The sequence below is a fragment of the Enterococcus durans genome (assembly GCF_002277935.1).
In the GTDB taxonomy this organism is placed as follows: domain Bacteria; phylum Bacillota; class Bacilli; order Lactobacillales; family Enterococcaceae; genus Enterococcus_B; species Enterococcus_B durans.
In genome coordinates, this window is record NZ_CP022930.1 from 1,695,068 (window position 1) to 1,810,410 (window position 115,343).

Genomic DNA, 115,343 nt, shown 5'->3' on the forward strand with positions numbered 1-115,343 from the left:
CTTTGCACGTGAAGCTACGGTTGAAGGATATCATAGTGTTTTTGTCATGGGAGGAGATGGTACCGTCAATGAAGGAATCAGCGGTATCGCTGAACAAGAACATCGACCAAATTTTGGTTTTATCCCTTTAGGAACAGTGAATGATTTAGCTCGCGCTTTAGAGATCCCATTAGAACCAGAAGAGGCAATTGAGAATCTTTCAATCGATTCTTTTAAGTCTTTAGACATTGGAAAAATCAACGAAGATTATTTTATGAACGTGGTAGCAATCGGGACGATTCCTGAGGCAATCAATGATGTCGATCCTGAAAAGAAGACAAAGTTAGGTAAACTTGCTTATTTTATTTCTGGGATCAAGCAATTAGCTGGGACACAATCCTATTCTTTCCATTTAACTGTGGACGGTCAGGAAGAAAAAATCGAAAGTAGTACGTTATTGGTTGGCTTGACCAACTCTATTGGCGGTTTTGAAACATTGATTCCCGATGCAAAAGTTGATGATGGCAAGCTCCATCTGATTTATTTAAAAGATTCTTCTCTCCTTGATACACTGAAAACTTTACCAGATTTATTAAAAGGTGTGGACGAATCAACAGATAACCTAGCATATCAAGCATGTGAAAAAGTCGAAGTTTCTTTGTCAGACAACGCGGAATTAGCCACAAATATCGATGGAGACGAAGGGGCTAAACTGCCTGTTAAAATCAGTATCTTACCAGCACATTTAACAGTTTATTGTTAAAAAATGACCAAATAAACGAGTGTGGGACAAAACTAAAAATCAGGTTTTCTAAAGACTCTCGAATAAACGGCGTCCAAAAGTCAGGTTTTTCGGAAATTTGAAAAAAGAGGCTGGAATAGAAGTGTTTAACTCCGAGAAATAAGAAGAAATTAACGGAAATTGCTTTTCAAATTTTTGTGAATTTCGGCTTATTTAAGAAGGAGTTGCTTCTGCTCCCACCGTTTATTCGTTTTTAAAGAATGGGACAAAAGTGTTTCTTACTTTTGTCCCACACTTTTTTTCTCCAATTTCTCAAACTTAAACGACTTTTGTCTCGACCTCTGTTCATTTGGTTTTATTTTTGAAGGTAAATACTAAAACAACATCAGCCTTCTTTTGATTTTGGCTTTTGAGGGAAAGAGCTATGAAAGATTCAGAGTATACCGGTCTTTCTTGGAGATGACATCTTTATTTCATTCGCTCGATCGTACCACACGGTTCTCCATGAAGAAGTGCGCCAGTTTGTAAGACCAACTCGCTGATCTGTTCTGCTTCTGTGAAAACAACAATCACGGCAGGATCTTTTTTGGCTTGTATGATCTGATCAAAATCCACTTCAACCAAAGGGGTGTCAATGGTGATTTGCTCGTTTTCGTTTACAAGGATCGTGAAAGGTGCGCCTTTCATCTCTACCGTATCAAGACCGATATGGATCAAATAATCGATTCCTGAGTCACTTTTTATACTGATGGCATGCTTTGTTGGGAAAATCGTTGTTACTCGACCAGCTAGTGGTGCATAGATTGTCTGATCCTCTGGAATGACAGCAAAGCCGTCTCCTAGCAATTTTTGTGAAAAAACCGGGTCCTTCACAGCAGAAATTGGAATCACTTTTCCTGAGCAGGGAGCGGTAATCGTTTCTTGTTTTTTCTTTTTGAACATTTTGAACATAACAAGTCCTCCTAATTATCCTTTTCCAAAATTTGATTGATTTCTTGACTGAGTAAATCAGCTTTTCCACCAAAGACAGCTTGAATGCCACCTTTTACCTCGAAAACAGCAGTAGCGCCTAATTGTTGAATCGTTTGTTTATCGACGATTTGACCATCCAGGACAGCAACGCGCAAACGAGTGGCACAAGCTTCGACCGTTTCGATGTTTGCTTCACTACCAAGAGCTTTAATGATTGTTAAAGCTTCTTCGTGTAGTGATGTATTTTTGTTCAATGGTTGTTCAGAAAGGGTATCTGTTTCTTCGGTCATACCAGGGATAGCAACTTTGAATTTCTTGATGAAGAAAGTGAAAACGACAAAGTAAATGACTGCCCAAGCAAGTCCAAAAGGAATCAATTTGATCCAGTTGGTTTTATCATTTCCTTGAAGTACACCAAATAATAAGAAATCGATCAGGCCGCCTGAAAAAGAATTACCTACTCGAATATTTAAGATGTCTGCAAAATAAAAAGATAATCCGTCTAAAAAGGCATGGATAACATATAACCATGGAGCAACAAATAAAAACATATACTCTACAGGCTCAGTGATCCCAGTTAAAAATGAGGTTAATGCACCACTGAAATAAAGTCCGCCATTTTTCTTACGATTTTGTTTAGGAATAGCACGATACATTGCGTAGCAAGCTGCAGGGAGACCAAACATCATCGTTGCAAATCTGCCAGCAAAGAAACGAGTACCATAAGTAAATAATCCAGTATGATTTGGGTCAGCTAATTGGGCAAAGAAAATATTTTGTGCGCCGGATACTGAGACACCGGCTACGCTCTCTGTACCGCCCAAAGAGGTATACCAGAAGAGTGGGTAGATCGTGTGATGCAGACCAACAGCGCCAGTAAGACGAAGTAAGAAGCCATATAAAAATGTTCCTAGACTACCCATTTGCGCAATGTGTTCTCCGGCAACTACTAAACCATTCTGAATGGGTGGCCAAATCAAGTAAAAGAAGGAACCAATAATAATTGCAGCTAAACTAGAAATAATTGGGATAAAACGTGATCCACCAAAGAACCCTAAGAATTGCGGTAATTCGATTTTTCGATAACGATTGTGTAAGAATGCAACGGTTCCGCCAATAGCAATAGAACCAACAACTCCAGTATCAAGAGTTGCTCCTTTGGCAGAAAATAATTCAAGAAACCCACTGATCGTCGCAGTATAGACTAAATAAGCGACACCGCCAGCTAAACCAGCAGTTCCTTTATCACCATTTGAAAGGCCGACAGCAACACCAATAGCAAAAATCAATGCTAAATTGGCAAAAACAGCATTTCCGGCGTAGCTCATGATACTTAAAATCGTGTGGAGCCATGGTTGGGCTAAAATCGGGTAGGCGTTTATGGCGCTTTCATTTGTTAGTGCGCCTCCGAGACCCAAAAGTAATCCGGCAACAGGTAAGATAGCAATCGGCAACATGAATGCACGGCCTAATTGTGAAAATTTCTTAAACATTTTTCTCCTCCTAATTTAATGCATGAATAAAACGTTCAGCAATTTCTTGTGGTCGGGTAATCGCACCACCAACGACGATTCCAGCCACACCTAGTTCTTTGATCTGTCTGGCTTGTTCTGGCGTGTGGATTTTTCCTTCTGCGATGACACAAATTCCTGCTTCGACTAGTTGTTCGATCAATTCGATATCTGGACCATCTTGTTTTTTACTTTCTTCCGTGTAGCCGCTTAACGTTGTTCCGACAAAATCAACTCCAGCTTCCCAAGCATTTTTTCCTTCCTCAAAAGTAGAGATATCTGCCATGAACAGCTGATGAGGATACTTTTCTTTGATCTGAGCAATAAACGCATTGATGGATAACCCGTCATGGCGCTTGCGAAGCGTACAATCCAACGCAATCACTTCTACACCAGTAGCAACGAGTTCATCTACTTCACGCATAGTTGCTGTAATGAATGGCGCTTCTGGGGGATAGTCCCTTTTGATGATGCCAATCATAGGCAAGGAAACTTTTTCTTTGATTTCCAAAATGTCACGAACAGAATTTGCACGGATGCCCACCGCACCAGCTCTTTGTGCAGCTAGAGCAAAATAGGGCATAAGACCTCCTTCCTCTGTATAAAATGGTTCACCAGGTAATGCCTGACAAGACACGATCAGACCACCTGAAATTGCTTCTAAAAATGATTGTTTCTCCATTCTCCTAAACACTCCGTTTTTGAATTATTTTTGGATAATAACTCCGAATTAAATATAGCACCCGCTTTCATAACTGTAAAGTAGAAATTGGATAATTTTGGAGTTTTTTTTATTCTTTTGGAGTATAATGGAGAAAATAACTTGCTATAAAGGAGTTTGTATGAATTATATTTATCTGATCAAAGAGCATTATCCATTATTGACTAAATCCGAAAAAAAAGTTGCTGATTTAATTCTTACTTCTGGAAAAACAATCATCTACAGTACGATGAGCGATATCAAAGAAAAAACCAAAGTTGGAGATGCAACGATCATCCGGTTTTGCCAAAAATTAGGATTTTCTGGTTTTTCAGATTTGAAAATCGAAATTGCGAAAGAAGATTTTAGTCAAAAAAAAGAACAGCCATCTAGTGGGAAATATTACGATGAAATTGCGAATAATTTAACTGAAGCTCTTCATTCTACGGCTCGTTTACTAAATGAAGAAAAATTAGATGAGGCGATTCAACTAATTAGCGAAGCGAATCATCTCTATATATTTGGGGTAGGGTCTAGTGGAAATACGAGTCTTGACCTAGAAAGTATGTTTTTACGTGTGGGTGTCCAAGCAAAGGCTGTTTTAGATCCGCATTTTCAAGCACAAGTTGCTTCTTTGCTAAAAGAAGGGGATGTAATCGTGGCATTCTCGTTATCTGGAAAAACGAAGGATACGTTCGATTCAGTAGAAATCGCTAAAAAAAATGGCGCAAAAATCTTAGCGATCACCAATTATATTCATTCCCCCATTGGGCAAACAGCCGACCTTGTCTTACAAACAGCCATTGAAGAATTTTTGAATGGTGGATCTTTAGCAGGAAAAATCTCACAACTGTATATTTGTGATTTACTTGTACAGGGATATGAGCAAAAGAATAACATCAATGCAGTCGAGTTACGGGAAAGAGTGCTACGATCCATCTTAGATAAAAGTATTGATTGATCGAATAATACTTCGAATAAAAAGTGATAAAAAAACAATTGCATCTCTTATAAATAACGTTTTTTGTTATTTTATAATAAAAAACTAAAAGTGCTTGCATTTTCCTTGGATTTTATATATGATTTTATCAATTTAGGGTCAAGGAAAAGGGGTAAAAAGGAATGTCGAAGTATCAACGAAAAGTCTTATTGTCAACATCAGCAGGAATCGCATTAGAGAATATGGATATCATGTTTTTAGCTTTTTCTTTATCTTCAATGATAGCAACTTTTCATATTAGTGGAACGCAAGCAGGAATGATTGCTACGATCACTAATTTGGGGATGCTCGTTGGAGGTATTTTTTTTGGTCTTATGGCAGATAAATATGGACGAGTAAAGGTGTTTTCTCAAACGGTGCTACTTTTTTCAATCGCCTCGTTATTGATGTTCTTTGCTTCAAACATTTATCTTGTTTATCTTTTTCGATTTATTGCAGGAATCGGGGCAGGAGGAGAATATGGGGCGTGTATGTCTTTGATCTCTGAAAGTTTCTCAAAGAAACAAATCGGAAGAGCTTCTTCGATCGCTGGGATCGGTGCACAAGTAGGAGCTGCCTTGGCTGCGATTTTAGCTGCTGTTGTTATTCCTTGGTTGGGTTGGAAAATGTTATACGTTATCGGGGTGCTACCTGTATTGATGGTCTTGGTCATTCGCCGAGGCTTAAAAGAACCAGAGGATTTTCAAAAAACAAGAGCTACTGGAAAAACGACGAAACTGAGTCATCTCTTTGAAACAAAGCACCTTGCATGGCAAACAATCGGCCTAAGCATCATGGTAACAGTCCAAATCGCTGGTTATTTTGGCTTGATGAACTGGTTACCATCGATCATGCAAGCACAATTAGGATTATCAGTATCTGGCTCTTCACTATGGATGGTCAGTACGATCGTCGGAATGTCCTTAGGTATGCTGACCTTTGGGATCATCATGGATAAATTAGGGCCAAGAACTGCATTCACTATATTTTTGCTCTGTTCCTCTCTATCAGTATTCTTACTAGTGATGGCACATAGCCAGTGGAGTTTAGTAGCCGCTGCTGTCGTTGTTGGTTACTTTATCAATGGAATGTACGGCGGCTATGGAGCAATCATCAGCAGCCTATACCCAACTGAGATCCGAGCCACCGCCAATAATTTCATTATGAACTTAGGACGCGCAGTCGGTGGATTTTCTTCCATTGTGATCGGATTTTTGATGGATCACTATAATTTAACAGCCGTTATCATCTTCTTAAGCAGTATTTATTTAGTCAGCTTACTCGTTTTGATGACGATCACGGGAGTAAAAGAATTGAAAATCAGTTTGCAAGAATAGAGGCATTTGAAAGATGCTCTGCTTCAAGAATTAAGCCGAATAATTTGAAAATAGCTTTCCATATTTTTGAATTATTCGGCTTAATTCCGCCGAAGCAATCTTTCAAATGCCGTTTACTAAGGGGAAGGATGTCCAGCTCGATTAGTAAAGATAATTTGAAAATAGCTTTCCATATTTTTGAATTATCCGGCTTAATTCCGCCGAAGCAATCTTTCAAATGCCTTTTAGTTCACACAATGATATGACTAAAATAGCGAAAAATATCTCTTTTAGTCTTTTTTGTATAGAGAAAATATTGTTTCAAAACTGAAGAATGTGGGACGAATCTAAAAATAAGGTTTACTACAAACTCTCGAGTAAACGGCGGGAGCAGAAGCAACTCCTTCGGAAATAAGCCGAAATTCACAAAAATTCGAAAAGCAATTTTCGTTCATTTCTTCTTATTTCTCGGAGTTAAACACTTCTGTCCTAGCCTCTCTCAAATAAACGGCGTCCAAAAGTCTGTTTTTCGGAAATTTCAAAAAAAGAGAATGAGACAAAAGTAAGAAACACTTTTGTCTCGACCTCTTTGATATCTAGCTATTCTGCTGTTTTTTCTTTTAATGAAGAAGTTTTTCTTGTAATGTGTAACAATTGAAGAACTAGGAATACTGCTAACAGGACAATGATGGCACCAAAAATTGGTGTATAAGTGACCCCAATCGATTTTGTTACTTGTGCACCAACGAATGAACCGAACGCAATGCCAATATTAAATGCTGAGATATTGAATGCTGAGGCTAAAGTAATATCTTTAGGGGTGTATTCTTCGGCTAGTTGAACGACATAGAGCTGTAATCCAGGAACATTCATAAATGAAAACAATCCCAAGACCAAGGTAGCAAGAGTTGCCAAAATCAGTTGATTACTCAAGATCGCTACAAATAAAAAGACAAGAGACAGAGAAAGGAGTCCGAACATCAAGCTAAGTGATTTCAGTGGCTGTTTATTTGAAAAATGCCCACCTATTGTATTTCCTATAGCAACCATGATGCCGTAAACTACTAGTAAAAGAACTACAGCATGGGCAGAGTACCCAATTTTATCTTCTAAGATCGGTGTTAAATACGTGTAAGCAGCAAATGTGCCACCATAACCAAGAGCAGTGACGATGAATGAGCCTAACAGAAACTTATTTTTAAAAATACGGATGATTCCTCTTAGATCTACAACCCCAGGTATCGGTAGGTGCTTTGGAATCAAAAAGAGGTTTGCAATCAAGCCTAGGGCCCCTATGATCGCAATAAAGATAAACGTGAAGTGCCAATTTGTTTGTTGACCAATAAATGTTCCTAGAGGTACACCAGTTACAGTGGCAACGGTAAGACCAGTAAACATGATAGCGATGGCGCTTGCTCGTTTATTTGGTTCAACGACATCTGCCGCGATGACACTAGAAACAGACATAAACAGGCCGTGGGCTAAAGCGGAGATGATTCTTCCGGCTAAGAGCATAGAAAACGATAGTGCAAAAGCTGCTACTAGGTTTCCTATAATAAATAGAAGCATGATGACGATCATCAGATATTTTCGATTCCATTTTCCTGTTAAAACGGTCAATAATGGTGCTCCGATGGTCACACCTATTGCATAAAGGGAAACTGTCAAGCCAGCTTGTGCCAAAGTGACGTGGAAACTGTTAACGATCAGTGGCATCAAGCCTACGCTGATAAATTCTGTTGAGCCGATAGCAAAAGCATTGATAACTAATGCTAGTAATGTAAGTATGGGTGAAATTCTTTTATTCATTTGATATCCTCCTTGTTTTTTCCTGACGAATACATAATATAGTCTGTATTTCCCTCAAAAAGAAGTACCTACCTTTTTGTGCGATAGTTACTTTTTAGTAATAATTGTTGATAGAGGCATTTCTAATGGATAGTTTAATGAGTGTTTTCTAATTTTTGTTTATAAAATGCACGTATTTTATATTTTTGGACATTTTAACCAAATAAACAGAACAAAAAGAGGCTTTCTTCTTTCTGTTCTGTCCAAATTATTCTAAGATTTCTCATCACCAACATTATTTGACAATGAGCCCTTATTTCAAAATGTATCGCTTTAAAATGAAGGAACTTCCCTTGAACCATAAAATAGTTTTTATTGGATGTAAATAGTTCGTTTCTCCTATGTAAACGGATTGTTTCTTTGCTTTGTACAGTTATTCATTTATCTTTAAATTATGAGTTTATTCGTTTCTTTTTTTATCAAATGTATGGTTGTATGTCAAAAATCATTTTTTGATTTGTAGAAAAATTAAGGAGGAGAAAAACAATGGGTAAAAGTTCTGTACTACTTAAGATTGGTATGATAAGTCTGGTTGGGTTAGGAATAGCTAATTCTAAAACAGTTTTAGCTTCTGAAAAATGATTTGATGCATGATAGTTCTTCTTTAAATGAAATAAATCCCGATATAGTAAATGAAACTGAAATTTTTTTTGATGAAAGACAAAATTCAACTAGTCATGGAGAATCCGAATTTAATAATGAAAATGCCAGTAGAATGATTAACACAATAAGATACAGAAAAAAGAACGTAACGACTTTCTACGAATGGTCTGGCTATAGAAGAGTTTCTGATAACTTAAAAACTGGCAGCAAAGGTGGATCAATCACTACGAATAGATCAACAACGTTTGGAGCTACAACAACTGGAAATGTTTATGGGATCCAAGTTGCAGCTTCGGCTTCACGAACAAGTTCCATAGGGTATACATTGAATGTTGGTGCTAATCAGAGAGTTTATGTAGGCTATAGAGTTAGATATTCAGTTGAGAGAGGCACTAGGGAACAGTATGATTTGGCTACAGGAAGGATTTATTCCGTTAATTCTTATACCAGAAAAGTCCCAACTTATGGAGAATACGCATTGATTCGATATTAATAAAGGAGTGGTAGATTTCATTTGCTCTTTATTAATAAGGACTGATGAGTTTATAAAATGAAATCTGAGACAAAATGAATACGATTTTGTTTCAGATTTTTTTGTTCTGAACGCAAAGAGTGTGAAACTGACTAAAGTCATTAATAAAAAATCGAATTGAAGAATTAATTTTGATTCTGTAGTGCCCCCATAAATTATAGAGCCATTTTATTCACTCCTTCTTTATCAATACTATTCCCAAAATAAATAACCAATTTAAAAGTAATAATATAGTTATATTTCTATACAATGTAGGAGCAGTTATATACAATTCGTTAGTCGGAGTAAATATAGATGTATTGAAAATTAAAAATAGCCCTATGACAAAAGACGTACTGATAAAAAAAACTCCTAATTTTTTTTTATCTAAATATTCCATTTTTACACCTCCTTTTTAGGAAACTATATTTGAATGTAAGATTTTTTTTGAAACAATCTTAATTTTATTATGTTTGATTGACATCATTTATTCTTTACTTATGTTTTCAATTATCGATAGTTTACATTACTTTACTATTTCGATTATTACATCTTCCAAAATGTACCGGGATTTTAAGAAATAAAATCTACCAAACAAAAAATATTAATCAAGAAAGAAAAAATACTTACAAAATATACAAGCTTATATAAACTATTCGTTTTTTTGTTGCGAATGAGAATAAACGGAATAATGAGAAGACCTAATGGGAACAACAAAACAGTGTTGGTTGCAATAGTCAATAATATAAGACCTTCATCATTTGATTCAACTTCAGTCTTTTTTTTGTTCATTATTAAAAATTGTCTTTTCTGAGTATATTCAACTTTGTTATTAGTAATTTCTTCTTGGACTTCTTCAATTTCTTTTAATAATTGGTCGATAGATACTTTATACGTGTTACTCAATAAAATCAAATTATCTATATCAGGATAACCTCTGCCGTTTTCCCATTTCGAAATGGCTTGTCTGGATACCTTTAACTCTTTTGCTACAGTAGCTTGTGAGAGTCCGGATTTATTTCTGTAATATTTTAATCGCTCTGCTAATGAAATTTTTCAGCCCTCTTTTCTTGAATTGTATAAATTTCAGGTCATAAAATCTGAAAAAGGTTAAAATAAACTGTAGAATTTATTTCACCACACTCAAAAAAGTTAAACTTTGAGAAATAGATACTTTACGAATTGGCTTTAAATCAACAGGAACATCCTACAGATAAATGAATAAAAGTGTTCCGAATTTTATAAATACTAATCCTTATGTACAATAATGATTTTTTCAAAGGTTTCCAAGTTTAGTCCGTCGTGATGATACACTTTAAGTTTCAATTTTTTCATTATATAAGTAATAGTATAAACGAAATGGCTACTAAAAAACAGTTTCTGTAGTGTCTACTTTTTTCATAATCAAGAAAAAATTTTCATCATTTGTTTTCTGTTCAATCCAAAGTAACTCTTTAAAATCTATAAATCTAAAATGATTTTTGTCACCTTTTCTAGTTTTTTTTGATAGTCTGTATTTCCCTCAAAAAGAAGTACCTACTTTTTTGTGCGATAGTTACTTTTTAGTAATAATTGTTGATAGAGGCATTTCTAACGGATAGTTTAATGAGTGTTTTCTAATTTTTGTTTATAAAATGCACGTATTTTATATTTTTGGATATTTTTACTTTTCAAATAAGCAATAGGGTGCTACTATTTGATGCGTATCTTTTAAAAGGAGAAAAAACATGGAAAAAATCTATCATATCGGCGTTGAAGCAACATTAGAAGTAATCGGTGGAAAATGGAAACCCATTATTCTATGCCATTTAGGGAATGGTCCAATACGAACAGGTGAATTGAAAAGACAAATACCAACGATCACTCAGAAAATGTTGACACAACAATTACGAGAGTTGGAGGAAGATCGTATCGTTGATCGAAAAGTCTACAATCAAGTACCTCCTAAAGTAGAATATTCATTAACAGAAGAAGGAAAATCATTACGGGAAATCTTAGTTGCAATGTCTGTTTGGGGAGAAGAACGGATTGAACGGCAACAAGAAGCGGGAAATGAAGTGACCTTGTTACATACACATGGTGGTTATTTGAATTATTAACGATTCTTTTAGTCAATGAAACTAAAAATTTCAATTTAATGAAAATGTTAAAAATAAATTTGCTCTTTTTTTCTTCATAAACATGATATGATAAACAGTGATCGTATTAGAAAAAGGTGAATGATAGATGAACAGTATGGATAAAGTAAATCAATTCAGAGATGAGCGGGATTGGCGACAATTCCATAATGAAAAAGACTTGGCTATTTCTATTTCTTTGGAGGCCTCTGAATTGCTTGAACTGTTTCAATGGAAACAGCCAGAAGAAGTAACAGCGAACAATCTGGAACGGATCAAAGAAGAACTAGCAGATGTTTTGATCTATTCTTATATGCTGGCAGATAATTTAAATCTTGATCTTGATGAGATCATCGAAGAAAAGTTGAAGAAAAATTGTTTGAAATATCCGTTAGAAAAAAGTAAAGGTCAACGAACAAAATATACGGAACTGTAGGGCAGAAAAGGAGGCGTGGTAGTGAAAAAAGAAGGAAAAGTAAAGAAATGGCTGATCAATATTCTTCTATTCTTATTGTTACTGATTGGATTGGCGCTGATTTTTAATGAACAAATCAAAGATTTTTTTGTTAAAAACACAGGAGATCAATATGCGATTGCAAACGTGACGAAAGAAGATATCAATAAAAATAAGGAAAAAGACGCAAGTTTTGATTTTGATGCTGTCGAATCCATGAGTACAGAAAGTGTGTTGAAGGCTCAGTTGAACCATACAGAGCTACCAGTTATTGGAAGTATCGCCGTACCATCTGTCTCAATCAATATCCCTATCTTCAAAGGATTGGATAATGCCAATCTGCTTTATGGTGCTGGTACCTTGTCACCTGATCAGCAGATGGGTAAGGGCAATTATGCTTTAGCTAGCCATCGTGCAAACAATCCAGAATTACTTTTTACTCCCTTAGAGAATTTAACATTAGGCGATAAAATCTATTTAGTCGATTTGGACAATGTGTATACGTACAAAGCAACGTTCAAGCAAAAAGTTGCCCCAACAGACACACAATTGCTGAACGTTCAAGAAGGAAAAGAACTTGTTACCTTGATTACTTGTGGAGACATGAACGCAGTGACGCGCTTAGTTGTTCAAGGTGAATTGGAAAAAATCACTCCGATGAAAGAAGCCACACAGGAAATGAAAAAAGCCTTCGATATGCCAACGCGAACCTTTTGATCCAAGTAGTTCTTTATGAAAATGGCAGACACTCTTGCTTGAATATAGTAAGAGTGTTTTTTTCTATTGAAAGAAAAAATAAAAAACGTGATGAAAGGGGTTGCAAAGTTGAAAAAAGGATGTTATGCTTATTTCAGATAAGAAATGGATTGTTACTGTGCGGCAGGCAAAACCAGAATTCAGCTCGTTGTTAGGCGGATTCTAGGTTTTTTTATTTTTTTCGAGAGGGCGAAGCAGAATGGTCATTGAAAAAGTATTGAATAATAATGTCGTCGTTTCTAAAAATGAATTGGGTGAAGAGATCATTTGTATGGGAAAAGGCATCGCTTTTCAAAAAAAGCCAGGCGACCATATCTCAAAGAATGACGTTCAAAAAGAATTCATTTTAAAGGATTCTTTTGCTACCCACCAGTTCCAACAATTGATGGCGGATGTGCCGCTGGAGGAAGTCGAACTAGTGAAGTCCATTGTTGATTTTGCCGAAGAAAAATTGCAAGTTTCGTTTTCTCCTAATATTTATCTGACGTTGACGGATCATATCCATTATGCAATCAGTCGTGCAAAAGAAAAGATCGAGTTACCTAATCCATTATTATTTGAAACTAAAAAATTCTATCCTAAAGAATACCAAACAGCAATAGCTGTTCTTCAACTGATTGAGCAAAAAATGGGCATTTCACTACCGATAGATGAAGCTGGTTTCATTGCGTTTCATTTTGTCAATAGTCAGCAAAGTAATGGAGATATGCAAGTGACGATGACAGCTACAACGATGGTTCGAGATGTAGTAAGTATCATCAGTAAATTTTTTGGGATCGTATTCGATGAAGATTCGTTGAATTACCAACGACTCATCACACACCTTCAATTTTTTGCGCAGCGATATCTAAAAGGAGAAAGCTCAGGCGAACAAGATGAATTTCTTTATGCCTTGGTCCAAGGCAAGTATCCAAAAGCATTTCGCTGTTCAGAACGGATCAATGAGTACCTTGTCCAGACGCAAAAAGAACCAATGGGTGTAGCAGAACAAATTTATCTTACGATCCATATCCAACGTGTAGTAACTGAAAAACAAAGTACCCAATCTTAAGGATTGTTACTGGTAAAGCAGGCAAAACCTAGATTGAAAAAATAAGGACACGAGATTTCGCGTGACCGTTTTTTCAATCTAGGTTTTTTATTTTATAAAAAATAAATGGAAAGAAGGAAATGAAATGGATAATCAAGCAGTTGGTAAAAGAGTTTGGGAGGCAGTCGGTGGTAAAAACAATGTGAACAGTTTAGTGCACTGTGCGACTCGATTGCGTTTTAAATTGAAAGACGAATCTCTTGCGAAGACACAAGAACTAAAAAATGATCCTGATGTGATCCAAGTTGTTCAAAGTGGTGGTCAGTATCAAGTGGTGATCGGCAGCAATGTAGCGGATGTGTACCAGTCCATTGTAGATGAGCAAGGCCTAGCGGATCATGCGGATACAGAAGAAAAATCAAAGAATCCATTAAATCGTTTCATTGATATCATTTCGAGTATCTTTACTCCCTTTTTAGGAGCAATGGCTGCAGCTGGTATTTTGAAAGGATTCCTATCTTTAGCAATCGTATTAGGTTGGCTGACCGTTGATACAGGTGCTTATCAAATCCTATATGCAGCAGCAGACGGTGTTTTTACCTTTTTACCAGTAATGTTAGCATTTACCGCAGCAAAAAAATTCAAGGCCAATCAATTTCTATCTGTGGCGATCGCGATGGCTCTGGTTTATCCAGCCATCACTGAACTTGCAGGAGCCGGTGGCGCTGTTGACTTCTTTAGCTTACCAGTCATTCTCTCACCATCTGGCTATACATCTTCTGTGATCCCGATCATTTTGGCTGTATGGGTCCAAAGTAAATTTGAACCACTAGTGAAAAAGGTGATTCCACAATTTTTACAGATGATCTTTGTTCCGATGATCGTGTTGTTAGTAATGGTTCCACTCACATTCCTTGTTTTAGGACCAATCGGGACGGTTATCGGTAATGGCCTAGGTAGTCTTTTCAATTCCATCTATGGCTTTAGTCCATTAGTCGCAGGCTTTATCATGGGAGCGTTATGGCAAGTATTCGTGATGTTTGGTATGCACTGGGGATTTGTGCCGATCATGTTCTTGAATATCGAACAATATGGCTTTGATGTATTGATGCCAATGCTTTTACCAGCTATTTTAGCACAAGGTGGAGCAGCTTTAGCTGTAGCTGTACGCACAAAGGATGCAAAACTTCGTTCATTAGGGATCTCTTCTATGATCACTTCTCTGTTCGGAATTACTGAACCCACGGTCTATGGAGTAACACTACCACTGAAAAAACCATTCATCGTTGCGTGTCTTTCAGGAGGAATCGGGGGAGCAATGATCGGATTTGCAGGCGTCAAAGCTTTTTCTAGCGGTTTAGTTAGTTTATTGACGATCCCAACATTTATTAGTACAAATGAAGCAGTTGAGTCTAGTGTGATGATGGCAGTGATTGCAACAGCAGTATCATTTATCTTAGCATTTGTAGGTACATTGATTATTGGTTTTGATGAATCTGCACAAGATGAGAATCTAGAAGGAAACAAGCAAACGACAGCTGGGGACTCCATTGGAACAGCTCGTCATAATCTAAAAAGCCCATTGAGCGGCAAAGTCTTACCTCTAAGTGAAGTACCCGATAAAGTCTTTTCTTCTGGAGCGATGGGTAAAGGGATTGCGATCGAACCAGAAAATGGTGACTTGCTTGCTCCGGCAGATGGAGTGATCACGACGATTTTTCCAACAGGTCATGCAGTAGGAATCACTACCACAGATGGTATCGAGTTATTGATGCATATCGGAATGGACACAGTCGAACTTGAAGGCAAAGGCTTTGAAGTATTTGTGAAACAAGGAGATACTGTTCATACAGGCGATTTACTTGTCCGTTTCGACATCGATACGATCAAAAAGGCGGGCTATAGTGTGATTACACCAATCGTTGTAACGAATACAGATCATTTTGCCGATGTTTTAGAGTTTGATCAAGAAGAAATCATTGCTAGTGAAGATTTTCTAGCGATTGTAAAATAAGGAGGAAGTAAGGATGACAACAGGTTTTTCAAAAGATTTTTTATGGGGCGGCGCAACAGCAGCCAATCAACTAGAAGGCGCCTATGATCGTGATGGCAAGGGATTATCTGTGGCAGATGCAATGCCTGGCGGGAAAAAACGCTTTGAGATTATCGGTAGCGAAACATTTGACTGGACGATCGATCCAGAAAACTATAACTATCCGAATCATCAAGGTATCGATCATTATGATCGTTTTAAAAAAGATATCGCGTTATTCGCTGAAATGGGTTTTAAATGTTACCGTTTCTCGATTGCTTGGACACGAATCTTTCCTCAAGGGGATGAATCAGTACCGAATGAAGCTGGTCTTACTTTTTATGAGCAAGTGATTGATGAATGTTTGAGCTATGGGATCGAACCAGTAATCACGATTTCCCATTATGAAATGCCTCTAAATCTAGCTAAAGCATATGGGGGTTGGAAGAACCGCCAATTGATCGACTTTTATGAACGATTTGCCAGAACAGTTCTTGAACGTTTCAGTAGCAAGGTGAAATATTGGATGACCTTCAATGAAATCAATTCAGCGTTCCATTTTCCGGCATTGAGCCAAGGATTGGTAAAAAGCAATGGTGCGGGTGAGTATCAAAATATCTTCCAAGCATGGCACAATCAATTTGTAGCAAGTAGTAAAGCAGTAAAAATCGCCCATGAATTACGTAAAGATATCCAAGTAGGTTGTATGATCATTTACGCAACTACGTATAGCATTGACGCCAATCCAATCAATCAGGTCGCAACATTGATCCAAAATCAAGAATTCAATTTCTTTTGTACAGATGTACAAGTCAGAGGCGAGTATCCAGCCTACACAAAGCGCACCTATGAAAAATATGGTGTAGATAGTCAAAAATTAGAACAGACAAAAGAAGATTTTGACTTATTAAAAGCTTATCCAGTGGACTATATCGGATTTAGCTACTATATGTCGACAGCAATCAATGAAACCGATCCAACAGCGGCAACATCAGCAGGTAATCTACTCGGTGGTGTGAAAAATCCATTTTTAGAAGCTAGTGAGTGGGGCTGGCAGATTGATCCGGAAGGGTTGCGAATTGCTTTAAACGAATTGTACAATCGTTATGAGAAGCCATTGTTCATCGTGGAAAATGGACTAGGTGCGATCGACAAAGTCGAAGAAGATGGAAGTATCCATGATGATTATCGAATCGACTATCTACGTCGCCATATCGAAGCAATGGGTGAAGCAGTAGCAGATGGTGTTGAACTGATGGGATATACGCCTTGGGGCTGTATTGATCTGGTCAGTGCTTCAACGGGTGAAATGAGTAAACGCTATGGCTTTATCTATGTGGATTTAGACGATGAAGGCAAGGGAACTTTGGACCGTTCAAAGAAAAAGTCATTTGATTGGTACAAAGAAGTTATCGCCTCAAATGGGGAAAAGTTGTAGAAGGAAGCGTGAGACAAAAGTAAGAAACACTTTTGTCCCAGCCTCGATTCGTTCTGATACGTAAAATGGAAGTTTCAAAAACTACTCTTTGTTTAGAGCAAGTTCGCTTTATTCAAAAAAGTAGATAAGCAAATGATGTGAGTCAAAAGAGGTCGAGACAAAAGTCGTTTAGGTTTGAGAAATTGGAGAGAAAAACGAGTAATACGCTTTTTGTATTGATCGTTTTTCTCGAAATTTCCGAAAAACCTGACTTTTGGCCGCCGTTTATTCGAGAGTCTGTGGCAAAACTGTTTTTTAGTTTTGTTCCACACTCTTTTTTTATTTTTCATCCTTTACTATTGCTCAGGTCAAACCATGCTTTTCATAACCTTGATAAACGGTATTCAAAGAGCTGATCCTCGGCACTAAGTCAAAAAATTTCAAAACAAAAGAGCTGTTTCGAAATTTTTATCCTTACTGCTCGGATCAAAACGCTCTTTTCATAACCTTGATAAACGGTATTCAAAGCATTGACCCTCGGCAATAGTTCAAAAAACTGTAAAATATGGGAAGCTATTTCCCAGTTTTCTTTACTATTGCTCAGGTCAAACCATGCTTTTCATAACCTCTCTTATCTTTTATATTCTTTTTTTATTTTATCTATGCTATTCTTTTAGTAACAGTAAAACGAAAGGTGACGCTATGAAAAGAACCCGTGTATTATATTTAGAAGTTGCAGATAAGATCAAAGAGGATATTTTTTCAGGGAAATATCCAGTTGGCACGATGCTGCCTACTGAAAATGAGCTAGAGGAATTGTTTCAAGTGAGCAAAATAACTGTTCGTAAGGCAATTGAATTACTAGCGGCAGATGAGTATGTTGAAAAGAAGAGTGGTAGAGGAACTACGGTCCTAAGTAATCGCCCGTATAATCGATTATCAAAAGCAGCAAGTTTTACGCAAATTCTCAAAAATTCACAATATGAAGTTCGAAAAGAAACACTAGAGTTAAAAAAAATTGCTTTAAAAAAAGATGATCCGTTGTATGGTTATTTTGGTTCGCATGCTACTCGATTTAAGCGCTTATATTATTTGAATGATGAGCCTTATATTTACTTTATCCATTATTTGCCGAGTGAGATGATCAGAGTGAAACGCAAGGAATTTGATGAAGAATCCCTTTATCGATTGCTGACGCAAAAAGGAGAATACATCGATGTATTTTCAGATGATTTTTCTGCTGTTTTTCTCAGCGAGGAAGAGCAAGAAATCTTAAAGACATCTGCACAAATTGGCATAAAGAGAATTCGTCGATCATCCAATCAACAAGGAGAAATCCTTGAATATTCAGAAGCAATCTACCATACAGATTTACATCCTTATCATATTGACTATGAAACATAATGTCTGGCAATAAATACTTTGCTTAATAAGTGGACAGATCTGAGTAGTATTTCTTATCTCTCAGGAAAGTTCACTTGTTAGGCAGGGATATTTATTTCACTATAAGAAAATAATCTGGATAAACACCCAAGTGAAGGACTAGCTGGGTGGTCCATTTTGTAGGTGGTGGGAAAGGTAGTCTATAGTTTAGTGTCAACTTCTTTTTTTAAACATTATGAAAAACGTTTACATTTGAAGGTAGTTATGCTACTATCAATGCGTAAACATTATAATGTTATATAAGGAGAGAGCGTAAATGGATAAATTTGTAGGGATCATCGAGCGAAGAATCATGCCGGTTGCCAATCGTATCAGTACTCAGCGACACATGACAGCAATTAGAAAAGGGATCATTGCCACCATGCCGCTAACGATCGTCGGTTCGTTTTTCACCATTTTACTGAATATCCCCATCGAATCAGTAGCAGCAGTCATTGAACCGTATCGTGAAATATTGGATATTCCTTTTCGTTATACAGTAGGAATCCTTGCATTGTATGCTACATTTGGCATTGCATCATCATTAGCCAAAAGTTATAAACTGGATTCTTTGACTGCAGGTATTTTAGCTTTGATGTCCTTTCTGATTGTAGCAGCGCCACCGCTTCGGGTAGTCGAAGATTTGGAAGGGGTTACGGCTGGCCGTTATATCAATATTGCGAATTTAGGTTCTGGTTCATTATTTGGCGCTATCGTTACAGCAATTGTTTCTGTTGAAATCTATCGTTTTTTTATTGAGAAAAAGATTACGATCAAAATGCCTGATGGTGTACCACCAGAAGTCACGAATTCTTTTGTAGCATTGATTCCAGGTGCAGTTATCTTGATTTTTTTCTGGGTAGTGCGTCATATGCTGGGATTTGATTTAAACGGGTTCCTAAGCCAATTATTGATGCCTCTAAAAGGTGTACTAGCTGGTAATAGCTTGTTTGGCGGCTTGTTGACTGTCTTTCTGATTTGTTTCTTTTGGGTTCTTGGGATTCACGGTCCTGCAATCATGGGACCAGTCATTCGACCATTTTGGGATATCTCGATTGCCGAAAATATCGATGCATTCAATGCTGGAACAAATGCTCAGAACATGCCCAATATTTTTACAGAGCAGTTCTTGCAATGGTTCGTCTGGATCGGAGGAGCTGGGACAACGCTAGCTTTAGTTGTACTATTTATGTTTTCTAAATCAAAATACCTGAAAAGTTTAGGACGATTATCTATTTTACCTGGTCTTTTCAATATCAATGAGCCAATGATTTTTGGTGCACCGATCGTCATGAATCCTGTCTTAGGTATTCCTTTTATTGTTGCTCCATTAGTGACAACCACCTTGTCTTATATATTGACGGTAAGTGGAGTCGTACCGATGATGGTGGCACGATTACCTTTTGCGATGCCTGCACCGATTGCCGCTTGGATGAGTACCAATTGGAGTGTGGCAGCAGGAGTTCTTGTTGTCGTGAATTTCTTGATCACTCTGGCAATTTATTATCCATTTTTCAAAGTGTTTGAAAAACAACAGTTGGCTCGTGAAGCAGAAGAACTAGCTAAGGAAGAAGCAGCTAAAATGATGGACGGCATCACGCAGGAGCAAGCATAGTAAGTAAAGAAGAGGGGGAGAAAAATGAAGCGTTCATTAGGCGTGTCCCTTTATCCAGACCATAGTGATTTGGATGAGGACAAAGAATATTTAAAATTAGCACAAAAATATGGGTTTACGCGTATTTTCATGAGCATGTTAGAGGTAACAGAGGACCCTGAAATCATAAAAGAAAAATTTCGTCAGCTGATTACTTTTGCTAAAAGTTTGGGATTTGAAACGATTTTAGATGTCGCACCGAATATTTTTGAACAGCTGGATATTTCTTACGACGATCTTGGCTTTTTCCATGAAACAGGTGCAGACGGAATCCGTTTAGATTTAGGTTTCGATGGCAAAAAAGAAGCATTGCTTACGTATAACCCCTATCAATTAGCAATTGAGTTGAATATGAGTAATGATGTGGCCTATCTGGAAAATATTTTAAGTCATCAAGCAAACCAGCCATTTTTATATGGATGTCATAACTTCTATCCCCAAGAAGGAACGGGATTACCCTATGCTTTTTTTCAATCTTGTAGTGAACGATTTAAGAAGCATGGAATTCGAACAGCGGCCTTTATTTCGTCACAGGTGGGAACGATCGGACCATGGGATATCAATGATGGGTTGCCGACATTGGAAATGCACCGACATGTAGCGGTAGAAACGGCGGCTAAGCATCTGTTTGCTACCAATTTGATCGATGATGTGATCATTGGGAATGCCTATGCTTCAGAAGAAGAACTACAAGCTTTAGGAAATCTGGATCGTTACCAAACAACGTTTACGGTCGAATTTGTATCTGGATTAAATGAAGTTGAGCGAGCAATCATGTTGAATGAACAGCATGTTAGACGAGGAGATATTACGGAACAAGTGATTCGTTCGACAGAAGTGCGCAAAAAGTATAGTGGACAAAGCAATCCTGCCCATGATACAACCTTTGAATTTCAACGAGGAGACGTTGTTATCGGAAACGACAGCTTTGGCAAATATAAGAATGAATTGCAAATTGTTTTAGAACCGCATAGTGATTCAAGAAAAAACAAAGTCGGTTCGATCATTCCGGAAGAAAAAATCTTACTTGATTTTATTTATCCGTGGTCAAAATTTAAATTTATAGAAAAGCAGGCGCGATGATGTTTGATTTAGTAATCAGAAAAGCTCATACAGTAACAGGAAAAATAATGGATATTGGAATTGAAGATGGGAAAATCAAAAAAATTACTCCGACCATTCGTGAAAAAGGAAGAAGAGAAGAAGTCTTAGCTCCTGATCAGTATTTATCTGCTGGTTGGATTGATGATCATGTGCATTGTTATGAAGAAATGACACTTTACTATGATTATCCTGACCAAATTGGGATAATGAAGGGTGTGACAACAGTCATTGATGCAGGAACTACTGGTGCTGAAAATACCAGTCGATTTTATGAACATGCCCAACAAGCAAAAACCAATGTCTACGCACTATTGAATATTTCAAAATGGGGAATCATCAAACAAGATGAACTAGCGGATCTGACAAAGATCCAAAGTGACTTAGTGAAAGAAAAATTAACAGAACTGCCTGATTTTATTGTAGGTATCAAAGCACGAATGAGTAAAACAGTTGTGGGAGAAAATGGGATCATCCCACTTCATATGGCAAAAAAAATCCAACAAGAAAATCAAAATTTGCCCTTGATGGTCCATATTGGTTCTGCTCCACCACATTTATCTGAAATTTTAGATGGACTGGACCGCGGAGATGTCTTGACGCATTGCTTTAACGGAAAAGCAAATGGGATCATGGATCAACAGACGAAAGAAATCAAGCCTTTTGTTAAAAAAGCAATAGAAAAGGGAGTCATTTTTGATATTGGTCATGGAACAGATAGTTTTAATTTTGAGGTAGCTGAAAAAGCGTATGAACAAGGAGTCAAGGCAGATTCGATCAGTACTGACATCTATATCAAAAATCGTAAAAATGGTCCTGTTTATGATTTAGCAACGACAATGGAAAAGCTGCACTTGATTGGGTATACATGGCCTGAAATAATCGAAAAAGTGACGGTTGCCCCTGCTGAAAATTTTCAGTTAAGAAAAAAAGGGAAGATCGAAGAAGGTTTCGATGCTGATTTTACAATATTCGAATGGCAAGACCAAAAGAAAACAGTGACTGATTCAAACGGCAATCAACGAACGATAACGGAACAAATCAGACCAGTGTACACGATTATTGGAGGAAAGAAATATGAGTGTGAGTAATGAAAAATTCAATCTAAAAGAAGTCATCAACGCTTCAGGAAGAATGACAGTGCTGGGTGTGTCGAAAGTTTCAGAAGCTGTTCTTGAGGCCCAACGTTTTGGTGGTACACATTTTTTTGAAATGGCTGACCTTAGTGAAAAAACGGGAGGTTACTTAGCTCAACTCTTAGGCGTAGACGATGTCCAAATCGTCTCTTCTGCCTCAGCTGGCATTGCGCAATCCATTGCCGCAGTCATTGGGCAAGGTAGTTTGAATCATGTATATCACCCTTATTCAGATACCATCAAGAAAAAAGAAATCATCTTGCCAAAAGGACACAATGTTGATTATGGTACTTCTGTGGAGTTGATGGTGCAACAAGGTGGTGGGAAAGTCGTTGAAGCAGGCTATGCAAATATGTGTACACCTGAACACCTCGAAATGATGATCACAGAACAAACAGCGGCAATCTTGTATATCAAGAGCCATCACACCGTACAAAAGAGTATGCTGACTATTTCGGAAGCAGTCGAGGTGGCAAAGAAGAACGATTTGCCTTTGATCGTTGATGCCGCAGCGGAAGAAGATTTATTGAAATATACACAATTAGGCGCAGATCTAGTTATTTATTCAGGCGCAAAAGCAATCGAAGGACCTAGCGCTGGTATGGTCATTGGAAAAAATCCTTATGTGTCGTGGGTACGTATGCAATCAAAAGGGATTGGTCGTTCGATGAAAATCGGGAAAGAAAACATCCTTGGTTTTACTCAAGCAGTCGAGGATTATTTGCAAAATGGGAGTGAATCAGGGGAATCAATGAAAAAACGATTGCAACCATTTATAGAAGAATTGAACAAGATCGAACATCTTGACGCAAAAATCGTGCAAGACCCAGCTGGAAGAGAAATCTATCGTGCAAGTGTGAAGGTCACAGGGAAATCTGCAAAAACAGTTATCAGTGAGTTAAAAGAACAAAATCCAGCAATCTATACCCGAGAATATCAAGCAAATAATGGCATCATTGAATTTGATATCCGTTCGGTCGATCAAAAAGAGATGAAAAAAATCATTCAACGGCTGAAGGAAATAGTGAAGGAGAGAGCATAAATGATACGAACACCCAATTATTTAAAGGATCAGATTTGCTTGAATGTCTTGGCAAATTCGCTCCAAAATGCAAAAGAATGCTACGAAGCAGCAGAAGGACACATTCTGTTAGGGGTGCTTTCAAAAAATTATCCGAATGATGAAGCGGCAATCAAAGAAATGAAGCAGTATCAAGAAGCTACCAATAATGCTTTATCAATTGGTTTGGGGGCAGGAGACCCGAATCAAAGTCAGATGGTCACTCGATTAGCTAAAGTCTTGCAACCGCAACATGTCAATCAAGTGTTTACAGGTGTGGGGGCTACACGAGCTGTCTTAGGACAGTCGGAGACAGTAGTCAATGGACTAGTTTCTCCGACAGGAAAAGAAGGATATGTCAATATTGCCACAGGACCATTAAGTTCACAAGGAACAGCGGGTGTGGTAACGATCGAAACGGCGATTCGCCTCTTGCAAGACATGGGAGGAACATCGATCAAATATTTCCCTATGAAGGGATTAGAACATCAGAAAGAATATGAAGCAGTAGCCCAAGCCTGTGCGCTTTATGATTTTGCTTTAGAACCAACTGGTGGCATCGATTTAGAGAATTTTGAAGAAATCGTTCAAATCGCAGTTGATGCGGGGGTAAAAAAAATCATTCCTCATATCTATAGTTCCATCATTGATCCGACTACTGGAAACACAAGACCTGAGGATGTTCGCAGACTATTGGAGATCACAAAAAAAATCGTAGAGTAAGGTGAAAAAATGAAAATTGGTGCATTTGGTGAAGTGATGCTGCGATTGACACCACCTGAATATTTGATGCTAGAACAAACACATACACTTCGAATGTCTTATACAGGGACCGGCGTGAATCTTGTGGGGAATTTAGCGCATTTTGGCATTGAAAGTTATTTGCTGTCTGCATTACCTGCTAATCGGCTAGGTGATGCGGCGTTAGCCAGTTTAAAAGGGTTAGGCGTCCATACGACTTATATTATTCAAAAAGAACAGCATATCGGAACCTATTTTGCGGAAATGGGGTATGGCATTCGTCCAACTGAGGTAACGTATCAAAATCGGAAGCATAGCTCTTTTGGACTAGCCGAAAAAAGGGATTATCAACTAGATGGATTTATTGAAGCAGTTGATCTTGTGCATATCTGCGGTATCAGTTTAAGTTTGACTGATCTCTCAGCACAAACAGCAATTTCTTTGGCAAAAAAAGCAGATGAACAAGGGAAAAAAGTTTGTTTTGATTTTAATTTCCGTCCTAGTTTAAATCAGGAAAAAGATAAAAAAGCGGTGCTGAAACAACGCTATGAAGAGATTCTTCCCTACTGTACACTTTTACTAGGCTCGATTCGTGATTTGACGGAGTTGATGGAATGGCAGTCTGAATTTTCTGAGGCCGAAACGCCAAACGAATATATTCGTTCTTTCCTAGATTACTATGGGATTGAATGGTTTGCAGGAACGAAACGGACGGTGAGTGGGGGAAACAAACGATTAAGTGGTTATTTAATTACTTCACAAGAAGCTGTAGAGACAGAGTTGTACGATCTTTTTGTGCTAGATCGAATTGGGGCAGGCGATGCATTCGCAGCAGGGATTTTATTGGGGTATGCAGAAAAATGGACACTTTCACGAACTGTAGAGTTTGCCTTGGCAAATGCACGACTTGCACATGCTATCCAAGGTGATGTTCCTTTAACTACTAGAAAGCAAGTCCAACAATTGCTAGATGCACCAGATGTTGATCTGATCAGATAAAAGAAACAGTCGATGGACACAGACATTCATCAGGGAAGGCAATTCTGCCTTGTTCTGATGGATGTTTTTTGAATAACGATAATGAATTGTTTTTAATTATATAGATATTTTATTGTTCAGAAAAGTTGTCAAATTACTATTTTTCAGGATATATACTAAATAAAAAAAGTTTTCTACAAAAAGTTGGTGGAAAAACAGAACAGTTTTTTGTGATTTTTTGGATTCGCTTGACTACTGTTGAAGTGATCAGTATCATAAATGACAGATAGAAACAGCTAAATAAAAAAGGCGCCTCCATTTCTAGTGGCAGCTAGAAACAGAGGCCTTGAAAAGTCATACACAGTGACCAGTCAAGTTTGCCATAGTCAATGGAAACCATCGACTTCGTTTATTGTATCGAATCTTAGAGGAGAAATCTAGCCTTTTGAAGAGAAAAAATAAACAAAATGAATGCGTTTTATTTGCTGTGTCAAAAAAGGATTGGGCAACGCGTGTCCAATCCTTTTTTTATCCAATAAATACACCTGAGGATAAGAGTATCTAGCAAGGATCAAATGGCGGCCAGAAGGTAGATACGTTGATGCAGTTCATCTGGTTATGTGTATGGAACTTTTCAGGATAATGAATGACCTCGTGTAAGTGGTATTCAGCCAATCATTATTTGGTTGTTTTCTATCGTTGATCAAAAGGAAAAATGATCATGTATGCTAGGCTTTAAGGGAAAACGACCAAACGTTCATAACTGCTTACCAAGGAAATTAAATAAAAAAAGCAAGGGTTACCATCTTTTGTATGATGGAATGCCTTGCTTTTTTATTGCATGTTTATACATAAAAAGCTTTTTTATTTACGTAAGGTCTACTATAATAAGAAAAAAGTTACCTAAAGTAATTATTTTTGAGCGATAAAGGAGTGATAGAATGGATCGAGAACGATCAGAGGCTTATTTGGGTGCTTGTATGATTGCGAAACGAACGACCGAATTTTTGCCGACACCACCAAATGGATTGCAGCGAAGGCATATTTATATTTTGAAAACTTGTTATCATTTGAAAGAAACAAACGGCACTGTGAAAATCAGTGATATCGCTAAAGCAATCAAAGGAACTCTACCGAGTGTGACAAAAAATGTGGCAACCCTAGAAGAACTAGGGTATATGAAAAAACAAACAAATAAAAAAGATCGGCGCATCATCAATGTTGATTTAACCGATAAAGGCTTGGCTCTTTATCTTAAGGATGTTTCTGGATTCCATGAGCAAAATGCAGAAATTTTACAAGAAATTTCTATTGAAGATATGGATACGACGATTCGAACAATCAAACGAATCTATGAGTTGATGAACGATAGTATGAGTTATCAGAAAGGAGAGATGGAATGTATCGAACATTAGGAAAATCATTAAGACAATATAAAAAACCGGCTGTATTTACGATGATCTTCATGGCTTTGGAGGTATCTATGGAAGTCATGCTGCCTTTTTTGATGGCAAAGATACTTGATCGCGGGTTTGAAACAAAAGATATCAGTTACATTGTCAAGATAGGTCTGCTTATGTGCTTGGTTGCTAGTCTATCGATGTTATTTGGCGTATTGGGAGGGAAATTCTCCTCAGACGCTTCTGCTGGATTTGCAGGGAATTTGCGGGAAGATATTTATAAAAATATCCAAAACTTTTCTTTTCAGAATATTGATCGGTTTTCAACCTCAAGTTTGATTACTCGTTTGACGACTGACATCATGAATATCCAAAATGCTTTTCAAATGGTTCTGAAAACAATTATTCGTGCCCCATTCACAATTGTTTTTGCCTATGGGATGGCTTCCTATACCAATACCAAATTAGCATTAGACATATTGATCATCATCCCAGTAGTCGCAATTATTTTGATTGGGATTGTTTACAAAGTCCACCCTTATTTTCTTCAGGTGTTTAAAAAATATGATCGTTTGAATCAGACCGTTCAAGAAGATATCAATGGTGTCCGCGTCGTTAAATCATATGTCCGTGAAGAAAAAGAGATCGACAAATTCAAACATGCTTCGGATGAAATCAAAAAGATTTTTATGAAAGCAGAGAAGATCACTGCACTGAATAGTCCAATCATGCAGATTGCCATTTACAGTACATTGCTTGTTGTCTATTGGTTCGGAGCAAAGTATGTTGTTGGAGACATGATGTCTGCTGGTGAGTTAACGAGCTTTATCATGTATATGATGCAGATCTTGAATAGTTTGATGATGATTTCGATGATTTTTGTCATGATCGTTATTTCAGAAGCTTCCGTTGAACGTGTTTCAGAAGTGTTGACAGAAAAAAGCACATTAACTAGCCCAGAAAATGCACTGAAAGAGCTTGAAAATGGAGCAATCGAATTTAAAGACGTCCGATTTAGTTATAATCCACAAGCAGCAGAACCCAACTTAAGCCAGATCAACTTACAAATTACTTCAGGTGAGACGATTGGTATATTGGGGGGGACAGGAAGTGGGAAAACTTCCTTGATCCAACTGATTCCACGCTTATATGATACTTCTGCCGGAGAAGTATTAGTGGGTGGTAAAAATGTAAAGGAATATGATCTAGTGACCCTAAGAGATCAGATCTCAATGGTTCTTCAAAAGAATACATTGTTTTCAGGAACGATCATTGAAAATCTTCGCTGGGGCAATGAGCATGCGAGCTTAGAAGAAGTAAAGCATGCCGCTAAATTAGCACAAGCAGATGGGTTTATCAATGAGTTTCCAGATGGCTATGAAACGGTCTTGGATCAAGGTGGGACCAATGTTTCAGGTGGTCAAAAACAACGGTTGACGATTGCGAGAGCACTGTTGAAAAATCCTAAAGTATTGATTTTGGATGATTCAACAAGTGCTGTAGATACGAAAACAGATCGTATGATCCGCCAGTCTTTGATGGAAGAAATCCCCGACATTACGAAAATCATCGTGGCACAAAGAATCTCTTCGATCCAAGATGCAGATCGAATCGTCGTTTTAGATGAAGGAAAGATCAATGGGATCGGCACGCATGAAGAATTATTAGCGACGAACCAAATCTACCAAGAAGTGTATGAATCACAAGTGAAGGGAGGGCGAATCAGTGAGGAATAATCAATTACAAACAAGTCCAGTCAAATTGTTGAAACGAATTTTTTCCTATGCACTGAAATATCGTCTTCGTTTGATCGTTGTGTTCTTTAGTATCGTGATCAGTGCGGCAACGAATGCTATAGGGATCAGTTTTACGAAACAATTGATCGATCGATTTATTGAACCATTGTCAAAACAAGAAAATCCAGATTTTGGTCCACTATTAAAAATCATTACTTTAATGGGCATCATGTATTTTACAGGGGCAATGTTTACCTACGTGTATAATCGAACGATGGTTACCGTGTCACAAGGGATCTTAAAAGATATTCGTGATGAGATGTTTACCCATATGGAAAAATTACCTATTCGCTATTATGATTCGCATCCAACTGGTGATATCATGAGTCGTTACACAAATGATATCGATACATTGAGACAGATGATCAGTCAATCGATTCCGCAAACGATCTCTGCACTGGTGACAGTGACTGCTATTATCATTGCCATGCTGATCATCAATATCCCAATGACGATCTTTGTATTGATCATGGTTTCTTTGATGGTCTTTATCATTCGGACTTTAGGAAGTAAGAGTGGCAAGTATTTTTCCTTACAACAAGGATCTTTAGGCGCTGTAAATGGTTACGTGGAAGAAATGATCGAAGGGCAAAAAGTAGTCAAAGTTTTTAATCATGAACCGCAAGCAATCCAAGGTTTTGTTACATTGAACAATGAGTTAAAGTTGAATTCGACTAAGGCCAATACGTATGCCAATATTTTGATGCCCATCATGGGAAATATTGGAAACTTCACGTACCTTCTAACAGCTGTGATTGGAGCTATTTTTTCAATCACTGGCGTTACAGCATTAACACTAGGAAGTATTGCTTCATTTGTTCAATTCACGAAAAGTATCACGATGCCTATCTCACAGATCTCACAACAATTCAACGCGATTATTTTATCTTTAGCAGGCGCACAACGGATTTTCGATTTATTGGATGAACAGCCAGAAGAAGATGATGGAACGATCGAGTTGGTCAACATTGAGAAAGATTCTGATGGACGAATCCACGAATCCGCAACTCGGACTGGCGTTTGGGCTTGGAAAGACGTACAACAAGGTACGGTACATTATACCGAACTAAAAGGGGATGTTCGTTTCGATCAGGTGACTTTTGGTTACAATGCGAATAAAGTGATTCTCCATGATATCCAATTGTTTGCAAAGCCTGGACAGAAAATTGCTTTTGTTGGGGCGACTGGTGCGGGTAAAACGACGATCACGAACTTGATCAATCGGTTTTATGATATCCAAAAAGGAACGATTACCTATGATGGTATCAATGTCGAACAGATCAAAAAGTCATCTCTTCGTCGCTCATTAGGAATCGTTTTACAGGACACACACTTATTTACTGGAACGATCAAAGAAAATATCCGTTTCGGAAAACTTGATGCAACGGATGAAGAAATCTACGAGGCCGCTCAGTTAGTCAATGCAGATCATTTTATTCGTCAATTACCTAATGGCTACGATACAGAGTTGAGCGATGACGGCAGTTCTCTTTCTCAGGGACAACGACAGTTACTTTCTATTGCTCGAGCAGCTATAGCTGATCCGCCAGTACTCATCCTTGATGAAGCCACATCTAGTATCGACACTCGCACGGAAACGATCGTCCAAAAAGGGATGGATTCCTTGATGAAAGATCGGACTGTTTTTGTCATTGCGCATCGTCTATCTACGGTACGAAATTCGGATGCGATCATGGTATTGGATCAAGGAAGAATCATTGAGCGAGGAACACATGATGAGTTGATTGCCCAGCAAGGAGAATACTATCAATTATACACGGGGTCATTCAAGCATAGTTGATAGTTAGAACAATAACAAAAAATAGGTTTCAAGAAAAAGCCGAATCACTTGAAAATCGCTGGATTTTTGAGTGATTCGGCTTTTTTGGTAAAAAATTGAGCGATACTAGCTCTACAGGTGACTCATTGTTTTGGAAAAAGTAATAGTGTGTATCAAAAGGAGATTTTGTAAAAAAGGTAGCGAAACATTTTCTGTTAGTGAAACATAACATCTGAAAAAAATCAGGAATCAACTATTTCGCAAAAATGAAAGAAAACATTAGAATGAGAAATGTTATTGACGCATGAAGTGAAAGCATAGTTTTCTCTAGAAGAAAGTCGTTTCATATTTTTTTACATAGTTATTTATTTGTATTTGCTCATAAAAACGATCCTAAAATTATATCATCCTAAAACACTATATCTAGTGTTTTGTATTCTCTATACCATTAAAAAAGCACAAAATCTAGTCTTTTATTTTAAAAAAACAAGAGTAGAATAAAGATATACTTTTGAGTTAGGAAGTGTTTTTTTTGAAACTGACAGTTTTTTGCGGCTCCCGTTTTGGCAATAAAGAAAGTTACAAATTTATTGCTCAAATGTTAGGAAAATATATGGCACAAGAAAATATTGAATTGGTTTATGGCGGCTCGGACTCCGGCATTATGGGTGTATTTAGCCAAACCGTTCTAGAAAATAATGGAAAAGTCACGGGAATCTATCCTACCGGACTTTTCGAATTAGAAACTCCTAAGGAAGAAGTTACAACGTTCATTCCGACAGATTCAATCGATGAACGGAAAGTATTGCTCTTTGAAAAAGGCGATGCTGTACTGATTTTTCCTGGGGGATTAGGTACTTTGGAAGAGTTCTCACAACTCCTTTCTTGGATAGCTATCGGTCTCACGCCAGATAAACCAATCGGGATTTTGGATATCGGCGGCTACTATAGCGGATTGCAAACATTGCTAGAGACATTTGCCAAAGAAGGCTTTATGGATACAAAATGGTTAAATCGAATCTTTTTTTCAAATAATCCCTTAAAGCTAGTGGATCTATTACGAGAAGAAACAACTGGATTATCAACATTATTGAAGGAGGCAAAATAATGAGTCGAATCTATTTAGCAGGCCCATTTTTTTCAGAGGAACAAATCGAACGTGTAAGTAAAATCGAAAAGGCATTGGAAGAAAATAAAACGGTGAGCAGCTTTTATTCGCCACGACACCATCAAGAAAGCAATTATGAATTATTTACAGCAGGCTGGGCTCAAGAAGTCTACGAAAAAGATATGAAAGAGTTAACTGCGGCTGATTTTGTCGTTGCTATTTTAGACTATGAACACCAATCAACTGATCCAGGAACAGCATATGAACTAGGAGCTGCAACGATGATGAACAAACCAATGATCGTCTTTCAGGAAGAAACAGTTCCAACGAATTTGATGATCACGCAGAGCTTGCACACTTATTTGAAATCAGTAGATGAGATTCGCAACTATGATTTTGAAAAATTACCTGTAACAGCATATGTTGGCGAATACTTATAGAAAAGGAAGGATTGTATGTCAGTGATATTGATATCAGGAACAATTGGCGCAGGAAAAAGCAGTTTAACAGATATGCTTGCAAAAGAAATTGATTCAAAACCATTTTATGAAAGTGTAGAGGATAACGAAGTTTTACCGCTTTTTTATTCTAATCCGGAACAATACGCGTTTCTATTACAAATCTTTTTTTTGAATAAGCGATTTCTAGCCATGAAGAAGGCATTAGTGAATGATGACAATGTATTGGATCGTTCAATTTATGAAGATAGTTTACTCTTCCATTTGAATGCTGATTTAGGACGTGTAACAGATATCGAAGTCCAACAATACGACCATTTACTAGATACTATGTTGAATGAACTAGATGATGTGGCACCGAAAAAAAGACCAGATTTGATGGTCCATATCAAAGTATCATTAGATACGATGTTGGAACGGATCAAAAAACGTGGTCGTACGTACGAACAACTTGAAAGTGATGAAACGCTATATGGATATTATGAATCATTGAATCAGCGATATGATCAATGGTACGAAGATTTTGATGTATGTCCTAAGATCCAGATTGATGGAGATAGGTTTGATTTCGTAGAAAAACCGGAACATGCCCAAGAAGTGATCAAACAAATCCAACAAAAATTAGCTGAATTAGAAGGAGAGTCTTCTGGCAGTTACTTTACAGAAAACGATCATGCGAAAGGGCAAGGGCTTGGATTGTAAAAAGAGTATCCTTTAAAGCAATAGTGAAAAAGTCAAAGGACAGAAATTAAAAATGAGGATAGGATAAAAGTTTTTCTGCTTTTATCCTACCCTCATTTTTATTTAATTATAGAAATCTCCAGCGAAGCTTTCTTTTGTATAAGTTTCAAATGATTTAAATGAATCTTTGATTAATTTATGACAATGGTCACAAATACTTAGGCTTCCTTGATCGCTAAATTCAGTATGAATATTCTTGCTACTTGTACATGTACAGTAGTCGTGACTATCAAATATACTCATTGTTTTCTCCTTTATTTCAAACTGCTTACTCAATATAACAGAAAAATATGAAATATCCATAAGAATTAAGCAAAATTAAAAAAATGTTCCACGAATCAACAGAATAATACAAAAAATGAGGTCGAGACAAAAGTGTTTAACCCCGAGAAATAAGAAGAAATGAACGAAAATTGCTTTTCAAATTTTTGTGAATTTCGGCTTATTTCCGAAGGAGTTGCTTCTGCTCCCGCCGTTTACTCGAGCGTTTGTAGCAAAACTGATTTTTTGATTTGTCCAACATTTGCTAAACAGATAAATTTATTTCGGAGTTGGCTCATTTTTGTATGGACAACTCGTGTAGCCTATGCAAAACGATTAGAGGCTATAGATATTTCCATCCTCGTCTTCTATGCGGTAATTTCCGATTTTAGTGAATTGAATCGACACGTCTTTTCCTTTTTCTTTTCCTGTGATCGTATAATTATCTGATTTAGTTTTTATCTTGATATCGGTTAAAGTGATTGCTTTTTTTGTAGTATTGGAAGTATCCGTTTCATCTTCAGCATACGTGCGTACCCAAGTCATCTTATTATCTGTGAAGGTGAGTTGACCACTGATTAGATCCATATCTTTGCGCACCTTCAAGGAATACTGGCTATTTGTAATATCTGACTTATCTGCCATCAGAATAGATGAGTCAGTGGTTTGTTCGGATGATTGATCTGCCCCACCAAACAAACTACAGCCTGATAGAGTAGAACTTGCAAAAAGCAAAACAACCATTACGATTAATTTCTTCAAAATACTGCCCCCATTTTATAGTTATCAAAATTATACCATTAGACAGGAAAACATGAAACGGATGAGCGTGAAAATCCGTAATTTCAGCGAGTCAACTTTTTAAACAAGAAGGGAAAAATTATTTTTCCGAATTGGTTCTTCAAGAAAAACGTCCTGTACTTTGCTAAGTATAGGGTTATTTTAAAAAATGTCAATTGGTCTAATCCTTTTTAGAAAACGTTTCATAAATAGGCTTGTAAGTTGAGAAAACGTTTGCTATATTGATGGGGAAGTAACGAGTGATGAGATTCACAAAAGTTATTGTAACTCTATAAAAGAAGGTGCGACTATGACAAATTATCAATTTCCTGCTCACTTTTGGTGGGGGTCAGCAGCAAGTGGTCCTCAAACGGAAGGCCGTGTATCTGGTGATGGCAAAGGAGAAAATATCTTTGATTATTGGTACAGTAAAGAACCAGAAAAATTTTTCGATCAAGTAGGACCGGAAAAAGCATCACAAGTTTATACAAAATACAAAGAAGATGTCCAATTAATGAAACAGACAGGCCACAATTCATTTCGGACATCTATTCAGTGGAGTCGTTTGATTCCTGAAGGGATCGGCGAAGTCAATCCAAAAGCAGTTGAATTTTACCATAGCTATTTCGATGAATTGATCGAAAATGGCATCGAACCTTTTGTCAATTTATATCATTTCGATATGCCGATGGCACTCCAAGAAAAGGGTGGTTGGCTTAATCGGGAAACAGTGGAAGCATATGAACGTTACGCAAAAATCTGTTTTGAATTATTTGGAACAAAAGTCAAGAAATGGTTCACACATAATGAACCGATCGTACCTGTAGAAGCTGGTTATCTTTACCGCTGGCATTATCCGGAAGAATCAGACATGAAACAAGCTGTTCAAGTAGGCTATCACGAAGCATTAGCATCTGCTTTAGCAGTTAAAGCGTATCATGAAATGGAACTAGAAGGTCAAATCGGTATCATTTTGAATTTGACACCAAGTTACCCTAGAGATGAAAAAAATCCAGAAGATGTGAAAGCAGCTGCAATCGCTGATGCCTTTTTCAATCGTTCTTTTCTAGATCCAGCGGTCAAAGGAGAATTTCCACAGGAATTAGTAGCAATCGTCAAAGAACTAGGGATCATGCCTTCGATCAAAGAGGGCGACTTGACGATCATCAAAGAAAATACGATCGACCTATTAGGGATCAATTACTACCAGCCTCGAAGAGTAAAGGCAAAAGAAACACCGATCGATCAAGAAAACGGTCCGATGCCAGAAGACTATTTTGATAATTATCAGATGCCTGGGCGTAAAATGAATCCTTATCGAGGATGGGAAATCTATGAAAAAGGAATCTATGATATTTTGGTCAATGTTCGTGAGAACTATGGAAATATCGACTGCTTTATTTCTGAAAATGGGATGGGTGTCGAAAATGAAGCTCGTTTCATCAAAGAAGACGGGATGATCCATGACGACTATCGAATCGAATTTGTTCAAGAACACTTGAAATATGTGCATCAGGCGATTCAAGAAGGTAGTAATTGTTTAGGCTATCATATGTGGACATGTATGGATAATTGGTCTTGGACGAATGCCTATAAAAACCGATATGGGTTCATTTCTGTCGATTTATCAAATGATGGAAAACGGACGATCAAGAAATCCGGATATTGGTTTAAAGAGTTATCTGATAAAAATGAAATGATTTTATAGCAATAAGCAATAAAGAGGAGGTCGCGACAAAAGTCGTGTAGGTTTGAGAAATTGGAGAAAAAAACGAGGTTGGGACAGAAGTGCTTAACTCCGAGAAATAAGAAGAAATTCACGAAAATTGCTTTTCAAATTTTTGTGAATTTTGGCTTATTTCCGAAGGAGTTGCTTCTGCTCCCACCGTTTATTCGTTTTTAAAGAATGAGACAAAAGTGTTTCTTACTTTTGTCCCACTCTCGTTTTTTTGAAATTTCCGAAAAACCTGACTTTTGGACACCGTTTATTGGAGAGTCTGTAGCAAAGCTGATTTTTACCTTTGTTCCACATTTTAGTACAGACGGTAAAAAGGTGTCTGTTGTAATCATGTATAAGTTTATTTTGCAACAAGAAAATCTGTCATGGATATTTTCCTCAATAAAAGCATCGAGCAAATGGAAGAGAAAAAAGTGGTTCGAATTAGGAGAAATGGGTACGTGCGTCCTTTTTTTAGACGATAAAAAATAATTCTAGTTTTTTAAAGCTTTTTTTTATTTTTTCCTCTATAAGACCCTTTTTTTGTATATAATAGTATAGGTAAAATTGAATAGGAGTGAAGGAAGGCATGAGAAAAAAGAGACCTTTTCTTCTCTTTTGGTTACTTGGTTTTTTCCTACTGCTTATTTTGTCTGCTGCGGCTTCAGGAAAAATGACAGCTGATATTTCTCAAAAAAATACAGAAAAAATAGTTGCAAGTAAAGAATCAGTAGATAAATTTAAAAAAGAATTTTCGACGTATTGGTGGGAAGATTATAAATTAGTAGCCAACTACGATAAGGGAGAATTAGAGATCTATTTGCCAAAAGATAAGGAAAATAATCAGTTCATCAATATCGATGATGTGCTGAGTGCGATTTCATTTAGACAATATCAATTCAAGGACAAACACTTGACGGTGTTGTTACTAACCAACAAAGGGGAACCCTTGGCCCGATTAAAAAATGGCAAAGTCAAAACCAGTTATTCGGATAAAATCAATGTAGATGTAGTCGATAAACGACTAAAAGAATGGATCAAAACAAACGAGCAAGTGAAAAAAAATTCAGAATCCACCACTACGTCAGATTCTCCGACAACACCTCCTTCGACTAGTGGGGAAACAGGTGTAAATACGGTCAATAATCAAAGTGAGTTAAATCAAAATTATCAATAGAACTATCTAAAAAGAGTAGAAAAACGAATCAGTTGTTTCTATTCTTTTTTAGTTGTTGAGACAAAATGGCCAATCAGATGGGCATGTTTTTAGCTAATTTCTAAAAAAATCTTAAAATAATTTTTTTTTAGAGAATTTTCATTTTTGAAGAGCAGAATATACAAAAATGAATAGAGAGAAGTGATATGTGTGACACGTTTGAAAAAATTGTGCCAAAATCGTCTGATGATTGTTCTGATCGCCAGTTTTTTCTTTTGGTTAAAAACAATTTTTGCCTATTGTATTGATTTTTCATTGGGAGTAGAAGGAAGTATCCAATACTTTATTTTATGGATCAATCCGATTGCAACGACACTGCTTTTTTTTGGCTTATCTTTATATATAAAGAAGCTCAAACCGGCGTTGTTTGTCCTTTTGATCATTGATATTTTAAATACATTAGTTCTATATTTGAATATTATCTTTTACCGTGAATTCACTGATTTCATTACGGTGAAATCTGTATTAGGATTTTCAAAAGTATCACAAGGTCTTTCAGGAAGCTCTTTTTCTTTGATGGAACCCCATGATATTTTATATTGGGTGGATATTCTCATCTTTATCGGTCTACTTGGTTGGTTGATCGTGAAAAAAGTTCCACTAAAGAGTCCGGCTGTGCCCAAACCAGTTGCGCTAGCCCTCACTTGTCTATCCGCTTTGATATTTTCTGGTAATTTAGCGCTCAGTGAAGCGAATCGCCCTCAGTTATTACAAAGAACGTTTGATCGTTCTTACATCGTGAAATATTTAGGGATCGATGCTTATACGATTTACGATGGCATCAAAACGGGAATGACGAGTAGCGTACGCGCGCATGCAAGCAGTAATGGAATCGATGAAGTACTAGATTATACGAAACAACATTATGCTGAACCAAATCCCGATACATTTGGCATTGCCAAAGGAAAGAATATCATTGTATTACATTTAGAAAGTTTTCAGCAATTTTTGATCAATATGAAGGTGGATGGTCAAGAAGTCACGCCATTCTTAAATAGTATTTTTCAAAATCAATCAACGATCAGTTTTGACAATTTCTTCCATGAAGTGGGTCAAGGGAAAACAAGTGATGCAGAAAATATGTTAGAAACTGGTACTTTTGGTTTGCCTCAGGGTTCATTGTTTACAGAGCTTGGCTCAGATGATGTCTTCCAAGCAGCACCAGCGATCCTTGGACAAAGCCAAGGATATACAAGTGCTGTCTTCCATGGGAATGTTGCTAGCTTCTGGAATCGAGATCACGTGTACAAAAACCTTGGATACGAGAATTTCTTTGATCGTTCTTATTTCAAAGATTCAGATGAAACTCTCGGGTATGGCATTTTGGATAAAGATTTATTTAGTGAATCGACTCAATATTTGGAACACTTACAACAACCTTTCTATGCCAAATTCTTATCTGTCACGAACCATACTCCTTATTATACAGATGATAAGAATTTTGACTTTCCGTCATTGAATACAGGGAATAGTACGGTAGATAATTATGTACGAACTGCTCATTATCTTGATCAATCATTAGAACAGTTCTTTACGTATTTGAAGAAATCTGGTATTTATCAAAATTCGATGTTTGTGATCTACGGGGATCATTTTGGGATCTCCAACACAGACAATGCAGATCTCGCAACAGCGCTAGGGAAAGATGCTGCGACTTGGAATGAATTTGACGATGCTCAAATGCAAAGGGTGCCGTTGATGATCCATATCCCAGGATATACGCAAGGAAAAGTGAATCACGAGTATGGTGGAGAGATCGATGTATTACCGACTCTGTTGCATCTAGTAGGTATCGATGATAAGAATTATATCCATTTTGGAACAGACCTATTGTCTGCCAAACACGATCAAGTAGTTGCATTTAGAAATGGAAACTTTGTTACGCCGGATTATACCGTCTTAGGTGGAAAAACCTATAATAATCAAACAGGTGAAGTTATCGATGAAAAAACAGCAGGAATCGAGGAAGAGATCAAACAAGATCAAGATAAAGTGAAAAAAGCGTTAAGTCTCTCCGATAAATTGAATCAGGAAAATCTTCTAAGATTCTATGTCCCAGAAGGATTTGAAACGATCGATCCTAAAAAATATGATTATAAAGATGAAGCACAAAAAAATGAAGCAATCGAAAAACAAAAAGGAAACAATTCAACGAGTGTCTATTCAAAAAATGGCAATAAAACAACGACGAACCTTTATCCCATAGAACCAGCAACAAGCAAATGATCATACTAAAAAACTTCTAAAGAGACTGGATGTTCCATTTCTTTAGAAGTTTTTTTTATAATTCATGAATTTTTTATTTTTTGCGTATTTGATTAATGAATGAAACAAATTTTTAGTATTGAATGTTCTTGCTTCATACTGTTCTTGGATGAGGGAAGAGCCAATACAAAAATCTGGATGTATTCAAACGATGGAGGAGGAATTTTATGTACGATGGGAAATTGATCAAACAACTTAGGGTGAACAGAAAACTGACACAATCACAATTAGCACAAGGAATCTGTTCTAAAACGTCTTTAGTAGGGATTGAAAGTAATTCAGTAAAAAAAATATCCTTTTTGACACTGAAAGCATTTTTAGAACGATTAAATATTTCTTTGGCTGAGTACGAATGGTTACGTAATCAAATGGATGAACCAAAGAAAATCAAGAAAAGTCGTCATCTTTTAAACAAAGTCCAAGAAGATAATTTCGATCCTTATAAGGAAATTGCAAATAACCGCAAACAATTCAAAAAAACGACGGATCTCTATTATCTGGTATTGAATCTACAGATGTTTTGGGAAACAGAAGGGGAGTTGCAATTAGAGTTTTTAAAATATGAATGTCGGACAATCGAAGAGTATTTTGTGCAAATGAGAGAATATGGACTCTTCGAATTGGGGATATTAGCTGAGTTTCCTTACATATTCAGTGATTCATTCATTGATAATCATTATTTAAAAATCAAGAAAAGAATGCGGCTGTTGCCAGATTCAAAACTATCGGATCAATATTTATTTACTTTTTTAAAAAACTTAACCATTTACTATATTGATAAAAAACGTTTCAAAAAAGCCCGTAGCATCAATGAAGACATGTACCGCAGTTTAGCTCACAAAGAAAAGTCAACGATTATTTATGAGATGCTGATGCTTGAGTATTACCGGCGGATGATTGCTGCAGCTTTAGGTGAACCGATCATAGAAGGAACGAACACGCTCTTTTCTGTGATTGAATACACGTTGGGAAAGAAAGAACGCGTGGCACTTGAAGAAAAATTAGCAGCCGTTGGACACCAGAGAAGTGATGGTAGATAAAGCGGATTAGTACAAAAAGCACAACAATGACCAGCCAGAGATTTCCGAATGCTAAGTACAATTAGAAATCTCTGACTGAGTGATTCAGTGAAGGTTCTGGTATCATCTTTAATTGTTTAAATCTGGGTGGATGATCGCTGCCTTATTCTTTTGCGTATCAAATAAGGGAAAGAACCGATTGATTTCATTGGTTGCAGAATCACGGGAATCAGAAGCATGAATGATGTTTTCTGTTCCTGGTAAAGCATAATCACCACGGATCGTTCCTGGAACGGCATCGACAGCTTTTGTTGCGCCAACCATCTTGCGGACGATGTCGATTACATCGTCACCAGCTAAGACTAGATAGACAACTGGCCCCGAAGTCATGTAGTCGATCAATTCAGAAAAAAAACTACGCCCAGATAAATGTTGGTAATGCTCTTTTGCTAATTCTTCTGTCATAGTAGCAAATTTCATTTCGGTGATTGCTAAACCCTTTTCCTCAAATCGTTGGATGATTCGGCCGATTAAATGACGTCTTACACCATCCGGTTTAATAATGACAAGCGTTCGTTCCATCTCAATCACTCCTGTTCAATTGTTATAGTCTTATTATACTTGTGTCTATAAAAAGGTACAAATATTAGTGAAGTCTAGAATAGGTGACTGACAATAAAAAAAGCTAACAGTCGTTATTTAAAGATTTTCAAAAAAATCAAAAAAATAAGTTTGACATTCCTTCTATATGTTGTTATATTTACGGAGGAAAACTAAATAAGATTTGTTAGGTGAGGCTCCTATACAAACATAGGCTACTGCCCAAAAACGTCGAGAGACGCCAATGGGTAGAACAGGAATTGTCGAGACAAGGCTTTTCATAAGGTAGCTAAAAGCAAGAAGTTGCTTTTTACGTTGTACAGTGTCAAAACTCAACGATGAGATCAAAGAAGCTTTTTTCGTGTGCTTTTTCGACCTTTCGCTGGATTTTGGCGAAAGGTCTTTTTGCTTTTTTTACATTAGTCTTCCAAATTATGCGTAAAAGGGGTGATTTTGTTGGAAAGTTGAAGCTGAAAATAGAAAAAAATATGTTGGAAAGTAAACAAATAAAGGAGATGAGAACAAATGGATGACAGTCCTGCGAAAAAACAAGAGCGAGAGAAACTGCTGGCTGAGACTATTATCTATCTGTTTTCAGCCCCTTTAGGAACAGCTTTTTCTTTCTCTCTCCAATAAAATAACTGATCAGTAAAGAAGCTACCAGTACGTACTTTTTGGCTGACAAAAAGGAGAAGAATGAGATGGAAAAAAAGAAAGATACACAAAAAATCTATGCTGCATTTGCAGGTAAAACCAAAGAAGAATTACTACAATTTTTTCATTCAACAGATCATGGGATGGAAGAAGAACAAGTTGAACAAGCAAGAGAACAGTATGGTGAAAACTCAATTTCTTATGGAAAGAAAACACCGTTTATTGTAGAAGTTTTGAAAGCATATATCACGCCTTTTACATTAGTTTTGATTGCTTTAGGTGTTATTTCATTTATCACAGAATATGTCTTAGCCGCACCCGGCGACAAGGATCTTTTTGGTGTTGCAATCATTTTTACAATGGTCATCGTCAGTGGAACAATGACATTGATCCAGTCTGTTCGTTCGAATCAGGCAGCTGAAAAATTAAAATCATTAGTAAAAGTGACCGCTGCGGTCAAACGAAATGGCAAATATACTGAAATCCCGATGGAAGAAATCGTCTGTGGTGACCTAGTGCGCTTATCAGCGGGAGATATGATCCCAGCAGACATGCGGTTATTATCCGCAAAAGATTTATTTATTTCTCAAGCGGCTTTGACAGGTGAAAGCTATCCAGTGGAAAAGCAAGCACATGTTTATGAAGATGCGACACTTAGCGAAACAAGCTACGATAATCTTGCATTCATGGGAAGTAATGTCATCAGCGGAAGCGCTGAGGGCATCATCATTTCTGTAGGAAATCAAACGCTGTTTGGACATGTTGCGCAGACCCTCTCTGAAAAACCGATCAAATCAAGTTTCGAGATAGGGATCCATAAGACATCGATGTTGTTGATCAAGTTTATGGCGTTGATGGCCCCAACGGTTATCGTTATCAACGGTTTTACTAAGGGTGACTGGTTAGAAGCCTTTCTATTTGGTCTATCGGTTGCCGTAGGATTGACGCCAGAAATGTTACCGATGATCGTCACTACTAACCTTGTCAAAGGTGCAAGTGTGATGGCGAACAAAGGAACAGTCATCAAAAATCTAAATGCGATCCAAAATTTTGGTGCAATTGATGTGTTATGTACAGATAAAACAGGAACGTTGACACAAGATAAAATCATTTTGGAATACCACATGGATTGTGAAGGAAAAGAAGATGACCGTGTGTTACGACATGCTTATTTGAATAGTTATTATCAAACGGGACTAAAAAATCTACTTGATGTCGCGATCATTGAAGAAGCAAAAGAAACATTGGCAACGGATAGCATCAATTATCGAAAAGTGGATGAGATTCCATTTGATTTTGAACGTCGTCGGATGAGTGTAGTAGTGGAAGATGTTGCGGGAAAAACGCAGATGATCACAAAAGGTGCAATTGAAGAAATGCTTAGCATCTCTAGCTATATCGATCTTGGTGGTGTGGTTAGTCCGTTAACGAAAGAGTTAAGAGAATCTGTCTTAGCAAAAGTAAGAGATCTAAACGAAGACGGTCTTCGGGTCATTGGAGTCGCACAAAAGACGAACCCAAGTGTAGTTGGAGAATTTTCTGTCAAAGACGAATCCGAAATGGTCTTGATCGGGTATCTTGCTTTTCTTGATCCACCAAAAGAAACAACAAAACAAGCACTAAAAGCATTGAAAGATCATGGGGTGGCCGTAAAAGTTTTGACTGGTGACAATGAGTTGGTTACCCGTTCTGTTTGTCGACAAGTTGGATTAGAGATCAATGAACTGATTACTGGAGAAAAAATCTCAGAGATGGATGATCGTGAATTGGCACAAGTAGCTGAAGAGCATGAAGTCTTCGTCAAATTAAATCCACAACAAAAAGCACGATTGACTACAGCTTTGCGCCAAAATGGGCACACGGTAGGATTTTTGGGTGATGGAATCAATGATGCACCTGCGATGAAAGTAGCTGATATCGGTATTTCAGTGGATACAGCGGTGGATATTGCCAAAGAATCAGCAGACGTGATCCTTTTAGAAAAAGACTTGACGATTTTAGAAAAAGGTCTTTTGTCAGGTCGAGAAACTTTTGGGAATATCATGAAATATATCAAAGCAACAGCAAGTTCGAATTTTGGTAACATGTTTTCTGTATTGATCGCTAGTACATTTTTACCATTTCTACCAATGTTACCGTTACAGATCTTGTTCTTGAATTTGATTTATGATGTTTCTTGTATCTCTCTACCTTGGGATCAAATGGATAAGGAATATTTAACTGAACCTAAGAAATGGAAAGCATCTAGTATTGGAAAATTCATGGTCTATTTTGGTCCAACTAGCTCGATCTTTGATATCACCACATACTTATTGATGTATTTTGTGATTTGTCCAGCTGTTGTTGGGGGGGATTTCCACTCATTGGACGCGAAACAACAAGTCGTATTTATTGCATTGTTCCATGCCGGATGGTTTGTCGAATCCTTGTGGACACAAACGTTGGTACTGCATGCACTACGTACACCAAAGATTCCATTTCTACAAAGTAACGCAACATTTGCGATGTTCATCATTACCACTTTGGGAATAGTCGTAGGGTCCATTTTACCATTCACAGGCTTTGGTGCAGAATTAGGTTTGTTGCCTTTACCAGGAACGTATTGGATCTGGTTGATTGTGACGGTACTAGCTTACTTAGCTTTAGTCACGATGGTCAAAAAAATCTATATCAAAAAATTTGGTGAATTGTTATAAGATGAATTGATCTTACAAATCAAGACAATATAGAAGAAAGAGAGCCCATCTGAGCTATGGGTTTCCATCAAGCAGGATAATGTGGAACAAAAGTAAGAAACACTTTTGTCTCATACTTTAAAAACGAATAAACGGTGGGAGCAGAAGCAACTCCTTCTTATTTCTCGGAGTTAAACACTTCTATCCCAACCTCTTTCTGTGTTGAATCGAAAGGACAGTTTTGACACTGGTTATCCGATGTAACTGCTGTATAGTGATTTTGTCAGCACATTGATTAGGATAATTTTCATGAAATTTGCACTCATTTCTATACTTTCAACTGGTACTCATGCTAAACTAAAGGTATTGTTTTTTGAAAGGATTAGTGAAAGTATGAAAGGCGCAATATTTGATTTAGATGGTCTATTAGTCGACACCGAAAAAACATATCGTGATGGGTGGTTATGGGGCTTTGAGCAATATGGAATAGAAATACCAAAAGAAATCGTAGATGCCTGGAGCGGTAAAAACTGGAAGCAGAGCTTTGATATTTTAGTTGAAGCTGCCGGCAGTCTAGAGAAAGTCCAAGAAGTCCGAGCAATACGGGAGGAATATTTTTACCAAAAACTACGTGGTGGAGAAATTGCACTCAAACCTTACGCAAAAGAAATTTTGACTGAGTTAAAAAAACGTCAACTCAAATTAGGTTTAGCGACTACGACTGTTACAAAAAGAGCCACAGATATCTTAGAACAATTTGATCTGTCGCACTATTTCGATACGTTGACCTTTGGTGATGAAGTAGCGGAAAATAAGCCTTCACCGATCCCTTATTTGACAGCTCTCGAAAAGACAGGATTGCTTGCACATGAAGCCTTTGCGATAGAAGATTCACTAGTGGGAGCTACTTCAGCTTCACGTGCTGGGCTAGGAGTTGTTTTGATTCCAGATGCTAGTTTTGATCGAAACTACTCCGCCAAAGAAAAAGCTGGATTAACATTATTGGTTGAAGGAAAAGATTTGCGTATCGTTGTTGAAATGCTCGATAAAAAAACAATAAATTAAGCGAGATATAATTTTTTTTATTTTTATGCTTGACTTTTAAATTTTGTTAAGGTAAATTATGTCCAACAACAAAATAACTTTTCGTTGATGAGGAAAGTAAACTTGAAAGACTTCTCAGAGAGACTCTGTTCGGTGCAAAGAGTCAAGTTCGCAAAGTTGAAAAATGGCCTTGGAGAATAATCTGTCGATAGGTAGGCAGGTTCGGTTCACGTTCATCCGTTAAAATGAACACCAATCTCTTCAAATGAAGATGTTGGGCAGAGGGAAGGAAACTTCCGAATAAAGGTGGTACCACGATTGATCGTCCTTTTACTAACACAAAGTGTGTTGGTAAAAGGATTTTTTTTTAATATTTTTTTGCGATGAGATAGTAAGTACAACTGGAAATCTTTTAACAGAGAGCTTCGACAGCTGAGAAGAAGCAAAGAGGAACAGTTAGAAAATGGCTATTGAGCATTTCACCCCGAGCAAAAATTGTGAGGCGGTGACGGTTGCGACCGATATCTTGCTAGAGTATGTATGTACTTGAAAAGGAGTTGAATGTGAGTTCAACTCGAAGATGAGGTGGTAACACGCAAAAGGCGTCCTCAAGAAAGTGATAAAGATCATTTTCTTGAGGATGCCTTTTTTAGTATAAGAAAAGGAGGAAACAAGATGATTGAATTACAAAATATAAGTGTCCGTTTTCACCAAAAAGATAAAGTGATCCAAGCTGTAGAAGATGTCGACTTGTTTATTGAAAAAGGGGACGTATACGGGATCGTTGGTTATTCCGGTGCAGGAAAGAGTACGTTGGTCCGAGTGATGAATCTGTTACAAAAACCTACAGAGGGAAAAGTCATCATCAATCAAACTGATTTAGGCAAGCTTTCGGCAAAAGAGCTAAGAAAAGAACGAAAATCGATTGGGATGATTTTTCAACATTTCAATTTGATGGAGAACCGCACGATTTTTGACAACGTTGATTTTTCACTGAAGTATACGGGAAAGTCAAAACAGGAACGTCGTCAAAAAGTGAGCGAACTTCTAGAGTTAGTTGGATTAGAAGAAAAAACATCTGCCTACCCGAATCAACTATCGGGAGGGCAAAAACAGCGTGTAGCGATTGCTCGCGCATTAGCAAATGAACCGAAAGTTTTATTATGTGATGAAGCCACGAGCGCACTTGATCCAAAAACGACACATCAAATCTTAGCCTTGCTAAAGGAACTTAATCGTAAGCTGGGATTGACGATCGTCTTGATCACGCATGAAATGCAAGTAGTCAAGGAAGTATGCAACAAGGTGGCGGTGATGGAAGATGGGAAAATCGTAGAAAAAGGTAGCAGTGTCCAGATATTCAGCCATCCACAAGAAGCGTTGACAAAAGATTTTATTCGTACAGCTACGCATTTAGATCAAGCACTTGAAACAATTATTGGACATCGAGCTTTTGCAGAACAGATCACGAATAAATGGTTGGTTGAATTGAGTTATGTGGGGAATCAGACGAATGAACCGCTGATTGCACAGCTCTACAGCAAATACCAAGTGACTGCTAATATCCTCTATGGAAATGTTGAATTGTTGCAAGAAACACCGCTTGGAAGTTTGATCGTGACACTCGCAGGTGAAACGAATCAACGGCAAAAGGCACTGGACTATTTGATACGTTTGGGTGTTCGAGTCAATGTGCTACAGAAGAATGAAGAAAATGAACAAATCAAAATTGCAGAAGGGGGAATTTGACATGAGCAGTTTAGTTGAAAAATATCTACCGAATGTTTACTTGATTCCAGATGAATTCATTGAAGCGACAAAACAGACCCTGTATATGTCTTTTTGGACAGCGTTGATCGGTGGTATTTTAGGAATTATTTTAGGAATCACGTTAGTGGTGACTAGACCCAAAGGATTGTTAGAAAATCGTTTATTCTTTGAGATTTTGGATAAAGTGATCAATGTTATCCGTTCAATCCCGTTTATTATTTTGTTGTCTTTATTGGCAGTGACGACCAGATTTTTAGTTGGTACAACGATCGGTGCAAAAGCAGCACTCGTTCCTTTGATTTTTGGAGTCGTTCCTTTCTTTGCCCGCCAGATCGAAAATGCCTTACTAGAAGTTGACCCAGGAGTCATTGAAGCAGCAGAAGCAATGGGAACGAGCCCTATTGGAATTATTCTTCGTGTTTATTTATTAGAAGGCCTACCTGGAATCGTGCGAGTATCTGCTTTGACGATCATCAATGTGATTGGATTAACTGCAATGGCAGGTGCTGTCGGAGCAGGAGGACTAGGGAATTTAGCTATTTCTAGAGGATATAATCGATTCCAAACAGATGTAACGATCGTAGCGACATTATTGATATTAGCACTTGTTTTTTTAAGTCAATTCATCAGTAATCTAATCATAAAAAAAATAGCACATTAAGTTGGAGGAAAAAAAATGAAAAAAATTATTCGATTTGCCACAATTGCCATTGTTGCCCTGATTTGGTTAGCGGGATGTTCCCAAGGAAAAGCAGCTACCAAAGATACAGCAAAAGAAACTACCGTAAAACTAGGGATCGTCGGCGAGGATACGGATGTATGGGATGATGTAAAAGCACGTCTCAAGAAAGAAAATATCAATTTGGAATATGTAAAATTTACCGACTACAATCAACCAAATGCTGCACTAGCAGATGGATCGATCGATTTGAATTCATTTCAGCATCAGTTCTTTTTGGATAACTATAACAAAGAGCATGGAACAGATTTGGTTTCGATCGGGAACACGGTAAATGCACCATTAGGTATCTATTCAAACAAGATAAAAGACGTGAAAAAAGTCAAAGATGGTGCGAAAGTAGCTATCCCGAATGACGTCACTAACGGAGGCCGGGCATTATTACTTTTACAAACAGCAGGACTGATCAAAGTAGATAAATCAAAAGGTCAAACGCCGACAGTCTCAGACATTACTGAAAATAAAAAACAGTTGGATATCTCAGAATTAGATGCTTCACAAACGGCGCGATCATTGAACGATGTGGATATTTCTGTTATCAACAGCGGGGTGGCAGTAGATGCAGGATTTACCCCTACAAAGGATGCGATTTTCATAGAACCAGTAGATGACAGTGCACGTCCATACGTGAATATCATTGTTGCTAGAAAGAAAGACGAAAAGAACAAGACTTATCAAAAAGTAGTAGATGCATACCAAACGAAAGATACAGCGAAAGTGATTGAAAAAACATCAAAAGGGTCAAGTGTACCAGCATGGGACACATTTGGACGCAAATAACAAAACAAATTAGAGGAGGAATTACTTATGACAACATCAACGATCACAACAAACCAATTGCAGGAAGCTATCCAAAAGAGATTATCAGCTTACCAAGAACTAGCACTAGATATCCATAATCATCCGGAAGTGAGCAACTATGAATTCTATTCTTCAAGCGCATTGGTCCATCAATTGGAAAAAGAAGGATTTGACGTAAAGACTGACGTAGCAGGACATCGCACTGGCTTCGACGCTCGTTTTGTTTCTGGCAAACCAGGGCCAGTGATTGCTTTCCTAGCTGAGTTTGATGCTCTACCAGGTATTGGTCATGCGTGTGGGCATAATTTATTTGGCACATATTCAGTGTTAGCAGCAAGTATCATCCGTGAAAGAATTGCAGAAATCGGTGGAGAAATCCGTGTATATGGTACTCCTGGCGAAGAAGGAGGAGAAAATGGCTCAGCAAAAGGCAGTTTTGTTCGTGAGGGATTTTTCGAAGATGTAGACGCAGCATTATGTGTGCATCCTGCATATCGCTATGGAAAAACAACAGAGTCATTAGCGAATGATCCAGTGGACATCAAATTTTATGGTGTAGCCTCCCACGCTGCAGCAGCTCCAGAAAAAGGAATCAATGCATTAGAAGCACTGATCCAAGTATTTAACGGCATCAATGCATTACGTCTTCAATTGCCAAAAGATGTCAATATCCACGGTATCATCACAGATGGTGGCGTAGCGGCAAATGTTATCCCAGAATATGCTGCAGGAAGATTTTATTTGAGAGCAAGCAATCGACCAACATTGGATGAAGTATACAAAAAAGTGGAAAATATCGTTAAAGGGGCAGCATTGAGTACAGGAGCAACTTATGAATTTGGCCTATTCCAAAATGCAGTTGATGATGTGATCGTTACACCTTCATTTGATGAATTGTTCTTCCAACATATTGCAGAAGCAGGAGTTCCTGAGGAAGAAATTGAACGGAAACTACGTACAAGCTTGGGCTCTTCAGATGTAGGTAATGTCAGCCAAGTGATTCCTACCATCCAACCAACTGTGTCGATTTCAGATGATTATATCGCTGGCCATTCGGAAGAATTCAAAGCAGCGGCTAAGAGTGAAAAAGGATTGGCTTCGATTGCGATCGCGGCTGAATGTTTAGCAGCGACAGCGTTGGATCTTTTTGAAAACCCAGAATTGTTAGCACAGATCAAAGAAGAGCATCAACAAATCGTAGCAAAGAAAAAGGACGAGGGCTCTACGTTCTAAGCAATTCATTGCAAGGTTATTTTCAGAAAAATAAGAAAATTATTCCATTTAGGTTGACAAACAAAGAAGAAGAAGGTAAACTTCATGAAAGTCAACTTTTCACATAGTAGCATTTGGGTGTTTAGTCCAGAAAGTCGGTGGTTGCTGTGAACCGATCAAGCCTTGATGACGAAGTACATGAAAAGGATTCAATAATTGAATAGCTAATCAAAGTGAAAAACAGATCTGTTTTTAATTAAGGTGGTACCGCGGAGTCATTCGTCCTTAGTTGAAAACAGGTCTTTTTGTTTTAAATGAAGGAGGAAACGCAGATGAATTGTGGCGGGGTCATTCGATATTTACTCTTTTTTAGGTCTTAGATTAACTTAAAAAAGGAGAATTATCATGGAGAGAAAAGTAAAACCAAGTTTTAAAGAAGCAGTTTTAGTGTTAACAGTGATTGTATTAAGTATTGCGATTGGGGTAGTTGGGCTAAAATTATCACCCAATATCACAATTTTGGCAGCGATCGGCATGGTCATGCTTTACGCTGTTGTGAAGAGATACCCAACGGAATGGCTTCATGAAGGAATCATCAACGGGATAAAACCAGGGATCATTCCGATTTTTATCTTCATATTAGTTGGTTCACTGATTGCGGTATGGATACAAGCAGGGATCATCCCAACATTGATGGTCATTGGCTTCAAACTGATTAGTGTTCAATGGTTCGTTCCATCTGTATTTGTTGTTTGTGCAATCGTTGGTAGTGCGGTCGGTAGTGCCTTTACCGTTATGTCTACGATCGGCATCGCCTTTTTCGGCATCGGTACAACATTAGGACTGAACCCAGCTTTGGTAGTAGGTGCTATCGTGTCAGGGGCTGTCTTTGGCGATAAAATGTCACCTCTATCTGAATCAACTAATTTAGCAGCGGCAATCGTTGATGCGGATCTATTCAAACATATCAAGCATATGATGTGGTCAACAGTTCCTGCATTCATTGTTTCCTTCATCTTGTTTGCGATTTTAGGTCATACAAGTAAAGGGGCAAGTTTATCAGCAATCCAAGAAGTCACAACGACACTAGAAGCCAACTTTACCATCTCCATCTGGTCATTGATACCGTTATTTCTTATGTTGTTATGTGCATGGAAAAAAGTTCCCGCCATCTTGACCATCTTATTGAATATTGCTGTTGCAGTAGGTATGATTTTCATCCAAGACCCACAGACATCACTGAATGGATTGGCAACTGTCATCGAGTCAGGATTTGTAGCAAAAACAGGAAATCAACAAATTGATGCGTTACTTAGTCGAGGTGGGATCGAAAGCATGATGCCAACGGTTTCCCTGATTATTTTAACTTTGTCGCTAGGTGGTTTGCTTATTGAGTTTGGGTTGATCTCAACCGTTATGGATGTCGTTTCTAAAAAAATGACGAATACTCCAAAATTGATTTTTACTACTTTAATGACAAGTATCGGTGTGAATCTGTTTATTGGAGAGCAATTTTTATCAGTGATTTTGCCGGGTAATGCCTTTAAAGAAACATACCAAAAAGCTGGATTTGATCCGACCGTACTAGGACGGACATTGGAAGATGGCGGTACAGTTATCAATTACCTTATTCCTTGGGGAATCGCTGGCAGCTTTGTTGCTAGTACTTTTGGGGTTTCAACGTTGACATACTTGCCATTTGTCTTCTTTAGTCTATTGTCGCCAGTGTTCTCAATGGTCAGTGCTTTTACTGGATTAGGTGTAGAAAAAATCAGTAAAGAACCTGTTGAAGCACAACAAGAAAACGCCCAATTTGAGTAAAGAAAAGTAGAGTCGAACGCTCCTGTTCTAATTAGTAAAAAGTCGTATCACTTTGAAAATCGGGAAACCTTTTTTCAAGATGATACGGCTTTTTTAGTGTCATCGTTTCAAAGCAAGCGGATATCCATAAAAGTTGAGGCGCTCGAACATTCCATTTTATCTTCTAATCACAATAAAAAACAAGCAACTGATTTGCGACAATCTAGTTCCTTGTTTTTTGTGATTCATTCAATTGTTTTTTTAGCCTTTTTGCATGGCGAAGGAGTCATTTTTTTTACGATAACTAAAGAAAATGATCAAGTAAAGCAATGCAGTCAATACAGTAACCCCGATAGAATTTGTTAACAAGATACCTATCAAGATCAATCCTAAGATGACCAAAGCGAGTAAATTCACACATTTTGCAAACAAGGTACCTCGTTTTAAAGAGAGGATAAAAGCTGCGGCACTGATCATGATCCATATCACTAGTACTGTATAGGAGAGGGAACCGGCAAGATAACCAAACAATTCATCCCCAACAAAATAAGAAAGTACAACGCCAAGATATAAGATACTTGCACAAAAAAGTACAGAACGTTGAGGGACATGGTGTCGATTCAAAACAGCAAGTTTATTGGCTGGACCTTTTTTATCCTTCAATCGAAAATACAACAGACGGGAAGAAGCATAGACACCGGAGTTGATTGACGAAAAGAGTGCGAGTACGATCACAAAATTGACGATATCTGGTGCAAAAGGAATATTCATTTTTTCAAATACCATCACAAATGGGCTAACTGTTGTTCCTGCCAAATTATTCCAAGGGAAAATAATCAATAGTAAAAACAATGGAATAATATAGAATGAAATGATTCTTCCCATTACCCCACGAATTGCTTTGGGAATAGCTTTTTTAGGATCATCAGCTTCACTAACCGTGATAGCGATCAGTTCTGATCCACCATATGAATAGATCACTACGAGTAAAGAGTTAATGACTCCTTTCATGCCATGGGGAGCAAATCCGCCATGGTTCGTGATATTTTGCAAAGTAGGGAAAACGCCATGTCCCAACATTTGCTGACCCACTAGATAGATACCGAAAATGATCAGCAAGATGATCACGCTGATTTTAGCAAAGGCTAACCAATATTCTGTTTCAGCGAATAATCGGACAGAATACAAGTTGATCAACGTAGTTAAAACAGCTAAGATCAAAACAAACGCCCAAGTAGGGATATGAGGAAACCATAATTGCAAGAAAGAGGCTGCAGCAACTGCTTCCGCGATGATATTGATCGTCCACATAGAATAGTAGACCCAATCCACAAAATCAGCAGAATGCGAACCTAAGAAAGGACGGACAAGACCTGAAAGACCATGCTGAGTATCGCCACCATCTAGCACCAGTTTCCCTAAACCATTCATAACGATGAATAAGACACATCCGCCAATCAAAAAGGCAATCAAGACAGAAGGGCCGGCAATACCGATTGCTTCGCCACTTCCTTTAAATAAACCAGCACCGATAGCACCACCTAATGCAAGCATTGTGATGTGTCTGGAGCTAAGTTGTTTTTTTAGTTTGGTGTTTTTATTTTTTTCCATAAAGAACTCCTTTTCTAGTAATATCAAACCGAAATGTTTGTTTTTTAATAATTAAATAATCAGCTACTTTGAAAATAACTTGTTTTATCATAGCAAATTATCTGATAATTTCAACTATTCTGTAAATGTTTTCGGTTACTTTAATGAAAACATCATAAATTTGCCATAATGACTTGTCCTAGTGAGTGTGATTGTTCGCTTTTATTTTGCGAAAGCAAGCGTTTTATTCGCTTTTTTGATCGTTAAGGCGATATGATAGAAAAAAGTAGTATTCTTCTATATTGAATTGAGATTTGAAAGCGAGGGGATTGAGATGACTGCATCACCTATTTTATTGATTCCAAAAAATCGATCGTTGTACTTTTTTCCATCTATTGATTCACTCGACGTAATAACAGCAAAAGAGTTATTTGTCCCAACATTTTTTTCTTCCTTTCAAAAAAAGTTGGCGACCTGTGAACTGATCATTTTTTTAGATTATGGCTTTGAACTTGAGATGGCGCAACTGATTCGTCCCTATACAAATGCGAAGATCGTGCTTTTTTTCTGGAATCATTTCAAAGAAGAGCATTTCAATTTATTAAGAGCAGCAGAGCAAGAACCGGCAATCAATGAGATCTATCATTTTGATTTTCTAGAAGCACGAGAGATTGGATTGAAGCATAACAGTTCTTTTTATTCTAAACATATGGTTATGCCAAAAGTCGAGATTACGTCTGACCTATTTTTTGGTGCGACGAACCATGGACGTAAAAAACGTGCAGAAGAGTATAAACAAGAGTTTGAAAAACGTGGAATAAAACCAAATTATTTTATTCTTCCGCTGAAAGGAAACGAACAAGCTGGTTACCTTTCTTATACAGAATACCTAGAACGAACGGCTCATTCCCGGGGTATTTTAGAACTTGTACGTGAAGGACAACGGGGAGTGACATTGCGAACCTTTGAATCACTTTATTTTGAAAAAAAATTAGTGACGGATAACGAAGCGGTGAAGCATTATCACTTTTACGATCCTCAAAATATTTTTCTTCTTCAAGAAAGAGCATTAGACGAATTGCCTGATTTTTTAGCTACACCTTATCACCCAGTTGATACAGCGCTTCTTGAATTTTTTGATGCACAAGCATGGGCTCAACGTTTTTTACAGCAAGATCAGGAGATATACCGACAGTATGAGTATCGTGAAGTAAAATAGAGGAAACCAACAAACAAGAATAATGAAGTAAATGTGGGACAAATCTAAAAAACAGATTTGCTACAGACCTTCGAACAAACGGCGGGAGCAGAAGCAACTCCTTCTTAAATAAGCCGAAATTCACAAAAATTTGAAAAGCAATTTTCGTGAATTTCTTCTTATTTCTCGGAGTTGAACACTTCTGTTCCAGCCTCGTTTTTTTCTCCAATTTATCAAACCTAAACGACTTTTGTCTCGACCTCTTTTTCAAAACAAAATCTCTATTGGAATCGGGGAAAGGACCCAAAATACATAATTGTCACGTGCATGTTTGTCATACCAGATTTAGTTACAAGAAGGGTCTCGTTCATTTAGTGTTGTACTTCAAAGAAATGATTTTCGTTGTTTCTCAGATTTTGAAATGATTTTTGTTGATCGTCTGGAGACTAAGATACTTTAGAACAGTTAGATCAAAGCTCAGCATTTTCTGATTGGCTGGCTATCTTGTTCTTTGGAGTGTCTTTCTGGAAGGGATATTGGATGCAAAAAAAAAGAGTGTGGGGCAAAACTAAAAATCAGTTTTGCTACAGACTCTCGAATAAACGGCGGGAGCAGAAGCAACTCCTTCGGAAATAAGCCGAAATTCACAAAAATTTGAAAAAGCAATTTTCGTTCATTTCTTCTTATTTCTCGGAGTTAAACACTTCTGTCCCAGCCTCTTTCCCTTACATTTATTATACAGGAAAAAGTGAGTGAAAAACAGACTAGTATTTTTGCCGACAGCTCGTATAATGGGACATACTCTGGGAAATGGATGTGAAAACGGATGGAAAAGCAACGCATGTTAGAGGAACATCATTTATCATTTGTTCATCAAAAATTGGTTACTCGCAAAAACAACCTACGCTCTTTTCTAGATAAAAGCTATGGGAGCCATTTGGAGGACCTCCAAACAATGGGGACGGATATTCGGCCCAACTTTGACAACTTGTCAGATAGCCTAGAAACTTATGCTGCTATTGAGAGCAAAAATCGCGAAATTGACCAAATGAACCTGAGCTTACAGACAGCAGAAAAAGAACTGGCCACCATTGAACGTTTGCTTAAATCACCCTACTTCGGGAAAATAGTCGTTGATTTTCTTGATGGCGAATCCGCCGAATCTTTTTACATTGGCATCAACGGTTTTGCAGATGAAGAAAGTCATAACTTGATTTATGATTGGCGTTCTCCAATCGCAGAACTTTTTTATAACAATACGTTGGGTGATTCTTCCTATCAAGTCAATGGTCACATGATCGCTGTATCTATAGAAAACAGGCGGCAACTAATTGTTGCGTATGATAAATTAGTCCGCTTTTTCGATACGTCGATTGCAATCCAAGATGATGTATTATTGGATGCATTAGAAAAGAACGACGGAAAAAAGATGCGGGACATCACGGCATCGATCCAAAAAGAGCAAAACTCAGTCATTCGGGATCAATCGAGCCAAACCTTATTAGTCAATGGAGTCGCAGGTAGCGGAAAGACCTCAGTTATCATGCAACGTGTTGCTTATCTGTTGTATCAATACCGTAGTCAGATCACTTCTGACAATGTGCTGATCCTTTCACCAAACCAAGAATTTATTCACTATATCTCGGAGGTCTTACCTTCATTAGGTGAAAAGAATCCTTTGAATCAAACGATTCGGCAGTTTTGTTCGTTCTTGTTGCAAGAAGCAAAAACAGTTCCTTTAGAAAATGAAGAAGCCTATTTTTCCCGATTACAAGAACCTGTAACTTTTCAGACAGAAACGATCCGCAGCAATGAGTTTGTAGCCTTTCTGCAAGAAGCGGCCAGTAAAACAGCGCTGATCGAACCTTCTTTTCACTCGATCCTTCGAAAAGGCAAAGTCGTTATATCTAAAGAAAAGATTCAGTCAATCTATCAATCTACGCCTCAACTCCCAATGATCGAGCGATTACAGGCAACTAAAAAAAGATTAATAAGTGAGTGGGAGTCACAATTGATCAGAAATAGCAAAAAAACAGGAATTACAGGATCAAGTATTAACACTTTCTGAACAACAACAACAAAAATACTTTGGTCATTTGATCGAGGATGATTCTCCAACGAGTATCCAAAAATATACCAAGCAGTTATTAAGAATGAGGTATCACGTCGTTGATGACCAATTGAAAGATAATAGTTGGATCGATGAAGATCGATTTTTAGATCACTATTATACAGCGTTCACTCAACGACCTTATTTAAAGCAGTCTACAATAACTTTGGATGAAGCAGTAATTCGCTTATTCAACCGACATTTGTTTGTCGAGAAACTTGCCGTACCATCGCTGTCTTTTCTGTTGATTGATGAGATCCAAGACTATACTCCGGCTCAATGTGCACTGTTATTGACGCTATTTCCCCGAGCAACCTTCACTATGGTTGGGGATGGAAATCAAGCAATTTTCAATTCCGCGATCCCGTTTAGTGAGATCCAAAAATTCTTCGAGACAAACGACCGAACAGTAAAACGTTACGACTTACGAACGAGTTACCGTTCTAGTGGGGAGATCACTAAACTATTTGCAAAACTTGTCAATGATGAAACTCTGTCAATTGTACCTGTTCGCCCAGCAGGAGAGTCTCCCCGATTTATTCGTTTTGAAAATGAAAGGAAATGGCTGGCAGCGATCACACCTTTCATGAAAAATGAAAACCACTATACGATATTGACAAAGAGCCAGACGGAAGCTGCTTTTTTGGAAGAATATTTCAAAGGACAGGCAAACCAACGATCTTTTTCGATTTATTCTATTGATATCGCTAAAGGAAGGGAATTTGATCATGTTATTCTTTACGATATCTCAAAAGAAAAATTCCATACCGCTCAAGACAAGCGAATATTGTATACAATGTTGTCACGGGGCATGGAAAGCATATTTGTCACCTATAAAAAAGAGCTTAGCGATTTTTTTCAAATCTGAAAATCATTCAATGCTAGAGGTCGAGACAAAAGTCGTTTAGGTTTGAGAAATTGGAGAAAAAGACGAGGCTGGGACAGAAGTGTTTAACTCCTAAAAAATAAGCAAAAATCCACAAAAATTGAGAAGCAATTCCTGTGGATTTCGGTTTATTTTCGGTTGTAAACATTTTCTGTCCCAATCGCTTTTTGTCGTTCTATTTTTATTTGGCGGCAAGTAATCCTTCTTTTGAGTGGATCAGTTGAGTCAGAAATGCACAATAAGGTGTTGGAATGTCATATTTTTGTCCTTTTTTCCATACCGCACCATTGATATAGTCGATTTCTGTTAATCGATGATTTTTGATCAGGTCTTGGTACATGGATGGATAATGCAATCCGATATTGTCAGGATCATAGGTTGCTTGGATATGTTGATTTACTTCTTCTTGATCGAGTTCAACACCTTCTTTTTCTGCAACTGCCGCAAATTCAGCAACGATGGTACGTACCATATCATTTGTTGGTTGCTGTTCGCCTAAACCAGCGATGTTGCAGTCTAAAATAGTACATAAACCATTTAGAGTACCGTTGACACAAGCTTTTCGCCAAATCGAATACCGGACATTGCTACTATAAGTTGGATTTAATTTGGCATCTTTGAATACCGCAACAACTTCTTTTGCAAATGCTTCTCCTTCGGGTTCGAGATTTTCCAATTCGATCTCACCGTCCCCCAACAAAGTAACATGACCAGGTCCGTCTAATCCTGCTGTCCACATGGTGATCCCAAATAAGATATTCTTTTTCGGTACATATTTTTCTAAGACATCTTCGTGACCAAGACCATTCAAAAGACAAAGGACATGAGTCTGTTCCGTGATGATCGAGTTGATTGCTTGAAACATACCATCTAGCTGATTCGCCTTTGTTAGCGCAATGATCAAATCTGCTTGAATGTTACTTTTTATTACTTCTTCTGGGGAATAGATCGGGATTGCTTCAACGATTTCTTTCCCATTAAAATTTGCAATCAGACCATTGTTTCTGATTGCTTCGATGTGGGCAGGCCAGCGATCGATCAAAATCACTTCATTCCCGCTTTGATGAAGCATCAATCCCAAGCGACTACCCATTGCGCCAGCACCGGCTATAGCAATTTTCATATAAAAAATCTCTCCTTTTTTTACAATACCTCTTTAGTATATATAAAAAAGTAAAAAAAGAGCATTGTTTTGTTTGAAAAAAAGGAGAAGCCATGTCTTACTAGAGGAGAGAAGAACAATTCAGGAGGAATGACCATGGATATAGTAGCTGCAATTGATTCCTTTAAAGGGAGTGCAACATCTCTCGAACTAAACCAAGCTGTGTTGGATGCATGGCAATCGGCAGAAGGTAAAAGAGTCAATTTGCCTGTAGCTGACGGAGGCGAAGGTACAGCAGAGGTGATTCATCATGCGCTAGGTGGTACGTGGCGTCAGTTGGAAGGAATCAATCTGCTTTTTAGGAAAAAAATCTGTCGTTATCTGCTGACGAGTTATCAAGGTAAAAAGATAGCAGTCATTGAATCTACGGAAGTGATTGGGATCGACTTGCTGATACAACCAACCGACCAAACAATTCGTTTAGCATCTAGCTTTGGCTTAGGTGAATTAGTAAAAGATGCCCAGAACCAAGATGTAGATCAGATCATCGTGACTTTGGGTGGCAGTGGCTGTTCAGATGGCGGTTTAGGGTTGCTACAATCGTTAGGCGCACGACTTGAAGGGATCACGGAGGGGAATCCATTGCTTTCAACTAAAAAGATCGATCTTCGAAATCTACAAGAAGATTTTGGAGAAGTCGAACTATTGATAGCTGCTGATGTGACAAGCCCTTACACTGGTGCGCAAGGGGCAGCCCGCTTATTTGGAAAGCAAAAAGGAGGCTCTCCCGAAACGTTGGCATTTTTAGATGCACAAGCTGTACGTCTAGCAAACCAACTGGCAACAGATTATGGCATCGATCTAGATCGTTTGTCCGGAAGCGGTGCAGCTGGTGGTATTGGAGGGGCATTACTATTGTTAGGTGCTAAAATGGCTTCTGGGTTTACCGTTGTTTCACAACTGATCGGTCTTGAAGAACAAATCAAGAAATCGGATCTTGTGATCACTGGCGAAGGGCGTATCGATCAGCAAACGATTCATGGTAAAGTTCCCTATGGTGTCGCTCGGTTAGCAAAAAAGTATGGAAAAACGATCATTGCCTTATGTGGAAGTCGTGAGAAAGATTTAGGAGAATTAACAAGATTTTTACCTAGTGTATTCAGTATCCAACTTGGGCCCATCTCTTTAGAAGAAGCAATGGGACACGAGGAGACGCTAACCAAAGTCAGTATCTTATCTGAGAATCTTAGTAGATTAGTAGAAAATGAATGACCTTAGTTGACAGATAGAAAAACAATATGTTAACCTAAGGGCAAATAAAGTGAAGTGAGGGATCCGCGCATTGAGAATTTAAGTCAATTATTGAAGCTGCATCAAGACTGTCTCCATCATACCATGGGGAGAGTGTGCAGATTTTCAGAATTGGCTAGTTCACAATGGTGGGGTCTCTTTTTTGTTCCCGTTCTTTAGTGACCAGTTCTGAAAATAGGACTGGTCTTTTTTTAGGGGGAATGAATATGTCCAAAATAGAAATTAAACAATTAACCTTTGGCTATGACAACCAAACAACATTATTATTCGATCATGCAACACTAAATTTTGATACAACTTGGAAGTTAGGACTGATTGGCAGAAATGGTCGTGGAAAAACAACTTTATTAACTATTCTGCAAAATAAACTGGCTTTTCAAGGACAGATAAAACACCAACAAGAATTTCTTTATTTTCCACAAAAAGTAACAGAAAAAGAGCGTTTGACTTACTACGTTCTTGTTGATATCGCTGATTTTGAGCTTTGGGAGATTGAAAGAGAACTGAATTTGATGGAGACAGACGTGGAAATCCTATGGCGCCCCTTCAATACTCTATCTGGTGGTGAAAAAACGAAAGTCCTGCTGGCTCTTTTGTTCATTGACGATCAGCATTTTCCATTAATTGATGAACCAACGAATCATTTAGACGTAGTGGGAAGAAAGCAAGTCGCCAATTACTTGAAAAAGAAGAATCAAGGATTTATTGTCGTCAGTCATGACCGCGGATTTATCGATGGAGTGGTCGATCATGTGTTGGCGATCGAAAAAAGTCAATTGGAATTGTATCAAGGAAACTATTCTGTTTATGAAGAGCAAAAACGGTTAAAAGATGCGTTTGAAATCGGCCAAAATGAAAAAATCAAAAAAGAAGTGAGTCGTTTAAAGAAAACTGCTGCTGAAAAAGCAGAATGGGCACGGTCTCGTGAAGGAGATAAAACGAAAAAAAGTGTTGGATTTATTGATACAGAGAACCGACGAGTCAATCGTGGCGCAATTGGTGCTGATGCGGCTCGTACGATGAAGCGCTCGAAAGCAATCGTTAATCGAATGGAAACGCAAATCGATGAAAAAGAAAAATTGTTGAAAGATATTGAATACATTGATCCATTGACGATAAATGTGACCAAAACGCATCATAAGCGCTTATTGGAAGTGGAGGATCTCCAATTAGGTTATGACGAGATGCTTTTCGCTCCGGTTCGCTTTTCTATTGAACAAAACCAATGTGTGGCATTGACTGGACCAAATGGTATTGGCAAGTCGTCGATCATACAGTACCTTCTTGGAGATTTTACTGGGAGAGCAGTTGGGGAAGTCAAGCAGCCGCAACAGCTAACGATTAGTTATGTACGACAAAATTATGAAGATAACAAAGGGACCCTAAGCGAATTCGCCGAAAAGAATCGAGTGGATTATCAAGCTTTTTTGAATAATTTACGCAAACTGGGAATGGAAAGAGAAGTCTTTCATAATAAAATCGAGCAAATGAGTATGGGGCAACGAAAAAAAGTTGAACTTGCAAAATCACTGTCCCAAAATGCCGAACTGTACATTTGGGATGAACCGCTAAATTATTTAGATGTCTTTAATCAAGAACAGTTAGAACAATTGATTTTAGAAAACAAACCACCTATGCTGATCGTTGATCACGATCAAACATTTCTCAAAAAAATAGCAAGTCAGGTAGTCTTGTTGACGCCAGCGAGATGAATCCAAGAAGAGAAACTTGTTTGACGAGTGATTTATGATACAATCGAAACAGAATTAGCGAAGGGAAGTTATTTGATGTTATACGTGACCAGACATGGAGAAACAACTTGGAATGCACAAGGGTTAGTCTGTGGCAGAGCAGATGTGCCTCTAACCGATAAAGGAAAAAGACAAGCAGATTTATTAGCTGAAAAAGTCACACAACTAGATATACCAGTGACAAAAATCATCCATTCTCCTTTACAACGTGCCAAGCGAACAGCTCAAGCTGTGGCTGACAGACTAGAATTATCGATGGAAGAAGATGATCGTCTGATCGAAATGGACTTTGGAAAGTATGATGGTGTACCGAGCAAAGACGCAGCTTTTCAGGAAGCACGTCAGGAGTTTGCTGTACGTTTCCCAAATGGTGAATCCGTGCTAGATGTCTATGCTCGTGTGGTTCCTTTATTAAAAGAGTGTTTAGAAGATGAAGAGAATGTCTACTTGCTTGTTTGCCATAATGCATTGATGCGGGTGATCAATGCGTATTTCAATCCGATGCCAAATCATACTTTTTTTGATTTTTATGTGGATAATACTGAGTTAGTGACGTTCGAAAAAACGATTGATTAAATAAAGCAACTAGTTTCTAACGTTGAAAGTCAGCTGGGAAAATAGTGGATGCGCGTAATTAAATAAAAGAAATTCTCTTTGATCAGTGATGAAAAAATGAGAACTTTTCTTGATATAATTGCTTTGGGAAATTGTTTATTTGATAGGAGGAAGACGGACATTAGATGTCCGTCTTTTATTTTATTTTCTGATCAAAATCACATCAAAAAAACCTTTACAGAAATAAAATTAATATATTTTTATAAAAATGTTGAAATTTCATTTCATTCGAGTTATACTCTGTTCATAGAAATGAAGACGGATACACAAATGGGGGAGAAAAATGTTTGGATTTTCGATTTTTATGAATGAACCTTTGACTGAAGAAAAGAAAGCATATATCAAACAAATGGCAGACAGTGGATTTCAAGGGATCTTCACGTCCATGCATATTCCCGAAGATGATCCCACGGCCTATAAGAAGCGTTTGATGGCACTGGGAGAATGTGCAAAAAAACATCAGCTTGATTTGATGGTTGATATTTCAGGGGATGCTTTAAGTCGTGCAGGTTTTTCTTTTGAAGATTTGAAACCGCTAAAACAGTTTGGTGTAACCGGTTTACGAATGGACTATCACATTTCGAATCAACAAATCGCTGACTGGTCTCATCAGATCAAAATCAGTTTGAATGCCAGTACGATAACAGCTCAAGATGTCCAGGAATTAGAAGAAGCTAAAGCCGATTTTACTCAACTTGAGGCATGGCACAATTACTATCCGCGTCCTGAGACAGGACTTGACTATCAGTGGTATGCGAAAAAAAACCGCTGGCTAAAAGAACAGGGCTTCACGATCCAAGGATTTGTTCCAGGTGATAAAGATTTACGCGGACCAGTCTATCAAGGATTGCCAACACTTGAAAAACATCGGAATATCCATCCTTTAGCAGCAGCCATTGAGTTAGCCGCTTGTCAAACAGATCTGGTTTATATCGGTGATGGTGGTTTGTCAGAAGAAGTGCGCGAGCAGTTTTTGATTTATCAGCAAGAACAAAGCATTTTATTGCACATAGATGTAATTGATCATGAGTTTTGTGAATATGTTTTAGGAAATCATACTAATCGCCAAGATGATGCAAGAGATGTTCTCAGAAGTGCTGATGCACGTTTTAGAGAAATCCCATACATTCCAGTTCGTGATACGAATGAACGAAAAAAAGGATCGGTCACTTTAGATAATGAGAAATACTGTCGATATATGGGTGAGATCCAGATCACGAAACGAGACCTACCTGCAGATGGAAAAGTCAATCGGGTAGCGCGAGTCATTGAAGAAGAATTACCGTTACTTGAGCAAATACATGCAGGAGTAAATTTTAAACTAATCAAAAAAGAAAAGAAGGCAAATTAGATGAATACAATCAATTTAGAAAATTTAACAACTGAACGTAGAAATGAACAAACATTTGGACTTGACGAAATGAGTATCACGCAAGCTGTCAATTTGATGAACCAAGAAGATCAAAAAGTAGCACAAGCAGTATCAAAGGAGTTATGCAATATCGAACCAGTGATCGAACAAACAATCGAATCATTCAAAAAAGGCGGTCGCTTGATTTACATGGGTGCTGGTACAAGTGGAAGATTAGGTGTCTTAGATGCAGCAGAATGTGTTCCGACATTTGGCGTAGAGCCTGAAATGGTCGTTGGGCTGATTGCTGGCGGAGAAGCAGCAATGACAGTGGCTGTTGAAGGAGCAGAAGATTCTCTTGAGTTAGGAAGAGAAGATTTGATCAACTTACATCTGACAGAAAACGATATGGTGGTAGGTATCGCTGCAAGTGGTCGAACACCTTACGTTATTGGCGGTCTTGATTATGCACGCTCGATTGGTGCCAAAACAGCGACGATTTCGTGCAACAAAGATGCAGAAATCAGTAAACACGCAGATTTTCCAATTGAAGTGGACGCTGGGCCAGAATTTTTGACCGGTTCTACTCGTTTGAAGTCAGGAACAGCTCAAAAATTGATTTTAAATATGATCTCAACAATCAGCATGATTGGTATTGGTAAAGTATTCAATAATTTGATGGTCGATGTTAAACCAACCAACGAAAAATTAGTAGAACGATCAAAACGAATCATTATGCAAGCAACAGACGTTGACTATGAAACGGCAGAGAAGTATTTTGATGAAGCAGAACAAAATGTCAAATTAGCCATCGTTATGATTTTAACAGACAGTGACAAGAACACAGCACAAGAAAAATTGGTTGACGCAAATGGGTTTGTAAAAGGTACCTTATAAGGGGGAAAAACACATGGCAAAAGAGGAATTGACTTTAGAAGAATTAGCTTCACGGATTTATGCTGGAGTAGGTGGAATGAACAATGTGGAAAGCATTGTTCATTGTATGACTCGTGTACGCATGAAGATCATCGACGATGCATCAGTCGATGTTGATGAATTGAAAGCGATACCTGGCGTTCTAGGTGTAGTAGAAGACGAGCAGTTGCAAGTCATTATCGGTCCTGGAAAAGTCAATAAAGTCGCTCAAGCAATGGTTGATCAAGCCGGAGTGAAATTAGGTGAAAAAATTTCTTCTGGTACACCTAAATCTACTAGTACGGATACATCTGGAAAAGCGCTAGTGAATGAACGCGCTCAAGCAATGAAGGCAGCCCAAAAATCAAAACAGAAACCTTCTAAAATAAAATCGATCTTGAAAGATATCTCTAATATTTTTGTACCAATGATCCCTGCATTCGTAGGAACAGGGATTGTTGCAGGGATTGCAGCGGTCTTAGCTAACTTAGTGACAGCTGGTACGTTAGATGCTGCAACATGGCAACAATACATCGACATCATGAATATTCTGAAAAACGGAATGTTTAGTTATCTAGTTATCTACACGGGTATCAATGCGGCCCAAGTATTTGGCGCAACACCAACGCTTGGTGGTGTAATCGGTGCGGTTGTTATGCTTACTGGGATGAACCCAGAAGCACCTCTTAAAAACTTATTTACAGGTGATCCATTGGCAGCAGGTCAAGGGGGAATCCTAGGAGTTATCTTTGCGGTATGGTTATTGTCGATCATAGAGAAAAAATTGCATAAAGTAGTTCCTGATTCAGTCGATATCATCGTTACACCAACATTGTCATTGATCGTGATCGGATTAGTAGAAATTTTCTTGATCATGCCACTCGCTGGATTTATTTCAGACGGCATGGTAGGCGGAATCAACTGGGTATTAGGGGTCGGCGGTGCCTTTTCAGGTTTCGTATTAGGGACACTTTTCTTACCAATGGTTATGTTTGGATTGCATCAAATTTTAACACCTATCCATGTACAAATGATTGATGAAACAGGCAAAACACTTTTATTACCTATTTTAGCAATGGCTGGTGCAGGACAAGTCGGTGCAGCATTGGCTTTATGGGTTCGCTGCAAAAAAGACAAAGAATTAACTGAAATGATCAAAGGGGCATTACCTGTTGGGATATTAGGGATTGGTGAACCATTGATCTATGGGGTAACATTACCATTAGGCCGACCATTTATCACTGCCTGTATTGGTGGAGGTATCGGTGGTGCTGTGATTGGAATGATCGGAAATGTCGGCGCCATTGCGATTGGACCTTCTGGAGCTGCATTGATTCCATTGATTTCTGATGGCAAATGGTATGGGTATGTCTTAGGGTTATTAGCTGCTTATGCAGGTGGATTTGTAGCAACTTTCTTCTTTGGAATCCCTAAAGAACAATTGGAAAAAGAAGCTCTTGCAGAAGAAACGATCATCAATGAACCTGTTGCATCAACTGTCGCTGCAACGAACCTGGGTGCAAGTGAAATCACATTGACAGCAGTTGCGGATGGAACTGTTGAACCGCTTGAAAATGCAAGTGATCCTGTGTTTTCACAAAAAATGATGGGGGAAGGTTACTTCGTTGAACCTGTAAATGGACAAATCTATTCTCCTGTTACAGGGAAGGTCAGCTCAGTTTTCCCAACAAAACATGCGATCGGCATCACGACAGCAAATGGCTTGGAGATCTTGCTCCATATGGGAATCAATACAGTTGATCTCGGTGGCAAACCTTTTGATCTAAAAGTTGTAGAAGGACAGCAAGTGACCTCAGATACATTAGTTGCGGATGTGGATTTGGCAGCAATCAAATCAGCTGGAAAAGAAACATCGATGATGGTACTTGTTACAAATATGGATCGTGTTGCAAATTTTGTTCTTGAAAAAACGGGTAAAGCAAAAGCAAAAACACAAGTAATGGATGTCGAAACAAAGGCATAGAAAACAAAAAGTAAACTACCGCCCTTGGTTGTCAGAATAAATTTCTAACAATCAGGGGCGGTAGTTTTTACGATTATCCACTCTATTGTTAAGAGGACTACTTCGCGTTATATGCAGAAAAAGTTTTAGCTAATATCGCATATACATTTACCACATCTGTAGGAGTACCTCGTAATTCATAGTCGGCAAGAAATGGGAAGCCGAATTTTCTTGCGTACTGTTTGGCGGTCAAGCAGTACTGGTTGTTAAAGTTTTTGTTACCACTTCCAACGACACCAAGACAAAGTGTGTGGTTTTCTTCATATTCAAGATATTCACGCAACGTTTCAGTCAAGATCTCAGTGTCTCCGTTGTCCAGGCCGTTTCCACCATCTAAATAGGTAGGAACAAAAGTAAAGAAAGGTTCGCTTTCTTTTTCAAAGGGACTGTTTTCATGGATTTCTTTTAATGAAATCTCCGGCATCTCAGGATTATCTGCGTGTTGCTTTTCAGCATATTCTGCTATATGTTTAGCGAATGCACGTGTATTTCCAGAGATGGATAGATACAAAATATTCATGCCATTTCCTCCAATCATTCCTATTTAGTATAGCATCTTTTTGGTACTTTTTGTGAAAGGGTTTTGAGTCGATGAATATTCAAATTCCTTGTATAATTAGAAAAGAATCGTTACAATTATTTTTCTATTAGAATTTTTATAAATAAAGTAAATTAGACGAAGTTTTGCTATACTTTTGCTAAAAGCGCTTTAATTTTGGAGGATGTTTAAATGGATACAGAGCGACAGAACAAAGGAATTGGATTGGTTCCATTAGCGGCCTTAGTAATTGGGTCAGCGATCGGAGGTGGCGTGTTTGGTATCATGACGGACATCTCAGGATCGGCTGGAGGCCCCGCTATTTTCAGTTGGGTACTTGTAGGTACGGCAATGATGATGCTCTCGTTATCAATTAATAATATCAATAAAAAGCGTCCAGAACTAAAGGGTGGAATCTTCAGCTATGCAGAAGCAGGTTTTGGTCGTTTCGCAGGTTTTATCAGTGGCTGGGGTTATTGGTTGACGTGTTGGCTAGGCAATGTGGCTTTTGCTACACTATTGATGAGCGCACTAGGCTACTTTTTCCCTGTCTTTGACGGAGGACAAAATGTTGCATCGATCATTATGAGTACGATCCTTCTTTGGGGGTATGCGTGGTTAGTCAATCGAGGAGTCGAAAATGCCAGTTATGTAAATGCTATTGTCACAATCTGCAAACTTGTTCCGTTATTCTTGTTTATTGTTGTTGCTATCAGCACGTTTTCGATCCAACAGTTTATAGATAATTTTTCGAGCGAGATCATTTTGAATGCCAATGGGCAACCAATTCCTTTTTCAAGTCAGGTATTGAGCTGTATCATGGTGATGTTGTGGGTGTTTGTTGGGATTGAAGGGGCCTCAGTCGTGGGTTCTCGGGCTAAAAAGAAATCAGATGTCGGAAAAGCAACGATTCTGGGGATTTTCGGATTGATCATTGTATATGTCCTTGTTTCAATGCTTCCGTATGGTACGATGTCGATGCAAGAATTACAAGGAATCGATACACAGCCAGCAATGGGGTATGTCTTTGAAATGATGGTAGGAAAATGGGGAGCTGTTCTGATCAATGGAGGCTTGATCATTTCGTTAGTCGGTGTTTGGCTGTCTTGGACGATCTTACCGATTGAAACCATGCGAAACATGGCGGATGATGGATTATTGCCAAAACGTTGGGGAAAAGTGAACAAAAAAGGCGCACCGACATATGCGATCATTTTAACGACTATCTGTACGAATGTTTTCTTGCTCTCTTTATTATTTACAGACAGCGCGTATAATTTTGCGTATACGCTAGGTACAGCAGCAATCTTCTTTACTTGGTTATTCTTAGGGTTATATCAAATGAAACTCTCTTATCAAAGAAAAGAATGGGTTCAATTTCTGGTAGGTTGTTTAGCTACAGCGTTTCAGGTCTGGGCCATGCTTGTTGTAGCATTCAATGAAGTGATGTTGGTCTTAGTTTTATTCTTGCCAGGTATCGTTTTTTACCTGAGGGCGAGAAAAGAACAGAATGAACCGATACCACATCTCCATCTAGACAGGATTTTATTGATCGTCGTCACAATGATTGGTTTGATCGCTTCTGTCTTGTTTGTGACAGGGATCTTACACGTTTAAAAAGAAAAATCCAAACATCTGAGATCATCTTTTTATTCAACCTTAACTGGACTGAATAGAAGACTTCAGGGTGTTTGGATTTTTTTGTGTCAAGAGCCGATGATTTTTCGATTTAGCAGACATTCAGGAGACATCTACCAAATAATAAATAGTTGAAATATGCTTTACTCTTTAAAAGTCATATGCTCTACCATTGGTTTCTTCGAGGGGATCAATGGCCACTTGTCATCTTTATTCCGATAATACTGATCAATAAAAGTCCGACAAAGAACCAGGTTTGCGGAGTTAATTTGTCATGGAACAACCCAACTCCTACGATGACTGAACCAAGCGCGCCGATACCTGTCCAAATGGGGTAAGACAAACTCATAGGTAAAGTCTTGATTGCTTTTGAGAGGAAATAAAAACTAGCAATCATACCGAGAACTGTATAAAGAGAATAATTTAATTTAGAAAAGCCGTCACTCCATTTCATCATCGTTGACCAAAAAACTTCCAAGAGACCCGCAAAAATCAATTCGATCCATGCCATAAGTCATTCCTCCTTCTACACAAAAAAGAGGAGAAACATTCCTTCAAAGACCTAATGGAATGCTTTTCCTCTTTTATACTACCCGGTGGCAGTTGTGTATTTATTTTTGTAGCTATAGTATACCACATTTTTGTTTTTTGATTACTATAAGTAAAAAAACAGACAGGATAAGCATAGAAAATTGTTTGGAAAGAGTCATTATAAGAAAATAAGAAATTTAGAATAACCAATAAAAAAAGCGAATTTTAATGAAATTGACTGAATTTTCACAAAAAGAAGTGGATTAAATTGGATTTTGACTATATTTTCATTGCTTTTTGATTTATAATAAAAAAACATCTTGTAATCTTGGGGGAGGAAAACATATGGAGAACTATCTTAGTCTTTTAGGAGTATTGATCGTGATTGTCGGTTTTGCCCTTAAATTAGACTCAATCTTGATCGTAATGGTGGCGCTAGTTGTAACGGCGCTGACAGGAGGTCTAGGAATAGGCGGCATGCTTGAAACATTAGGGACAAGTTTTGTCAACAATCGAGGAATGGCAATTTTTATTATTATCATGCTTGCTACAGGAACACTAGAAAGAAATGGTCTGAAAGAATCAGCCGCTTCTTTAATCAAACGTTTCAGAAAAGTATCGGCAGGAATGATCATCGACATCTACGGTGTATTTCGAATGATTTTTGCCGCATTCAATGTCAGCTTTGGTGGGGTGGCAGGTTTTGTTCGACCAATCATCATGCCGATGGCTTTAGGGACAGTTGAATCAAAAGGATTAGAAATCGATCCAAGACACGAAGAAGAATTAAAAGGGATGTCTTCTGCAATGGAAAATATCTGCTGGTTCTTTGGTCAAGTACTGTTTGTAGGGGGAGCAGGTGCATTGCTTGTTCAATCTACATTGAAAGATCTAGGCTATGAAGTCACATTAGGACAATTAGCTTTAGTTGAAATACCAGTAGCAATCGTTGCATTAGTGGTTGCGAGTGGTTACTTCTATCTAAAAGAGAAAAAAATAGCGAAGAAATATTATTCAGGAAAGGGGCAATAAAATGAGCTTTTTTACAAGTCCTGAAATTTTATTGGGAGATAAATTATTAGAAGTACTATATATTATCATGGGTCTAGTCCTTATTTATACAGGGTTCAGAAATATCAACGATAAAAGCAACCCACATCGTTATGGCTCCGCATTTTTCTGGATAATTTTAGGTGTAGTCATTGCCGGTGGACGTTGGATACCTGCACTTGTCAATGGGATCTTGATCTTTGCTATGACGATTCCAGCAATTGCGCAAAAAGTAAGTAAAGGTGAAAGTCGTTTACCTTCAAAGCAATATATGGAAAAAATGTCAGATAAATTAGGGATGAAAATCTTTATTCCTGCATTGAGTATCGGTGTCCTTGCTATTTTATTCGCGCTGTTCACAAAACTTGGTGCATTAGTTGGTGTTGGTGTTGGTGTATTTGTCGCAATGCTTATCTTGATGTTTTTCTCAAGAGACAATCGTCCAACAACTTTCTTGGATGATGCGGCAGACATGTTAGGCACAGTAGGACCTTTAAGTATGCTACCAATGTTGTTAGCTTCTTTAGGTGCTGTCTTCACTAGCGCTGGTGTTGGTACTGTGATTTCTAATGCTGTAGGTACGATCGTCCCAGAAGGAAATGTAGATGTTGGAATCATCATCTATGCATTAGGGATGGTTATCTTTACGATCATCATGGGAAATGCTTTTGCAGCAATCACGGTAATGACAGTCGGAATCGGAGCACCATTTGTATTCAGTCAAGGAGCAAATCCAGCATTGATCGGAATGGTTGCTTTAACATGTGGGTTCTGTGGCACATTATTGACACCGATGGCTGCGAACTTCAACATCGTGCCAGTCGCAATGTTAGAAATGAAAGATAAATATGGCGTAATCAAGAATCAATTGTTTGTGGCTATCTTTATGTTAGTTTTCCAAATCGTGTATATGATTGTATTTAAATAGCATAAACTTTATAATAAGTAAGTAGTCCATTAACAATAACGGAGGAATGTAAGATGAAAGTATTAGTAACAGGTTTTGATCCATTTGGTGGAGATAAAGTCAACCCAGCTTATGAAGCAGTGAAAAAAATGCCTGATGAAATCGCAGGCGCGAAAATCATTAAAGTTGAAGTACCGACTGTTTTTGCTAAAAGCGGCCAAGTGGTAGAAGAAGCAATCAAAAAACATCAACCAGAAATCGTTATTTGTGTCGGGCAAGCGGGAGGACGTTCAGCTGTTTCTTTTGAACGTGTTGCGATCAACTTAGCAGAAGCTAGGATCGAAGACAATGAAGGAAACCAACCATTTGATACAGCATTGGAGCCAGACGGACCAGCAGCTTATTTCACTTTATTGCCAATCAAAGCGATGACGAAAAACGTTCATGATCATGGACTTCCAGCTTATATATCTTATACAGCAGGAACCTTTGTCTGCAACGATATCATGTATCGTCTCCTTCATTTAATCAATACAAAATTTCCAACGATCCGCGGTGGGTTCGTTCATGTGCCATTTTCACCAGATCAAGTGATTGATCGCCCAGCCGGCACACCGTCGATGTCACTAGATGATATTGCTGCTTCACTTACGTATGCTGTTGAAGCCGCTGTTACAAATAAAGAGGATATTTCTGGTAACGCAGGAACTACTCACTAATAAAGAGAAGATAGCATCGGCTGGTAGATAAACGGTATCTATCAGTCGATTGTTTTTTTGAGAGGAAACAATAAGTAGTGGAAGAATGGCAACAAGTACTTCAAGAATGGTACCCTAGAGAAATCAATAAGACTTATCCCATCAAGATATCGAAACAATATACCAGTAATCAAAGATGGGAGATCTATGAAAAACTGACAAAAGACCAAAGAAAGTTAGTCGATCAGCATCGACGTTATCTGATCAATTCGCGCTTCATGGAAGAAAACTATTTGGAAGCGACAGATTGGGTGTTTGAAGATTTTAAGATCAATCCTTTTTTTCGAACCAAAAGAAGGCAACAAAAATTGTATTGTGATTGTGGAAGAGAACTAAAAGTACAGTATGTCGTCAAATCACCGAAGACTGGAAAACAGCTGAAATTGGGGATCAATCATTTTGCTGAACACCTCCATGTAAGTCCACAGATCGCTACGTCGATCAACCAAGGAATGACCAAGGTCGATCTAGCCTTAGACGAACTTTTATGGCTGAAACAGCAAAATATTGAGTTCCCAGAAGATTTATGGCAAGAATATTGCTTTATGCTCTACCAAAATCGTAAACTGAAGAATCCTTATCTTCCAGATGAAAAGCTAACTAAACGACTAGCAGACTTCCGTTTGGCTAAAATGCCTATCTATATTGCAGATCATCAAGCATTGAGTCATGAAATCAAACAGATCGAAAAACAAATTACAGGAAGTACAAAAACACTTCGTGGGAAAAAAGAACTATTTGATGACTTCTCTGATGCTTTAGAAAAAGATGTTGAAGCATTTCTCCATCAGTATAAAATATTTTTACAAAAGGATTGGGCATCTATTTCAATCGAAGGCGGAAGGAAACAATCTATCGCCTTTTTTGAAGCATTTATCGCAACGTTGCGCAAAACAAAGCAAATGGCAGGAAGACAACAAAAGACCGAAATCGAGAGATTGGCTCAGGATCAACGCTTTATCCAGCCGGCAATCTATTTGTTTATCTGGGAACAGTATGTACGCTATGGTTTTTCAGAAGGTTTTTTTGATAGTATTCCCCGAGTGATGCGTAATGGTTTTTTGAAGGTATTACGAAAAGAAAAAAAACAAAAATCCTATGAGTTACAGGAAGAGACAGTACCACGACCAAAAATCGTGTCCGAAAAAAAGTGGGAGGAACTAGCACAATCGGTAAAGGAAAAAGGAACAATACCAGTTTTGAAGAACCTAGAGCGAGAAGGCTATCAGTTATCAGATGAGCAACAAGAAGCATTACACTACTATCGAAAAATCGAATATGTTGCTCGGTCTGATAAGACCGAAATAAGACGATTGCTAAAAGAGTTACTATAAAAGAACAGTAGGACATTGCAAAAAATCAGAATTTCAAATTGGAAACAATGAATTGCGAAGATTTCCACTTGAGTATTTCAAAAAGGGGAGTGTGAGCAACAAATCAAAAAAATGCGGTAGCCAGGGCTAGAAAAATTTCTAAGCCATGGTTTACCGCATTTTTTAGGAATATCTTTTCTCAAGAGGAAGTATTAAGCGTGTTGAGAGTAATAGTCCTCTTCCATTTTTTGCATCCGTTCACGTTCTTTTTGGTTATACCAAGGAGAAACAGTGAAAGCAAGTACATCATTCAATAAGTATACAGAACTATTGACGAACATTGCTAGACTTGCAGAACCATGGGTAAAAGAGATATACCATAGAACCATTTGAGCTAATCCAGAAGCCAACCACCAATAGTATTGATTGTTGTAACGTAAGAAGCTAATGACACCAGCGGATAAACTGATTGAAAAAGCAATTGCATCCACCCAAGGGCGTGGATCATCTGTGTATGTGCCAATCAAGAAACCAGAGACGAAATAAACGATGATGGTAGCGATGATTGCGATGAACCAAATTTTTCCTGTAAATTTCCGGATTTTTGATGCCATGTTATGATTCCACTCTTTACTTAGTAATACTGGGATGTCTAAAGTAATCATATAGGCTATCTGTTCGCCGATGCTTAAGTAATTTTTGGCGGAAAACCCGACAATAATAAAGCAAATCGCAGATAATATACCTAAAATACCATTAACAGATTTGGCTGCATTGATCGATAAAATACACAATACACCAAGATTTGTTCCAATAAAGGCAACAATGGATAGCCAAGTGATTGGGCTGTTGACTAGTGTCATGATTTGACAACCAAGACTAAAAAAGAATAAATAATAATTTTGTTGTGGCCAGCCCTTTAACTGATGTGCTAAAAAACGAAAATATGATTTCATCTATATAAAACTCCTTTAGACACTAAATGTAGTGTTTGTTAATTTTTACAACACAACCTATTGTATTCTTTTCTAAAAAAAAATCTAGTCTTTCAATTAAAAATAATCTGTGTTATGATTACGATTGCTTGTTTTCTTGAGAATATCAAGAACTTTACATTTAAAGAATGAAAAGACGAGGTCGGGACAGAAGTGTTTTACTCCGATAAATAAGAAGGGGTTCATAAAAATTGTGTTTCAGTTTTTTTGAATTTCGGCTTATTTTCGAAGGAGTTGCTTCTGCTTCCGCCGTTTTTTTGTTTTCTGAGAACAAAACGAGTAAAATGAAAGAATAACCAGTGAAAAGGAGAAGTAGTATGGAGCTTTCTGTTATTCATCATGTAGCAATAATTGTATCGGATTATCAAAAATCACGTGATTTTTATGTTAATAAATTAGGTTTTGCTATTATTCGGGAAAATTATCGGCCGGAACGCAACGATCATAAATTGGATTTGAAACTTGGCGAAGCAGAACTGGAAATTTTTGGAATGGCCGATGCGCCAAAACGCCCCAACTATCCAGAAGCATGTGGATTGAGGCATTTAGCCTTTAAAGTAGAGAACATCGAACAGACAATCAAGGAACTCCATGAAAAAGGGATCGAAACCGAACCCATAAGAAAGGATACGTTTACTGGCAAGAAAATGACTTTTTTCTTTGATCCAGATGGCTTGCCATTAGAATTACATGAGTGATGTAACAAAAATGTCACTTTTTTTTTAACTCATTCGATTTTTCTTTCGAAAAAATCCTGTTATCCTGAAAAAAAAGAAACAGGAGATAAGTGATGAAAAAAGTGATTTTTAGCTTAGCTATTATTGCAATTATCGGCATCACAGCGTCTTTAGGATTGTTGGATGCGACATTTAGCTATGATGATATCAGTGAACAGGATTATCGTATCTCATTGAAAAAGGCAACAACGATTTTTAAGGAGGAAGCGCATCAAGAAAAAGTAGATGCTATCCAATTTATTTCCAAAAAAGATGTAAAAAATCAAACAAATAACACCTTTGAATATCTATTCATCTATCAGGATCAAGTTGTAGTGATCGACCCAACAACGGGTAAAACAGAGATAAATCCAGTAGAAAAAACCGAAAAAAGGTCCTACGTTACCTTTGATATAGATGCAGTTTCTAGTGTTAAAACACCGCAAGCCGCGATGAAAGAAGCATTGAAGCAATGTGGGCAAAAAAGAGCGAAGGCAAAAGACTGGCAGCTTTTGATCAAAAATAGCAAGCTCTATTATGAAGTTGATTTGTTGGATAATGAACGGACACAACGGTTGTTGATTCAAGCGTAAAGAGAAGTGTTATCGCTTCTCTTTTTTTTGATATGAGAGTAAGCTATTTATGTGAAGGAATGAAAGGAAGTCGTTCAATTATGGAAAAAATGAAATGCCCAAATTGTGGAAAGAAATTTGCTTATGAAGAAGTCAATAATGTGGTCGAACATCAAGATAAAGAAATGCCTGTTGTTTGCCCGTATTGCCGTACAGAAGCTACACGAATCGTTACACATGGCTATTTTGTGACACAAAAAATTGAAGATTATTTAAAATAACGACTTTGCTCTTTATTTTTCAGTATGATAAAATGAAAAAAAGGAGAGAAATAAATGATACGTTTTGCAAAAAAAGAAGATGCGCACGAAATCGCACCACTTATTTTAGTTATTTTGAATGATATGGAACTGCCATTTTTACAAAAATATGGGACAACAAAGACCCTCGAAATCCTAGAGGAAGCAATCACTGATCCTACCTATCGTTATAGTTATACAAGAGGGATCGTCGAAGAATTAGATGGGAAAGTAGCTGGAGTTGCCTATGGGTATACAGATGCAGATGAACCATTTATTGACAAGCCGCTAGAAAAAATCCTCAAAAAACATGGGATCGAAGAGACAGAACAGCTCTTTATCGATCAAGAAACATTTCCTAATGAATGGTACTTAGACTCAATCTCTGTTTCTGAGGAATTCAGAGGACATGGCATTGGTTCTAAATTGCTTTCTGCTTTACCAAAATTAGCAGAAAAAGAAAAAAGAAAAGTGATTGGTCTGAGCGTTGATGAACAAAATCCCAAGGCAAAAAAATTATATGAGCGTCACGGGTTTAAAGTAGTCGGTCAACGGATAATTAGCGGACATTTATATGATCACATGCAGAAAACGCTTGATTAAAGCGTTTTTTTATATTTATATAGTTATTTTTTAATCATCTAATTGAGAATGGAACGATTATCATATAATAAGTTTTTGAGCGGAAAAAGACAGTTGCCGCTCTTTTTTTTATGTAAATATACTGAAAACAGCTGTTGCATTTTTTATTTTATTTATTATAAATCCCTATTTTATAGCCGCTGACACCAGATTTTAATAGTTAAAGAATTTATGAAAATCATTTCTTTTTCATTTCAAATGTTTTACAATATCAAAGTATTTTTTTATTATAGTATAATACTAAAGAAATATTTATTATTGTTTGAAGGTATGCTTGAGTGAAGAGAGTGTAAAATATTTTGTGTAAATAGAAAAAAGGAAGTCCCTTCTGTAGAATAGAGTTACCACAACACATTCACAGAAAAGAGGACTTCCATATGAACGATTTTACTACAGAAATTCTAAAGACTCTAGCGAACAAAGGCGATTTGAATGAATTATTCCGTGTCCATTTGGAAAAAGCTGTCAATACGCTTCTCAAAACGGAGTTAACGGCTTTCCTCGATTACGAAAAGTACGATCGCATTGGTTTTAACACGGGTAATTCTCGTAACGGCTCCTATGACCGTACGGTCAAGACCGAGTACGGGGAACTTCATCTCCAGATTCCGCGCGACCGCAACGGCGAGTTCAAGCAACAGACTGTTCCTGCTTATAGACGGACGAATGATACCTTAGAGGAGACCGTCATTCACCTCTTCCGAAAAGGTATTACCATGTCGGAAATCGCAGACTTGATTGAGAAAATGTATGGGCATCACTACACGCCCCAAACCATGTCCAACATGACTAAAGTGCTGACTGAAGAAGTAAATGCATTTAAAGTTAGAACTCTAAATGATAAGTATGTCGCTATTTTCATGGATGCTACTTATATTCCTTTAAAACGGCAAACCGTCTCCAAAGAAGCAATCTATATTGCCATTGGTATACGAGAAGACGGCACTAAAGAAGTACTAAGTTATGCGATTGCTCCGACTGAATCGACCTACGTTTGGAATGAGTTGTTAGAGGACATTTACTCCAGAGGGGTTCATGATGTCTTACTGTTTATTACCGATGGCTTAAAAGGCATGAAAGATACGATTCACCAGATTTATCCTAAAGCTAAATACCAACATTGCTGTGTTCACGTTTCCCGTAATATTGCTCATAAAGTACGTGTCAAAGATCGAAAAGAAATCTGTGATGATTTTAAGGCTGTTTATCAAGCTAGCTCAAAGGAAGAGGCAAATACCTTTTTAGGGAGTATGATTGAGAAGTGGCAGAAAACTTATCCTAAAGTGACGCAGTCACTGATAAAAAATCAAGATTTATTGACTTTTTATGAGTTTCCGCCTGGTATCCGCCGAAGCATTTACTCAACTAATTTAATCGAATCTTTCAATAAACAAATCAAGAAATACAGCCGCAGAAAAGAGCAGTTTCAAAATGAAGAATCACTAGAGCGTTTCCTAGTATCCATCTTTGATACATACAATCAAAAATTCTTAAATAGAAGCCATAAAGGCTTCCAACAAGTGACGGATACATTAGCTTCAATGTTTACTGAGTAACCCATTATTTTGCAGAAGGACGAGTTATTTACACAAAATTATTGACGCTCCCTGAGTGAAAGAAGGAGAATAAATGGTAAAAAATAAAAGTGGGAGTATCATAGCTATTGTGGCACTATTTCTTAATCTTTTGGTGTCAATCCCGGTTGTTGCAGAAACATATCTCCCACAAGATCCTGGAACTATCCATGAGGATCTAACAGGGAATTATGGAGCATTAGGGATTGCTTCTCAATTCCATGTTTTTTCAAAAGGAAAAACAACTATTAACGCACACACAAATGGAAATATAGCAACGAAAGAATTAGACGCGAATAATAATTTTGGTACAGATATCATCAGTGGAGACTTGCAATTGGAAATCAATTATGTTCAAATGACTGACTCATTGATTGGTTCCTCGTTAACTTCAGGAAATGATAATCGTGTGAATAAATTTGTTGTGGGAGAAACGGTAACCACAGGAGCAGAAAATGATAAAGCAGTAATCAATGGTTCAAGAATCGATCATTTGACTCTAGAAGAGTTTTATCAAGATCGTCCTGGACAAACATACATCGATTTTGCTTCAGAATTCGCACAACTTGTAAGTAGTTCAGATTTACTGATGTCTATGACCCCGACACAAACATTTACATCTGCTGATTTTCCAGATATGAACAATCGCACGATGGTTTTAACGGGAACCGATGACTCTAATTTCATCTTGGCAAATGTTGATGCTTCAGTGTTGCAAGGTAATACACCATTAAATATATCTAATCCGGAAAATAAAGTGGTTGTACTGAATGTGATCAATGCTCCGGCAGATTTTACTGTTCAATCACAAATCCATTATAATGGGCGTAACAATCAAGAAACAGAAGATTTCTCTGATGCCAATCTTTCTTGGAACTTTGGTAGTTCACTACCTAACTTGACGATTGCTGCACCATTCCAAGGAACGATCATTGCACCAAATACAGATATCACAGTCAATCAAAATATGGATGGAACGATCATCGGTAACAATGTGGTCTTAAATGCATCAACGAATCGTTGGGATCCAAATGAAATTTTCCCAGTTGATATTCCTGACCATTCAGATTCATCAAGTACAACAGAACCAAGTACATCAGATTCGACAAGCGAAAGTACAACAGAACCAAGTACATCAGAGTCAAGTACGACAGAACCAAGTACGTCGGATTCGACAAGTGAAAGTACAACAGAACCAAGTACATCAGACTCAACAAGTGAAAGTACATCAGAATCAAGTACGTCAGATTCAACAAGTGAAAGTACAACGGAACCAAGTACATCGGATTCAACAAGTAGTACAACAGAACCAAGTACGTCAGAATCGACAAGTGAAAGTACAACAGAACCAAGTACATCAGACTCAACAAGTGAAAGTACATCAGAATCAAGTACGTCAGATTCAACAAGTAGTACAACGGAACCAAGTACATCGGATTCAACAAGTAGTACAACAGAACCAAGTACGTCAGAATCGACAAGTGAAAGTACGACAGAACCAAGTACATCGGATTCAACAAGTGAAAGTACAACAGAACCAAGTACATCGGATTCAACAAGTGAAAGTACAACGGAACCAAGTACATCAGACTCAACAAGTGAAAGTACGACAGAACCAAGTACGTCAGATTCAACAAGTGAAAGTACAACGGAACCAAGTACGTCAGAATCGACAAGTGAAAGTACATCAGAGTCAAGTACAACAGAACCAAGCACATCAGAATCAACAAGTGAAAGTACAACAGAACCAAGTACATCGGATTCAACAAGTGAAAGTACAACGGAACCAAGTACATCAGATTCAACAAGTAGTACAACGGAACCAAGTACATCAGAATCGACAAGTGAAAGTACGACAGAACCAAGTACACCAGACTCAACAAGTAATACAACAGAACCAAGTACGTCAGATTCAACAAGTGAAAGTACACCAGAAACACCAGAAACCCCAGGAACCCCAGGAACATCAGGTTCAACCATGCACCGTCACAGCAATGGTGGATCAGTTCCTATGATTGCAGGACAAGATTCCTCAACTAGCAATACAGCTACTGAAATCTTAGCTGCTTCAGGTTCTAACAATACGGGATCAATGGATCAAATACAAAATAATAACGACGATTCAACTACATTACCAAAAACGAACAGCACCTCAAATCGTTGGTTAGCGGCAGTAGGTATCGTAGTGATTATTGCAGTAAGTGGATACTTAATATATAGAAGAAAAAAGTTTTAAAATAGATGAAAAATGAGCCAGATTCAAGAACTGATTAGTTCAATGAATCTGGCTCGTTTTTTAGTTAATCCTTATTTCTTTTCTTGAAAAGTAAGGAAATCTTCGCGAATAGGGGTAAAGGAGTCAAATAACTGGCTGTCATCTTCCAAAGGAATGCAACCGTGCTCATAATTGCTTGGGAAATAGATTGCATCGCCGACATGGACGACTTTTGTTTCAATTCGATCAGGATATTTTATACTAAATTTGAATGAACCTTTAAGTACGTAAGTTGTTTGAACATGTTCATGGCTATGATAAGGGATTTCTGTTTCAGGATTTAAACCTTTTTCAAAAGTAATCAAGGCATTCATTAACCCTTCACCATAAGCTAGTACTCTGCGAAATGTATTTGAATCGATTCGTTTTGTTTCCAATTCTTCTTCTTTAAAAAACATATTTGTTTCCTCCACTTCTTATCGAATAGTTGTTTTTTCAAATAAATAGGTTGATTCCTAAAATATATTTCAGTACGTTGCTTTCATACGTACTAAAAAAATTAAAACCATCTAAAGATGAGCCAAGCTAATCCGGAAACCGTTATCATATCTGGGTCAGCAAAGGTCGTACCATCTGCTCCCAAAGCTGAAAATAGAGTCATCGAAATCGCTGGCAAAATGGCAAGCATCAAGCCATTGATCGTACTTGCTAATAGAGCACCACGGATTCCACCTTCTGCATTTCCTAAAATAGCTACGGCACCACCTGTAATGAAGCAAGCCATCAAACCAGGGACAATAACTGGTAATCCGAAAAGAGGCAAGATGAAGACCATAACGATCCCAACTGCAAATGATGTTAAGAATCCAATCAAAGCAGTGTTTGGTGAACTATCGAATAAGACTAATACATCGACACCAGGGATTGCACCAGGAGCGAATATTTTAGCAAATCCTTTGAATGCAGGAACGATCTCATCAATGAACATTTTGATCCCTGCTTTAACAATGAACAATCCAGAGGCGAAGATGGCAGCTTTTTCCATCGCAAACAGTAAGATACTTTCTCCAGCAGTTACTTCAGCTAATGTTTCACTCGAAGCTAGTAGAGTAGTGAGTAAAAATAAAGTAAACATAGTGATAGCGGTTGCGACGATCGGATCTTTTAAAAACATGATCTTATCATTCGTTTTGATTTGTTCGGCATCGTGTTCTTTATTTCCGAATTTTTTAGCCACTATTGAACCAAGGACATAAGATAATGTTCCTGAATGGGCAATCGTGTATTCTTCTGAACCTACGACATCTTTCGAGTAATAACCTAAGATACTTGGTGAAATTGCCATATATGTTCCTAAGAATATCCCACCAATGAGGATTGTTAGAAGATCACTAAAACCGATAATTCTAAATACGGCTGAAAGGGCAAAAGCAGTGAATAAAGCGAGGTGTAGAGATAAATAAACCGCTTTAAATCGAGTGAAACGTGCCATTAAAATGTTAATGACTAAACCAAGAATCAAAATAATTGCCGCATTTGTTCCGAGTGTATCAAGCGTCATTGCCATCATTGCTTCGTTACTAGGCACAACACCAGTTAAATGAAACGCACTATTGAAAAGTTTACTAAAAGCAGTCAGTGTTTCAGCTAAGATACTGCTTCCTAATTTGATCATTGAAAATCCTACAAAAGAGATAATTGTTCCTGTAATGATTTTTGCAGGTTTGTTTTTCATTGCAACTAATCCCACAAAAGTAACCAAAGCAATAATGATTGCTGGTTTTTTAACAATTTCAATAAAAATGTCCATTATCAAAAGCTCCTCTCTTAAAAAACAAGTCCATCAGTTCATCATATGTATCTTCGCGCAAAGATATTGATAAATCGGTTTAGTAAACAAGTGGACGAATACTAAATCGGTTTATCTGATTGAATTATAGTCGTAGCACTATTTTTTTGCAAGCGCTTTTTTATATTTTTTTCTAAGAATTTTTTATTTGGATATTTTTAAGTGTGGGCTATTAAACTATTTGATAATTTTGGATAACAGGAAATGTTTGCTTGTAGGAAGCAATCAACATGCAAAATAATAAAAAAAATTCAGATATTAGCAGTTTTTTGATGGTTCATGAATAAAAGAAGAAACACTTAACTTTTGACTATACGCAAAAAAATAGAATGAGACAAAAGTAAGAAACACTTTTGTCCCATTCTTTAAAAAACGAAAAAACGATAGAATCAACTCCTGTGGAAAACAGGCTGGAATCCATAAAATTTGAAAAGCAATTTCTGTGAATCCTTTTTTCCTCGGGATGAAATACTTCTGTTTTGACCTCATGCGGTTATTAGTTCAATTTCTTAACAGAGCTTCTTTGGATCAAAGTAGGTTTATATAAATAGCTATCCGAGGTTGTTTCTTGGGAGATACCTTGGATCTGCTCCCATAATAAAGAAGCTGCTTTCAATGCGATCTTTTCGATTGGTTGTGCCAACGTCGTGATCTCAGGATCGAATAAACGTGCAAAGGAAACATCATCGATTCCAACAAGAGAAAAGTCATCTGGAATTTTTTTCTTTTCACGTTTGCTCCAAAATAGTGATTCTTCCAGTAACATATCATTTCCCATGATCAACGCAGTAGGTTTGGGTGTATATTGGAATAGCTGATCGAGTCTATCTGCTAATTCCTCTAACTCGCAACAAACCACAAATTCATCTGGTCGAGTCAGTTTGTTTTTGACCAAAGTTTCCTCATAGCCTTCAATCCGTTCGATACGAGTAGTGATTCGATCTTTTACAGGAAAAGTAAACAGTGCAATTTTGTCATGCCCTTGATCGATCAACAGCTGAGTAGCCATGGCGCCCGCCAGTTTATTATCTAATAGAACACTGGGGACATCGACCCCGGATAATTGCCGATCGAGAAAAACTAAGGGAATTCTTTGTTCAGCTAATTTTTGATAATACTCTTTATTTTGTGATGTGGGAAAGACTAAGATCCCATCTACTTGCCGAGCTAAGAATGATTCTACTAGGCTTTTTTCTTTTTGGGAATCATCTTCGCTACTTGCAATGATGACAGAATACCCTTCTTTTTGAAAAAACTCTTCAATCGATCCAATCAAATTAAGAGAAAAACGAGAATGTAAAGTTGCACAAATCAATGCAACGATCTTTGTATTTTTTTGTTTCAAACTTTTGGCAATTTGATTTGGACGGTAATTGAGTTCCGCAATAGCTTCTTCGATTTTTTTACGAGTCGTTTCACTCATATATGAAAAACGACCATTTAAAAATTGAGAAACTGTACTTTTGGATACTCCAGCCAAAGTAGCGACATCTTTTATCGTTGCTTTCATAGGTTCCTCCAGAAATAAATAGTTATAGACAGTTTAACACAAGGATTTTGGTGTAACTATAAGGGTAGGTAGCAGGTTATTTCGGTACTAGGTCTATTCTTAACCATTGTCTTCTGTGAAATAGAGAAGAAATCAGAAAAAAGATAGGGCCTTTAACTGATCGTTGTCTAATGATTTTTACATAGTTTCGTTCAAAAATCGAAACGATAAGAAAGAGGCGTATCTTTTCCATTATTCTTGCGATAGAGCCAGTAATCTAATACAGCAGCGATACAGATGCAGATTGGTGCATCTTCTTCGATTGGAATATCAAGAACATAATAATCGCCTGTAAAAAGTGTTGCTTTATCCATTTTCATGATTCGCTGATTAAAATGATGGATTTCATACTGATGGTTGTAAATATCTCCTTGTACGGTCCAATGCAAGCGACGAATGTAATAAAAATCACCCGGCCAATTAAATATTTTTTGCATGGTACCAACTTTTTCAAACTCTTTATAGATTTCAAACCGATTCCCAAAAGTAAGACTGATTTGTTTGATATGAGCGACAAGATTTCCGTTCATTGCATAAAGAGACAAAGCATCACCTTTGGTTCCCCAACGTCCGACCATCAAAAAAAGCGATTTTCCTGCTTCATTTTTGACTACAGTACGCGTGGCACGGCTAAGCTGCTTTTCTTGAATGAAAAATTCTGACATCCTTATCCCTCTTTTCTCGGAAATTATAGGTTTTCTGATATAGCTCTTAAAATCGCTTTGCCGACTCCTGCTTCAAGGTTCGTGTCTGTGATATATTTGGCATATTCTTTCACTTCGATCTCAGCATTTCCCATTGCAAAACTAACACCAGCAGTTTGCAGCATACTGACATCGTTGAAATTATCGCCGATCGTCATCACATATTCTAATGGTATTCCTCTTTCATGTGCGACATGTGCCACCGCAATCCCTTTTTGGGCATTTTTATGGTTGACTTCAATATTGTTTTGACCAGAGGAGGTCACCGCAAGATCACCAAGTTGGCTGATTTCTTTGCCAACAGGTCCTAAAACTTGTGGGCCTTCTATATGGAAACAGATGATTTTCAATACTTCTAATTTTTCATCTGCAAGTAAGTCGCGGATACTGTCTACATAATTGATATGCAATAATTCAAGATTAGCCGAAGCCATCGCAATGGCCATTTTATACGTTAAATGGGGGAGATGAGACGCCACCATTGAAGCAAAGCTTTCAATTCTTTTTGCCTGGTTTTCCGAATAAAGTCCTTGGTTGGTCGAGACTTCATAGTAGATACCGTTTGCATCTAAAATATCCAAAACAGTAGTTGCTTGTAGGGTTGGTATTGGAACAGTAAACAATGAGTGTCCGTCCTTATCAAATACTTGTGCGCCATTCAGTGTGATCATGGCACAATCAATACCCGCTTCATCTAAGGCAGCACGAGCTTCTTGGAAGTTGCGACCCGTTGCAACCATAAATTCGATACCTGCTTCGTTTGCAAAGCGGATTGCTTCAGCGTTTTCCTCTGAAATACTCATATGCGCGTCTAATAATGTACCATCCATATCTGATGCAATTAATTTGATCATAAGTCGAATCTTTCCTTTCTGCTTCTTGTACTTAGTTTACCATATTAGGGGGCAACTGAGGGCGAAGATTACCACTTGTTAAGAAAGAATTTGTGGGTTATCCTGAGTGTTGGAGGTGAAGTATTTTGAAAGAAATCATTCATAATAGTTGGCAAGATGTCTTGGCAGATGAATTTGAAAAGCCGTATTATCACTCATTGAGAGATTTTTTAAAAAAAGAATATAAGACACAAAAAATCCATCCAGACATGTATCATATCTTTGAAGCACTGGAATTGACTCCTTATGAAAAGGTAAAGGTAGTTATTTTAGGACAAGATCCGTATCATGGGGCCAACCAAGCACATGGATTATCTTTTTCAGTACAACCAGGTGTGAAAATCCCACCATCATTAAATAATATCTATAAAGAGCTACAGAGTGATCTAGGTATCAAACCTGTAAATCATGGAAATTTAGTATCATGGGCCAAACAAGGTGTCTTATTGTTGAATACAGTTTTAACTGTTAGAGAAGGGCAAGCCTATTCTCACCGAGGAAAAGGGTGGGAGAGACTAACGGATACGATCATTGAGAAGTTAAATGAACGAGAACAACCAGTCGTATTTATTTTATGGGGGAAACCTGCTCAGGAAAAAATGAAGATGATCGATAGAAGCAAACATATCATCCTTACTTCTTCACATCCAAGTCCTTTATCCGCACATCGTGGGTTTTTAGGTTCAAAACCTTTCTCAAAAACAAATGATGCTTTGTTGGCACTTGGGGAACAACCAATCGATTGGCAACTGCCTGAAACAGTGTAATAAAACAGCGCTTTCCTGTTATAGCCCAGTTTTTATGTTATGTGAAATTCTTCATTTTTATTGTGTTTTTGACTGATACAGATAAAATAAACTGTTCTTTTTTTTCTGAATAGTGTATGATGAATACATAAAAAATATCTGGAGGTCATCTTGTGGAATTGTTTGATAGTTTGAGATTCAAAATCGTACGTCGGAGTATTAAAATCGTTTTCCCTGAAGCAACAGATGCAAGAATTTTAGGAGCAGCTGCTCGTCTGAAAGCAGAAGAATTGGTTGAACCTATTTTGATTGGTAGTGAAGAAGAAATCAAAGATGCAGCCCATGCACGTGGTATCAAGACATCTAGTTTTACGATCATTGATCCGAATAATTACGAAAAGTGGGATGAAATGGTTGCAGCTTTTGTTGAACGTAGAAATGGAAAGGCATCCAAAGAACAAGCAGAGAGTATCTTGAAAGATGTCAACTACTTTGGAACGATGCTGACTTATATGGGCGTTGCTGATGGCATGGTATCCGGTGCGATCCATTCAACGGGTGATACAGTTCGCCCAGCTTTACAGATCATCAAGACAAAACCTGGAGTAAGCCGTACAAGTGGCGCAATGATCATGGTACGTGGGCGCGACCAAGAGAAATATGTTTTCTCTGATTGTGCAATCAATGTAAACCCAAATGCACAAGAATTAGCAGAAATCGCAGTAGAATCTGCTAAAACAGCAGAGTTATTCGATATCGATCCAAAAGTTGCGCTTATGAGTTTTTCAACGAAGGGTTCCGCAAAAGCCCCAGAAGTAGATAAAGTAGTAGAAGCAACAAAAATTGCGAAAAAATTAGCACCACAATATACGATTGATGGTGAGCTTCAATTCGATGCTTCTTATGTGCCTGGTGTAGCTCAACTGAAAGCGCCTAATTCAGAAGTGGCTGGACAAGCAACTGTCTTTGTATTCCCTGAGTTGCAATCTGGGAATATTGGCTACAAAATTGCTCAACGTTTTGGTAATTTTGAAGCAATCGGACCTATTTTACAAGGTCTGAACAAACCAGTTTCTGATTTGTCTCGTGGAGCCAATGAAGAAGATGTATACAAACTAGCAATCATCACTGCAGCTCAAACATTACTTGACTAAAAGTGATAGTTCATTTATTCGTCTATTAAAATAGGTAAAATGATAAGTGAAACATTTATGAATAGCTAGTTAAGAAAAGGTTTATTGTTAGTTGAGATATTGGTTATTGGATAGTAGAGAGGTGGGGCGAATGTTCCAACCTCTTTTTTTACTTTAAAAATTTTGCTGTACACGATATACTGACAAAAAAGCAGACTAAGGGAGTAATTTAGGAAATGATTGAATTGAATGGATTAGAACAGACAGAAAAATTTGCTGGAGTGATCGGGGAAGTTGCGATGGCCGGGGATAATTTAGTATTAACTGGAGATTTAGGCGCAGGTAAAACGACTTTGACAAAAGGAATTGCGCAAGGTCTAGGAATTGACCAAATGATCAAAAGTCCAACGTATACGATCATTCGTGAATACAATCAGGGAAGACTTCCTTTGTACCATATGGATATTTATCGTGTAGCAGCTAGTGGTGCTGATCTTGGCTTAGATGAGTATTTTGAAGGGGAAGGTTTATCCGTAGTCGAGTGGGGAAATCTATTAGAGGAAGCTTTGCCTGAAGATTACTTGGAACTGGTTTTAGAAAAAAGTGATACAGATTTAGAAAAACGCTATGTGAAATTGCACGCATACGGTGATCAGGGATCAGATTTTAAAAAGCGGATCATGAAGCATTGGGGGAAAATGAATGACTGAAGAAATCGCATTGATCATCCGAGAAGCAGTTCCTGAAGATGCGCAAAACGTATTGGCAATGATGCAAAAGGTGGGGCAAGAAACAGATTTTTTAGTCATGGATGAAAAAGGATCAAGTCTAACACCAACAGCCTTAGCTATTGAAATCGACTACCTCAGAGACAGTATAAATAATCTACTACTTGTAGCCATTCTAGATGAAACAATCGTTGGAACGATTTCTGTTAGAGCAGCGGAACAATATCGGATTTCTCATGTCGGTGAAATAGGGATAAGTATTTTGAAGGAGTATTGGGGAATGGGACTAGGAACGATGATGCTTGAGGAAGTTTTGCTTTGGGCGAAAGAAAATGGTGTCCTTTTCAGACTAGAATTAGATGTCCAGACACGAAATGAGCGGGCAGTCCATCTTTATAAGAAATTAGGCTTCCAAATCGAAGCTACAATGAAAAGAGGGGCAAGGAAAGATAACGGAGAATTTCTCGATGTTTATCGAATGAGCTTACTGATTTAGTGTGGAATAGATAGGGTTATTGAAAAGCCAAGCGAATTTTAGGATTGATGCAGCCCGACCTTTTCACAACCTATCCACGGTGTTCAAAGAGCTGACCTTCGGCAATAAGTCAAAAAATCTCAAAACATGGAAAGCTGTTTCGAGATTTTCCTTCTTATTGCTCAGGTCAAAGCGCTCTTTTCACAACCTTATTTCAAAGTAACCAATTTCTTCAATGGGTCTGTTCCAAAGTGTTTTTCTTGGTAGAGTAAGATTTCTGCACAGGCACGACTGTCTTCTAGCGCATCGTGGTGGTTGTTTAGAGTAATGTTTAAATTCTCACACACTGTATTCAATCGATGATTGGGCATTTCTGGGAATAAGCGACGGCTGGTTTTTACTGTACATAACGATAAATAATTAGGTTGTGCCAATCCATAGTAATCTAAACAACCAGCTAAAATTTTTGTATCAAAAGCGGCATTATGCGCCACTACTAAACGGTTCTGTTGGAAATACTTTTGGATTCCTTGCCAGACATCAGGAAACTTGGGTGCATTTCTGACATCTTCCTGGTGGATACCATGGATCTGGACGTTCCGCCAGAAGAATGGTGTTTCTGGTTGGATCAACGTATAATACTCATCGACGATCTGACAGTTTTGAACCATCACTAAGGCTAAAGAACAAGCACTGTGAGCTTGATGATTCGCTGTTTCAAAGTCCATTGCGACAAAATTCATATTCATAAAACCTCCTTAAAATAGCAAGACTAACATATATAATCAATAAATAAAATGGTTAGTTGAAAGTATGTAGGAATGATCGAAAATAAGATAAAAAACGGTCTTTTCCTAAGTGTAAAGACGAAAGATCAGTAGACTAAATTCTCCCAGAAAACAGTTTGCTAGAGAGATTAGCATTTTGCTGTTTTTTGAGAGAATTTATTTTAACAAGGGCTTAAGTTAAATCTAATTCAACTGGGCAATGGTCGCTCCCCATGATCGTTGTGTGGATTTTTGCATCTACTAAACGTGGTGTGAGTTCATCACTTGTCAAAAAGTAATCGATGCGCCACCCAGCATTATTTTTTCTGGCATTGAAGCGATAACTCCACCATGAATAAACGCCTTCCTGATCAGGATAGAAGTGTCGGAAGGTATCAACGAATCCATTCGCTAATAGATGAGAGAATGCTTCACGTTCTTCCATCGTGAATCCAGCATTTTTTTGATTGGTTTTCCAATTTTTCAAATCAATATTCTTATGGGCAACATTGAGATCCCCGCAGATGATTACAGGTTTTTGTTTTTTCAATTCTTCTAAATAAAGATAAAATGCTTTTTCCCATTCTAGACGATAGTCTAAACGTTTCAACTCACTTTGAGAATTAGGCGTGTAGCAAGTAACCAAGAAAAATTCAGGATATTCTAAAGTGATCAACCGGCCTTCTTGATCGTGAACATCGATACCCATACCATATGAAACATTCAAAGCAGGTTCTTTGGCAAAAATTGCAGTACCAGAGTATCCCTTTTTTTCAGCATAGTTCCAGTATTGATGATAACCTGGTAGATCTAATTCAATTTGTCCAGCTTGCAATTTTGTTTCTTGCAAGCAGAAAAAATCTGCATCTAATTCATTAAAGACTTCAAGAAAATTTTTATTGACGATAGCTCGAAGTCCGTTAACATTCCATGAGATAAATTTCAAATCAATAAGCTCCTTTACTTTTATCTTGTGGCTCTATTGTACCTCATTTTCTTTAAAAATAGTGTAAGATAAGAGTAACTAAATTTTGGCTGGAGGAAAATAAAATGAATATTGGAGTAGTCGGTGTAGGAAATATCGCAGAGAAAGCATATCTACCAACTTATGCAAAAAATCAGGGTGAAATCGATTTTTATTTTGCTACTAGAAATAAAGAAACCAAAAAAAGAATCCATGATCAATATGGATTTGAACATCTTTATGACACGATCGATGAATTGATCGAGCATAATATTGAAGCTTGCATGATCCATGCAGCGACAAGTGTCCATTATGAACTGGCAAAAAAATGTCTTGAAAACAAAATCCATGTCTACATCGACAAACCTTTGAGTGTCAATCTGGAAGAAGTGCAGGAATTACAAAAGTTAGCAGAAAAAAACAAAGTGATTTTGATGGTGGGCTTCAATCGCCGTTTCGCACCGATGGTAGAAAAACTGAAAGCAATCCCTGATAAACGGATCATCCAATTACAGAAAAATCGCATAGCCGCTCAAGAGACAACAGAATATGTCATTTATGATTTATTTTTGCACTTAGTTGATACTGCTGTCTATTTGTTGGATGAACCCGTCGTGCAAATGAAGTGCCAGATCAAAGAAACACAAGAATTTTTGGATCATGCGATTTTACAGTTAGAAACAGCAAACCAAACAGCTATGTTGGTCATGGATCTAGTTAGTGGTGCAAATACGGAACGCTACCAAGTGACTAGTCCTAGTGGTACGTATGAAGTCAATGATTTAACAGAGATGGTCATCCAGACAGCGAATGGCGTAGAACTAGAAAAATTTGGTGATTGGGAAAATACGTTGGTCAAACGTGGGTTTGAGCCCATGGTCCAGTCATTTTTTGCACAAATAAAAACAGGCACAATAAGAAGCGAGGGGTTACGGCAAGAAAACATCTACCAAAGTCATGCTCTTTGTGAAGAAATGTTACGGAAACAAATCAGACACCAGATGTGAGGTAGACTGGTAAGTTTGTTTTAAGCGTGATAAAATGATGAGGACGTTTGAAAAGAAAGGAAAATCCTCAGTGAATAAAGAAGACTTAGTTAAAAACTTACCAGAGATTGATCTGTTTTTTGATGAACCGTTGATGAATTATACCTTTACAAAAACAGGTGGACCAGCGGATGTGCTTGTTTTTCCGAAAACAAAAAATGAAGTAAAAGAAGTTGTTGATTATTGCAGAATCCATGATTTACCTTGGTTGGTACTAGGTAATGCCAGTAATTTGATCGTTCAAGATGGTGGAATTCGCGGTGTAGTCTTGATGCTGACGGAAATGAAGGCAATACGAGTGGAAGGCTCAATGGTCGTTGCAGAAGCAGGGGCCAAATTGATCGATACGACATATGCAGCGCTTGATGCTTCTTTAACAGGGTTTGAATTTGCTTGTGGGATACCAGGAAGCATTGGCGGGGCCGTTTACATGAATGCAGGTGCTTATGGTGGCGAAATCAAAGATGTCTTTGCAGAAGTAGATGTCTTGTTGGCTGATGGTTCCATGAAAACATTGTCGAATGAAGAGATGGCTTTTTCTTATCGTCATAGCGCTATCCAAGAGTTGAATGGGATCGTCTTAGAAGCAAGATTCCAATTGACAGCTGGTGATTTTGAAACAATCAAAGGCCGAATGGTGGAGTTGACAGAATTGCGTCAATCAAAACAGCCGTTAGAATATCCATCTTGTGGCAGTGTGTTCAAGCGTCCAGTAGGGCATTATACCGGACAATTGATCCAACAAGCTGGTTTGCAAGGATTAAAATGGGGCGGCGCTCAAATTTCTGAGAAACATGCAGGGTTTATTGTCAATATCGATCATGCCACAGCTACTGATTATACTGAGTTGATTGCGCATATCCAAGAAGTGATCAAGGAAAAATTCGATGTGACTTTGGAAACAGAAGTACGCATCATTGGTGAAAAAAAGAGTATAACAACACGCGGGTAATTATAAGTAAGAGCAGCTAGTAATCAAAGTTGCTCTTTTTTATTACAAAAAAGAAGAAACGAATGATAAATGAAAGGGAGTGAAGGGATGTTAGACAAACAAGTACCTTACGCAGAAATTTGGATGGTCCGTTCTATCGATACAGAAGTACCTTCTGTTCCATTAGCAGACGGATATCATTTTGAGTATTATCAGCCAGGAGATGAAAGCGATTGGGTAAGAATCGAATGTGCAGTCGGAGAGTTTGAGAATGAGAAAGAGGGTCATATTTATTTTCAACGTTCATTTGCGCCATATCCGGAAGAGCTTAAGAAGCGAATGTTGTTCGTTGTGAATGATCTGGGAGAGAAAGTTGGAACTTGTACCGCATGGTTCAAAGAGCGTTTTGACGGGACTTACCCACTTTTCCACTGGCTGGCTGTTATCCCTGAGCATCAGGGGAAAGGGTTGGCAAAAGCTTTGACAATAGAAATACTTACTCTTTTCCAAAAAGCAGAACTACAACGGCCTATTTACTTGCATACGCAAACTTGGAGCCATCCAGCAATCAAGTTGTATCAAAAATTAGGATTTTCACTTCTTTCTGAAAATTTTGATGGTAGTGAGAATCCAGATTATCCATTAGCAATGGAATTTTTGAAACGGATAGAAAAGTAAAAAGGAATTATAAAAAACGGAAGTTATTTTGTGGAAGAAAAAAGGCTGGAAGAAAAATGTAATCTCAAGGAATGAGAAAAAGATGCAAGAAAATTATTTTTCCACTTTTCTCATAATATCGGCTGTTTTTTTCGAATAGTTTATGATTGTTTCTGTGATTTACTTCAACAAAGAGGGCAAGACAATTTCACTTTTATCTTACCCTCTTTGTGTAGTATTCAAAAATATGTGTAATCACTGATGTATCAAAGCACTTTGCGAGTGTATCACTTGGCTTTTCTAGGAATAAAGTTCCTGATAAAGGTGAATTTTCGATAATCATTACGACTGTAAAGATAGCCGAAGATACTAAAGGTCAAAGCGCCAATAAAATTGACAAATAGATCCTTCATCGTATCCATGATACCGATATCTAAATAGCCACCAGAAATGGTATATGTTTCAGATTTTCCATCATCGGTCTTATACTCGACCTCGGTTTTTTCAATATTGGGGATGGTGTGAACAGTATTTCCATCTTTACTGAGTTCTACGCTATTTATTTGTTGAACAAGTGTGTCCTTTTGCATATCTAATTGGAATAAATGATCGGCTGAGAATTCAACAAATTCCCAAGCGACACCAACGGTCATTGAAAAACAAAAAGAAACAATAGCAAGAAGCAAAGGGGTCAAATTCATTGTTTTTGTATTTTTGTTGAGTAAATAGACCAATGAAAAACCTACTCCACCAGCTAAAAAGCCGCTTAATGCATGAAGAAATGTGTCCCACATAGAAAAATACCCATAAAAATCGCTCAATTCACCTAAGACTGTCGAACTAAAAATAAAAGAAATTAAAATGATTTCTAACATATTAGGGATCTGGATCTTAAGTATTTTTTCTAAGAGATAAGGTATTTCAAATAAAACTAAAGTGAGTAATAACAGAAATGTATTGCCCATGTTTTGTTGGATCAATTGATCGACTAACATGATTGTGACGATGGCGCGTAAGAGGATGTAGATCCCGTGGGTGACTCTGCCAGCAGTTTTTGTACCATTCATAAAAAATCGTTTAATATAATTCATCATTTAACTCCTTCACGTATACTAGAGATTATACTAGTTATCAAGAACGAACCACAACTTTTTGAACTAGATACAGCAAATAATTAGTTGAAAGAGAGTCAAGTGACAAATTTTTTCGAAAGGAAAAACGAACGCAAAATGGTCGATAGGAAAGCTTCTTATTCACATTAATTGTTTTTTTAGCCTGATTATCAAGAAAGATTAAAAACATAGTTGATATTGTGAAAAAAATCACTTATTATAAGGGGGAAGAATTACTTTAGGAGGGAAAAAATGAAAAAAGTAGTAAAAAGTTTAGTGGTTTTGACATCCGTGTTGGCAATGGGAGCATGTAGCCCTGATAAAAAGGAAGCCGCGACTTCATCAAGTACGAAAGCAACAGAGAAAACAGAAGCTACATCAGGGGCATCGGAACAATCCTATACAGACCCAACAGAAATGAAAAAAGCGTACGATATCGTTATCGTTGGTGCTGGTGGTGCGGGGATGTCGGCAGCAATCGAAGCGAAAGATGCTGGATTAAATCCTGTTATTTTTGAAAAAATGCCAGTTGCTGGTGGAAATACGTCTAAATCGTCAAGTGGTATGAATGCGTCAGAAACAAAATTCCAAAAAGAAAATGGAATCAATGATTCAAATGATGCTTTTTATGAAGAAACATTAAAGGGAGGCGGGGGAACAAATGACAAAGAACTTCTTCGTTATTTTGTTGATCACTCAGCCGATGCAATCAACTGGTTAGATCAAAATGATATCAAGTTAGATAATTTAACGATCACAGGTGGAATGAGTGAAAAAAGAACGCATCGCCCATCTGATGGCTCAGCAATCGGTGGTTACCTTGTTGAAGGATTACTAAAAAATGTCCATGAAAGAAACATTCCGATTTTTGTAAATACAGATGTCACTGATATCAAAGAAAACGATGGAAAAGTCAATGAAGTGACTGTCCAAGTCCAAGGGGAAAAACCTAAAGATATTACTGGTAAAGCCATTATCGTAACTACTGGCGGATTCGGTGCTAATGAAGAATTTATCAAAAAATATCGTCCTGATCTAGAGGGCTACGTTACCACCAACCAATCTGGCTCAACCGGTGACGGAATCACAATGATCGAAAAATTAGGCGGACAAACTGTTGATATGGATAAAATTCAGATCCATCCGACGGTTCAACAAGATGAAGGTGTCTTGATCGGAGAAGCGGTTCGTGGCGAAGGGGCAATCTTAGTCGATCAAACAGGAAAACGGTTTGTCAATGAGTTGGATACAAGAGATAAAGTATCTGCTGCTATCACAGCTTTACCAGAAAAATCGGCATATCTGATCTTTGATCAAGGTGTGAGAGACCGCGCGAAAGCAATTGATTTTTATGAGAAAAAAGGCTATGTGACTTCTGGAGAAAGTATCGAAGAATTAGCAGAAAAAATGAATCTTCCAAAAGAGGATTTATCTCAGACGATAGAAACTTGGAATACAGCTGTTGCGGCGAAAAAAGATGAACAATTTAATCGGACAACAGCGATGGATCATGATCTGTCACAACCTAACTACTATGCAATCAAAATTGCTCCAGGAATCCATTACACCATGGGAGGAATAAAAATCAATACGAATACGGAAGTATTGAATAAAGAAGAACAACCAATCACAGGGTTATACGCTGCGGGTGAAGTAACCGGCGGACTACATGGAAATAACCGTATTGGCGGTAATTCAGTCGCTGAGATCATTATCTTCGGTCGTCAAGCTGGGATACAAGCAGCAAAATATGCAACTGAAAATTGAGATAAAAGTTTTAACTCGCTCGTTGAGGGAGAAGGAATTTAAGTTCCTATATAAAGAATCAACTGTAAACGAACGAGCTAATTAATTTCTTTATTATTGCAAGCCGTAAGTCACGAATCTGGTTTTAGCCGTTTTTGTGATTTACGGCTTATTTTAATACCTTAATTCAGGATATGAAGAATGCAGACTAGCACTAAACAAGTCGCTATGCTTCATTCGGTTCGAAAAATATGAAAGTCTAAATTTATTGCTGAAAGTTCTTTTTTTCCAAAAATATTTTTTCTTTTTTAATAATATCCTATCGGTTTACTACAAATTTTTATATAATCAATTTAGAAAGCGTTTTCTTTTTTGCAAGGTAGTTGGACTTATAAAATAGGAGGGAAAAATGAATAAAATGCAGCTTTATATGTTACTTTTACTGACTGTAATGGGTACATTAGTTTTTTCTACAAAAGTATCAGCGCAAGTCCAGAGTGGTTCTCCCAAGATGATGGTCTATTATCGTGCTTGGCGAGATAAAGAAATGAAAGGCGTCAATACTAGTTTGGCAGATGAGAATTGGTTATCGATGGAAGATATTCCTTATGGTATCGATATTGTGAATATTTTCAGTTATGTTCCTGAAGGACAAGAAGTTGCGGCGCACCGTTTTTCAAAAAATTAAAAGAAAGCTACGTACCAACTCTTCATGCCCGTGGTGTGAAATTAACGAAAGCAATCGATTATTCTGTGCTATTGAAAATACCATATAGTGGTACTTTTCCGACGGAACAAGAATTTGACGCATATGCGAATCAACTATTAGATGAACATGTCCGTGCCTATGGTATAGATGGTTTAGATATTGATATGGAGACATACCCTAGTCAAGCTGATATTGCTTTGTCTGATGGAGTGATTCGAGCATTAGCACGCTATATCGGACCATCAGCAAATAATAATACCGTTTTTGTTTACGACACGAATGGTTCAAATACAGGTCCATTACAAAATGTCGCCGAACATTTTACCTATTTAGGGTATCAGCAATATGGCTCTGATGCAGGTAGAACAGCAAAGGCAATCAATGACTATGCAAAATTGATTCCCAAAGAACGATTCATGCCTGGACTGTCTTTCCCTGAAGAACAAGATCATAATCGTTGGTATGATACAGGAGAACCTTACGAACAAAGTAATTTATACAAAGTAGCGATGTACACGGCAGACAATCATCTGTACGGGATGTTCCTTTACGCATTGGATCGGGATGGCCGTACGTACAATGAGCATGACTTGAATCATGTCATTCCTTCTAATTTTTTATGGACGAAGACAGCAATTCTAGAAGTGAAAGGTTTTACCTTGGAGCAAGCGAAAAAGATAGCGAACCACCACTGGAAGCGTATAGGGAACAACGATTTGAATCAAGCAGCTGTGGAAGAAAAGATTTACCAAGCAAAATCAATCTATGAAGTAAATAAAGTATTACTAGGATCAAGTGAACACTTTGGAACGGATGGGGTGAGTACTGAGTATGATCCAATTTACGAATGGTCATTGATGAATTGATCGATTGGCACTAAAACAAAACCAGCAAGTAGCGACCTGAGAGGTAACTGCTTGCTGGTTTTTGTGTTTTTTTATGATTGAATCGTTAAAATGATTTTTCCAATGTTTTTATTGGCTTCCATATATTCATGTGCTTCTTTCACTTGATCAAGAGGAAAAGTACTATCTATGATCGGCTTTACTTGACCATCTGCAAGATAAGGGCCTACATTGTCCATGAATTCTTGGGTCAATTGTGCTTTATAGGAATCACTACGGGGAGTTAACAAGGTGCCTATCAGCTGCACCCGTTTTGAGATCAATATGCCCAAATCTATTTCTGGAACGATGGTGCCGCCTAACATGCCAATCAAGACCCATCGGCCATCAACTGCGATCGAAGCGAGATTTTTTTGCCAATAAGAAGCACCAATAAAATCTAAAATGACATCCACGCCTCGACCGTTCGTTATTTTTTGAACTTCTTTTTCAAAGTCTTGAGTTTTATAGTTGATCAGTTCATCTGCGCCCAGTTCTTGACAAAAAGCAAGCTTTTCGGTTGAACCAGCGGTAACGATCACTTTTGCCTTCGACAATCGTTTAGCTAATTGAATGGCTGCTGTACCAACACCACTAGCGCCTGCATGGATCAATACGGTTTCATGTTCTTGCAGTTTTCCTAACCAATAAAGGGTCTGGTAAGCAGTAAGAAACACTTCGGAGATTCCAGCAGCAGCCACGTAATCTAAAGAGTCGGGAAGCAAAATTGCTCGATCAGCAGGCATGACAGCATATTCGGCATAGCCACCTAAATTAACTAAGCCGCAAACCCGTGTTCCAGGAGTGAATTTGCTGTCTTCACTCTTGTTTTCAATGACCTCACCTGCAACTTCTACACCTAAAATGGGATAAGGTGGTTCTTGATCCGTTGATTCCCGGCGCATGATATCGGTCCGATTCACTGCTGCAGTGTGGACTTTGATCAAAAGCTGTCCTTTTTCAGGGTGTGGTTTGGGTGCATCGATTTCTTGAAGGACATCGACTGCTCCTGGTTGTTTGAACGTTATTGCCCGCATAAAATTATTCCCCCTGATGCCAGTTTTTAAGAGTACTTGAAAGGTCATCATTGCCTTCAGATACTACGATCGTTGTTTTTTTGATTTCTGGTTGGTCGACCAAAGCAGTCAAAACGGCTGCGACAGTTTTACGGCTAATAGTTTTAGCAGTTTCTTCCGTTGGTTTGGCTAATTGAACGGGTGTCACTTCCTCGTCATTTGTCAATGAAACAGGTTGGATAATGACATAATCTAAAGAAGTACGATTCTTGAGCCATTCGTCTGCATAATGTTTCGTGATGTAGTAGTCGATCATCGATTCTGGCCATTTGCTTCGATCATCTGCAAAGACAGCACTGATCATCAAATAGCGTGATACATTGGCAATTTCTGCTCCGATCATTGTTTTGATTGCACCATCTAGATCAACTTGTAAAAGATTTTTCCCTTGAGACCCAGCGGTGAAAATCAACACATCACTCCCTTTAAATGACTGTGCCATTTCTTCAGGAGTCCATGTTAAATCGAAAGAAACATAGCTGACATTCGAATCCTTTACAAGAGATTGAGTTGCGATATCTCTGACACCAGCAACGACTTGATGTTCAGAGGATGCAAGTTCTTTTATTAAGTGGCGGCCAATTTGTCCATTGGCACCTACGACAAAAATTTTCATTTTAATCTTCCTTTCTTGTAGCAATCAAAATAATGATAACACTAATTTGAAATTTTGTTAGATTTGAACTCTTAAAATATCGGTGGTTTTTTAGTAGATTTGGCAGCTGATTTTAATTATAAAATAAAAAGCTTGTTCATCCGTAAAGAGCGTGGGACAAAAGTAAGAAACACTTTTTGTCTCATTCTTTAAAAACGAGTAAACGGTGGGAGCAGAAGCAACTCCTTCTTAAATAAGCCGAAATTCACAAAAATTTGAAAAGCAATTTTCGTGAATTTCGGCTTATTTCTCGGAGTTAAACACTTTTGTCCCAACCTCATAAAGATAAACAAGCTTTTGTATACGACTAGATCTTTGGTTGTGGATTCGTACGGATCAAACGGAGCAATACGCTGCAAACACCTGCAGTTGCAAGTCCTGCAACGATGGCTTCTGGGACTCCACTGGTGAAAATAACCGCTAGAACAGCGGAATAAACAGCGTTGATATTTTTGCCGATCACTTGAGCATAGTCTTGCTGGAATAAGAAATAAATCATGTTCATCACTAGGATCGTATTCACAAGTGATCCTGCTAGACCAGCAATAAAGAGAGAAACAGTATTGGCTTTGTTTTTGATCAGTTTTTGCATTCCTTTAAAGACGAAGTAAGGAACGACCCCAATAAGGATCCGTGGGATAAAAGCAATCAGCAATGCTTTTAAACTTCCATGATCTGTGCCGATCACTGGAATGAACGGCGAAAAAACAAATGATAAAGGTGTTTGTACTACCGTGCTACGAATCATACTGATCAAGCCGAAAGTCCCGCCTAAAAAAGCACCTAAACGAGGACCAAGAACGATAGAAGCAATGATCACAGGAATATGCATCGTCGTGGCATTGATGGGTCCTATGGGAATAAAGCCAAGTGGCGTTACAGCTAGTAAAATCAAAATTGCTAGAAACATAGCAGTCAATGTAAAGTTCTTTGTATTTTTCATGATTACTCCTTTTGATTTAGATCGTTCTGTTGTTGATTGTCGTAACGACTTGATCGATGATCACTTGGATATCCGCAAGTGCACCTTTACCAAAATCACCACAAGCCAGTAACGATTCTCTAGGTTCGATCTCTTGATAGCCCACCGATTTTAGAGTAGCTAGATTCTTTTGATTGATCGGATTTTGATACATATTGGTATTCATAGCTGGTGCAATCAACTTTGGTGTTTTAACAGGTAGTGCCATTGCGACAGTTGAGAGCAGGTCATCTGCGACTCCATTGGCTAGTTTTCCTAGGATATTCGCAGTTGCAGGAGCAATCAATAATAAATCTGCATGTTTTGCTAACTCGATATGATTGATGACACTCGGTTCTTTTTCTTGCATAACATCAGTATGTACTGCACGTTTTGATAAGGATTGTAAGGTAAGCGGAGTGATAAAGTGCGTACTGCTTTCTGTCATGATCACATCAACTTGATAACCAAGTTTTACGAGTTGGTTCGTAATATCTGCACTTTTATATGCGGAGATACTACCAGTAATGCCTAAAAGTATTTTTTTCATGGTTCATTCTCCTTTTTGTGAATCAAGATGTCTTCTATTTTAACAAGCGAGCAAAAGGTGTCAACAAGTTGATTCTTTCTGAGAACCCAACATATCTTTTTAGAAAACTAATGAAATAAAAAGAATGTAGGTCCTTTTTACTGAAAATATCTAGCTTGATCCATCAGAAATATTCGTTTGGCTGATCGTCTGTACGATCAATTCAGCGATTTCTTGTTTTGTCTGAGCTTCTTTGACTTCGCCATTTGCTGAAAGCAAATAACCGTGGTGAGATTGCTCCGTGATTTCAGTGAGATCATTTGCCAATATATAGTCTATACGATTCTTTAGGATACTTTCTTGAGCGACTGCTAACAATTGTTCTTTTGAAACATCAACTAAAAGCTTGAAGCCGATGATTTTAGCTGTTGGCTGCCACTCACGTAGATGACTGATGATTTTTGGCGTTTTTTTCAATACGATCACTAAATGTTCTGTATTAGAAGAAATCTTTTCATCTTGCTGAGGCACATTTTCTTGTGTCATAAACCACTCAGGAAGAGTGTCAGGTGATAGTGGCTCTGTCGTTATCGATGTAGCCAATTGTTCTTCTGAAAGGCTAAAAGCTGGAGTGAAGTCACTAACTGCCATGCTATGGATGATTGCATCATAGGTATTATTTTTCAATAATTCCTTTAGAACTGTAAAGAGTTCTAGTGTAGATTCAATCAAGTGCAACGTGATTTTTTCATGTGTTTCTGGCTTCACAGCATTTGCGGTTGTAACATAGTCGATCCTCGCAGAAGAAGAATGTACAAAAGTTTCGGCAATCGTTTTTCCAAGGCGACCAGTGGAATGATTCGTGATCGATCGGACTTGGTCGATTTTTTCGCTAGTGCCACCAGCAGTGATCAATATCTTCATTTTTGCCCACCTACATTTACTAAAGTTCGTCCTTGATGTGTACCAGACAAAAGCTGTTGAGTGATTTCTGGCAGCTCTTCAAGGGAAATCTCTTTGACACGTAGGACATCTGTAATGGCCAAATCTGCTAATTGTTGCCATACTCGGTTACGATCAGTGTGGGGAACATTTACCGAATCGATCCCAATCAATTGGATATTCCGCAAGATAAACGGTAAAACAGTTGTTTCAAGTTTTATACCACCGGCATTCCCACATAAAGCGGCTGCCCCATTATAGGAAATCAGAGGAAGAAGTTTCGCCAATTGAGTCCCGCCTACTGTATCGATCAGATAGTCGATCTGCTGTTTGCCCAAAGGTTTTGTTTTTTCTGGTAAGAACTCTTCTGGAGAAACAACCTCTGTTGCACCTAGATCAGTTAGCCAATCTGTCGTTTGTTTTTTCCGTGTCAAAGCAATAACAGAAGTAAAGCCAAGTTGATGTAATAGAGCAATAGCCACACTGCCAACGCCACCAGTAGCACCGCTTACAACGATTTTGTCTGTTTTATTCATCCCTTGATTGATTAGTGCATTGACACATAAAGCAGCTGTGAAACCGGCCGTGCCTAAGATCATTGCTTGGCGGGAAGTCAAATTAGCTGGCAGTGGAACGATCCAGTCTCCTGGCACCTTCTGATATTGACTGTACCCACCTGGATGAGAAACTCCAAGTCCATAGCCTGTGACAAGTACAGGGTCACCTGACTGATAGCGTTCATCTTGACTTTCTACAACGATGCCCGCCAAATCGATGCCTGGCGTCATAGGGTAAGAGCGGATCACACCACCTGCTTCACTACTTGCTAGTGCGTCTTTGTAATTGACGTCTGAGTATTCTACTTTAATAAAGACTTCACCGTCTTCTAGGAGCGGCTTTTCTTGTTCAACAATAGCGGAATGGAAGGTAGGCACATTCTCTATTTGAAGCGTTTTAAATTTATTCATGTATGCGACTGTTCCTTTCAAAATTTTCTTTTATCATACCATAAAGTTCTCCTTTTTATGGGGATTCGCTGTGCTTTTATTACCAAAAAAAAGAAATTTAGTAACTAGAAAAATGTTGGACTTTTTTGAAGAATTTTTTTGTAAAAAGGGTTGTCTTTTTAACTAAAATTTGTATACTAGTACGAGTGATAGTAAACTCCGTGTTTACTATTAGAAAACTTCAATGAGGAGGAATGAGATGGAGATTGGTGATAAGCTAAGGAATCTACGGATCCAAAAAAATTTGACTCAGGAAGAATTAGGCGAACGAACAGATTTGTCCAAAGGCTATATTTCTCAGCTGGAACGAGATTTAAGTTCCCCATCAATGGAAACTTTTTTTTCTATTCTTGAAGTACTCGGTGTGACACCTGAAGAATTTTTCCATCAAGATACTGTGAATCAGCAAGTGGTTTATTCAAAAGAAGACCACACGATTTATCAAGATGAGGAAAATGGCTACGAATTAGAATGGCTTGTATCAGATTCAAATGAAAAAGAAATGGAACCTGTCTTATTGACTTTTGAAAAGGTAGGAGAATATAAAACATTCGAACCTTCACGATCAGAAACGTTTATTTTTGTGTTGGAAGGGGAATTAGAGTTAAGCTTAGGAGAGAAAAAATACGTAGCGCAAGCAGGACAATCAATCTATTATCAGGCAACAAAGCACCATCAGTTAAGGAATCATCAAACGAAACGGACCAAAGCATTGATTGTTGCTACACAATCGTATTTGTAATTTAGGAGGTTAAATAGTGGGAAAACCAATTATTTCATTTGATCAAGTAGTGAAACGCTACGACGATGAATCAATTTTAAAAAATGTAAGTTTCGAGATCGAACAAGGAAAATTTTACACATTGCTTGGTCCTTCTGGCTGTGGTAAAACAACGATTTTAAGAATCATTGCAGGCTTCACGGAAGCGACAGAAGGCGATATTTATTTTGAAGGAAAAAGACTAAATGACTTGCCAGCCAACAAGCGCCAAGTAAATACGGTTTTCCAAGATTATGCGTTGTTTCCACATATGAATGTCTTCGATAACGTTGCCTTTGGTTTGAAAATCAAGAAAATGAATAAAGGTGAAATCGAAAAAAAAGTAAAAGATGCATTGCGGATGGTCCAACTACCAGGATATGAAACCCGTGAAATCAGTGAAATGTCCGGTGGCCAAAGACAAAGAGTTGCGATTGCCAGAGCCATCGTGAATGAACCTAAAGTCTTATTGCTAGATGAACCACTGTCTGCATTGGATCTAAAGTTGCGTACAGCGATGCAGTATGAATTAAGAGAATTACAACAACGATTAGGAATCACCTTTATTTTTGTAACTCACGACCAAGAAGAAGCACTAGCGATGAGTGATGAAATCTTCGTCATGAATAAAGGGAAAATCGTGCAAAGTGGAACCCCAGTCGATATCTACGATGAACCAATCAGTCATTTTGTTGCGGATTTTGTTGGAGAAAGCAATATCGTCAATGGGGTGATGATCGAAGACAATTTGGTTGAGTTTGTTGGTAAACAATTTGAGTGTGTGGATGGTGGGATGCGCCCTAATGAACCAGTAGAAGTGGTATTGCGCCCAGAGGATCTGACAATCACTACTCCAGACAAAGGAAAACTAGTCGTGACTGTGGATACACAACTCTTCCGCGGCGTTCATTACGAGATCATTTGTTACGATGAACAGCAAAATGAGTGGATGGTCCACTCCACAAAGAAAGCCAAAGAAGGTAGTCAAGTTGGCTTAGCCTTTGAACCAGAAGATATCCATGTGATGCGTTTCAACGAGACGGAAGAAGAATTCGATGCTCGTTTGGAGAGCTATGAAGAGTAAGGAGGGACAATAATGAAAACAATGCGTAGAATCTATTCAGTCCCTTATATCTTATGGTTAGGATTGTTTGTTATTGCGCCAGTTTTACTGATCATTTATCAATCTTTCTTTGATATGAACGGTCAGTTCACTTTAAGCAACTATGCCGCATATTTTACGTCAGGTACTTATTTATCAATGACACTTAATTCAGTTTGGTATGCTTTTTTGATCACTTTTTTTACTCTTATCATCAGTTACCCAACTGCCTATTTTTTAACTAAACTAAAACATAAGCAGCTGTGGTTGATGTTGATCATCTTACCGACATGGGTCAATTTATTATTAAAAGCGTATGCCTTTATTGGAATCTTTAGTATTCATGGAAGTGTCAACCACTTTTTTGACTTTTTAGGAATCGGCCCAAGGCAGATTTTGTTTACAGACTTTAGTTTTTTATTTGTAGCTACTTATATAGAAATTCCTTTTATGATCATGCCAATCTTCAATGCGCTAGAAGAGATGAATCCTTCGTTGATCAGTGCTAGTCGTGATCTAGGAGCAAATAATTTTGAAACATTCCGTCGAGTCATTTTTCCATTATCTTTAAATGGTGTGAAGAGTGGTGTGCAAGCTGTGTTTATCCCATCCTTGTCATTATTCATGCTGACGCGTTTGATTGGCGGAAATCGAGTGATCACACTAGGTACAGCAATCGAACAGCATTTCTTGGTAACTCAAAACTGGGGAATGGGCTCAACAATCGGCGTTATTCTTATCATTGCCATGTTTATCGTTATGTTACTCACGGGTGAGAAGAAGAAGGGAGGCCGTTCACGATGAAAAAAATCAAATGGTCTTATCTTTACCTAGCAATTGTTTTTCTTTTGTTATATCTGCCGATTTTTTATTTGATTTTTTATTCCTTCAATGCTGGTGGCACGATGAACAGTTTCACTGGTTTTACGTGGGAAAATTACCAAGCAGTCTTTGACGATACGCGGTTGATCATCATTGTACTGAACACGTTTATGTTGGCTTTCTTATCGGCTTTGATTGCGACGATCATTGGAACATTTGGTGCAATGGGCATCTATTATACGAAAAAAAGGCAAGCAAGAACGGCTCTGCTAAGTATGAACAATATTTTACTCGTTTCACCCGATGTCATCATTGGTGCTAGTTTCTTGATCTTCTTTACTTTATTAGGATTTGGCCTAGGATTTCAAAGTGTTTTACTCTCACATATTGCCTTTAGTATTCCTATCGTCGTTCTGATGGTATTGCCAAAGCTACAGGAGATGAACGATTCGATGGTTGATGCTGCAAGAGATTTGGGTGCCAATAATCTGCAAGTTGTAAAAAATATCATCTTGCCGTTTCTTTCGCCTGGGATCATTGCAGGCTATTTCATGGCGTTTACGTATTCACTAGATGATTTTGCAGTAACCTTCTTTGTTACTGGGAATGGCTTCACGACCTTATCCGTAGAAATCTACTCACGCGCGCGCCAAGGAATCAGTCTGGAAATCAACGCATTAAGCGCACTTGTTTTCCTATTTTCAATGATTCTTGTAATTGGCTACTATTTCATTAGCAAAGAAAACCGTCCGAAAAAATTAAGAAAGAACCGTCGCGGACGTGAGGAGGTGGCACGTTTACGATGAAAAAATTACAATCATTATTCATTGGTATCCTAGTCATCATCGTGGTTTTGCTTTTTGGCGTTCGTCAACTAGAGAAAGCCAGCGGGATGAGTGGTGCTAAGATCGTCACGATCTATAACTGGGGGGACTACGTTGATCCTAGCTTGATCACTAAATTTGAACAAGAAACTGGCTACAAAGTTAACTATGAAACGTTTGATTCAAATGAAGCAATGTTCACGAAGATCCAACAAGGGGGAACGAATTATGATATCGCCATCCCTAGTGAATATATGATCCAAAAAATGATCAAAGAAAAACTTGTGCTACCGTTAGATCATACAAAAATCAAAGGATTAGCAAACATTGATGATCGCTTTTTGAATCAGGATTTTGATCCAAACAACACCTATTCCGTCCCTTATTTTTGGGGAACATTAGGTATCGTTTACAATGATAAAATGTTCAAGGAAAATGAGATCAAACATTGGGATGACTTGTGGAAACCAGAATTGAGAGATAGCTTGATGCTGATCGATGGTGCACGAGAAGTAATGGGACTTTCATTAAATAGTCTTGGCTACTCTTTGAACAGCAAAAACAGAGATCAGTTAAATGAAGCGGCCAACAAGTTGAACCAGATGACCCCTAATATCAAAGCAATCGTTGCGGATGAGATCAAAATGTATATGATCAATGAAGAAGCCTCTGTGGCAGTCACTTTTTCCGGTGAAGCAGCAGATATGATGTCTGAAAATGAACATTTGCATTACGTGATCCCTTCAGAAGGATCAAATCTATGGTTCGATAATATCGTTATGCCGAAAACGGCTAAAAATAAAGAAGGCGCCTATGACTTTATCAACTTCATGTTAGAACCAGAAAATGCAGCGCAAAATGCCGAATACATCGGTTATTCAACACCAAACAAAAAAGCGAAAGCATTATTGCCAAAGGAGATTTCTGAAGATGAACAATTTTATCCTTCAGACGACACGATCTCCCACCTAGAAGTTTATGAAGACCTCGGACCAAAATATCTAGGCATCTATAATGACTTGTTCTTGGAATTCAAGATGTATCGGAAATAAGCACAAAGGCCTATAAAAAATCAGATACCTCTGAGGAATCAAAAACTTTCGTCTACAGGAACTAGCTGTATTATAATCGGCTCATGTATCTGTACCTTTAGTCATTCTCATTCCTTGCAAAGATGGCTAAAAAATGTTCTTTTATGATTTTTTAGTTGTTAGTGTCCTCTATCATGCTATACTTGTCCTATATATTTACAGCGAAAAGAGGATGAAAAATGAAAAAGATGGCAATGAAGGGTTTGGTATTGGGTGCAATGATGGTTGGTAGTTTTGTCATCGGTCAAGCAACTTTTGCGGATACCTCTATTCCGATGTACCGTGTGTACAATCCTTATAGTGGCGAACATTTGTATACGCGCAGTACTGGCGAGCGGGATAACTTGAAACGTTATGGTTGGCGGTATGAAGGTGTGGCATGGCAAGCGCCAGAAAATGGGTCTCCGGTGTATCGTTTGTACAATCGTTCGAACGGTGAACATTTTTATACAACTAACGCTGGTGAGCGGGATCAAATCAGTCATACAGGTTGGACATATGAAGGAATTGCTTTTTATTCTTACAATGGGGCGAATGGTGTTCCTGTCACTCGTTTATATAACCGTCAAGTGAATTGGCACCATTACACGTTGGATCAAAAATGAAAAGAATGTGATTTCTCGACAAGGCTGGAACATTGAAGGAACTGGTTGGTATGCAATGCCGAATAGCCAGGCAAATCCAACACCAGCACCAACAAATAACAAAGTATTAAATGTGCCAGTAGTTTGGCAAGGAGATACGATGTTATGTGAAGGAGCATCACTATTGGAAGGATTGCACTATAAGGGAGTCGCAACCAATCAATCCTTAACAAGTTTCGTTAATTCGATGCCTAAAGCTTCAGATGGTAATCCAAATCATGGGTATTCAGGTGAATGGCGCTACAATGTAAATGGTACGTATCAAGGCATGATGGCTGATCCAGTTGTGCAATGGGCGAAAAACGTAGGTGGAAATGCTGTGAATATCACAGGTTCTGGCACAAATGGTATCAAGAATGAAATCCGTAATGGTAACCCAGTTGTTACTTGGATCACGTATAACTACGCTTCTCCACAATTTAAGCAAATGCCTTGGGGACGTGCAGTCTGGAACGGACATGTAGTTCTAGTTGATGGCTTTAGAGATGGCGCATATCACGTGGTCGATCCTGTTTTTGGGGCAAAATGGATCAATGCTTCTACTTATGAGAACGCATTTAATGTGACTGGTATGGCAGTAGCTGTGAGATAAAAAATAATAAAGAAGAGGATACTGGAGCAAAAGAGCGCTGATTCCAGAAACAACAGAAAATAGTCAAAGTTTATTTTATAAAAAATTGACATTTTTCTGAAAAATGTTATCCTGATATCAATCATATAACATCCGTTGAGAAGGAAAGTAGGTAATCAAGTTATTTTAAGAGAGGCTTCGTTTGGTGGGAGAAGCTAAATAAAAGATTAGTGAAAATGACCTTTTAGGATTTTTGTCGATAAGTAGGCAAAAACGAAGAAGTCTCCCGTTAACGAGACCACTGATCAAATGGTCAGGTGAAGGGAAAGAGAAATCTTTCTAAATAAAGGTGGTACCACGAGCATAATCGTCCTTTTACTAGTATTTATTACTAGTAAAAGGGCTTTTTTTTATAAAATCCAAAGGAGTGTCGAATATGAATCAAACAATTCCATTTACAGTCGATCACGTAGGTAGTTTTCTACGTCCTAAATCAATTAAAGAAGCAAGACAAAGAGTGAAGGAAGGAACAATTACCAAAGAAGAACTTCGTGAAATCGAAAATGAAGAAATAAAAAAATTAGTAGCGAGCCAAAAGTCAGTTGGATTAAAGGGAATCACTGATGGAGAGTTTCGTCGAGGTTTTTGGCATATTGATTTTCTAGAAGGCTTGAATGGTATCGAAGGCTATGTACCAGAAACAGGCTATAATCAAAAATTCCACGGGAAAGCAGCGCCTTCGTACAATATCCGCGTAGCAGATAAAATCTCTTTTGATCCGAACCATCCTTTCCTAGATGATTTTACCTTTTTAAAAGAGATTGTAGAAACAGATGGTACATCTGTAGCAAAAGCAACGATTCCTAGTCCAACAATGATTTTACGTCAAGAACTTTTATCAAATGATGGTACTTCTAAAATCAAAGAAGTCTATCCTGACTTAACCGAATTTTACGCTGATTTATCTAAAACTTATCAGGATGCTGTCCAAGCATTTTATGATAGAGGTTGTCGCTATTTACAATTTGATGACACGAATTGGGCCTTTTTAGCGGATAAAACAAAACGTGACTCACTTGAAGCAAAAGGAATCGATCCTGAGGAAGTTGCTGAAATCTGTACAACGATCATCAATGGTGCATTGGCGGATAAACCAGAAGATTTGACAGTGACAACACATATTTGTCGAGGAAATCATGCTTCATCATGGCTTTTTTCTGGTGGCTATGAGCCGATTGCTAAAAATTTATTTGCAACAAATTATGATGGCTTCTTTTTGGAATATGACTCTGACCGAGCTGGTGATTTTTCTCCACTACGTTATTGGACGAATAAGAAGAGTAAAGTTGTGTTGGGACTGGTCACTTCTAAATTTCCAGAATTAGAAGATCCTAGTGAAATCAAGAAACGTATTGAAGAGGCACAACAGTATGTGCCATTAGAAAATTTAAGTATTAGCCCGCAATGTGGCTTTGCATCCACAGAAGAAGGAAATCGTTTAACGGAAGAAGAACAGTGGAAAAAAATCGAATTATTACAAAAAATCGCGACCGAAGTTTGGCAAGACAAGTAATAATTTAAGTGTTAGAAGAAGAGGTTGGGACAGAAGTGTTTAACTCCGAGAAATAAGAAGAAATGAACGAAAATTGCTTTTCAAATTTTTGTGAATTTCGGCTTATTTCCGAAGGAGTTACTTCTGCTCCCACCGTTTATTCGGAGTTAGAGTCTGAGGCAAAACTGATTTTTAGTTTTGTCCCACGCTCTATTTTTATGTTGTTTTTCATTTTATGATGGTCAGTAAGGATAAATCGACCTATACAAAAGTAAGATGGTTCGTATAATTTATGTATCTTATTGAAGTTAGGAGTGATACGTATCGGTGTCAAAGAATGGTTTAGAAAAAAATTTAGTATTAAGCAGCATGAGGGAAAGAAGTCATTACAAATACTTGAAATGAATGACCAAATAAAAAAATTTCATTTAGAACAGGAAGTCGTTAAAAATCTTGGGCGTTTAGAGCAGACCTATTTTGCTGAAACAGGAAAATCTAACGTACTATTTACTCCAGAAGAAGTGATAAGTCGTTTAAACCAAAGTAGTCAATATGCCGAACGCTTAGGGGAAGATTTCTCCAAAGTTGCGCCAGAAGAATTTCGTAACAAAATGAAAGAGTATTGCCGTGGCATTCTTTCATTAGCTGAGTACGAATATTACTGGATCGCTATTGAAAAAGAGGCTATCAAGAAAATTGGAAACAAGGAGATCATCGAAGCATTAGAACAAACACTAACGATCAGAGAAAGAATTTTCCAGATGTGTATGGCAAATGAAATTGCAAACCCTTTACTAAATGAAAAAGCATTTGATGAAGTCATTGGACGAATTGCTTATCGACACTATCAAATAGATACAGCTATCTTGAGACATGAAAAAAATGTTGTAAAATTTGCTAACAAGCAGGAAACAGCAGAAAAATGGGAGACTTGTTCAGAGGGTATCCTAGATGGGGGACCAACTATGACGACTAGCAATAGTCAGCCTGTATCAAAAAGTACAGCAATTTTGAATAAGGATAAAACAACGATACATTTTGCGAATATACATGAAACGATAGAGAAATGGGAGGCTTATTCAGAGAATGTACAGGGTGTACCTCCATTAGATGAAACTAGCCAGCCATTACCACCAATCGTTACGGCTAGATTAAAAAATAAAATACCACAAAATGATTTGAAGGAAATACATAAAAAAGATGCTGGAGAGAGTCAAGAGAAAAAGATCATTCAGCTTATACAAAATAAAGCAAAAAACGAAACAAAAGTGCGCCAAAAGAACATCCAGAAAGCAAGAAAATGGTATGTTTTTTCTCGATGATGATAAAGAGAGGCAAATGAATCAACGAAATGTTTTTTTCACTATCGAAGTATGATCGATGAATCCAAGTTTAAAATTGATTTTGTAAGGAGATGAGAGGAACTTTATGCTAGGTGTAACATTTCTCTATACAACAACATACGGTGAACTAGCTATATATAACCCCTTGGTCAAAAAACTACCTTTTTGACCAAGGGGTTATATAAAGAACGTTACATAATTTTTTGTATCGGTGTTTATATTTTCTTAAGTTTTATGCCAAGAAAAAGGCAAAGATTCATTGATAATTCTTCACTTTTTTACTATATTCTATGGACATACCAAGAAGTAACCCTATAAAGCTTTTTCATTTTTACTCCTCAAGTAAAAATAAACTCCTAGGCCGCGGCTATCCCACCGCGGTTCTTTTTTTATTCCTCAATCAAGACAGCATGGATACCGAAGCCAGCTAAGATTCTGGCAGAAGTATAGGTATTTAATCCTTTGCGGAACGTGATATAAACTGGTCGGTCTTTAGGAATCTCAGCAATCCGATCACGTAGTTCGTTCATTGGGATGTTTTTAGTAGCAGGAATACTTCCAGAAGGAGCTTTGTTTGGTTCACGAATATCTAAGAAGAAAGCATGGGCCAAATCTTCTTCTGAAATATCTTCTACCTTGATCGTGTCAATGACATTCGTCAATTGATTGATGGCCACATAACCAGCAATGTTTAGTGGATCTCTAGTTGTTGAGTATGGGGGTGAGTAGGGTAGTTCTAGATCAGGTAGATCAAAGACTGTTAGGTTACCGGTAATTGCGACCGATAATTCTCCCATTCGTTTATCAACGCCTTTTTCACCAACCGCTTGTCCGCCAAGTATTTTTCCGGAATCAGCATCAAAAATGATTTTTAGATTAAGGCGAGTCGCTCCGGGATAAAAATAGGCATGATCAAATGGAGTAATAAAAATTGATTTATAGTTAGTGATTCCTGCATTTTTTAAGGCATGTTCAGTCATTCCTGTATAGCTTGCGGTATAATCAAAAATTTTTGCAACCCCTGCACCCACATAGCCGCGATAACGCATTGGTGTACCGTTCAAGATATCAGCTAATAAATGTCCTTGTCGGTTTGCAGCACTGGAGAGCATGCTTGCTATTGGTTGACCAGTCACAACGCTTGTTGTTTCGATGATGTCACCAATCGCATAAATATCAGAAATATTGGTTTCCAATTGATCGTTCACAATAATTTGTCCTGTATCAGATAACGAAATACCAGCAGTTTTGATTACTTCGTTATTTGGTGTCACACCGACTGCAAATATGATCATATCCGTTTCCAACGTTGAACCATCAGAAAGTAATACTTCTTGACCATTTCGGCGGATCTCTTTGATTTCAGTATTTAACTGAACCTTCAAGTTATTTTCCACCAACTTGTCATAAATCAAATCAGCAATTTCTTCATCATAGGGATACGCTACTTGAGGCAAATGATCAACTAATGTTACATCCATTCCTAAATGATGGAAATTTTCTGCTAATTCTAGTCCCATGACGCCAGCACCTAGAATCAAAACATTTTTAGGGTCATATGTTTGGATAAATGTTTTGATGCGGTCGGCATCAGTAACACTTCGTAACACAAAACTATTTGTTGCCTCTGCCACACCTGTGATATCAGGAAAATAGGGACGAGCACCTGCAGAAATGATCAATTTATCATAATTAGTCACAGACTCTTGATCCGTTTGCAAATCTTTTACGGTTAATTGTTTCTTTTCAGGATCGATTGCGGTTATTTCATGTTCTGTCAAAACGTCGATATTATTCTTGACCTTTAAGATTTCTGGAGTACGTTCGATCAATGTATCGCGGTTTTCAATGATATTTCCCAGATAATAGGGTAATGCACAACTTGCATAGGAAATATGTTTTCCCCGTTCATAGATTACGATCTCATGTTCTTCATTTAAGCGGCGTAAACGAGTAGCAAAAGAAGGTCCGCCGGCCACTCCGCCAATTACTACAAATTTCATCAACATCCTTTCCTTTTCTATACTGATAGTACTATTTTATAAGTGAAACAGCAAAAAATTGTGCCGGATACACTTAGTAGTAACTCATTATGTTAAAAGAGAGAAAACAAAAAGTAAGAAAGTTATTATTGTTCTTCTCTAAAGGTGAAATGAGAGCAAAACGAAAAAAGAAAAAACAAACAAACTACACAAGCCGCTAACAGCGATCTGTGTAGTTTTGGTCACTCATTTTCATATTCTTCCAGTTCGATGCTTAGATCTTCCCATTCTGAAAGTTTTGCTTCTTGTGTTTTTCTTGCTTCTTCTAATGCCTGGTTCAATTCATTCAATCGTACATGATCATCCAAATTTTCCGGTAAAATCATTTGTTTTTCGAGATCAGCTAGTTCCTCATCTAATTTAGTCAACTGTTCTTCTACCTGAGTAACTTTTCGTTGCAAGCTACGAATCAGTTTTTGCTGTTCTTTGCTTTGAAAATAATTTTTTTTGTTTGAATTGACTTCGACGGATGCTGGTGTTTTTTCTGCTAATAATTCCGCAATTTCTTCTTCCTCTTGTTTCTTTTCTAAGTAATAATCGTAATCACCTAAATACATTTTACTGCCATTCTCAGAAAGTTCGATGACTTTTGTGGCGATACGATTAATGAAATAGCGGTCATGTGAAACGAATAATAGTGTGCCATCATAATCGATCAGTGCATTTTCCAGAACTTCTTTGTTATCGATATCTAAATGGTTGGTTGGTTCATCTAAGATCAAAAAGTTTTCTTGATTCATGGCTAGTTTTGCCAATGCTACTCTGGCTTTTTCTCCACCACTTAAAAGAGGGATTGTTTTTTCGACATCTTCCCCAGAGAACAAGAATGCGCCTAATACACTGCGGATCTCTTTTTCTGGAGTTGTTGGATGTTCATCCCATAACTCAGCTAGGATCGTTTTATTGGTATGAAGTTCCGCTTGTCTTTGATCATAGTAACCGATCGTGACATTTGTTCCTATATGTTCTTTTCCTCGGATAAATGGTAGTTGATGGATGATCGATTTTAACAATGTTGATTTCCCGATTCCATTCGGTCCGACTAACGCAATCGCTTCTTGACGACGAATATCTAAATTGATTGGTTCAGATAAGATTTCGCCATCGTAACCGATTGCGGCATCTTCAACTTGTAAAACAACATTTCCAGAAGGCTTAGCGGCACTAAAAAGAAAACGTGCTTGTTTTTCGTCTCCTTGTGGGCGATCCAAGCGATCCATCTTTTCTAATGCTTTTCTACGACTTTGCGCGCGTTTAGTGGTAGAAGCACGGACTAAGTTACGTGCAACAAAGTCTTCGAGTTTTTGGATCTCGGTTTGTTGTTTCTCATAAGCTTTCCATTCCGTAGCTAGTTGTTCTGCTTTTACATCAAGGTATTTGGAATAATTTCCTTTATAATGCCGCATTTTTTTGCGACTTAGTTCATAGACTTCTGTTACGACTTTATCCAAGAAATAGCGGTCATGGGAAACAATTAGCAGTGCCCCAGTATAACTTTGCAGATAACTTTCCAACCAAGAAAGTGTTTCAATATCTAAATGGTTGGTTGGTTCATCCAGAATCAAAATATCTGGGTGTTGTAATAGCATTCTGGCTAATGCAAGCCGAGTACGTTGACCACCGGATAAGGTATCGATTGTTTGATCATAAAAGGAAGGATCAAATTTAAAGCCGTGTAAGACTGAGCGTATCTCGTTTTCATAACCATACCCATTTTTATCCGAAAAATCATGCTGTAATTTGTCATACTCTTTCAAAAATGATTCGTAAGCAGGGGTATCAGGCGTACCTTCGCTGATGAAAAGTTCTAGTTCACGCATTCTGTTTTCCATTTTACGAACACTGTCGAAGGCTTTTAGCATCTCATTCCAGACAGTTTCTGTGGAATCTAAACCGGTATCTTGGGCAAGATAGCCTAGAGTAGCGGCTTTATTTTTAGCAATTGTCCCTTCATCTGGGCTTTCTATACCAGCAAGGATTTTTAACAAGGTCGATTTTCCAGCACCATTTCTACCAACTAAGGCAATTCTAGCGTTTGTGCTGATTTCAAGATGGATATTTTCAAATAAAATCTCTGCACCAAAATGGCGAGCAATCTGATTGGCTTGTAATAGTATCATGGAATCCTCTTTTCTACTTTGTGAATTCACTAAGAATGAAATCTCGTTTTCATCTAGTAGTCTACCATAAATTCTTTTATACTGCGAGGTTCCAAGAAATGATAAGAAAATGAACAAAGAATAAAATTTCACAATATGTAAGCAATGGAATTGATTTTTTCCTATATATACTGCTATGATGGATAAATCAAAGTAAACTTAAAAAATAGTGGGGGTAATTAAGTGAAAGATCATATCATCCCAAAGGCAACAGCTAAGCGCTTGCCTTTGTATTACCGGTATTTAAGAATTCTAAATAACGCTGGTAAGAAAAAAGTGTCATCAACTGAATTAAGCGAGGCCGTACAAGTCGACAGCGCAACGATTCGTCGCGACTTTTCCTATTTTGGGGAATTGGGAAAACGTGGGTATGGCTACGATGTTGAAGATTTAATGCATTTCTTTGCAAAGACCTTAAATGACGATCAGTTAACGAATGTTGCATTGATCGGAGTCGGTAACTTAGGAAGTGCACTTTTGAAATATAAATTCCATCAAAGTAATAGTATCCGTGTGAGCTGTGCTTTTGACGTCAATGAAGATATCGTTGGACGAATCGTAGATGGCATCCCAGTTTATCCAATGGAAGATATGTCAGAACAAATCAAGATCCAACAAATAGAAGTAGCTATCTTGACGATTCCCGCTGAAAGAGCTCAAGATGTGGTCAATCGTTTAACGGAGGCTGGAATCAAAGGGATTTTGAACTTTACATCAGCACGGTTGAATGCACCAACTGATGTTTTGATCCAAAACGTTGATCTGACAAATGAATTACAAACATTGATCTATTTTCTCCATTCGGATGCTTCTTTACATGGGACAGAAGAGAGCGAGTAACCGTGTTTGTTGCATGAAAAATCAATGATGGTATC

Annotated in this window: 99 protein-coding genes, 5 pseudogenes, 1 riboswitch and 3 other annotated features (1 of these 108 cut by a window edge); of the genes and pseudogenes, 73 read left to right on the top strand and 31 right to left on the bottom strand. The window is 37.8% G+C overall.

All coding sequences use genetic code 11. The features are described 5' to 3' along the window. Positions 1 to 742 carry the 3' portion of a diacylglycerol/lipid kinase family protein gene (locus CJZ72_RS08060; RefSeq protein WP_081133999.1) on the top strand. The gene continues 143 nt to the left of window position 1, outside the view, so 742 of the gene's 885 nt are visible here — the last part of the coding sequence; its start codon lies off the left edge, out of view; it ends in the stop codon at positions 740 to 742. Between the two features lie 119 nt (positions 743 to 861). Then, positions 862 to 978 (top strand): annotated as a pseudogene (locus CJZ72_RS15260) (DUF3788 family protein); the annotation flags it as partial. Positions 979 to 1,189: 211 nt separating this feature from the next. On the opposite strand, the gene CJZ72_RS08070 reads toward CJZ72_RS15260, so the two are convergent. Genes CJZ72_RS08070 through CJZ72_RS08080 form a run of 3 tightly spaced genes read right to left on the bottom strand, consistent with a single transcriptional unit; the run spans position 1,190 to position 3,886 of the window. Further along, a complete protein-coding gene (locus CJZ72_RS08070) occupies positions 1,190 to 1,672 on the bottom strand; it encodes a PTS sugar transporter subunit IIA (RefSeq protein WP_005877164.1) in 483 nt (160 codons plus the stop codon). 11 nt (positions 1,673 to 1,683) lie between these two features. After that, complete coding sequence (locus CJZ72_RS08075; RefSeq protein ID WP_081133998.1) at positions 1,684 to 3,186, bottom strand: PTS transporter subunit EIIC; 1,503 nt, start codon at positions 3,184 to 3,186, stop codon at positions 1,684 to 1,686. A gap of 10 nt (positions 3,187 to 3,196) precedes the next feature. Beyond that, a complete protein-coding gene (locus tag CJZ72_RS08080) occupies positions 3,197 to 3,886 on the bottom strand; it encodes an N-acetylmannosamine-6-phosphate 2-epimerase (protein ID WP_081133997.1) in 690 nt (229 codons plus the stop codon). 160 nt (positions 3,887 to 4,046) lie between these two features. Here CJZ72_RS08080 and CJZ72_RS08085 point away from each other — a divergent pair, with 160 nt between their 5' ends. Together CJZ72_RS08085 and CJZ72_RS08090 are read left to right on the top strand one after the other, a co-directional pair. Then, positions 4,047 to 4,865: a MurR/RpiR family transcriptional regulator gene (locus tag CJZ72_RS08085; RefSeq protein ID WP_016177002.1), complete on the top strand. Its 819-nt coding sequence runs from the start codon at positions 4,047 to 4,049 to the stop codon at positions 4,863 to 4,865. Positions 4,866 to 5,026: 161 nt separating this feature from the next. Beyond that, positions 5,027 to 6,220 (top strand): MFS transporter, encoded by a 1,194-nt coding sequence (locus CJZ72_RS08090; RefSeq protein WP_053108761.1) that lies wholly within the window; start codon positions 5,027 to 5,029, stop codon positions 6,218 to 6,220. 352 nt (positions 6,221 to 6,572) lie between these two features. On the opposite strand, the pseudogene CJZ72_RS15085 reads toward CJZ72_RS08090, so the two are convergent. Beyond that, a pseudogene (locus CJZ72_RS15085) lies at positions 6,573 to 6,698 on the bottom strand (DUF3788 family protein); the annotation flags it as partial. A gap of 101 nt (positions 6,699 to 6,799) precedes the next feature. Beyond that, positions 6,800 to 8,008: an MFS transporter gene (locus tag CJZ72_RS08105; RefSeq protein ID WP_095443751.1), complete on the bottom strand. Its 1,209-nt coding sequence runs from the start codon at positions 8,006 to 8,008 to the stop codon at positions 6,800 to 6,802. 625 nt (positions 8,009 to 8,633) lie between these two features. Between CJZ72_RS08105 and CJZ72_RS08110 the strand changes: the two genes are divergently transcribed. Then, positions 8,634 to 9,143 (top strand): hypothetical protein, encoded by a 510-nt coding sequence (locus CJZ72_RS08110; protein ID WP_081133993.1) that lies wholly within the window; start codon positions 8,634 to 8,636, stop codon positions 9,141 to 9,143. A 211-nt stretch (positions 9,144 to 9,354) separates the two neighbouring features. On the opposite strand, the gene CJZ72_RS08115 is transcribed toward CJZ72_RS08110, so the two are convergent. Beyond that, complete coding sequence (locus CJZ72_RS08115) at positions 9,355 to 9,561, bottom strand: hypothetical protein (RefSeq protein ID WP_081133992.1); 207 nt, start codon at positions 9,559 to 9,561, stop codon at positions 9,355 to 9,357. 173 nt (positions 9,562 to 9,734) lie between these two features. Then, complete coding sequence (locus CJZ72_RS15265; protein ID WP_081133991.1) at positions 9,735 to 10,214, bottom strand: helix-turn-helix domain-containing protein; 480 nt, start codon at positions 10,212 to 10,214, stop codon at positions 9,735 to 9,737. A gap of 674 nt (positions 10,215 to 10,888) precedes the next feature. Here CJZ72_RS15265 and CJZ72_RS08125 point away from each other — a divergent pair. From CJZ72_RS08125 to CJZ72_RS08215, 19 genes are all read left to right on the top strand, one after another. Beyond that, entirely contained in the window at positions 10,889 to 11,260 is a 372-nt protein-coding gene (locus CJZ72_RS08125) for a winged helix-turn-helix transcriptional regulator (RefSeq protein ID WP_016177004.1), read from the top strand. Positions 11,261 to 11,387: 127 nt separating this feature from the next. Then, a complete protein-coding gene (locus tag CJZ72_RS08130) occupies positions 11,388 to 11,714 on the top strand; it encodes a nucleotide pyrophosphohydrolase (RefSeq protein WP_005877180.1) in 327 nt (108 codons plus the stop codon). A gap of 21 nt (positions 11,715 to 11,735) precedes the next feature. After that, positions 11,736 to 12,449, top strand: a complete 714-nt coding sequence (locus CJZ72_RS08135) for a class A sortase (RefSeq protein ID WP_081133990.1) — start codon at positions 11,736 to 11,738, stop codon at positions 12,447 to 12,449. Between the two features lie 238 nt (positions 12,450 to 12,687). Continuing rightward, positions 12,688 to 13,539 (top strand): BglG family transcription antiterminator LicT, encoded by an 852-nt coding sequence (gene licT / locus CJZ72_RS08140; protein WP_081133989.1) that lies wholly within the window; start codon positions 12,688 to 12,690, stop codon positions 13,537 to 13,539. Positions 13,540 to 13,663: 124 nt separating this feature from the next. After that, on the top strand, positions 13,664 to 15,532 hold the full coding sequence (locus CJZ72_RS08145; RefSeq protein WP_081133988.1) for a beta-glucoside-specific PTS transporter subunit IIABC: 1,869 nt from the start codon (positions 13,664 to 13,666) through the stop codon (positions 15,530 to 15,532). A 13-nt stretch (positions 15,533 to 15,545) separates the two neighbouring features. Beyond that, positions 15,546 to 16,988: a glycoside hydrolase family 1 protein gene (locus tag CJZ72_RS08150; RefSeq protein ID WP_081133987.1), complete on the top strand. Its 1,443-nt coding sequence runs from the start codon at positions 15,546 to 15,548 to the stop codon at positions 16,986 to 16,988. Positions 16,989 to 17,669: 681 nt separating this feature from the next. Next, complete coding sequence (locus CJZ72_RS08155; RefSeq protein WP_081133986.1) at positions 17,670 to 18,371, top strand: GntR family transcriptional regulator; 702 nt, start codon at positions 17,670 to 17,672, stop codon at positions 18,369 to 18,371. A gap of 295 nt (positions 18,372 to 18,666) precedes the next feature. Next, entirely contained in the window at positions 18,667 to 20,004 is a 1,338-nt protein-coding gene (locus tag CJZ72_RS08160) for a PTS sugar transporter subunit IIC (protein ID WP_095443752.1), read from the top strand. Positions 20,005 to 20,028: 24 nt separating this feature from the next. Then, positions 20,029 to 21,126 (top strand): DUF871 domain-containing protein, encoded by a 1,098-nt coding sequence (locus tag CJZ72_RS08165; RefSeq protein WP_081133984.1) that lies wholly within the window; start codon positions 20,029 to 20,031, stop codon positions 21,124 to 21,126. Beyond that, positions 21,126 to 22,235, top strand: a complete 1,110-nt coding sequence (locus CJZ72_RS08170) for an amidohydrolase/deacetylase family metallohydrolase (RefSeq protein ID WP_095443753.1) — start codon at positions 21,126 to 21,128, stop codon at positions 22,233 to 22,235. The genes CJZ72_RS08165 and CJZ72_RS08170 overlap by 1 nt, the downstream gene beginning before the upstream one ends. Continuing rightward, a complete protein-coding gene (locus tag CJZ72_RS08175; RefSeq protein WP_081133982.1) occupies positions 22,222 to 23,322 on the top strand; it encodes a DgaE family pyridoxal phosphate-dependent ammonia lyase in 1,101 nt (366 codons plus the stop codon). Before CJZ72_RS08170 ends, CJZ72_RS08175 begins: the two co-directional genes overlap by 14 nt. Further along, positions 23,323 to 24,063, top strand: coding sequence for a 2-dehydro-3-deoxy-phosphogluconate aldolase (dagF, locus tag CJZ72_RS08180; RefSeq protein WP_005877203.1), 741 nt, complete (start codon positions 23,323 to 23,325; stop codon positions 24,061 to 24,063). Positions 24,064 to 24,072: 9 nt separating this feature from the next. After that, complete coding sequence (locus tag CJZ72_RS08185) at positions 24,073 to 25,080, top strand: sugar kinase (protein WP_081133981.1); 1,008 nt, start codon at positions 24,073 to 24,075, stop codon at positions 25,078 to 25,080. A gap of 920 nt (positions 25,081 to 26,000) precedes the next feature. Further along, complete coding sequence (locus CJZ72_RS08190) at positions 26,001 to 26,474, top strand: MarR family winged helix-turn-helix transcriptional regulator (RefSeq protein ID WP_081133980.1); 474 nt, start codon at positions 26,001 to 26,003, stop codon at positions 26,472 to 26,474. Further along, the gene (locus CJZ72_RS08195) at positions 26,459 to 28,195 is read left to right on the top strand and encodes an ABC transporter ATP-binding protein (protein ID WP_095443754.1); all 1,737 of its coding nucleotides are present in this window, start codon (positions 26,459 to 26,461) and stop codon (positions 28,193 to 28,195) included. Before CJZ72_RS08190 ends, CJZ72_RS08195 begins: the two co-directional genes overlap by 16 nt. After that, positions 28,185 to 30,056 (top strand): ABC transporter ATP-binding protein, encoded by a 1,872-nt coding sequence (locus CJZ72_RS08200; RefSeq protein WP_081133979.1) that lies wholly within the window; start codon positions 28,185 to 28,187, stop codon positions 30,054 to 30,056. The genes CJZ72_RS08195 and CJZ72_RS08200 overlap by 11 nt, the downstream gene beginning before the upstream one ends. Before the next feature lie 511 nt (positions 30,057 to 30,567). Continuing rightward, positions 30,568 to 31,143, top strand: coding sequence for an LOG family protein (locus CJZ72_RS08205; RefSeq protein ID WP_095443755.1), 576 nt, complete (start codon positions 30,568 to 30,570; stop codon positions 31,141 to 31,143). Then, positions 31,143 to 31,583, top strand: a complete 441-nt coding sequence (locus CJZ72_RS08210; RefSeq protein WP_081133977.1) for a nucleoside 2-deoxyribosyltransferase — start codon at positions 31,143 to 31,145, stop codon at positions 31,581 to 31,583. Before CJZ72_RS08205 ends, CJZ72_RS08210 begins: the two co-directional genes overlap by 1 nt. A 15-nt stretch (positions 31,584 to 31,598) precedes the next feature. After that, positions 31,599 to 32,303: a deoxynucleoside kinase gene (locus tag CJZ72_RS08215; RefSeq protein ID WP_081133976.1), complete on the top strand. Its 705-nt coding sequence runs from the start codon at positions 31,599 to 31,601 to the stop codon at positions 32,301 to 32,303. Positions 32,304 to 32,939: 636 nt separating this feature from the next. Here the strand turns inward: CJZ72_RS08215 and CJZ72_RS08225 are convergent. Beyond that, positions 32,940 to 33,365, bottom strand: a complete 426-nt coding sequence (locus CJZ72_RS08225; RefSeq protein ID WP_081133974.1) for an LptM family lipoprotein — start codon at positions 33,363 to 33,365, stop codon at positions 32,940 to 32,942. A 328-nt stretch (positions 33,366 to 33,693) separates the two neighbouring features. Between CJZ72_RS08225 and CJZ72_RS08230 the strand changes: the two genes are divergently transcribed. The 4 genes from CJZ72_RS08230 to CJZ72_RS08250 all read left to right on the top strand — a co-directional run bounded on the left by CJZ72_RS08230 (position 33,694) and on the right by CJZ72_RS08250 (position 39,621). Then, entirely contained in the window at positions 33,694 to 35,091 is a 1,398-nt protein-coding gene (locus tag CJZ72_RS08230; RefSeq protein WP_095443756.1) for a glycoside hydrolase family 1 protein, read from the top strand. Positions 35,092 to 35,689: 598 nt separating this feature from the next. Then, on the top strand, positions 35,690 to 36,277 hold the full coding sequence (locus CJZ72_RS08240) for a hypothetical protein (protein WP_081133971.1): 588 nt from the start codon (positions 35,690 to 35,692) through the stop codon (positions 36,275 to 36,277). A 189-nt stretch (positions 36,278 to 36,466) separates the two neighbouring features. Then, positions 36,467 to 38,542, top strand: a complete 2,076-nt coding sequence (locus CJZ72_RS08245) for an LTA synthase family protein (RefSeq protein WP_081133970.1) — start codon at positions 36,467 to 36,469, stop codon at positions 38,540 to 38,542. Between the two features lie 206 nt (positions 38,543 to 38,748). After that, positions 38,749 to 39,621, top strand: a complete 873-nt coding sequence (locus CJZ72_RS08250; RefSeq protein WP_095443757.1) for a helix-turn-helix domain-containing protein — start codon at positions 38,749 to 38,751, stop codon at positions 39,619 to 39,621. Between the two features lie 108 nt (positions 39,622 to 39,729). Here the strand turns inward: CJZ72_RS08250 and ndk are convergent, their stop codons facing one another. Beyond that, positions 39,730 to 40,182 carry a nucleoside-diphosphate kinase gene (ndk, locus tag CJZ72_RS08255; protein WP_005877232.1) on the bottom strand — a complete coding sequence of 151 codons (453 nt, stop codon included), beginning with the start codon at positions 40,180 to 40,182 and terminating at the stop codon, positions 39,730 to 39,732. 194 nt (positions 40,183 to 40,376) lie between these two features. Further along, positions 40,377 to 40,551: riboswitch (M-box (ykoK) riboswitch) on the top strand. 323 nt (positions 40,552 to 40,874) lie between these two features. On the opposite strand from ndk, the gene mgtA reads away from it, so the two are divergent. From mgtA to nhaC, 7 genes are all read left to right on the top strand, one after another. Beyond that, a complete protein-coding gene (gene mgtA / locus CJZ72_RS08265; RefSeq protein WP_258547455.1) occupies positions 40,875 to 43,550 on the top strand; it encodes a magnesium-translocating P-type ATPase in 2,676 nt (891 codons plus the stop codon). Positions 43,551 to 43,922: 372 nt separating this feature from the next. Next, complete coding sequence (locus CJZ72_RS08270; protein ID WP_081134021.1) at positions 43,923 to 44,594, top strand: HAD family hydrolase; 672 nt, start codon at positions 43,923 to 43,925, stop codon at positions 44,592 to 44,594. 75 nt (positions 44,595 to 44,669) lie between these two features. Further along, positions 44,670 to 44,906, top strand: a binding site (T-box leader). A 41-nt stretch (positions 44,907 to 44,947) separates the two neighbouring features. Next, positions 44,948 to 45,186 (top strand) — a binding site (T-box leader). A gap of 62 nt (positions 45,187 to 45,248) precedes the next feature. Beyond that, positions 45,249 to 46,322, top strand: coding sequence for a methionine ABC transporter ATP-binding protein (locus CJZ72_RS08280; RefSeq protein ID WP_005877242.1), 1,074 nt, complete (start codon positions 45,249 to 45,251; stop codon positions 46,320 to 46,322). A gap of 1 nt (position 46,323) precedes the next feature. Next, entirely contained in the window at positions 46,324 to 47,004 is a 681-nt protein-coding gene (locus CJZ72_RS08285) for a methionine ABC transporter permease (protein ID WP_081133967.1), read from the top strand. 15 nt (positions 47,005 to 47,019) lie between these two features. Beyond that, the gene (locus CJZ72_RS08290; protein ID WP_016177017.1) at positions 47,020 to 47,862 is read left to right on the top strand and encodes a MetQ/NlpA family ABC transporter substrate-binding protein; all 843 of its coding nucleotides are present in this window, start codon (positions 47,020 to 47,022) and stop codon (positions 47,860 to 47,862) included. Positions 47,863 to 47,889: 27 nt separating this feature from the next. After that, entirely contained in the window at positions 47,890 to 49,116 is a 1,227-nt protein-coding gene (locus CJZ72_RS08295) for a M20 family metallopeptidase (protein WP_081133966.1), read from the top strand. A 384-nt stretch (positions 49,117 to 49,500) separates the two neighbouring features. Next, positions 49,501 to 50,916: a Na+/H+ antiporter NhaC gene (gene nhaC / locus CJZ72_RS08300; RefSeq protein ID WP_095443758.1), complete on the top strand. Its 1,416-nt coding sequence runs from the start codon at positions 49,501 to 49,503 to the stop codon at positions 50,914 to 50,916. Between the two features lie 240 nt (positions 50,917 to 51,156). On the opposite strand, the gene CJZ72_RS08305 is transcribed toward nhaC, so the two are convergent. Further along, positions 51,157 to 52,506: an amino acid permease gene (locus CJZ72_RS08305; RefSeq protein WP_081133964.1), complete on the bottom strand. Its 1,350-nt coding sequence runs from the start codon at positions 52,504 to 52,506 to the stop codon at positions 51,157 to 51,159. Positions 52,507 to 52,819: 313 nt separating this feature from the next. On the opposite strand from CJZ72_RS08305, the gene CJZ72_RS08310 reads away from it, so the two are divergent. Further along, positions 52,820 to 53,704: an oligosaccharide biosynthesis protein Alg14 gene (locus CJZ72_RS08310; protein ID WP_081133963.1), complete on the top strand. Its 885-nt coding sequence runs from the start codon at positions 52,820 to 52,822 to the stop codon at positions 53,702 to 53,704. A gap of 573 nt (positions 53,705 to 54,277) precedes the next feature. Here the strand turns inward: CJZ72_RS08310 and CJZ72_RS15270 are convergent. Then, positions 54,278 to 54,425: pseudogene (locus tag CJZ72_RS15270) on the bottom strand (DUF3788 family protein); the annotation flags it as partial. Between the two features lie 99 nt (positions 54,426 to 54,524). On the opposite strand from CJZ72_RS15270, the pseudogene CJZ72_RS15090 reads away from it, so the two are divergent. Then, positions 54,525 to 56,661: pseudogene (locus CJZ72_RS15090) on the top strand (HelD family protein). A 199-nt stretch (positions 56,662 to 56,860) separates the two neighbouring features. Here CJZ72_RS15090 and CJZ72_RS08320 read toward each other — a convergent pair. Then, positions 56,861 to 57,802 (bottom strand): 2-dehydropantoate 2-reductase, encoded by a 942-nt coding sequence (locus CJZ72_RS08320; protein WP_081133961.1) that lies wholly within the window; start codon positions 57,800 to 57,802, stop codon positions 56,861 to 56,863. A 135-nt stretch (positions 57,803 to 57,937) separates the two neighbouring features. On the opposite strand from CJZ72_RS08320, the gene CJZ72_RS08325 reads away from it, so the two are divergent. The 6 genes from CJZ72_RS08325 (at position 57,938) to CJZ72_RS08355 (ending at position 65,708) form a co-directional block, all read left to right on the top strand. Then, positions 57,938 to 59,053 (top strand): glycerate kinase family protein, encoded by a 1,116-nt coding sequence (locus CJZ72_RS08325; protein WP_095443759.1) that lies wholly within the window; start codon positions 57,938 to 57,940, stop codon positions 59,051 to 59,053. Between the two features lie 245 nt (positions 59,054 to 59,298). Beyond that, positions 59,299 to 60,804 carry an Lsa family ABC-F type ribosomal protection protein gene (locus CJZ72_RS08330; protein WP_081133959.1) on the top strand — a complete coding sequence of 502 codons (1,506 nt, stop codon included), beginning with the start codon at positions 59,299 to 59,301 and terminating at the stop codon, positions 60,802 to 60,804. Between the two features lie 75 nt (positions 60,805 to 60,879). Then, the gene (locus CJZ72_RS08335; protein WP_025479896.1) at positions 60,880 to 61,419 is read left to right on the top strand and encodes a histidine phosphatase family protein; all 540 of its coding nucleotides are present in this window, start codon (positions 60,880 to 60,882) and stop codon (positions 61,417 to 61,419) included. A gap of 322 nt (positions 61,420 to 61,741) precedes the next feature. Continuing rightward, complete coding sequence (locus CJZ72_RS08345; RefSeq protein ID WP_081133957.1) at positions 61,742 to 62,809, top strand: DUF871 domain-containing protein; 1,068 nt, start codon at positions 61,742 to 61,744, stop codon at positions 62,807 to 62,809. Continuing rightward, positions 62,810 to 63,706, top strand: coding sequence for an N-acetylmuramic acid 6-phosphate etherase (gene murQ, locus CJZ72_RS08350; RefSeq protein WP_081133956.1), 897 nt, complete (start codon positions 62,810 to 62,812; stop codon positions 63,704 to 63,706). A 13-nt stretch (positions 63,707 to 63,719) separates the two neighbouring features. Continuing rightward, a complete protein-coding gene (locus CJZ72_RS08355) occupies positions 63,720 to 65,708 on the top strand; it encodes a glucose PTS transporter subunit IIA (RefSeq protein WP_081133955.1) in 1,989 nt (662 codons plus the stop codon). A gap of 97 nt (positions 65,709 to 65,805) precedes the next feature. Here the strand turns inward: CJZ72_RS08355 and nrdI are convergent, their stop codons facing one another. Continuing rightward, positions 65,806 to 66,267 carry a class Ib ribonucleoside-diphosphate reductase assembly flavoprotein NrdI gene (gene nrdI, locus CJZ72_RS08360; protein WP_081133954.1) on the bottom strand — a complete coding sequence of 154 codons (462 nt, stop codon included), beginning with the start codon at positions 66,265 to 66,267 and terminating at the stop codon, positions 65,806 to 65,808. A 210-nt stretch (positions 66,268 to 66,477) separates the two neighbouring features. Here nrdI and CJZ72_RS08365 point away from each other — a divergent pair, with 210 nt between their 5' ends. Further along, positions 66,478 to 67,902 (top strand): basic amino acid/polyamine antiporter, encoded by a 1,425-nt coding sequence (locus tag CJZ72_RS08365; RefSeq protein ID WP_081133953.1) that lies wholly within the window; start codon positions 66,478 to 66,480, stop codon positions 67,900 to 67,902. A 211-nt stretch (positions 67,903 to 68,113) separates the two neighbouring features. On the opposite strand, the gene CJZ72_RS08370 is transcribed toward CJZ72_RS08365, so the two are convergent. After that, positions 68,114 to 68,434, bottom strand: a complete 321-nt coding sequence (locus tag CJZ72_RS08370) for a DMT family transporter (protein WP_081133952.1) — start codon at positions 68,432 to 68,434, stop codon at positions 68,114 to 68,116. Between the two features lie 365 nt (positions 68,435 to 68,799). Between CJZ72_RS08370 and CJZ72_RS08375 the strand changes: the two genes are divergently transcribed. From CJZ72_RS08375 to CJZ72_RS08390, 4 genes are all read left to right on the top strand, one after another. Next, the gene (locus tag CJZ72_RS08375) at positions 68,800 to 69,486 is read left to right on the top strand and encodes a DUF969 domain-containing protein (protein WP_005877274.1); all 687 of its coding nucleotides are present in this window, start codon (positions 68,800 to 68,802) and stop codon (positions 69,484 to 69,486) included. Between the two features lies 1 nt (position 69,487). Continuing rightward, on the top strand, positions 69,488 to 70,432 hold the full coding sequence (locus CJZ72_RS08380) for a DUF979 domain-containing protein (RefSeq protein WP_081133951.1): 945 nt from the start codon (positions 69,488 to 69,490) through the stop codon (positions 70,430 to 70,432). A gap of 53 nt (positions 70,433 to 70,485) precedes the next feature. Then, on the top strand, positions 70,486 to 71,130 hold the full coding sequence (gene pcp, locus CJZ72_RS08385; protein ID WP_005877278.1) for a pyroglutamyl-peptidase I: 645 nt from the start codon (positions 70,486 to 70,488) through the stop codon (positions 71,128 to 71,130). Between the two features lie 77 nt (positions 71,131 to 71,207). Further along, positions 71,208 to 72,503 (top strand): hypothetical protein, encoded by a 1,296-nt coding sequence (locus CJZ72_RS08390; protein ID WP_095443760.1) that lies wholly within the window; start codon positions 71,208 to 71,210, stop codon positions 72,501 to 72,503. Between the two features lie 191 nt (positions 72,504 to 72,694). Here CJZ72_RS08390 and pnuC read toward each other — a convergent pair whose 3' ends face one another. Continuing rightward, positions 72,695 to 73,438, bottom strand: a complete 744-nt coding sequence (gene pnuC / locus CJZ72_RS08395) for a nicotinamide riboside transporter PnuC (protein ID WP_081133949.1) — start codon at positions 73,436 to 73,438, stop codon at positions 72,695 to 72,697. Between the two features lie 356 nt (positions 73,439 to 73,794). Here pnuC and gloA2 point away from each other — a divergent pair, with 356 nt between their 5' ends. The 6 genes from gloA2 to CJZ72_RS08425 all read left to right on the top strand — a co-directional run bounded on the left by gloA2 (position 73,795) and on the right by CJZ72_RS08425 (position 79,516). Next, positions 73,795 to 74,175 carry an SMU1112c/YaeR family gloxylase I-like metalloprotein gene (gene gloA2 / locus CJZ72_RS08400; protein ID WP_005878026.1) on the top strand — a complete coding sequence of 127 codons (381 nt, stop codon included), beginning with the start codon at positions 73,795 to 73,797 and terminating at the stop codon, positions 74,173 to 74,175. Between the two features lie 92 nt (positions 74,176 to 74,267). Next, on the top strand, positions 74,268 to 74,786 hold the full coding sequence (locus CJZ72_RS08405; protein WP_095443761.1) for a hypothetical protein: 519 nt from the start codon (positions 74,268 to 74,270) through the stop codon (positions 74,784 to 74,786). Positions 74,787 to 74,866: 80 nt separating this feature from the next. Then, entirely contained in the window at positions 74,867 to 75,046 is a 180-nt protein-coding gene (locus CJZ72_RS08410) for a P-loop NTPase family protein (protein WP_081133947.1), read from the top strand. A gap of 54 nt (positions 75,047 to 75,100) precedes the next feature. Further along, complete coding sequence (locus CJZ72_RS08415) at positions 75,101 to 75,667, top strand: GNAT family N-acetyltransferase (protein WP_081133946.1); 567 nt, start codon at positions 75,101 to 75,103, stop codon at positions 75,665 to 75,667. Positions 75,668 to 76,083: 416 nt separating this feature from the next. Continuing rightward, complete coding sequence (locus CJZ72_RS08420; protein WP_081133701.1) at positions 76,084 to 77,262, top strand: IS256-like element ISEfm2 family transposase; 1,179 nt, start codon at positions 76,084 to 76,086, stop codon at positions 77,260 to 77,262. Positions 77,263 to 77,335: 73 nt separating this feature from the next. Beyond that, positions 77,336 to 79,516, top strand: a complete 2,181-nt coding sequence (locus CJZ72_RS08425) for an LPXTG cell wall anchor domain-containing protein (RefSeq protein ID WP_157728886.1) — start codon at positions 77,336 to 77,338, stop codon at positions 79,514 to 79,516. Between the two features lie 71 nt (positions 79,517 to 79,587). Here CJZ72_RS08425 and CJZ72_RS08430 read toward each other — a convergent pair whose 3' ends face one another. From CJZ72_RS08430 to CJZ72_RS08450, 5 genes are all read right to left on the bottom strand, one after another. Next, positions 79,588 to 79,953, bottom strand: coding sequence for a cupin domain-containing protein (locus CJZ72_RS08430; RefSeq protein ID WP_081133944.1), 366 nt, complete (start codon positions 79,951 to 79,953; stop codon positions 79,588 to 79,590). A 101-nt stretch (positions 79,954 to 80,054) separates the two neighbouring features. After that, entirely contained in the window at positions 80,055 to 81,305 is a 1,251-nt protein-coding gene (locus CJZ72_RS08435) for a PTS ascorbate transporter subunit IIC (RefSeq protein WP_081133943.1), read from the bottom strand. A 535-nt stretch (positions 81,306 to 81,840) separates the two neighbouring features. Continuing rightward, positions 81,841 to 82,854 carry a LacI family DNA-binding transcriptional regulator gene (locus tag CJZ72_RS08440; RefSeq protein ID WP_081133942.1) on the bottom strand — a complete coding sequence of 338 codons (1,014 nt, stop codon included), beginning with the start codon at positions 82,852 to 82,854 and terminating at the stop codon, positions 81,841 to 81,843. Positions 82,855 to 83,045: 191 nt separating this feature from the next. Continuing rightward, positions 83,046 to 83,558, bottom strand: coding sequence for an LURP-one-related/scramblase family protein (locus CJZ72_RS08445; RefSeq protein ID WP_005878032.1), 513 nt, complete (start codon positions 83,556 to 83,558; stop codon positions 83,046 to 83,048). Positions 83,559 to 83,581: 23 nt separating this feature from the next. Continuing rightward, complete coding sequence (locus tag CJZ72_RS08450; protein ID WP_095443762.1) at positions 83,582 to 84,451, bottom strand: Cof-type HAD-IIB family hydrolase; 870 nt, start codon at positions 84,449 to 84,451, stop codon at positions 83,582 to 83,584. A gap of 125 nt (positions 84,452 to 84,576) precedes the next feature. Between CJZ72_RS08450 and CJZ72_RS08455 the strand changes: the two genes are divergently transcribed. The 4 genes from CJZ72_RS08455 to CJZ72_RS08470 all read left to right on the top strand — a co-directional run bounded on the left by CJZ72_RS08455 (position 84,577) and on the right by CJZ72_RS08470 (position 87,593). Then, the gene (locus tag CJZ72_RS08455; RefSeq protein ID WP_081133940.1) at positions 84,577 to 85,257 is read left to right on the top strand and encodes a uracil-DNA glycosylase; all 681 of its coding nucleotides are present in this window, start codon (positions 84,577 to 84,579) and stop codon (positions 85,255 to 85,257) included. Positions 85,258 to 85,409: 152 nt separating this feature from the next. Beyond that, on the top strand, positions 85,410 to 86,390 hold the full coding sequence (gene pta / locus CJZ72_RS08460) for a phosphate acetyltransferase (RefSeq protein ID WP_005878037.1): 981 nt from the start codon (positions 85,410 to 85,412) through the stop codon (positions 86,388 to 86,390). Positions 86,391 to 86,605: 215 nt separating this feature from the next. Beyond that, positions 86,606 to 87,079: a tRNA (adenosine(37)-N6)-threonylcarbamoyltransferase complex ATPase subunit type 1 TsaE gene (tsaE, locus tag CJZ72_RS08465; RefSeq protein ID WP_081133939.1), complete on the top strand. Its 474-nt coding sequence runs from the start codon at positions 86,606 to 86,608 to the stop codon at positions 87,077 to 87,079. Beyond that, positions 87,072 to 87,593: a GNAT family N-acetyltransferase gene (locus CJZ72_RS08470; RefSeq protein WP_081133938.1), complete on the top strand. Its 522-nt coding sequence runs from the start codon at positions 87,072 to 87,074 to the stop codon at positions 87,591 to 87,593. The genes tsaE and CJZ72_RS08470 overlap by 8 nt, the downstream gene beginning before the upstream one ends. Before the next feature lie 188 nt (positions 87,594 to 87,781). Here the strand turns inward: CJZ72_RS08470 and CJZ72_RS08475 are convergent, their stop codons facing one another. Beyond that, on the bottom strand, positions 87,782 to 88,315 hold the full coding sequence (locus CJZ72_RS08475) for a 3'-5' exonuclease (protein ID WP_081133937.1): 534 nt from the start codon (positions 88,313 to 88,315) through the stop codon (positions 87,782 to 87,784). A gap of 217 nt (positions 88,316 to 88,532) precedes the next feature. After that, positions 88,533 to 89,285: an exodeoxyribonuclease III gene (locus CJZ72_RS08480; RefSeq protein WP_081133936.1), complete on the bottom strand. Its 753-nt coding sequence runs from the start codon at positions 89,283 to 89,285 to the stop codon at positions 88,533 to 88,535. 104 nt (positions 89,286 to 89,389) lie between these two features. Between CJZ72_RS08480 and CJZ72_RS08485 the strand changes: the two genes are divergently transcribed. The 3 genes from CJZ72_RS08485 to CJZ72_RS08495 all read left to right on the top strand — a co-directional run bounded on the left by CJZ72_RS08485 (position 89,390) and on the right by CJZ72_RS08495 (position 91,958). After that, entirely contained in the window at positions 89,390 to 90,310 is a 921-nt protein-coding gene (locus tag CJZ72_RS08485; RefSeq protein ID WP_081133935.1) for a Gfo/Idh/MocA family protein, read from the top strand. Positions 90,311 to 90,380: 70 nt separating this feature from the next. Continuing rightward, complete coding sequence (gene murB, locus CJZ72_RS08490; RefSeq protein WP_095443763.1) at positions 90,381 to 91,301, top strand: UDP-N-acetylmuramate dehydrogenase; 921 nt, start codon at positions 90,381 to 90,383, stop codon at positions 91,299 to 91,301. Between the two features lie 87 nt (positions 91,302 to 91,388). Beyond that, positions 91,389 to 91,958 (top strand): GNAT family N-acetyltransferase, encoded by a 570-nt coding sequence (locus tag CJZ72_RS08495; protein WP_081133934.1) that lies wholly within the window; start codon positions 91,389 to 91,391, stop codon positions 91,956 to 91,958. Between the two features lie 266 nt (positions 91,959 to 92,224). On the opposite strand, the gene CJZ72_RS08500 is transcribed toward CJZ72_RS08495, so the two are convergent. After that, positions 92,225 to 93,028, bottom strand: a complete 804-nt coding sequence (locus CJZ72_RS08500; protein ID WP_005878052.1) for a hypothetical protein — start codon at positions 93,026 to 93,028, stop codon at positions 92,225 to 92,227. 273 nt (positions 93,029 to 93,301) lie between these two features. On the opposite strand from CJZ72_RS08500, the gene CJZ72_RS08505 reads away from it, so the two are divergent. The 3 genes from CJZ72_RS08505 to CJZ72_RS08510 all read left to right on the top strand — a co-directional run bounded on the left by CJZ72_RS08505 (position 93,302) and on the right by CJZ72_RS08510 (position 96,370). Further along, positions 93,302 to 94,816 carry a flavocytochrome c gene (locus CJZ72_RS08505; protein WP_081133933.1) on the top strand — a complete coding sequence of 505 codons (1,515 nt, stop codon included), beginning with the start codon at positions 93,302 to 93,304 and terminating at the stop codon, positions 94,814 to 94,816. Between the two features lie 388 nt (positions 94,817 to 95,204). After that, entirely contained in the window at positions 95,205 to 95,483 is a 279-nt protein-coding gene (locus CJZ72_RS15275) for an EndoS/ChiA family endoglycosidase (RefSeq protein ID WP_371304187.1), read from the top strand. Between the two features lie 35 nt (positions 95,484 to 95,518). After that, complete coding sequence (locus CJZ72_RS08510; RefSeq protein WP_371304188.1) at positions 95,519 to 96,370, top strand: EndoS/ChiA family endoglycosidase; 852 nt, start codon at positions 95,519 to 95,521, stop codon at positions 96,368 to 96,370. 71 nt (positions 96,371 to 96,441) lie between these two features. Here the strand turns inward: CJZ72_RS08510 and CJZ72_RS08515 are convergent, their stop codons facing one another. The 6 genes from CJZ72_RS08515 to CJZ72_RS08540 all read right to left on the bottom strand — a co-directional run bounded on the left by CJZ72_RS08515 (position 96,442) and on the right by CJZ72_RS08540 (position 101,519). After that, positions 96,442 to 97,425, bottom strand: a complete 984-nt coding sequence (locus tag CJZ72_RS08515; RefSeq protein ID WP_081133932.1) for an NAD(P)H-quinone oxidoreductase — start codon at positions 97,423 to 97,425, stop codon at positions 96,442 to 96,444. 4 nt (positions 97,426 to 97,429) lie between these two features. Next, positions 97,430 to 98,080, bottom strand: a complete 651-nt coding sequence (locus tag CJZ72_RS08520; RefSeq protein ID WP_081133931.1) for an NAD(P)-binding oxidoreductase — start codon at positions 98,078 to 98,080, stop codon at positions 97,430 to 97,432. A gap of 346 nt (positions 98,081 to 98,426) precedes the next feature. Further along, positions 98,427 to 99,062, bottom strand: a complete 636-nt coding sequence (locus tag CJZ72_RS08525) for an ECF transporter S component (protein ID WP_081133930.1) — start codon at positions 99,060 to 99,062, stop codon at positions 98,427 to 98,429. 16 nt (positions 99,063 to 99,078) lie between these two features. After that, positions 99,079 to 99,630, bottom strand: a complete 552-nt coding sequence (gene coaC, locus CJZ72_RS08530) for a phosphopantothenoylcysteine decarboxylase (protein ID WP_005878061.1) — start codon at positions 99,628 to 99,630, stop codon at positions 99,079 to 99,081. Positions 99,631 to 99,780: 150 nt separating this feature from the next. After that, on the bottom strand, positions 99,781 to 100,533 hold the full coding sequence (locus CJZ72_RS08535) for a phosphopantothenate--cysteine ligase (RefSeq protein WP_081133929.1): 753 nt from the start codon (positions 100,531 to 100,533) through the stop codon (positions 99,781 to 99,783). Next, positions 100,530 to 101,519: an acrylyl-CoA reductase family protein gene (locus tag CJZ72_RS08540; protein WP_095444041.1), complete on the bottom strand. Its 990-nt coding sequence runs from the start codon at positions 101,517 to 101,519 to the stop codon at positions 100,530 to 100,532. The genes CJZ72_RS08535 and CJZ72_RS08540 overlap by 4 nt, the downstream gene beginning before the upstream one ends. 238 nt (positions 101,520 to 101,757) lie before the next feature. Between CJZ72_RS08540 and CJZ72_RS08545 the strand changes: the two genes are divergently transcribed. The 8 genes and pseudogenes from CJZ72_RS08545 to CJZ72_RS08585 all read left to right on the top strand — a co-directional run bounded on the left by CJZ72_RS08545 (position 101,758) and on the right by CJZ72_RS08585 (position 110,246). Continuing rightward, positions 101,758 to 102,300: a helix-turn-helix domain-containing protein gene (locus tag CJZ72_RS08545; RefSeq protein WP_081133928.1), complete on the top strand. Its 543-nt coding sequence runs from the start codon at positions 101,758 to 101,760 to the stop codon at positions 102,298 to 102,300. Between the two features lie 16 nt (positions 102,301 to 102,316). Beyond that, positions 102,317 to 103,402 carry an ABC transporter ATP-binding protein gene (locus CJZ72_RS08550; RefSeq protein ID WP_081133927.1) on the top strand — a complete coding sequence of 362 codons (1,086 nt, stop codon included), beginning with the start codon at positions 102,317 to 102,319 and terminating at the stop codon, positions 103,400 to 103,402. Between the two features lie 12 nt (positions 103,403 to 103,414). Next, entirely contained in the window at positions 103,415 to 104,224 is an 810-nt protein-coding gene (locus CJZ72_RS08555) for an ABC transporter permease (RefSeq protein WP_005878068.1), read from the top strand. Then, positions 104,221 to 105,048, top strand: a complete 828-nt coding sequence (locus CJZ72_RS08560) for an ABC transporter permease (protein WP_005878070.1) — start codon at positions 104,221 to 104,223, stop codon at positions 105,046 to 105,048. Before CJZ72_RS08555 ends, CJZ72_RS08560 begins: the two co-directional genes overlap by 4 nt. Further along, complete coding sequence (locus tag CJZ72_RS08565; RefSeq protein ID WP_016177047.1) at positions 105,045 to 106,118, top strand: ABC transporter substrate-binding protein; 1,074 nt, start codon at positions 105,045 to 105,047, stop codon at positions 106,116 to 106,118. Before CJZ72_RS08560 ends, CJZ72_RS08565 begins: the two co-directional genes overlap by 4 nt. Positions 106,119 to 106,336: 218 nt before the next feature. Further along, positions 106,337 to 107,393, top strand: a pseudogene (locus CJZ72_RS15095) (C39 family peptidase). Between the two features lie 126 nt (positions 107,394 to 107,519). Next, positions 107,520 to 107,750, top strand: a binding site (T-box leader). A 58-nt stretch (positions 107,751 to 107,808) separates the two neighbouring features. After that, on the top strand, positions 107,809 to 108,945 hold the full coding sequence (locus CJZ72_RS08580; protein ID WP_081133925.1) for a 5-methyltetrahydropteroyltriglutamate--homocysteine S-methyltransferase: 1,137 nt from the start codon (positions 107,809 to 107,811) through the stop codon (positions 108,943 to 108,945). A 380-nt stretch (positions 108,946 to 109,325) separates the two neighbouring features. Continuing rightward, entirely contained in the window at positions 109,326 to 110,246 is a 921-nt protein-coding gene (locus tag CJZ72_RS08585) for a hypothetical protein (protein ID WP_226103310.1), read from the top strand. Positions 110,247 to 110,656: 410 nt separating this feature from the next. Here CJZ72_RS08585 and CJZ72_RS08590 read toward each other — a convergent pair whose 3' ends face one another. Together CJZ72_RS08590 and CJZ72_RS08595 are read right to left on the bottom strand one after the other, a co-directional pair. Beyond that, positions 110,657 to 112,270, bottom strand: a complete 1,614-nt coding sequence (locus tag CJZ72_RS08590) for an FAD-dependent oxidoreductase (protein ID WP_081133923.1) — start codon at positions 112,268 to 112,270, stop codon at positions 110,657 to 110,659. Between the two features lie 221 nt (positions 112,271 to 112,491). Further along, positions 112,492 to 114,429 carry an ABC-F family ATP-binding cassette domain-containing protein gene (locus CJZ72_RS08595; protein ID WP_081133922.1) on the bottom strand — a complete coding sequence of 646 codons (1,938 nt, stop codon included), beginning with the start codon at positions 114,427 to 114,429 and terminating at the stop codon, positions 112,492 to 112,494. Positions 114,430 to 114,651: 222 nt separating this feature from the next. Here CJZ72_RS08595 and CJZ72_RS08600 point away from each other — a divergent pair, with 222 nt between their 5' ends. Next, complete coding sequence (locus CJZ72_RS08600; protein WP_005878084.1) at positions 114,652 to 115,308, top strand: redox-sensing transcriptional repressor Rex; 657 nt, start codon at positions 114,652 to 114,654, stop codon at positions 115,306 to 115,308. The last annotated feature ends 35 nt before the right edge of the window (positions 115,309 to 115,343 follow it).

Bases quoted from the DNA above. Each gene is read 5' to 3' on its own strand.
- CJZ72_RS08070 (WP_005877164.1), bottom strand. From the start codon at position 1,672: ATGTTCAAAATGTTCAAAAAGAAAAAACAAGAAACGATTACCGCTCCC.
- CJZ72_RS08075 (WP_081133998.1), bottom strand. From the start codon at position 3,186: ATGTTTAAGAAATTTTCACAATTAGGCCGTGCATTCATGTTGCCGATT.
- CJZ72_RS08080 (WP_081133997.1), bottom strand. From the start codon at position 3,886: ATGGAGAAACAATCATTTTTAGAAGCAATTTCAGGTGGTCTGATCGTG.
- CJZ72_RS08085 (WP_016177002.1), top strand. From the start codon at position 4,047: ATGAATTATATTTATCTGATCAAAGAGCATTATCCATTATTGACTAAA.
- CJZ72_RS08090 (WP_053108761.1), top strand. From the start codon at position 5,027: ATGTCGAAGTATCAACGAAAAGTCTTATTGTCAACATCAGCAGGAATC.
- CJZ72_RS08105 (WP_095443751.1), bottom strand. From the start codon at position 8,008: ATGAATAAAAGAATTTCACCCATACTTACATTACTAGCATTAGTTATC.
- CJZ72_RS08110 (WP_081133993.1), top strand. From the start codon at position 8,634: ATGCATGATAGTTCTTCTTTAAATGAAATAAATCCCGATATAGTAAAT.
- CJZ72_RS08115 (WP_081133992.1), bottom strand. From the start codon at position 9,561: ATGGAATATTTAGATAAAAAAAAATTAGGAGTTTTTTTTATCAGTACG.
- CJZ72_RS08125 (WP_016177004.1), top strand. From the start codon at position 10,889: ATGGAAAAAATCTATCATATCGGCGTTGAAGCAACATTAGAAGTAATC.
- CJZ72_RS08130 (WP_005877180.1), top strand. From the start codon at position 11,388: ATGAACAGTATGGATAAAGTAAATCAATTCAGAGATGAGCGGGATTGG.
- licT (WP_081133989.1), top strand. From the start codon at position 12,688: ATGGTCATTGAAAAAGTATTGAATAATAATGTCGTCGTTTCTAAAAAT.
- CJZ72_RS08145 (WP_081133988.1), top strand. From the start codon at position 13,664: ATGGATAATCAAGCAGTTGGTAAAAGAGTTTGGGAGGCAGTCGGTGGT.
- CJZ72_RS08150 (WP_081133987.1), top strand. From the start codon at position 15,546: ATGACAACAGGTTTTTCAAAAGATTTTTTATGGGGCGGCGCAACAGCA.
- CJZ72_RS08155 (WP_081133986.1), top strand. From the start codon at position 17,670: ATGAAAAGAACCCGTGTATTATATTTAGAAGTTGCAGATAAGATCAAA.
- CJZ72_RS08160 (WP_095443752.1), top strand. From the start codon at position 18,667: ATGGATAAATTTGTAGGGATCATCGAGCGAAGAATCATGCCGGTTGCC.
- CJZ72_RS08165 (WP_081133984.1), top strand. From the start codon at position 20,029: ATGAAGCGTTCATTAGGCGTGTCCCTTTATCCAGACCATAGTGATTTG.
- CJZ72_RS08170 (WP_095443753.1), top strand. From the start codon at position 21,126: ATGTTTGATTTAGTAATCAGAAAAGCTCATACAGTAACAGGAAAAATA.
- CJZ72_RS08175 (WP_081133982.1), top strand. From the start codon at position 22,222: ATGAGTGTGAGTAATGAAAAATTCAATCTAAAAGAAGTCATCAACGCT.
- dagF (WP_005877203.1), top strand. From the start codon at position 23,323: ATGATACGAACACCCAATTATTTAAAGGATCAGATTTGCTTGAATGTC.
- CJZ72_RS08185 (WP_081133981.1), top strand. From the start codon at position 24,073: ATGAAAATTGGTGCATTTGGTGAAGTGATGCTGCGATTGACACCACCT.
- CJZ72_RS08190 (WP_081133980.1), top strand. From the start codon at position 26,001: ATGGATCGAGAACGATCAGAGGCTTATTTGGGTGCTTGTATGATTGCG.
- CJZ72_RS08195 (WP_095443754.1), top strand. From the start codon at position 26,459: ATGTATCGAACATTAGGAAAATCATTAAGACAATATAAAAAACCGGCT.
- CJZ72_RS08210 (WP_081133977.1), top strand. From the start codon at position 31,143: ATGAGTCGAATCTATTTAGCAGGCCCATTTTTTTCAGAGGAACAAATC.
- CJZ72_RS08215 (WP_081133976.1), top strand. From the start codon at position 31,599: ATGTCAGTGATATTGATATCAGGAACAATTGGCGCAGGAAAAAGCAGT.
- CJZ72_RS08230 (WP_095443756.1), top strand. From the start codon at position 33,694: ATGACAAATTATCAATTTCCTGCTCACTTTTGGTGGGGGTCAGCAGCA.
- CJZ72_RS08240 (WP_081133971.1), top strand. From the start codon at position 35,690: ATGAGAAAAAAGAGACCTTTTCTTCTCTTTTGGTTACTTGGTTTTTTC.
- CJZ72_RS08250 (WP_095443757.1), top strand. From the start codon at position 38,749: ATGTACGATGGGAAATTGATCAAACAACTTAGGGTGAACAGAAAACTG.
- ndk (WP_005877232.1), bottom strand. From the start codon at position 40,182: ATGGAACGAACGCTTGTCATTATTAAACCGGATGGTGTAAGACGTCAT.
- CJZ72_RS08270 (WP_081134021.1), top strand. From the start codon at position 43,923: ATGAAAGGCGCAATATTTGATTTAGATGGTCTATTAGTCGACACCGAA.
- CJZ72_RS08280 (WP_005877242.1), top strand. From the start codon at position 45,249: ATGATTGAATTACAAAATATAAGTGTCCGTTTTCACCAAAAAGATAAA.
- CJZ72_RS08285 (WP_081133967.1), top strand. From the start codon at position 46,324: ATGAGCAGTTTAGTTGAAAAATATCTACCGAATGTTTACTTGATTCCA.
- CJZ72_RS08290 (WP_016177017.1), top strand. From the start codon at position 47,020: ATGAAAAAAATTATTCGATTTGCCACAATTGCCATTGTTGCCCTGATT.
- CJZ72_RS08295 (WP_081133966.1), top strand. From the start codon at position 47,890: ATGACAACATCAACGATCACAACAAACCAATTGCAGGAAGCTATCCAA.
- nhaC (WP_095443758.1), top strand. From the start codon at position 49,501: ATGGAGAGAAAAGTAAAACCAAGTTTTAAAGAAGCAGTTTTAGTGTTA.
- CJZ72_RS08305 (WP_081133964.1), bottom strand. From the start codon at position 52,506: ATGGAAAAAAATAAAAACACCAAACTAAAAAAACAACTTAGCTCCAGA.
- CJZ72_RS08310 (WP_081133963.1), top strand. From the start codon at position 52,820: ATGACTGCATCACCTATTTTATTGATTCCAAAAAATCGATCGTTGTAC.
- CJZ72_RS08320 (WP_081133961.1), bottom strand. From the start codon at position 57,802: ATGAAAATTGCTATAGCCGGTGCTGGCGCAATGGGTAGTCGCTTGGGA.
- CJZ72_RS08325 (WP_095443759.1), top strand. From the start codon at position 57,938: ATGGATATAGTAGCTGCAATTGATTCCTTTAAAGGGAGTGCAACATCT.
- CJZ72_RS08330 (WP_081133959.1), top strand. From the start codon at position 59,299: ATGTCCAAAATAGAAATTAAACAATTAACCTTTGGCTATGACAACCAA.
- CJZ72_RS08335 (WP_025479896.1), top strand. From the start codon at position 60,880: ATGTTATACGTGACCAGACATGGAGAAACAACTTGGAATGCACAAGGG.
- CJZ72_RS08345 (WP_081133957.1), top strand. From the start codon at position 61,742: ATGTTTGGATTTTCGATTTTTATGAATGAACCTTTGACTGAAGAAAAG.
- murQ (WP_081133956.1), top strand. From the start codon at position 62,810: ATGAATACAATCAATTTAGAAAATTTAACAACTGAACGTAGAAATGAA.
- CJZ72_RS08355 (WP_081133955.1), top strand. From the start codon at position 63,720: ATGGCAAAAGAGGAATTGACTTTAGAAGAATTAGCTTCACGGATTTAT.
- nrdI (WP_081133954.1), bottom strand. From the start codon at position 66,267: ATGAATATTTTGTATCTATCCATCTCTGGAAATACACGTGCATTCGCT.
- CJZ72_RS08365 (WP_081133953.1), top strand. From the start codon at position 66,478: ATGGATACAGAGCGACAGAACAAAGGAATTGGATTGGTTCCATTAGCG.
- CJZ72_RS08370 (WP_081133952.1), bottom strand. From the start codon at position 68,434: ATGGCATGGATCGAATTGATTTTTGCGGGTCTCTTGGAAGTTTTTTGG.
- CJZ72_RS08375 (WP_005877274.1), top strand. From the start codon at position 68,800: ATGGAGAACTATCTTAGTCTTTTAGGAGTATTGATCGTGATTGTCGGT.
- CJZ72_RS08380 (WP_081133951.1), top strand. From the start codon at position 69,488: ATGAGCTTTTTTACAAGTCCTGAAATTTTATTGGGAGATAAATTATTA.
- pcp (WP_005877278.1), top strand. From the start codon at position 70,486: ATGAAAGTATTAGTAACAGGTTTTGATCCATTTGGTGGAGATAAAGTC.
- pnuC (WP_081133949.1), bottom strand. From the start codon at position 73,438: ATGAAATCATATTTTCGTTTTTTAGCACATCAGTTAAAGGGCTGGCCA.
- gloA2 (WP_005878026.1), top strand. From the start codon at position 73,795: ATGGAGCTTTCTGTTATTCATCATGTAGCAATAATTGTATCGGATTAT.
- CJZ72_RS08405 (WP_095443761.1), top strand. From the start codon at position 74,268: ATGAAAAAAGTGATTTTTAGCTTAGCTATTATTGCAATTATCGGCATC.
- CJZ72_RS08410 (WP_081133947.1), top strand. From the start codon at position 74,867: ATGGAAAAAATGAAATGCCCAAATTGTGGAAAGAAATTTGCTTATGAA.
- CJZ72_RS08415 (WP_081133946.1), top strand. From the start codon at position 75,101: ATGATACGTTTTGCAAAAAAAGAAGATGCGCACGAAATCGCACCACTT.
- CJZ72_RS08420 (WP_081133701.1), top strand. From the start codon at position 76,084: ATGAACGATTTTACTACAGAAATTCTAAAGACTCTAGCGAACAAAGGC.
- CJZ72_RS08425 (WP_157728886.1), top strand. From the start codon at position 77,336: ATGGTAAAAAATAAAAGTGGGAGTATCATAGCTATTGTGGCACTATTT.
- CJZ72_RS08430 (WP_081133944.1), bottom strand. From the start codon at position 79,953: ATGTTTTTTAAAGAAGAAGAATTGGAAACAAAACGAATCGATTCAAAT.
- CJZ72_RS08435 (WP_081133943.1), bottom strand. From the start codon at position 81,305: ATGGACATTTTTATTGAAATTGTTAAAAAACCAGCAATCATTATTGCT.
- CJZ72_RS08440 (WP_081133942.1), bottom strand. From the start codon at position 82,854: ATGAAAGCAACGATAAAAGATGTCGCTACTTTGGCTGGAGTATCCAAA.
- CJZ72_RS08445 (WP_005878032.1), bottom strand. From the start codon at position 83,558: ATGTCAGAATTTTTCATTCAAGAAAAGCAGCTTAGCCGTGCCACGCGT.
- CJZ72_RS08450 (WP_095443762.1), bottom strand. From the start codon at position 84,451: ATGATCAAATTAATTGCATCAGATATGGATGGTACATTATTAGACGCG.
- tsaE (WP_081133939.1), top strand. From the start codon at position 86,606: ATGATTGAATTGAATGGATTAGAACAGACAGAAAAATTTGCTGGAGTG.
- CJZ72_RS08470 (WP_081133938.1), top strand. From the start codon at position 87,072: ATGACTGAAGAAATCGCATTGATCATCCGAGAAGCAGTTCCTGAAGAT.
- CJZ72_RS08475 (WP_081133937.1), bottom strand. From the start codon at position 88,315: ATGAATTTTGTCGCAATGGACTTTGAAACAGCGAATCATCAAGCTCAC.
- CJZ72_RS08485 (WP_081133935.1), top strand. From the start codon at position 89,390: ATGAATATTGGAGTAGTCGGTGTAGGAAATATCGCAGAGAAAGCATAT.
- CJZ72_RS08495 (WP_081133934.1), top strand. From the start codon at position 91,389: ATGTTAGACAAACAAGTACCTTACGCAGAAATTTGGATGGTCCGTTCT.
- CJZ72_RS08500 (WP_005878052.1), bottom strand. From the start codon at position 93,028: ATGAATTATATTAAACGATTTTTTATGAATGGTACAAAAACTGCTGGC.
- CJZ72_RS08505 (WP_081133933.1), top strand. From the start codon at position 93,302: ATGAAAAAAGTAGTAAAAAGTTTAGTGGTTTTGACATCCGTGTTGGCA.
- CJZ72_RS15275 (WP_371304187.1), top strand. From the start codon at position 95,205: ATGAATAAAATGCAGCTTTATATGTTACTTTTACTGACTGTAATGGGT.
- CJZ72_RS08515 (WP_081133932.1), bottom strand. From the start codon at position 97,425: ATGCGGGCAATAACGTTCAAACAACCAGGAGCAGTCGATGTCCTTCAA.
- CJZ72_RS08520 (WP_081133931.1), bottom strand. From the start codon at position 98,080: ATGAAAATTTTTGTCGTAGGTGCCAATGGACAAATTGGCCGCCACTTA.
- CJZ72_RS08525 (WP_081133930.1), bottom strand. From the start codon at position 99,062: ATGAAAAATACAAAGAACTTTACATTGACTGCTATGTTTCTAGCAATT.
- coaC (WP_005878061.1), bottom strand. From the start codon at position 99,630: ATGAAAAAAATACTTTTAGGCATTACTGGTAGTATCTCCGCATATAAA.
- CJZ72_RS08535 (WP_081133929.1), bottom strand. From the start codon at position 100,533: ATGAAGATATTGATCACTGCTGGTGGCACTAGCGAAAAAATCGACCAA.
- CJZ72_RS08540 (WP_095444041.1), bottom strand. From the start codon at position 101,519: ATGAATAAATTTAAAACGCTTCAAATAGAGAATGTGCCTACCTTCCAT.
- CJZ72_RS08545 (WP_081133928.1), top strand. From the start codon at position 101,758: ATGGAGATTGGTGATAAGCTAAGGAATCTACGGATCCAAAAAAATTTG.
- CJZ72_RS08555 (WP_005878068.1), top strand. From the start codon at position 103,415: ATGAAAACAATGCGTAGAATCTATTCAGTCCCTTATATCTTATGGTTA.
- CJZ72_RS08560 (WP_005878070.1), top strand. From the start codon at position 104,221: ATGAAAAAAATCAAATGGTCTTATCTTTACCTAGCAATTGTTTTTCTT.
- CJZ72_RS08565 (WP_016177047.1), top strand. From the start codon at position 105,045: ATGAAAAAATTACAATCATTATTCATTGGTATCCTAGTCATCATCGTG.
- CJZ72_RS08580 (WP_081133925.1), top strand. From the start codon at position 107,809: ATGAATCAAACAATTCCATTTACAGTCGATCACGTAGGTAGTTTTCTA.
- CJZ72_RS08585 (WP_226103310.1), top strand. From the start codon at position 109,326: ATGAATGACCAAATAAAAAAATTTCATTTAGAACAGGAAGTCGTTAAA.
- CJZ72_RS08590 (WP_081133923.1), bottom strand. From the start codon at position 112,270: ATGAAATTTGTAGTAATTGGCGGAGTGGCCGGCGGACCTTCTTTTGCT.
- CJZ72_RS08595 (WP_081133922.1), bottom strand. From the start codon at position 114,429: ATGATACTATTACAAGCCAATCAGATTGCTCGCCATTTTGGTGCAGAG.